The organism is Paraburkholderia tagetis, assembly GCF_022213065.1.
Taxonomy (GTDB): Bacteria; Pseudomonadota; Gammaproteobacteria; order Burkholderiales; family Burkholderiaceae; genus Paraburkholderia; species Paraburkholderia tagetis.
Genome location: NZ_JAKLJA010000027.1, coordinates 1 through 107,065 on the forward strand (window position 1 = coordinate 1; position 107,065 = coordinate 107,065).

Consider the following 107,065-nt stretch of genomic DNA (forward strand, 5'->3'; position numbering starts at 1 on the left):
TCGCAAGACACTCGGCTGGCGCACACCAGGCGAAGTGTTTATCGAGAACTGCGCGAAGCAAGGAATTGTGATTGACCCCGCTGTTGCACTTGGAGTTTGAAACCGCCCCTACTTTTCTTTGCGGCTGCAAAGAAAAGTAGGGGCCGCCCCGCACAGGGGCAACGCTGGCAGACCGACACGAAAACAAGGAAACGCGAAAAACCAAAAAACCCCATCAATATCTCGACAACTGGCTGCCATTCACCTGAACGCGCTCACCAGGACGCAGATCCCCCGGCGTCGGCACATTAAAAGAACGCATCGAGCCGTCGCTCAACTGCACATCGATACGATAGCCGACAGGCTGGCCCATCTGCTGGCCGATCTGGTTGCCTGCATAAGCGCCGCCGAGCGCGCCGATGACCGTTGCGGCATCGCGGCCATGACCGCCCCCGAACTGATTGCCCACTACGCCGCCAACCAGTGCGCCCACCACGGTGCCCGCGATGCCCGAGGCGCCCGTGGCGTTGCTGAGCGCGCGAATATTCGTGATCGTGCCGTACTGCGTGCCATATTGGTTGCCATATTGCGAGTCGTACTGCCCGCCGTACTGACCGTTGTTTTGCGTGTCATACGGCTGCTGCGGGACGGGCGCTGCATAGGCGGGTTGCTGCACGGTGCCCTGCTGCACATAGGTGGGCTGGCTATATTGGCTATAGGCCGGCGCCTGGCCCTGGTAGCCTTGTTGCGCGCCGTAAGGCGTATAGCCCTGCGGATAGCCGGGCGCGACGCACGCCGAGAGCGAAAGGCTGGCAGCGGCGGCAAGAGCGACGATCAGGGTGGACTTGGTAGTGAGCATGGGCATCGAGGTGTTGTGTGCTTCGGCGTCGCACAGGGCGTGGCGAGCACGATCAGGAAGCGGATGCGCGGGAGTATAAGGAAAGCCCGCCGGCCCGTCCGCTGCCTGCGAGTAACAACATGTAAAGTCTGTTGCCGGGCGACTGAGGAGGGGGGCGCCGTGAGCCTGCTGCCTTGCGGTGCAGGGCGCGCTGGATGTGCTCGGCGGGCAATCTGGGGTGGTGGCCCCGATTGCCGGAGCCGCAATAGCGGCGAAACGATGGCGTGCGCCGGGTGTGCGCCGGGTGTGTGCCTGGTGTGTGCCTGGTGTGTGCCGGGCGTGCGCCCCGCTGGGCGCAACGCCATCTTGCCGATTGTCTGGACGTGTTTCTACGTGCGATGCGATTTCCGGATCAGGCGCGCTTGCGCACGCCTGATGCACGCCCGGATTCGAATCGAATGTGTTCGACGGTTCCGCGCGTAAGGCGGAGCGCTTCTTCGTCGCTCGCCACGCAGGGTCCGGAGCCCCGCAGCGGTTTGCGGGCCGTTTCTTGCATGGCGAGCACGGACACGATGCCAATGAGCGCGGCACCCATCAGGTAGTACGCCGGCATCATGAGATCGCCGGTGCGCTCGACCAGCCATGCCGCGACGAGAGGCGTCGTGCCGCCGAACAGCGATACCGAAACATTGAAGCCGATGGCCAGTGCGCCGTAGCGGATCCGCGTCGGAAAGAGCGCGGGCAGCGAGGACGGCATCACGCCCGTGAAGGTGGAGAGCAGCGTGCCGAGAATCAGCATGCCGGCGAATACCGGCAGCGGCGCGCCCGTGCGAACCAGCATCAGCGCCGGCACGGAAAGAAACAGCAGACCCGCGCAACCGAACATCATCACCGGCTTGCGGCCGATCTTGTCGGAGAGATGTCCGGCGTAGAGCGTCACCGGCATCATCAGCACCATGACGATCAGCACGAGAAAGAGGCCGTACGATTCGTTGAAATGCAGCGTCGTGGACAAATAGCTCGGCAGATACGAAAGCGCCATGTAATCGGTCACGTTGAAGATCAGCACGAGACCCACGCATTGCAATAGCGCTTTCCACTCGTGCTCGAAGCGCTTCAGGAAGGTTTGCGTGGGGTGCGCGTTGTCGCTGGCTTCGCGTGCCTCGGCTTCTTTTTTGAACGCGGGGGTTTCTTCGAGGCGCAGCCGGATGTACAGACCCACCAGCCCGAGCGGGCCGGCAATGAAGAACGGGACGCGCCAGCCCCACGAGAGCATGGCATGCTGCGACAGCAGTTCGGTGAGCACCGCCACCGTGCCCGCGCCGAGGATATACCCCGCGAGCGTGCCGAATTCGAGGAAGCTGCCCGCAAAGCCGCGGCGGCGGTCCGTCGAAAATTCGGCAATGAAGGTTGCCGCGCCGCCGTATTCGCCGCCCGTCGAAAAGCCCTGAACGAGGCGCGCGACGAGCAGCAAAATGGGCGCGAGAATGCCGATGGATTCGTAGCTCGGAATGAGGCCAATCGAGAATGTGCCGATGGCCATCATGATCATCGTGGCGGCGAGCACACGCTGGCGGCCGATCCGGTCGCCAAGCGGGCCAAAAACCATGCCGCCGATCGGCCGCACGACGAAAGCCGCCGCGAACGTGCCGAACGTCGCGAGCAGTTGTGCGGAAGGGCTGCTCGAAGGGAAGAAGACTTTGCCCAGTGTGACGGCGATGTAGCTGTAGACGCCGAAGTCGAACCACTCCATCGCGTTGCCGAAAGCCATGGCGCCGATGGCACGCTTGAGCAGCGCATTATCAATGACGGTGATGTCGGCGAGGGTAAGGCGCGAGCGCGAAGTTCGACCACCCGAGGTGTTGCTCTGCGAACGATTCAATTGATGTCTCCTGATATTGCACTGCGAGTCCGCTCTAAACGGGGAAGCGTGCGGCCAGGTGTGCCTGGGCGTTGCAGCCGAGCGCGATAGCGGCAGTGGGCGGCAGTGGGCTTTTGGGGCGCCGTAGCGTCATTCGCAAGCGGTGGCAACGGGAGAAACCAGCAGCGGCGCGACACCAGGCGACTTTATTTGTATGCAGTGTATTGACTGGCTCTAGGCCGTTCCATAACTCACACGTCCAAAAGCCGTCCGGAAGCGACACTGCGATTCATCTGACATGATGGCTCGCAGCACGCGCACCCGGCGGATCGTCTCTGACGGCGAAAGCTAAATGTATGTAAAAACCAGTAATATGCGCAGTCACGGAAGGATTCCGTCAATTCTTTGATCGTGCGGCGCCGGCTATCGGCGCTTGGCCCGTCTTCCTGCCCTCATTCCAACGCGATTACGACGCGATTACGACGAGAGCGCCGGCCACCGTTGCCTGCGCCAGCTATTTGCAGCGGCCTGCCCGAGCGCTGGCGCATTGAATCAAACATGAAAGTCCGTAATGCCCGTCACTGGGCACCCCGAGGCCCGCGCCGCTGGTGCCTGGCCGCCGCCGCGCTCGCCTTCGCGAGTGTCATACGCATTGCCCTGCATCCCGTGCTCGGCCCCATGATGCCGGGAACGGCGTTCTGCATCGCCGCTTCGCTGGTCGAATACTATTTGGGCCTCGCGCCCGCCATGACCGTCATGGTGCTCGGGCTCGGCATTGCCGACTATCTGTTCGTGCCGCCCTACGGAAACTTCACGTTCCTCGACGGTCGGGACGTGATCCTGCTGGTGTCCTATCCGTTCGTCACGCTGATTGTGATCACCCTGATCGAGCGCTTGCGGCGCGAACAGTTTCGCGCGCAACTGATCGCGCAAGTGGCCCAGTCGCGCTACGAGATGCTGCTGCGGCACGACAACGAGCGCGTGCTGGCCCGGCGCGCCGTTGACGAGACACATCGCCTGCTGCGCCATCTCGCGCAATACCACGAGGGTTTTATTCTCATCAAGGCGCTCGAGCGCGATGCCGCGCAGCGCGCCAGCGTGGGGCAGAGCACGGCCGCATTGCCTGCGGCCACCGAAGTGGCGCCGGGGCCGCTATTCGATGCGGTGCATCCCGAGGACGTCCAGCGCGTGAGCAAGGCGCTGTGGCCGGGGCAGCATCGGGTCCGTCTGCGGCGCGCGCCGGGCGAGCGCGAATTCCGGCTGACGACGTGCAACTGCGAACGTTTCACCACGCACGCGGGCGATTTTCTCGTGCTGCGCACGGAGAGCTGAAATGGCGACAGTCGAGAGGGAGTCGGCCGCGCGCGAGGCGCCGGCCGCACAGCCCGAGGGTATTTTCAGCGAAGGCGATGGCCACGCGGTCCTGCTGCTGCACGGGCTGTCGAGTTCGCCGATCGAGTTGCGCTACCTCGCGCGCTATCTGCAAAACGAAGGATTCACGGTTCGCGCGCCGCTCATCGAAGGGTATAGCGCCGGCTCGCGCGAGCAGTCCATGGAGCGCTGGGTCGAAGACGCGGTGCGCGAATTCGATGCGCTCGCCGCGCGCTACGAGCGCGTGTCGGTCTGCGGCCTTTCGATAGGCGGCGCGCTCGCGTTGCGGCTCGTGCGCGAGCGGCCCGCCGCGCAGTCGCTGGTGCTGCTTTCGCTCACGCTCGCCTACGATGGCTGGGCGATTCCGTGGTATCGCTTTTTGCTCGACTGGGCTTACTACACGCCGCTGCGCCACCGCTACCGGTACCGCGAAGACGAACCATTCGGCATCCGAAACGAAGCATTGCGCAAGAAAATCGCACGCGCCATGCAGCGCAATGCGTTCAGCGAGGTGGGGCCTTCGACGATCTCGCTGCCCGCGTTGCATCAGGCGCTGCGTCTGTCGCGCGCCGCGCGCAAGGACGTGGCGGAGATCGAGACCGACACGCTCGTGATTCACGCGATCGACGACGAGACGTCGAGCCCGCGCAATCCGCGCTACGTGATCGACCATATCGGCGCGAATTTCCTGCGCACGCTGTGGCTCGACGATTCGTATCACATGATCACCTCGGACAACGAGCGCGAGATCGTTGCGCGCGAAACCACGCAGTTCCTGCGCGAGAGCGAGGTGGCGCGCGGCTCGAACGACGCGTCCAATCAGCCCGTGGTATCGAAGGCGCTCGCGCGGCGTTTGCGCCAACTGGCCGCGGTGGGAAGGAAGAAAGCGTGAAGCCGTTCATATCGACGAAAACACTGGCATGCGCCGCCGCGATGGCGTTCGCGCTGGCGCGGCCCGCATGGGCCGACGATGCGGCGGCACCCGCGCGGAGCGTTGCTGCAAGCGGCGCCGCCGCGCAAACCGAATCGCCCTGGAAGATCATGATCGGGCCCGGCGCGTACTTCGCGCCGCAATATCCGGGTGCGCGGCACATGAAGGTTTATCCGTTTCCAGCGCTGGACATCTCGTACCGCGACCGCATTTTTTCGCAGGGGCCGGACGTGCTGGGCATCAACGTGCTGGCGGCGGAGAACTATCATTTGGGCGCGTCGCTGAGCTTCGACTTCCAGTCGCGCACGGCTTCGGACGATCCGCATCTGCATGGCCTCGGCAATGTCGACGACGGCCCGAAGCTGCGCCTGTTCGCCGATTACACCGTCTGGGCCTTTACCGGCGCGCTGGCCATGTATCAGGACATCAGCCGCAACGGGCAGGGCACGACGGCCAGCGCGGACCTCTACGCATCGTTGCCGCTGCCGGGCTGGCTCTTTTCGGTTGGCCCCGGGCTCACGTGGGCCAACGCCGTTTATACGCGCACGTTGTTCGGCATTTCACGGGCGCAGAGCGCGGCATCCGGGTTGCCGCAGTACGCAACGGGCTCGGGCGTGCGCGATCTGCACGTGACGTTCTATGCGTCGCATGACTTTTCGAAGCACTGGGTGGGCTCCGTGAACGCGACGCTCGGGCGTCTGGAGCACTATGCCGCCGGCAGCCCGATCACCGAGCGCCGCCGCGAACTGACGACGTTTGCGGCGCTCGATTACCGGTTTTAAGGCAAGAGGAAAGCAACGGCCGTCCCGGGTCCGCATTATTGACTCTCCGAAGCCGGTTCAGAACGGATACCGAATCGGTTTGTCCGTCACGCTAACCCATTGCGTTTGCGTGAATTCGTGAGCGTTCGCGGGTCCGCCAAAGCGTCCGCCGTTACCCGATGCGCCCATGCCGCCAAACGGCACATGGAACTCGTTGTTGACCGTCTGATCGTTGATGTGCACCATTCCTGCGCGAATTCGCGAGGACAATGCCAGGCCACGCGATATCGATTGCGTGTGTATCGCGGCGGCCAAACCATAATCCGACGAATTGACAAGTGCGACAGCTTCATCATCGCTATCAAAGACGGTGACAGGCGCCACCGGGCCGAAGATTTCTTCCTGGAACGCCGCCATATCGGGCGAGACACCGGCAAGAACCGTCGGCTCGTAAAAGAGCCCCGTGAAGCGGCCGCCTGCCAGAACGGCCGCGCCGGCCTTGACGCTCGTTTGCACAATGTCGTGAATGCGGTCGCGCTGCTTTTCGTTAATCAGCGGCCCGAGATGCACGTGCTCGTTGAAAGGGTTGCCCACCGCCAGGCTACGTGCGCGTTCGGCGAGCCTTGCCGCGTAGCGCTCGGCGATGGAGCGGTGCACGAGGTGGCGTCCCGTCTGCATGCAGATTTGCCCTTGATGCAGGAACGCGCCCCAGGCGCCACTGGAAGTCGCGGCCTCCACGTCCGCATCGTCCAGCACGACGATAGCGTTGTTCCCGCCAAGTTCCAGCGCGACTTTTTTCAACATGCGTCCGCAGATTTCACCAATCGAGCGCCCGACGCCGGTCGAGCCCGTGAAAGAAATCATGCCCACTTTCGGATGGCGGACGAGCGCGTCGCCTGTCGCGGGACCGCCCGGGATGACGTGCAAAACACCCGCCGGCAGGCCCGCATCTTCGAATACCTTCGCGAGCAGCAGGCCCCCCGCTACCGCGCTCTGAGGGTCGGGTTTCAGGATGACGGCGTTGCCGAGCGCCAGAGCCGGCGCGACCGAGCGCATGCCGAGCAGAAGCGGGAAGTTCCAGGGGGCAATGACGCCAACGACACCGACCGGGACGTGACGGCAGAGGTTCATGCGACCGGGAATCGCCGAGGGATAGAGCGCGCCGTCCGGCTGCATCGGCATTGCGGCAGCCATCTGCAACTGCTCGTATGCGGCATGCAATTCCCACTCGGCCTTGGCACGCGTCGAGCCGCACTCGCGAATGTTCCATTCGTTGATTTCCTCCGCGCGGTCCTTCAAAAGCCGGGCCGCCGCTCGCATGATGGCCGCACGCTGGTCGAACGGCATGTCGGCCCACGCCTGCTGAGCTTGGGTTGCGGACAACGCCGCCTGGTCGATGTCCTCGGGCGAACCAATGCCGATCGTGCCGATTCTTTCGCCCGTCGCCGGTTCGGTGACGTATGCGGTCCCGCCTGCGGCAGCCTGCCAGCCGTTTGAATAGATGCACGCATTCCAGACGTGCGAGTTGCGCATGTTGCTCATATCTGTATCTCCGAATTGCATGACGATGCTCGACTTTCGAATCTCACTCGGCTTGGGGAGCGAGCGCTTGCATGTGGCTCTCGGCCCGCACATGGCGATTTGAAATCAGCAGCACTGCGATTGCCGCGACGATTCCCGGTACGGCGAAGACCAGAAAGCTCAAGCTAACGGCGAACTTCTGGCTGAGCAGATATCCGCCGAGGGCCGGACCCGCCATCGCGCCAAATCGCCCGGCGGCTGCGGCCCAGCCCACGCCGGTTGAACGGATACTTGCCGGATAGAGATGCGCGGCGAACGCATGGGCAATACACAGCGTGCCGATAGTCGTTGCGCCAGCAACCATCAGAAGGATGTTCAAGACAACCGGAGACTGCTTGTAGCCCAACAGCCCGATAGAGACAGCGGCCATCGCGAAGAACAGAATCAACGTAGGCTTGCCGCCGTAACGGTCCGCCAACCAGCCGCTGAACAGCCCGCCAATGACTGCGCCGATATTCAAGGTAATCAGAAATGAAAGGCTCGACCCCAGCGAATAGCCGTTTGCGGCCATCAGCTTCGGCAGCCATGTGTTGAGCCCGTACACCATCAGCATGCACATGCCGAACGCAATCCAGAGCAACAGGGTATCGAACGCCCGGCCATGTGCGAACAGCTCGACGGTGCGAATACGCGGTTGCGAATGCTCGTCACTTGCAGTTGCCAGGCTTGCCGCGCTGCCCTGGAAGTCCGGGGCATATCGGCGCAAGAGCGGTTCCGCTTGCGAGAACCGCTTCTGGGCGATCAGGTAGCTGAGCGACTCCGGCAGCCACTTGTAGAACGCGGGAAAGAACAGTAGCGGAATGCCAGCCACGAGGAAATTGGCGCGCCAACCCCATGCCGGTGTAATCGCCTTGCCAGTCAGCGCGGCGATCACGCCTCCGACCGAGAAGAAGCTCAGCATGATGGTTACCATGACGTTGCGCTTGCTGCCCGGCGACATCTCGGTCACGAGAGCAACGATATTGGGGACCATGGCGCCAAGTCCGACGCCAGTCATGAATCGACAAATCGTGAATTCGGTCGTATTGGTGCAGAAGGCGTTGCCGAAAGCTGCAATGCCGAACAGCACCAGACAGAGGAGAATGATGCGACGGCGGCCGAACCTGTCGGAAGCGCTGCCAAGTGTCAACGCGCCGATCATCATGCCGAAAAGCGCGCTGCTGCCGATGAAGCCTGCCGTGACCGGAGACAGGTTCCAGTCATGCATCAGACGAGGCAGGATTGACCCGTAGATCACGAGGTCGTAACCATCGAAAAGCATCAGCATCGAGCACCAGAACATCACCATCAAATGGCGAGCGTTGAGGTTCGCGCCATACAGCGCATCGCCTGTGGCGGCGTTAGGGGCCATCTTTGTCTCCAGAATGAATGAGATAGATCTCTTTTTATTTTTTAGTAACGCTAAGTGATGGACAGGTACCTTCGAAGAAGTACCGGTATGCCGCCTGTTTAAACCAGGAATCGGCTCACTTGATCTTCGCGCCAACGGATTCCTGCGCCGGGCTCTTCGCCGAAATGGGCTTCTCCGTCTTTGAATTGCAGAACCGGCTCAAGAACAGGGCCGGCCAGATCCATCCGTTCGAGCCAGTGCGCGCTCGGCGTGACGGCGAGCAGATGCGCGCTGAACTCCTGGAAGATATGACTCGACATTGGAAGGCTGTGCTGCTCCGCGAGCGCGCTCGCTTTCATCCAGCCGGTCACGCCGCCAATCTTCATGAGGTCCGGCATGCAGAGGTCACACGCGTGGCTCTCGATGGCCTTTTGCATGTCTTCCGGGCCGAACCAGTTCTCGCCCATCTGCACGGGAGTCTTCAAGGCTTCGCGAATCGCGGCGTGGCCGACGTAGTCGTGCTGCAGCGTCGGCTCTTCAATCCAGGCCACGCCTTCAGCGTCCAGGGCGCGGCCGCGGCGCCTGGCTTCGGGAACCGACAAACCCTGGTTGTAATCGACCATGAGCTGAACCGATTCGCCCGTCACTTGCTTGATCGCTCGCACGACTTTCAGGTCGTGCTCGAGGGTCGCGTAGCCGATTTTTGTCTTGACGGCTTTGAAGCCGGCATCGACAGCGTTTTGCGCCCGCTTCGTGCCCAGTTCGACATCGTCCATGCTGTGGCTGTCATAGGCAGGAAGAGGGCGCGCTTTACCCCCCAGAAGCTCGACGAGCGGCACCTGATGTGCTTTGGCCTTCGCATCCCACACTGCCATGTCGATACCGGCGGTTGCCATGCGAACCAACCCCGTGTTTCCAATTAACCGAAAGCGCGCGCTCATGGCCCGGTCGATATCATGCGGCGACAGTGGCATCCCTTTCGCCACGGCTTCGAGTGCTTCCACCATGTGTTGGGTCGGTTTGAGCGCCAACGGCGTATAGGTGAAGACGTAGGCGTGGCCCGTTACGTTCGCGTTGGTGAAAAGGTCGATCAGCACGAGCGGCGATGTTGCGACAACGCCGACCGCCGTTTTCACGGGGTATTCGAGAGGCACATTGACCGCTCGCGCTCGCAGTCCGGTAATTCTGATTGCTTCCATGACGGTCACCTTGTTATGCAGACTCTGAGACGGGGTTCAAGTCATCAACATGGCGATGACCACGATTCCAGATGAAATCCCGATTGAGCTGGCTCGCGGACGGGCAGCCGATTTGGGCGAGCGTCGTGTCGATTTCACTTTTGAGTAGCGCGAGCACGGCATCGACGCCTGCTTCTCCGCGCGCTGCGAGACCGTAGAGCGTTGCTCGACCCAGAAGCACGGCACGCGCGCCTAATGCAACGGCCTTGACAACGTCAGAACCGCGGCGAATTCCGCTATCGATGAATACGGGGGCGCTTACGCTCGCGGCGGTGGCTTCCAGTACTTCGAGCGGCGCGACCGCGCTATCGAGCTGGCGGCCGCCATGATTGGAGAGAATTACGCCATCCGCGCCGAGTGCGAGGCAGCGCCGGGCATCGTCTGCGCGACTGATTCCCTTTATCAGCAGCGTGTGAGGCCACAGGTCGCGGAGCCATTTCAGGTCGTCCCATGAGAAGCTCGCGTCCATTTGCCGGCTCATCAATGCGGCCTGCAATTCGGTATCCTGCACGTCTTGACTCGCGAAGTTCGCCAGTTGCGGCATGCCTTCCCGGACGAGGTCGAGAGACCAGCGGGGATGCAGCATGCCATCGACCATCGTCTTGACGGAATAACGCATCGGCAAGCCGAAACCGTTTCTCAGGTCCCGCTCACGTTTGCCGTTCACACTGACATCCGTGGTCAGGATCAGGGTGGTATAACCGGCGCTCAACGCGCGCTTGACCAGCAACTCCGCCAGCTTTCTGTGCACCACATAAAGCTGAAACCAAAGCTCGCCGGTTGCGATCTTCGCAACTTCCTCAATCGAGGAAGTCGACGCGGTAGACAAGGCAAACGGGATGCCGAAGTTTCCCGCTGCGCGGGCGAGCGCATGATCGCCTTTAGGCCAAAGAATTCCGTTCAGTCCCGTCGGGCCAATCACCAGCGGTGCGGTCAGCTTTTTTCCAAAGACACTGACTTGTGTACTGCGATTGCTGACGTCCACCAGCCGACGCGGCTGAAACCGGACTTCCCTGAAGACGTCCCGATTATGACGAAGACCGATTTCGTCCTCGGCGCCGCCTTCGAGGTAATCGAAGACCATTCTGGGAAGCCGCGCCTTTGCGCAAGCGCGGTAGTCGGCAACGTTCACGAGCTTTTTCATTGATTCTCCCCGTGGCTCAAGCCCGAGTCTCGACCTCGATAAGCACCGGCTTATTTCCCGCGAGCGCCTGGCGCAGCGCCGAGGCCAACGTTTCGCCGGAGTTTGCGTGCAACGCCTCGACGCCGTAACCGCGTGCCAGTGCGCAAAAATCCAGTCCGGGAACATCGAGGCCGGGGACATTCTCCGCTTGCAGCACGCCTGCGAACCAGCGCAGCGCACCGTATGTGCCGTTCTTCATGATGATGAAGACGGCCGGAATATTGTAGTGAGCGGCAGTCCACAACGCCTGGATGCCGTAATTCGCAGAGCCGTCGCCAATCACGCCAATGACGCGACGCTCGGGCTTTGCGAGCTGGATGCCCACGGCAGCGGGAAGCGCAAAGCCGAGACCGCCGGCGGCGGCAAAGTAATAGCTCCCCGGTTCGGTCATACGCAGCCGTTGCCACATGAGATGTGTCGTGGAGGTCGACTCGTTCACATAGATTGCGTTGCGCGGCGCCATTTCGTCGATGATGTCGAACACGCGCTCCGGAGCAAGCGGCCCCGCTTCGTTTGGCGCCGGTTCCGGCCGACGCATGGCATCAGGCATCGGACGGGCCGTCTTTGAAACTGCGTTACCCAGCGCTTCGAGCGTGGAGGCAATGTCGGCAACAATGGCGTCGCCCATTGGCGCGCGCGTTGCCTCGTTGATGTCACAGGTGATGGCGATGAGGCGGGTGCCCCGTGGCAGGAATTCGCCGGGCTCGTACTGGTGATACCGGAACACAGGCGCACCCACGACCAGCACCAGGTCGTGCCCCTCGAGTAGCCGGCTGATGCTGGCGATCCCTGCGGGCAGCAGCCCTCGGAAGCAAGGGTGCGTGGTCGGGAACGCGCAACGCGGTGCCGATGGAGCCATCCACACGGGCATCGCCAGCTTTTCCGCGAGTGCTGCGGCGAGGCCATTGGCCTCGCTCGCATCGACGTCGGGGCCGACCACCATGACGGGGTTGGCTGCCCCATCGAGTTCGCGGGCGAGCGACTCGAGCGCGGCGGCGGACGGCAGTCCCGCGACACTGACGCGTCGTCCAGCAAGGTGGTCGACACCCGAGGCCGCCTCTTGTTGCCAATCATCGTAGGGAACCGAGAGATAAACCGGGCCCTTGGCCCCCGAGCCCGCCGTATGAATCGCGCGGCTCAGCGCCAACGGCACCTCCTGGGCGCAAGTCGGTTCCGCGCTGCATTTGACGAGCGGACGAGGCAACGTTGCGGCGTCGACGTTGGCGAGCAGCGCTTCGACGCCGACCATCGCACGCACCTGCTGACCTGCCGTCACAACGAGCGGCGTGTGGGAATTCCATGCATTGGCCAGCGCGCCCATGGCATTCCCGGTGCCCGCCGCCGAATGCAGATTGACGAGCGTCGGGTGCCCGGTCGCTTGCGCGAAGCCGTCGGCCATTCCCACCACGGCGCCCTCGTGCAGGCCGAGGATGTATCGAAAGTCGCCGGGGAAGTCCTTCAGGAACGGCAGTTCGTTCGAGCCCGGATTGCCGAAAAATGTTGTCAATCCCTGATTGCGAAGGATTTCATAACAGGCGTGGTGGATTGTCTTCATGGCGTCGATTCCTTTCTGTACGCACATGCTATGAGTCAGCGAAAAATAAGGCCAATCATCGTTTTTTTGCTCTTAAAATAGATGCGATCTATATAAGGGTTAACGATGAGCACCGACCTGAATCTGATCCGAACGTTCGTAGCAATCTATGAAACGCGAAGCGTCAGCGGGGCGGCAAAGCGGCTTAACATCACGCAGCCATCGGTCAGCTATTCGTTGACGCGATTGAGGGACCTTCTGCACGATCCGCTCTTCACCCGCACCCGCGATGGAATGGTGCCTACCTTCAATGCAACGCAGCTATTCAATTCATTCAAGGGCGCATTGGAGAACATAGAGGCGGCGATAGCGGCAACCCGGCAGTTCGACCCGACACGCTCGGAGCGCTCGTTCAGGCTCGCGCTCTCCGACCTCGGCGAGCTGCATTTCCTGCCGGTCCTCGTGCGCGAGTTGCAGTCTGTCGCGCCTTCGGTCGGCCTTGAAATTGTCCAGATCGACAGCGGGCTTATTGCCGAGTGGCTGCAAACGGGTCACGTAGACGCAGCCGTGGGCAATTTGCAATTCGTGGGCGGGCAAACCAGGAAGGCGATGCTTTTTAGCGAGAGCTATTCGTGCTTGCTTAGCGCGTCACATCCGGGTATTGGCGACACCTTGAGTCTGGAGGATTATGTGGCCGCCAATCACGTTGTTGTTGCACCGTTCACCGGCCACCATCTCGTCGAGGACGCAATGAGCGAGATGGGATTGAGCCGCAAGATCGTGCTGCGCGTGCCGCACTTCACGAGTCTCTTTTCGGCAATCGCTTCAACCGATCTCGTCCTCACGCTTCCAACACGTATTGCGCGTGCCTTCGCGAGCGATGGGCGCATGCGGGTGCTGCCGCTGCCGTTTCCGCTGCCACCGTTCGAGGTGAACCTGTACTGGTATCCCCATGCCGAGGATTCGGCCGCGCAGCAATGGTTCTGCGAAACGATAAAGCGGACTTTGAGTCAGATTTGAGCAACGGCTGTGCCGGCAAAGCAGCGCCGCCGTCATGCAATCAGGCCCTGGCTGGTTCGATTTGAATCCGTCCCGAAACAGCTTTTACAGACGATTACATATCTGACGCATCCGGGCGATAACGGCGCTCATACAATCCAGCCATCGAACAGAATTTTGTGGAGAAGAAGATGGCAAAAATTCGAGCAATCGTTGCGGTATCCGCCTTTCTGGTGGCTTGCGCAAGCGCGCCGGCATTCGCGCACGGCGGTGGTGGCGGTAATGGCGGCGGCGGCAATGGCGGCGTGGGCGGCGGAATGGGCGGCGGCCACGCCGGCGGGTTGGCGGGCGGCATGTCGGGTGGCCATATGAGCAGCGAGGGCATGACCAACACCAATGGCCACCTCTCCGCGGATCGCGACACGGGCCATCAGCGCGCCGCCGATCGCGCGAGCATGCATTCGGTATCGCATGCCAGCAAAGCGGGCAAGCGAGGCAAGCGCGGGGAGCATGGCGAACACGTCGCCATCGGCCAACCGATCTGATGTGGGTCTGATGCGGGTCTGACGTGAATGCACGGCCGAAGCCGCGCGCCATCGAAGGCGCACGGCTTCGCACACGCTCCCGTGCAGGTTTTCCGCTCAAGGAAGTGGCGCGGCCCCTTCCTTTCATCGCGCGAGTAGACGCTGAAAGCGCTGGCTTCAGCAACCACGCGTCATCGTGCTATTCGTTCCGAACCACACCATATCGATGCAACGGCGCATGCGCCCGGCATCGCAATCAATCTGCATTCCTGATGGAATGCGCGCCGCCCGGCATTACTGCACGACCCGAACGTCCTGGACCTTGACCTTCGGCATGCCGAAGAGCTCCTTGTCGTATTTGCCGGTCAGCTCGACCGTGCTCGTCTCGCTCACCGGTTGCCCCGACGGCCAGCGCTTCTGGTCGATCTTGACCAGAATTTCGCCGGAGCCGTCGCTGAACGTGTATTTTTCGTCACCCATCGCTTTCAGCACATGACCGCGCAGCACGACGCGCTGGTCGTCCTTGCCCCCATTGGTCAACTGCTGGACCGTCGTGGCCGCGGGTTGCGCGCCCGGGCCCGTGTACTGGGCATGCGCGGCTGCAGCGAACGTGGCGACCAGGCCGGCGATAATGAGCTTTTTCATCGGTTCTCCTTGTGGAAACGAGCGGCTCGAAGGCCGCGACAGGAGCAAGTCTACGGACCCGATGCTGAAGCCCGAGTGAAGCGGGGGCAGAGACGCCGGGCGTCGCGTTAATGCTCCGTTAACCTGCGGGAAGGTAAGCTCGTGGGCCTTGTCGGGAACCGCCCGCAACAGGAGATGACGACAGGATGCGAATACTGCTGGTTGAGGACGATCCGCTGATCGGCAATGGGCTGCGCATCGGCCTGCGCCGCGAGGGCTTTGCCGTGGACTGGGTGCAGGACGGCGATGCCGGCGCGCTGGCGCTGCGCACCACGGCCTATGGGCTCGTGCTGCTCGATCTGGGCTTGCCGAACCAGGACGGCATGACGCTGCTCGCCGCATTGCGGCGGCGCGACGATCCTACGCCCGTGATCGTCATTACCGCGCGCGACAGCGTGCCGGACCGGGTCGCGGGACTCGACGGCGGCGCCGACGACTATCTCGTCAAGCCGTTCGCGCTGGAGGAACTGCTCGCGCGCATTCGCGTCGTGAGCCGCCGCCAGGCCGGGCGTGCCCAGGCCATGCTGACGGTGGGCGCTTTGCGGCTGGACCCGGCCCGGCATCGCTGCTGGCTGCACGATCAGGAGATCTCGATCACGGCGCGCGAATTCGCGCTGCTCGAAGAGCTGATGCGCGACCCGGGCGCCATCGTCACGCGCGAGCAGCTCGAAGAGCGTCTCTACGGCTGGAACGAGGAAATCGAGAGCAACGCCATCCAGGTGCACGTCTACAACCTGCGCCGCAAGCTGGGCGCCGATGCCATCCGCAATGTGCGCGGCGTGGGCTACGGAATCGGGAAGATCGAATGAGCACATTGCCCTCGCGGTCCGCGCGGTGGTTCATGTCGTCGCTGCGCCGGCGTCTGTTGCTGTGGCTATTGCCGGCCACGCTGCTCGCCGGCGTGCTGGCGAGCGCGGCGACCTGGTGGGGCTCGCTCGCCGAGATCGACGAAATCCTCAACGACCAGATGAAGACGATTGCGCGGCACGTCGTGGTCGATGCCGATGGCCGGCTTTCGCTCACCGGCACCGACCGCAAGGGCCGGCTCTCGGGCCGCCAGTCGCACGGCGTGCTGCTCCAGGTATGGGAGGACCGCAAGCTCGTGTTCAGCAGCGACCCGGACGCCACGTTGCCGCCGCCGCAAGGCCCGGGCTATGCCGATGTGAGCATCAACGGCCAGGTCTGGCACACCTATGTGAGCACGAGCGGCGACATGCTGGTGCGCGTGGCCCAGGCGCGCCTCGCGCGCTGGGAGGCGCTGGCCGAAGTCTCCATGCATCTGTTCTGGCCGGTGCTCTCGCTGGTGCCGGTGGTCGCGCTCTTGCTGTGGTTCGGGATCGGCTATGGATTGAGGCCGCTGCGCCAGGTGGCCTCGGGGCTCAAGCGCCGCGACGCGAACAACATGCAGACAATTGAAACGTCGCGGATGCCTAACGAAGTCAAGCCGCTCGTGGACGCCCTCAACGACCTTCTCGTGCGGCTCGATCACGCATTTACGCTGCAGAAGCATTTTATCGCGGACGCCGCGCACGAATTGCGCACGCCGATCATGGGGCTTGGTTTGCAGGCCGAACTATTGCCGAAGGCGGAGAGCGCGCAGGAGCACGACGAGATCGTCGCGCAGATCCGCTCGGGCTCGGAGCGGCTCACGCACCTCGTCGCGCAGTTGCTCACGCTCGCGCGGCTTGACCCGGATACCGGCCGTGACGCGCGGCAGGACGTGGATCTGACCGCGCTTGCGCGCTCCGTGGTCGCCGACCGCGTCCGCCTGGCCGAGGCGAATCAGATCGATCTCGGGCTGGCGAGCGAGCAGGCGGTGAGCGTCGATGGTTACGGCGAGAACCTGCGTGTCCTGCTCAACAACCTGGTCGACAACGCGATCCGCTACGCTGGCGCGCACGCGCGCGTCGACGTCGTCGTGCGGCAGGAGGGGCCGTGCCCGGTGCTCGAAGTCAGCGACAACGGCCCGGGGATTCCCGAGGCGGATCGCGCGCGCGTCTGGGAGCGCTTCTATCGGGGCAGCGGACATGCCGCCCAGGCGGTGTCGGGCAGCGGGCTCGGGCTGTCGATTGTGCGGCGCATCGCCGAGCAGCATCAGGCGAGCGTCACGCTCGATAGCGGTCCCGATGGCCGCGGCCTCATCGTCCGCGTACGCTTTCCGTCACGGCAGCCGCTCGCGCTTCCCGGCACCGAAACGCGTGCTTGCCCATCAACCTGAACTTGAATTTGACTGACCCGACTCTGCAATGGAAACACTCGAAGCATTGAATCATTCGCTCTTTCTCGCGATCAACGGCACGCCGGCAACGCCGCGCTGGCTCATCGACACGGCGCTTTTCATCGCGAACGACTTGATCCTGCTGGTGCCGCTGGCGCTGGTGCTGATGTGGCTTTCCGGGGATGAGCGGCAGCGCGCCGTCGCCATGCGCGCGTGCGTGGTCACGCTGGTGGCGCTGGGTGTCGGCCAGGTGATTGGCCACTTCTGGCCGCATCCGCGCCCATTCGTGATCGGGCTCGGGCACACCTTCTTCGCGCATGCACCCGACCCGTCGTTTCCGAGCGATCACGGGACCGTGTGCTCGGCGTTCGTGCTCACGCTGTTGCTGGGCGGCATGGTGCGGACCGGCCTGATTGCGCTGGTCCTGGGCGTCGCGATCGCGTGGTCCCGAGTCTTTCTCGGCGTGCACTTTCCGTTCGACATGATCGGCGCATTCGTCGTTTCGTGTCTGGTGTACGCCGTGGTCGCGCCGGTCTGGAACGCGTGTGGCGCAGCCCTCACGCAATACGCCGTCACGCTATACCGCGCATTGCTCGCGGGCCTCATCCGCAACGGCTGGCTGCGCCCCTGAGCGGACGCGCCTGCGCAAGCCACCGTGCGCGGGCGCGGTGGCCACTCTATGGGTAATCAGCGGCTAGTCAGTGGCTAGTCAGTGGCTAGTCAGTGGCTAATCAGGAATTTCGTGCGGTCCGGCTCGTCCTTGATCCAGTTCGGCGGCTTGCCGCGCCCCGACCATTCGCTGCCGGTTACCGGATCGCGGTACTTCGGCGGCACCTTGTTCGCCTTCGCCGCCGGCGCGGGACCGCGGATTTCGTCGAGCGTAATCCTGTGGAGCTTCATCTTGCGGACGATCTCCTCGAGCACGTTCACGCGTTCTTCCTTGAACGCCTCCTGAAGTTGCGCTTCGAGCTCTTCGCGCTGGGCGACCAATTCTTTGTAGCTGGACATCGGTGAAGGGCGGTTGAGGGTAATGCGCGTATTTTAACGCGGGTGGGCGCGCGATCGTGCAGCCTGCCGCTTCCCGGCATTACGCCGTGACGGGTTAATCGCCGCGCGTGTGAGACTGCCGCGCCGGCGAGCAATACGACTGATCAATACCGGCACGGTATCGACATCGGGCGGCAATGCGCGCGCGGCTCCTGTTCTTTATTTCTATAATATTTCAAATAAATTTCAAAAACATTTCTGTGGGGCTGAGGCGATCCTCCGCCTGTTCCGCGTTTCATGGAAATCCCCCATATTTCGGCGCCTCGCGCGAAAGCATCGAGAAGGGTTCCGCTAGCTAGAATTCCGCCATTCATCGAGGCAAGCGGTATCGTGCCGCCGGCCCAAAATAATGGAGACATTCGATGCAACACACTTCTCGCGCCTTGCGCCGTCGTGCGCCTGCCATGGCGATTGCCTGCGGTCTGCTGTTCGGCGCGGCGCTGCAAAGCGCGCACGCCGCCGACGCGCCGGGCAAGATCACCATCATGGTGGGCGGGATCACGAAGCTGATCTATCTGCCCGCGAAGCTCACCGAGCAACTCGGCTACTTCAAGGACGAAGGGCTCGACGTGGAACTGCTCTCGCAGCCGGCCGGCGTCGACGCCGAGAACGAGCTGCTGGCGGGCGCCGTGCAAGGCGTGGTGGGTTTCTACGATCACACCATCGATTTGCAGACGAAGGGCAAGGACGTCAAGGCGATTGCCGTGTTCGGCCAGGTGCCGGGCGAAGTGGAGATGGTGTCGACGAAGTCCGCGGACACGCTCAAGTCCATGGGCGACGTCAAGGGCAAGACGCTCGGCGTGACCGGCCTCGGCTCGTCCACGAGCTTTCTCACGCAATATCTCGCAGGCCAGCACGGCGTGACGTCGACCGAATACACGATGCTGCCCGTCGGTGCCGATGCGAGCTTCATCGCGGCGGTCAAGCAGAGCCGCATCGATGCGGGCATGACGACGGAGCCGACCGTCTCGCGCCTCCTGCAAACCGGCGACGCCAAGGTGCTGGTGGACATGCGCACCGTGGACGGCACGCGCGCGGCGCTCGGCGGCACCTATCCGGCGGCGAGCCTCTACGTGCAGGACGCGTGGGCGGACTCGCACAAGGCCGAGGCCGCGAAACTCGCGCATGCCTTCGCGCGCACGATGCAGTACATCCACACGCATAGCGCCGAGGACATCGCAGCGAAGATGCCCGCCGATTACCAGAAGGACAAGGCGCTCTACGTTACCGCGCTCAAGGCGTCGCTGCCCATGTACACGGCGGACGCCAAGATGCCCGCCGATGGTCCCGCCACCGTGCTGAAGGTGCTCGCGGCGTTCAATCCGTCGGTGAAGGGCAAGCACGTCGATCTGGCCAAAACGTATACGAACGAGTTCGTTACCGCGAAATAACTGCGTTGCCGTGTTGCGATGCCGTTGCGGCCAAGGCGGTCCCTCCAGATCGCCTCGCCGCCGCTTTCTTGTGTTTTATGGCTTCGGCGCCGGCTTTTTTCAGGCGCCGAAACAATCGTGAGATGTCCTTGATGAAGCAAGCTCCAGTTCAAGCAGGCGCGCGAACTCCCGCGCAAGCCGCCATGCCGGCCATCGAATTCCGCTCGGTGTCGTGCCGCTTTATCGCGCCGGACGGCAAGGCCACTGTGGCGCTGCGCGATTTCAACATGGCCGTCGCGCAGGGCGAATTCGTCGCCATCGTCGGCCCCACGGGCTGCGGCAAGTCCACCACGCTCAGCATGATCACGGGCCTGCTCAAGCCCACCACGGGCGAAGTGCGCGTGATGGGCGCGCCTGTGAACGGCATCGATCCGCGCATCGGCTTCGTGTTCCAGGCCGATGCGGTGTTTCCGTGGCGCTCGGTGCTCGACAACGTGGCGGCTGGCCCGCTGTTTCGTGGCCGCTCGAAATCGGCCGCCTATGACGAGGCGAACGAATGGCTGCGCCGCGTGGGCCTCGACAAGTTCGGCAAGCACTATCCGCATCAGCTTTCGGGCGGCATGCGCAAGCGCGTGGCGCTCGCGCAGACCTTCATCAACAAGCCTGAAATCCTGCTGATGGACGAGCCGTTCTCGGCGCTCGACATGCAAACGCGCACGCTGATGCAGGACGAGCTGCTGCAATTGTGGGGCGGCACAGGGTCGGTGGTGTTCGTCACGCACGACCTCGAAGAAGCGATTGCGCTCGCCGACCGCGTATTCGTGCTCACGGCACGGCCCGCGACGCTCAAGAAGGTTTATGAAATCGACCTGCCGCGCCCGCGCATCACGTCGGAAATCCGCTACGAACCGCGCTTTATCGAAATCTCCCGTGACATCTGGCACGACCTGCGCGAAGAGGTGCAAATTGCCTGAAACGCTCGAACTCCGGAAACCGCCCATGACTGCTCCCGCCACCACCACTCAAGCTGCAACCGCAACCGCAGCAGCCGCACTAGAGCCCAGCTCGCTCGCACAAGTCGAACGGATGGCGCAGCGCCGCATCCGCCAGCGCCACGCACTCGTGATCGGCCTGCGCGTGCTCGTGCTGGTCGTCGTGCTGGGCGGCTGGGAACTCGCGGGGCGCAACAAGTGGATCGACCCGTTCTTCTTCTCCATGCCCTCGCTGATCTTCCTGCAGATCGTCGACTGGTTCGTGAACGGCACGGCGCAAGGGCCGCTGCTCACGCAGGTTTGGGTCACGCTCGAAGAAACGGCGCTTGGCTTTCTGATCGGCGCCGTGGGTGGTGTGGTGTGCGGCGTGCTGCTGGGCCGCAACAAGCTGCTCTCGGACGTATTTAGCCTCTACATCAAGATCGCCAACTCGATTCCGCGCGTGGTGCTGGGCTCGGTATTCGTGATCGCGCTGGGGCTCGGCATGGCATCGAAGGTCGCGCTGGCCGTGGTGATGGTGTTCTTCGTGGTGTTCGGCAATGCCTTCCAGGGCGTGCGCGAAGCCGACCGCTACATGATCGCCAATGCGCAGATCCTTGGCGCGTCGCGCCGCCAGGTGACCACTTCCGTCGTGATCCCTTCCGCGCTCTCATGGATTCTCGCGAGCTTGCACGTGAGCTTCGGCTTTGCGCTGGTGGGCGCCGTGGTGGGCGAATTCCTCGGCTCGAAGCAGGGCATTGGCCTGCTGATCTCGACGGCGCAGGGCGCGTTCAACGCGAGCGGTGTGTTCGCGGCCATGATCGTGCTCGCAGTGGTTGCGCTAACAACGGACTATCTGCTGAGCGCGCTGGAAAAGCGCCTGCTCAAATGGCGGCCCGCCGCGTTTTGAGCATTGAAGTCGTAAGCCGGTGACCTTTCCGGCAGGCAAGGTCCGAAGCGTTCGAACGCCGTCCCGCAGCGCGGGGCGGCTTCTTGGTACTTGTGGGGAGCCTGACATGGTGCATAGCCTGCGTGCGCGTCTGCTGTTGTGGCTGCTGCTGCCGCTGGCGGCGTTCGTGGCCGTCACGGGCAAGATGTCTTACGATGCCGCGCGCCAGACGGCGGACCTGTTGCAGGACAACGCGCTGCTGGCCTCGGCGCGCACGATCATCGAGGACGTCGATTGGTACAACGGCGCGCTCGTCGCGAACATCCCGCCGGCGGCGCTGGAGATGTTCGAATCGCCGTATCAGGACCAGGTGTTCTACAAGGTGCTCGCGGGCGATGGCCGGCTGCTGGGCGGCACGCCCGAACTCGCGCTGCCGCCCGCGCGCGCGCAGTTATCGGCGCAGTTATCGGCGCAGTCACGCGCGCAATTGCCCGCGCAGTTACCCGCTCAGTTGCCCCCGCAGTTACCCGCTCAGTTGCCCCCGCAGTTACCCGCGCAGTTACCCCCACAGTTGCCCACGTTCTACGACAGCAACTACGACGGCGTGCCCATTCGTGCGGTCGCCTACGAGCGCATGCTCTACGACTCGGGACGCGCCGAGCGGGTCACGGTGATCGTCGGCAAGACCATGGCCTCGCGGCAGGCGATGATCGACGGTCTCTGGCGGCCGCAGTTGATACGCCAGTGGCTGATGCTCGCGCTCGCCGTGTTGCTGGTGCCGCTCGGGCTCACGCTGGAACTGCGTCCGCTCATGAAGCTCAAGAACGATGTGGCCGACCGCGAGCCGACGCAGCTCGAACCGATCCGGCCAGATCATTTGCCCTCCGAGCTCAGGCCGATCGTCGATGCGATCAATCAGTGCATCGCGCGCCTGAAGGTGCATGCGTCCACCCAGCGCCAGTTCATTGCCGATGCCGCTCATCAATTGCGCACGCCGCTCACGCTGCTCGCCACGCAGATCCAGTTCGCGAGCCAGTGCGATGCGCGCGATCCGGCGCTGTTCGTCGCGTTGCACGGCGTGCGCCGCACGAGCCAGAAGATGGGGGAACTGACGAGCCAGCTCCTGCTGCTGGCGCAGGCCGAATCGATGGCGCCTGCGCGCATGGGCACCCGCGTGGATCTCGGGGCGGTGGTGTCATCGGTGCTCGAAGAGTTGATCCAGGCGGCGCAGCAACGCGAGATCGATCTGGGCGCGGAACTGGCCGATGGCGTGCAGGTGGCGGGCAATGCGGGCTTGCTGGCCTCGCTCGCGGCCAATCTGGTCGACAACGCGATTCGTTATACCCAGGCGGGCGGCAACGTGACGGCCATTTGCCGACGCGAGGGCGACGAGGTCGTCTTGCAGGTCGTGGACAACGGCCCCGGCATTCCCGCCGAGGCGCGCAAGCATGTGTTCGAGCGCTTCTATCGCGTTGCAACGGACACCGAAGGAACCGGGTTGGGGCTTGCCATCGTGCACCAGGTGGCGCGCTCGCATGGCGGCTCCGTGAGCATGGTGCCCGGCGCCGGGCGTGTCGGACTCGTGGTGACTGTGCGTTTGCCGGCCTGGCGCGAGGCAGCGGCACGAAGCGGCGGCCTGAAGGAGCGGTATGAGGTTCTCGCATGAAGCGAAGACATGAAGCCGGGTGCCGAAAATCGATGGCAGATATCGTCGATCGCAGAAGCCGGTGATGTGAACAAGGAAAGACAATGAAGCTGATGCTCGTGGAAGACAACGCCGAGCTGGCGCACTGGATCGTCAATCTGTTGCGCGCCGAGAATTTCACGGTGGATTGCGTCGCCGACGGCGAGGCCGCGGATTCGGTGCTGATGACCCAGCGTTACGACGTCGTGCTGCTCGACATGCGCTTGCCGCGCATGAGCGGCAAGGACGTGCTCAACCGCTTGCGGCGCCGGCGCGACAACGTGCCGGTGCTCATGCTCACCGCGCACGGCTCGATCGACGATAAAGTCGCGTGCTTCAGCGCCGGCGCCGACGACTACGTGGTGAAGCCCTTCGACAGCCGCGAACTGGTCGCGCGCATCAAGGCGCTGATACGCCGGCAGGTTGGCGACAAGTCGGGCTGGCTCACGTGCGGCGACCTGCATTACCTCTCCGATACGCGCGAATTCCGTCACAACGAGGACCCGCTCGCGCTGCGCCGCCGCGAGCACGCGATTCTCGAAGCGCTGATGCTGCAACAGGGCAAGACCGTATCGAAGCATACGCTCATGGAACGTGTGTACAGTCTCGACGACGAACCAAGCGCCGATGCCATCGACATCTATATTCACCGGCTGCGCAAGCACCTCGCGGAGTCGAGCGCACAGATCATGACCCTGCGCGGCCTCGGCTACATCCTGCGCGCGAAGGATGCAGCGCCGCGCGAGCAAAGCGCCATTTCGGCCGTATAAATATTGGTGAATCCACTTAGCGATACGAACCTTTCGCGAAAGGAGCGCGAAGGATTGAGCCCACTACGATTCGTCTCATCCGTTGAGGTCATGCGCAAACCGGAAGCAATAGCCGGGGCGAGTTGGCAAGTGACTGGCAAGTGACTGGCAACGGACCAATCAGAACTTCAATGCAGCTATCTGAGGAGACAATCTTGAAGAAAAGGCATCTCGCATTCACCGTGGCCGCCGGCGCGCTGGCAGCGAGTGGCGCACACGCCCAGTCGAGCGTCCAGCTCTATGGGCTTATCGACCTGAGCGTTCCCACGTATCAATCGCATGCGGATGCGAAGGGCGATCATGTGATCGGGATGGGCAATGGCGGCGAGCCGTGGTTCAGCGGCAGCCGCTGGGGCTTGAAGGGCGCGGAAGATCTTGGCGGCGGCACGAAGGTGATCTTCCGCCTCGAGTCCGAGTACACGGTGTCGAACGGCGCGATGGAAGATCCGGGCCAGATCTTCGACCGCGACGCATGGGTGGGCGTGGAAGACGAGCGCTTCGGCAAGCTCACCGCCGGCTTCCAGAACACGATCGCGCGCGATGCGTCAGCCATCTACGGCGACCCCTACGGTCACGCGAAGCTGAACACGGAAGAGGGCGGCTGGACCAACTCGAACAACTTCAAGCAGATGATCTTCTACGCCGCGGGCCCGACCGGCACGCGCTACAGCAACGGCCTGGCGTGGAAGAAGCTGTTCAGCAACGGTATCTTCGCGAGCGCGGGCTACGCGTTCGGCAACCAGACGAGCTTCGGCAACAACTCGACCTACCAGGTTGCGCTCGGCTACAACGGCTCCTCGTATGCGGCCTCGACCTTCTATAGCCACGTGAACCGCAACGGCTTCACGAACCAGTCGTTCTCGGTGGGCGGCAACTATACGATGGGCATCGTGCGCGCCAACCTGGGCTACTTCCGCTACTGGGGCGATCAGGGCGCGCTGGGCCAGCGCCAGGACAACGCGTGGACGGTGTCGCTCAAGCTCGCACCGAAGGGCGCGTTCGACTACGAACTCGGCTATCAGCAGATGCGCACGCATAACGCCGCGTACAACGCCGATGGGGATATTCCGAATGCGAACCTGGGTGCCTTCGATCCGGCGAGCGGCTTGCACAACGGCTTCAAGGAAACGCTCTACGGCTCGATTTTCTATCACCTCTCGAAGCGCACCGAGGTGTATCTGGCAGGCGACTACATGAAGCTGCACGGCGGCTATACGGTTGGCACGACGTATGGGGCCACCAACCAGGTCGAAGTGACTACGGGCGTGCGTACGCGCTTCTGAGCGGCCTGATTCCCGGTGCTCCATAACCGTTGCCGGTTATTCGAGCGCCATATCACTGCCATGACAGCGGGCGCATCGGGCCGACGAAACAGGACCGATGCGCCCGCCGCATTTCTTCACATTATTGCGGGCGCCGCTCGCCCCGCCATATGCAGTTTCAACCCGCATTCACGCACGCCACGCTCGGCGCAGTGTACTCCGTGGGGTACGGCGCAGTGGGGCCGCTGACCAGCCGCAGATGCTGCGTCGCCAGCACGTCGGCTTGCACCTGCTCGCGACGCGTCAGCACCGCCTGTTCTCCGGCGGGCGTTTCGTTCACGCCGCAAAGCAGATGCTTCCCGCTCGATAGCTGAACCGGGGTTTGATACGCCGAATCCGGCGAGGCGGCAATACTGCAGGTACTCCATAACGCTGCGGCAACGCCGATTGCGTATCCGAGTTGAACGAGTTTCATGGCAGGCTCCTCAATTGCGATAATCCATCTTCGGCCAACGCGAAGCGGCGCGCCAGCGCGAAATCGGAAAATCACTCTTGCGGGCGGCTCAAGGATCGCCCCGGGATCGCCCGCGGGATCGCCCGCGAAGCCCGGCCCAGGCGCCCGCGCTATCTGCGCAATGGTGGTGGCGTCGAACGCGAATCCTGGCGCGAATGCGGCGATGCCGAATTTCCTTGCCGCGCTACGCACGCTGCTCATCCTGCGCGGCATGCTGAACCGGGGCTTCACCACGGTGCGCGACGCGGGGGGCGCGGACTTCGGAATGTGCGAAGCCGTCAATTCCGGCGAGCCCTGGGGCCCGCACATCCTGTCGTCGGGCAAGGCACTTTCGCAAACCGGCGGCCACGGCGACTTTCGCCAGCGTAGCGACAAGCTGGACGACGCTTGCGGTTGTCCTGGGCGTCACGGCGCTCTCAGCGGGCGGCCTATTGCCTCGGGTCGTCGCCGCTGCTGATCCGCATCAGCCCGGCTCCTTGCGGCACAGGCAATAGATGAACTTCTGCGTTACGCCCGCTGGCGTGTGGTGTTCTTCCCGCTCTTGCCGAAGCAACGTGAACGGCGCGCCGAATTCATCGTGCAGCGAATCGGCGTTGTAGCGCATGACCGGCAGGCCGCTGCAATGGTCGGGGCCGTCCTCCGCGAAGGTCGCGACGATGACGAGCCCGCCCGGCTTGAGCGCGCGGAGCACGGCCCGCACATAGGCTTCGCGATCCGCCTCGCCCGTCAGGAAGTGAAACACGGCGCGGTCGTGCCAGACGTCGTATGCATGAACGGGAAGCTCGACCTGCGTGATGTCGCCCGCGATCCACGCGACCTCGCTCGCGCGGTTGGCGAGCCGCTCGCGTGCCACCGCGAGCGCGGCGTCCGAGAGATCCAGCACGGTGAGATTGCGATAGCCGTCGCTCAGCAGGTCGTCGACCAGCGTGGATGCGCCGCCGCCCACGTCGATGATGGCGGCGTCCTTCGCCACGCCCGCCTGCCTGATCAACCCGACCGACTGGTTTGCATGCTCCTGGAACCAGCTGACGTTGGTCGACGCCTTCGTCGTATAGACGCGGTTCCAGTGTTCCTTCGATTGCATAAATCCTCCTGCCTGCGGTGTTCAGGACGCATGCGTTAGCGTGATTTTCCATCACGATGCGCTGTTCATGGCCCCGGTTTTCGTCGTGCCGCATAAATGCCAGACGAGTGTGGGAAGCAGGCTATTGACCGACGATGCCGCGAATTTCGCGGCGTTTGTCGCGGCATTTGGCATTGCGTGACATTATACTTTTAGATTGAATGTTAAACTTGCCCATACATCTGAAGAACAAGGACAAGTCAATGCTAAAGAAGATTGCAGTAACGACGGCAATTGTCGCTGCAATGGCCGTGGCGTCTCTGCCCGCCGAGGCGGGGGATATGAATAATGCCGTGGGCGGCGCGCTTGGCGGCGTGGCCGGCGCGGCAGTTGGCAACGCGATTGGCGGCAGCACGGGCGCCGTGATTGGCGGCGCAGTGGGCGGTGGCGCGGGCGGCGCAGTGACGTCGAACAAGCACGAGCGCACCGGCGCCGTGGTTGGCGGCGCACTGGGCGGTGGCGCCGGCGCTGCCGCGGGCAACGCGATGGGCGGCACGACGGGCGCGCTCGTAGGCGCAGCAGTGGGCGGCGGGGGCGGGGCAGCGCTGGGCGGCAACATTTCGCGCAACAACTCGTACTCCGACGACCAGTATCACGGCAAGAAGCACAAGAACAAGAAGCACAAGAAGTACTACGACTGAGCGTCTGAATGGTGCCGGATTTCCGCATGTCGATTACGGCGCCAGTAGTCGATCCCCCCACCCGGTGTTTGTTTCGTATGGGACATGGGGGGCGTTGCGCCAGTAGAAGGCAGGTTTAAAGGCTATGTTTGGCCATAAGCTTTACTTCGCCGCCGAGTTCGTGTGCCGCGTGGCCGTTGTGCTAGCGGGGCACTAATGCGTATGGTTCGCGCAGAAACGGTTGGTGATATCGATCGTGCCCGCACTGATCGCGCTGCGGGTGGTGGCGTTCTGGTCCCCGCTCTCGTTCTGCGCCATCGGAATCCCGCCACCCGAGCCGCTCACCGAACCCGGACCCGTCGCCTTGCCCGTATTCCCGCCGCCCGCTCCGGCACTGATCCCCGCGCTATTCGCAGAGTAGTGCGAGTGGTTCTCGATATCGGAGAAGGAGAGGGTGCCGGTCGACAGCGTATTCTTCCCGGCATCCGCCGTGCTGGAAATCACCGCACCAGTCAGCCCCGTATTCCCCTTTACGTTGATATCGAAGCCACCATCGCCCGCATTGATCCCGGCCTGCTCGTTGACCTGCGCATAGACGCCGTCCGCGTGACCCTTCTGGGCGGTGACGCTCGCGCTGCCACCGGTTGTGCTGATTGCATGCACCACCCATCCCGGGCGGCGCGTCACCGTCCAGCAGTCGTGGCGGTACCGGCGCATCAATGCGCGAACCCGCACCGAGCCGCCGCTCTATCCGTGGATCAAGCTATCGGGACGGTGGCTTGAGCTTGCAGGCTTCGAGGCAGGCCAGCGCGTGAGGATCGAGGTGCACGACGGCAGGCTCGTCATCACGCACGATTGAGAAGCACTGCAAACAACAAACCCAGCTCAAGGCTGGGTTTGTTTTGTTACTGCTTCTTCTGGCGCAAGATCTCACACAGATTGGCGATCAGCTCTTCAGCATCTCTCTTGTAACGTTCGTTCCACGCTGCCGCCCAGTCGCTCGGGTTTCCTGCAGACTCCCACTCCGACAACGCCAGGGCATTAACTATTTCAAGCTCAAACCAGCAGGCGCTATAAGCAGATTTCTGCTGCTCATCTTGATCACCATTGTCATGCAATACTTCAGACTCCTGCACGAAGCGCGCATATGCAAGGTGGTCTCTTGCTGCTGTTTTAGCGCGCTCAAGTATATCGACAGCTCGCATGTCATTTCCCGTACTTAACTGTAATCACTTTGCCTTCGCTATTCGTAACCACCGAAACATTATTGACCGAATCATAAAACACTGTCGTACCTCCACGGCTTGGCGTTGGCACGCCATTTTCGATCGTGTTCTGTATGACCGATGGCGTTAGCCCTCGATCCTGCATACGATCGAATGCGTGGCCCGCGTAGTCTGTGCGGTCTACGGCTCCCGGCGTGTTTCGCGTAGGCTGATACGACGGATTCTTCGGTTGATTGAACTGGTTAGACTTGCTACCCATAGGAAGCGACGCCTCGGAGTCGCCGCTGTTTGATGCCTGAGCATCATCTCTGCCACTACTCAGCGTCGCATTACCTGGAGCGTATCCTGGCGTTCCCGGCGTCGTCGCCGGCACAACCGTGCACACCGGCGGCACACACACCGCAACCGGCACCGCTGAACCACCCGTCGCCGGCGGCTTCGAGTTCCCGCCAGGGCCGTTCAGGTCATCCGGGCTCACATACGGCCCCTGCGGGCCATTGGCATTCACCAGCACCGCGAACTGGTTCGCCAGATTTTGCGCGCCACGTCCTGCACTGGCAAGCTGATCGCCAATCCAGCCAAGCGCGGAATTGGCCGTGCTGCCCTGGCCGTCGCCATTACCTGTACTTCGATTGTAGAGGTCCGCATTGCTCGCCGCGAACGCGCCAGCGCCGCCGCCAACCAGCGCGCCCATGCCGCCTGCGAGGATGTTGGCCGCCACGTTGCCCGCCAACTGGGCCGCATCGCCGCCGCCCAGCGCATCGCGCGTGCCGTTGGCCAGACGGTTCAGATCACCCGCAGCCCAGGCGGCCACTCCCGCACCCGCCGCACCGCCAATCGCACCGAACGCATTGCCTCCGCCAAGACCGCCGATCAACGCGCCACCCGCAACGTGAAGCGCGGCTCGTGAGTTGCCACCCTCGTCCCACGACTTCACATCGGCCATCGCAGCGTTATAGGCGTCCACGTCACCGGACGCCTTCGCCGCATCCGCTGCCTTCTGCGCTGTATCCCGCTTGTCATTCGCATACGCGGCAATCCCCTGCGCCACCACCTGGCCTGCCGCCTGCGCGGCCTGGATCGTATCGGCCTGCTGGTTCAGGATGGTGTTCACATCCGGCGTCTTGTCCACCCTGCCGTTCGTGCTCTCCATGTCGCGGCTCAGGCTGGCAATGTCCTGCGTCTGCGCGGCCTGGCTGGTGATATCGATCGTGCCAGCACTGATCGCGCTGCGGGTGGTGGCGCTCTGGTCCCCGCTCTCGTTCTGCGCCATCGGAATCCCGCCGCCCGAGCCGCTCACCGAACCCGGACCCGTCGCCTTGCCCGTATTCCCGACGCCCGCTCCGGCACTGATCCCCGCGCTATTCGCCGAGTAGTGCGAGTGGTTCTCGATATCGGAGAAGGTGAGGGTGCCAGTCGACAGGCTATTTTTTTTCGCATCCGCTGTGCTGGAAATCACCGCACCGGTCAGCCCCGTATTCCCCTTCACGTTGATGTCGAAGCCGCCATCGCCCGCATTGATCCCGGCCTGCTCGTTGACCTGCGCATAGTCGCCGTCCGCGTGACCCTTCTGGGCGGTGACGCTCGCGCTGCCACCGGTTGTGCTGATGCTGAATCCGCCGCCCACGCTGCTCTGGTGCGCCGCGCTCGTCGTCGTGTCCTGGACAGAACTGATATTGAGGTTGCCGCCTACATCAGCAATGACTTGTTTTCCGTTGACCTGCGAACCCGTGATGTTCGTGTCGCCGCCGCTGATGATCGTCGTACTGTTGGCCGCGTTCACATGCGAAGCGTTCTGGATCGCCGCATCGCTGTTGGCATCGCCGTGCGCATTGCTCATCGCCGCCGACACACCAAACCCCTGTGTGCCAAACGACACCCCGGCACTCGCGCTATTCGAACTGTTCGAACTGCGCGTCGAATCGGTGTCCGTGGTGTTCACCACGTTCACCTGGTTCCTCGCCGCGAGCAGCACATCGTTCGCACTGACGTTCGACCCGGCGATGCTCACATTGCCACTACCAGGCGTGCCATCGCCTGTCGCCACGAACGCAGCGGTGCCGCCCGCGCTCACATTCGAGCCGCGATTCGTCGTCTGGCTCTCGCTGGAATCGCTGCGGCTGCTGCTCGAGCCGACGCTCACCTGTACGCCGATGCTCGGCGCTTTCGGACCTGATGCGCCGTCCATCAGGCCTTTCGCACCCATCCCGGCGAACAGCGCATCGCCGCCCGCCGCAATCGCGTGCAGCACCGCTGCCCGGTCGTTGCCGCTGCTGGCGGAATGGCCGATGGCCTTGCCCTGCGCGTAAGCATTGTTGATCGCATCGCCCACCGACCCGGAAAGCCCGATCGACAGTCCGCTCGAATGCGAGGTTTGCGTCTGCGAGCGCTGCGCGGTATCGGTCGCCGCATCGATGATGACGTTCGACGCCATGCCCGTAACGTTCCCGCCTGCCACCAGATCACTGCCGGTCACATGCAGCGTGTTGCCCGCCTGGATCGACAGATTGCCGTTGAGCGACCCGACCGCGCTCGCGTTGTTCGTCACGCTCGATGCCTGGTCGGTCGTCGCCATCTTGCTGCTGCCGATCGTCACCGTGAGTCCGCTCGTGCCCAGGCCCGATTCCTTCTCCTGATGACTGCCCGACGACTGCATGGCGTTCTGCGTCGTGGTGATATTCACGTCATGCACGGCGGCAAGCGATACATCGTTCGTGCCGACGACCGTGCTGCCCTTCACGTTGATATCGTTGCCGCTAGAAATCGACACGCCATCCGCCGAGATCGTGCTGCCTTGCGAGAAGGTAGTGGTGGTATCGCGCGAATTCGACACCTCCTTGCCGCTCACCACATTGCTGTGCCTGTGCTGTTCCTGCGAGTTGTCGACGTGTGTCTCCGTCGCTGCGCCGATGTTGACGTCGCCCGTTGCAGCGAGTGTCGCAGTGCCCCTGTCTAGGTTGATCGCGCTGCCAGTAACGTTGATGTCATGGCCGGATACCACCGCGAGCGAATCGCCCGCATTAAGCGTCGTCGCAGTCAGCGCATCGTCGGCCCGGTGCATCGACTCCGAGTAGCTGCCGTGGCTGTCGCTGCCCGAACTGTTGCTGTCGATGGTGGAGGTGGCTTTCGCTGCATCGAGCGTCACGTTGCCCTTCGCTGCAATCGTGCCGCCGCCGCCCAGATTCAGGCTCGCGCCACTCGCCATCAGGTCACCGCCCACGCCAATCATCGACACGCCGCCCACGTTTACCGAACTGCCGGTCACACTGTTGACGTCCGTATCCGACGCGCCGTTCGCGCGCTCGACCACCTTGTGCTCGCCGGTCTGCACCGTGCCGATGACGTAATTACCGCCCACGGCCATGCCGAGATTGCCGCCCACGTTCAGGCTGGCGGCGTGTTGCTCGAAGTTGCCGCCGGTCACGATGGTCGCATCGCCGGCCACGTTCAGGCTCGCCATGGGCCCGAGCGTCGTCGTGACGCGCGTCGCGCCCGTGGGGCTGATCTGGTTGAGCGTCCTGGTCGCCGTATCGAGAATCAGGTTGCCGCCGGCGTTCAGCGCCAGGCTCCCGGCGCTCACTTTCGCGGAGGTCAGATCGACATTGCCCGCCGTCGTCAGCGACATGAGACCGCCGCTTTGCAGCGTTCCGAACACGTTATCGATGGACCTGCCGTCGATCGTCAGCGAGTTGGCCGCCTGCACCGTGCCGCTGTTCGTGAAGGTCTGTGCGTTCCGGAGATCGATATCGGTCGCGGTGATGAGCGGCCCGTTCATGTTCTGCTGGCTCGTCTTCGCGAGATAGACGACCGGCACCAGCACGGACTGACCGTCCACGATCTGCGTCTGCATGATGATGACGTTGCCCGTGAGCCGGGCCACCTGGTCCGACGACAGGCTCATGCCGAGCGGCAGATCGAGCGACTGCGAGAGCGCCGCGCCTGCGGCGAGCAGCGACGGGTACACCGACTGGAGGTCGGTATAGGGGCCGAGGACGGCCTTGCCGGTCAGCGACGTGATCTGGTTGCGCACGAGCTGCTGCTCGTAGAAGCCGTCACCGAGGCGCTTTGCGGTGGTCTGCGGATTCAGGCCGAGCTGCTGGAGGTAGTAGTCGCTCGAAATGAATGCTTTCTGGTTCGTGAAGGCCGGGTTCGTCTCGATCAGGTAAGGGGCGCCCGGCGCGGTCGCAGGCGTGAAGAGGCCGCCCTGGGGGATCGTCAGGTTGGCGAGGACGTTGACCGCTGTTGCGCTGGCGATGACGGGATTGACCGGGCTCGCGTTGCCCTGGACAGAGGTCGCGCCGCTTTTTGTGCCGTCCGCATTGCCGCTGAGCGCACCGACATCCACGCCGGAGAGCGACTGTCCAGCCGCGAGCCCGAGCGATGGAATGCCCGCATTGCCCGCCGTGTTGTCGATGCTGATGCCCGTGCCGGAGAGCGTGCCGCCCGCGACGAAGCTCGATTCGTAGGCGGGCAGTGCGTAATGGCGGATATCGGCCGGCGCGGCCTGCGTGTAGCCGCCCGGGCGTGAGCCGATGAACGGCGCGGTGCCGAACGGCAACGTCCAGTCGTGCTCGGTGTTGTCGTAGTTGTTGTAGTGGTAGTAGCCGGAGTAGGTGACCTGCACGCCGGGCGCGGCCTGGCCCTGCCAGCTGTTCTGGTCGAGCATCGTGGGCGCGGCAATGTCGCCAGCCGCCGCGACCGCGCTCCAGTGGTTCTGGAACAGGCCCACGTTCGAGGCGTCGAGGTTGCCGCCCGCCACGATCTGCGCCTGCGGACTGATGCCCGCGATCAGGTTCGCCACCGCCACGCCCGTATAGGTCGTGAACTGGTAGCCGCTGTTCCACTGGCCGCCATGCGGCGGCTCGATGTACACACCGCCAATCGCGTCCGGGTCGCCCGGGATGTTCCAGGGCGCCTGCTGGCCGGAGCACGCGGGCAGATAGACCGAGGTGCAGCCGGAGAGGCTGATACCGGGCTGCTCCAGCAGGGCCGGGTCCACGGTCTGGTTGAAGCCGGTCGTCGTCATCACGCGCCGGGTGTTCGTGACCTGATCCGCGTGCAGCGCCATGTCGCCCGCCGATTCGATCAGCGCCGACTGGTTGCGGATCAGGCTCGCGTTCGTATAGCTGCCGTTCGCATCCTTGCCGCCGGCCAGCACGACTTTGCCGAGGCCGTAAATCGCCGTGGTCGCCTGCGTGCCGGTCGCCGTGGTGTCGTCGCGGTTCTCGATATCGTTCGCAAGCAGCTCGAGCGTGCCGTCGCTGTCCGTCGCGCCGATGAGCGCGGTCGGCCCCAGGTTGGACAGGGTTTGCGTGGCATTGAGCGACACGCTGCCGCCCACGATGACGCCCGTGTTTTGCAGCGTATTCGAGTGCGTGCCGAGCGTGCCGCCCGCCATCATCGTGCCGCTGTTGACGATATCGCCCGCGTTGATGCCCAGGTTGTTCGCCGCCTCCAGCCGCGCGGCGTTGGTGAAGGTTCCCGGCAGCGTGAAGGTGAGGTCGTGCCCCGCGTTGAACTGCACATCGGGCGTGGGGGCGAAGTCGCCCTGCATGCTGATCGCCACGTCATGGGCCGCGCTGTAGGTGCCGCCGCCCGTGAGCGTCGCCGCGCTCACCGCGAGGTCGTGCGTCGCCCCCATCTGGCCGCCGGTGTTGTCGATCGCGCCCGTGGCCGTCACCGTCACATCGCCGTTCGAGCCTGCAACGTTGCCGATTGCGCCGCTCGCGTTGTCGAGCGTATCGTCCCGGACCGCGACGTTCGCGCCACTGATCTGGCCGCCCTGGGTGTTCACGAGGGCGGACGCGCTCACGCCGACCTTGCCATTGCCCGTGATCTGACCACCGCTGTTCACGAGCGCGCTGCCGCCTTGCACGGTGGCATCGCCCGTGCCGAGGTTGCCGATGACGCCCGCCGTGTTGTCGATGGACGCGGCCTGCACCGTGAGCGTGCTGGTGTCTTCCTCCGCCCCCGTGCCGGACTGGATCTGGCCGCTCGTGTTCGTCAGCGCGTCGCCGCTCGCGAGCGAGACGGACGAGAGCGAGCGCACCACGCCCTGGGTGTTGTTCACGTCGCCCGCGATGATGGCGTTGATGCTTCCGAGTGCGGCCAGCACACCCGAGGTGTTGTCGAGGCTCCCGGCCTGTGCCATGAGTTGGCCCGCCGTGACGATCCGGCCGCCCACGTTCGAGAAGGCGCCGGCACCATTGCCCGGTGCAACGGTGAACAAGCCCGTTCCGGCGTGCAGGATCGCGCCGCCGTCGTTGTTCAGCATCCACGGCGCAAGCGTGAAATCCGTGCTGTTGGTTTGCAGCGTGCCGCCCGCCGAGTTGTCGAAGGTGCCGCCGATGTTCATCCCCATCGGCGCCGCGCCGTACTGCGTGATCGTGCCGCCGTGGTTCACGAGGTTGCCTGCATTCAGCGTGAGCTGGTTCGCCTCGATGTCGCCGCTGGTGTTGTCGAGCGTGCTGGCGGTCGAAATCGCGAGGTTCGGGGCGACGATCGCACCACCGCTGTTCGTCATCGAACCGGCATGGATCGTTGCGTTCGAACCTGCGCCAAGCTGGCCGCCATCGTTCGTGAGCGCGCCGCCCGTCACGCTCAGGTTGGTGTTCGACAGCAGTTTGCCGCTGGTGTTGTCCAGCGCGCCGCTTGCCGTAGCCGTGAGCGCGTCGCCTGCTGTTACCGAGCCGGCGTTGTTCAGGTTCGCTGCACTGAGCGCCGCGCTGTGGAGTGCGCTGAACTGACCCAGGTTCGTAAAGGTGTACGCGGTGGCCTGCACGTTGCCGTTACCGCCGATCACACCGCCAATGCCGTTGAGCAGCGTGCCCGTGATGCCCAGGCTCAGGCTGTCGCCGTTCAGTGACGTGATACGGCCCGCCGTGTTGTCCAGCGAGGCGGCGTAGAGCGCGAAGCCGGCCGCGCTCTGCATCGTCCCCTGATGGTTCGCCACAGCGCCGCCGCGTACCTGCATCGCGCCCTGCGAAACGAACGTGCCGCCCTGATTGGACAGGTCGCCGGCTGCCGTGGCAGTGAGCGGCCCTTGTGCCGACACGTTGCCGCCCTGGTTCGAGAGGCGCCCCGCGTCGAGCGCGACGCTGCCGCCCGTAACCGTGCCGTGGTCGTTGACGAGCGCGCCTGCGGCCTGTGCGTTCACCGCCCCTTGGGCGCTCGTGCGCGCACCGGAGAGCTTCAGGTCGCCCGCATTCGCGTTGAGCGCGAGGTTGCCGTTCGCCGCTGTCTCGCTGCCTGCAAGATTGACCGCTGCGCCGGTCAGCGCGGCATCGCCCCCGGCAATGTTCTGGCCCGTGGCCGAGAGCGCGCCCGACGAAACGACATTGAGGTTCGCGTCCCGCGTCACGACGCCGTCGCTGTTCACGCCCGAAGCGAGCGTGCCGCTCGACGCGACGCTGCCCGCATTGACGTTCGTGTTCTGCTGCGCGGCAAGCGTGCCGCTGTTCGCGAGCGCGCCGTCCGTGCTCGCGCTGAGACTTTGCTGCGCGTAGGTCGTGCCGCTGTTGTCGATGCCATCGCGTGCCGAAGCACCGATGTTGCCGCTGGCCCGGGTTTGTCCCGCGAGCACGAGCTTGCCCTCTGTGGTCAGTACGAGATCGCCTGCATTCGCAGCCACGACGCCCTTGAGCGACACCCCGACGCCCAATTCCGTGCCGGCCAGGAAAATACGGTTCGCGTACATGCCGCCGAGATTGCTGACGTCGATGGAGACGACCGGCGCGGGACCCTCGCCGGCAATCGCGGTTGCTGCGAGCGTGTCGTGATCGACGCGGTTCGCGCCCGCCACGATGTTCAGGTTCTTCGCGTAGATGGCGGCATTGGCTTGCACGGCGCGCGCCAGCAGATCCACCTGATCGACATTCGACGCATTCAGGCCCGCGCCATTGACCGTGATGTTGCCGCCGCTCACGTTGAAACCGGAGAGCGAACCGTCCGCCGCATAGTTCGGCGTGCCCGTGGTGAGAATGGCGCGCGACGTATTGATGAATCCGCCGCCGTTCACCGAGATTCCCGAGGGATTCGCGATGACCACTTCGGCGCGCTGCCCCGCGACTTCGAGATGCCCATTCAATTGCGACGCGGCCGGACTGTTGACCTGGTTGACGATGACTCTGGCCGCCTGACCCGGACCGAAATTCGGGTTGCCGTTGATCGTGCCCGCCTGCTGCGTCTGCACGATGGTGGGCGAGTTGTTCAGAATCGCGCCGCGCGACTGAACATCGAAACGGCTATACGTGTTGACTGAAACACCGGCCCCGGAAGGCCGGTTGATGTTGATTTGATCGAGCCCGTTCTGCGTCTGGATGACGTTGGGTGCATGCGTACCACCCATGACGATCTGTGCAACGCAGAGCACCGGCAGTGCACCGAGCAGGGCGAGCGCAGCAAACGCAATCTGCCTTAACGTGAACAGTGCGCGGGAGTGAGCAATAGGGCGCACGCGCGTGCGCGTCGGGCCGGCGGCCATTCCCGCGAACGTCGCCGTTTCCTCGACGGCAATGAGCATGCCCCGCGTCTTGCTGAATACGAGGCGATGAAGATTCCTGTTCATCCACGGCCTTAGTTATGCTTATTTTTAACGGCCTATAACCTAGCGCTACGCAGCGGCCCTGTGATGCAAAGAGGCGCCAGAAACAACGGATTAACTCAAATCGGATTTGTCTGATCGAGTATGCCCAGAAAATCGCGTAACTCACGCGGGCAATTTTTCGCCCGGGAAAAAAGCCCGCTTCGCCGGCACATATTCACTCCTCCCGCCGCGTCCTCGCGCGCTGCAACGTAACGTTCTGCGGGCTCCCCGCCCATACCGCCAGCGCCGAATAATTATCGGCATTCGGCGCGCTGCCCGAATGGCGCATCGCCTCGTGCTCGATCAGCAGCGCCCAGTCGTCGACGGTATGCACGATGCGCAGCCGGTCTTCCAGCGCCTCTTGTGCAACGGTCTGCCAGAGCCCGTCGGTGCATAGCAGAAACACGTCGCCGTCTTCGAGCGCGTGCGGCGGGCTGATCGCGGGCGCGATCGGTCCGCGCATGCCTAGCGCCATATGCAGCCAGCCGGGATTGACGCCTTCGCTGGGCAGTCCCGCATCCAGCAACTGCTGCCGCACGCTATGGTCGCGCGTGCGTTCGATCAGCGCGCCGCGTGCGAAGCGGTAGAGCCGGCTGTCGCCAAGATGGGCCCATTGCGCGATGTTGTGCCGCCGGTCGATGAAGAGCGCGATCACCGTCGCGCTCATGCGGCCGCGTTCGCGCTCGCGCTGCTGGCTCGCGAGTATCGCGCCGTGCGCTTCCTCGATGCAGGCCAGCAAGGTTTCGCCGAGCGCGGGCTCGCGGATTGGGGCGCGGAATGGCTCGCGGATTGGGGCGAGGGTTGGGCCACTGCGTTGCGCCCGCTCCAGGATCCGCTCGACGGCGCAGCGCGCGGCGACCTCGCTGCCGGGCTCGCCCGAGACGCCATCGCTCACGACGAAGCACGCGTAGTCGTCCGAGATCGTGTAGCCGAGTGCGTCCTGATTGCTGTCCCGCGTGCCCGTGCACGAGAACTGGGCGCACGAGAGGTTCATGCGTCGCCTGCGCGCGCCGGGCGGCGTCGCTCGTGATAGCTCCTCACTTCCTCATCGTAGGCGCGCAGGAAGGACCGGCCGAACACCGCGCTGAAGTCGTCCTCGACCGCGAGCATCGTCTCGTGGTGCATGCGTTCGTAGCGGTTCCACAGGCGTAGCTTGCGCAGCACCGGCAGGAGCGCTTCGTAGCGGCCCGGGGCATCGCGTTCGGCCAGGCGCTCGGGTGAGAAGCGCAGCAGCACGTCGTTCAGCGCGGCGCGCATGCCCGCGACCATGGCGATCTGATGCGCCTGCAAGTCGTGGAACGCGTCCTCGACGGCGCCAGGCGGCGTCATGAAGCCGGGAAACGGCAGGCCGAACATCTGGCGCAGCGCCGCGCTGCCATCGGGCAGCAGCTTCAGCGGATTGTTCTCGCGATCGAGCAGCACGGTCATGTCGGCCTTCACTTCGCGCTTGAGGATGCTGCGCGAGGAGAGCAGTTCGACCGTGCCGTTCGCGAAGAGCGCCAGCAATTGGCCCGCGGTGTGCAACTGTTCCGTCCGCCAGTCGCAGGTGGCCTTGTCGAGGCCCGCGCCGCGCAGGAATGCGCAAAGCAGTGCATCGGCGGAATCGGGCGCGCAAGGGGGCGTTTGCGCATCGGTGCGCGTTGGTGTGGCGGTGGCGCTTGCTGCTTCCATTGGTGTTGGTGTCGGCGTTGGCGTTGGCGGGTTCGCTGTGCTCGCGTCGTGCTTGCCGGCCGCGAATGTCTGTTCGTATGCACTTGGCTGAGGTGGACGCGCAGGAAACTCGCGCTCCGTTTCGTTTCTTGCGCGATTTGCGAATGTGGTTGCGTGCGCATCTACATTGGGTGTTTGCGCCGATGCCTGGGTTGAGGCTGGGCTCGCGAATTCCGCCGCGTCGCCGCGCGGGCGCGCGAAGAGCGCGAGCGGATCGGTAGGGATGGGCGGCACGCTTTCCCTGGGCGGGGCGCGGCCCGCGCTTTCGCTCGCGTGCGAGGGCGCGGAAGCCTTCTGCGCGACATGCGCCGAGTGTGCTGCTTGTGCCGGGTGTGCCGCTTGTGCCGCTTGTGCCGCTTGTGCCGCTTGTGCTGCTTGTGCTGCTTGTGCCATCTCCGCCACGCCAACGTCGCCGTCTTGCGCGCGCAGCACATATGGCCCGATGCGAATCGCGTCGCCCGACGCCAGCGCATGTTCCTCGGTGTATTCGAGCGGCGTGTCGTTGATCTCCACCACCGACACGCTGCTCAAGTTTTTCAGCACGCAATGCTCGCCGTCGATTTGCAGCAGGGCTTGCAGGCGCGAGACCTGACGCGTTTCGTCGGGCAGCACCATCTGGTTGTCGGCATTGCGTCCGATCGTGCCGCCCGGCGCATGGAACACCACGCTGGTTTCGGTGCGGACCGGTTCTCCTGCGTACTCGATGACGGTCAATTGCATGATGCGGACTGACTCACTGAATAACGGATAAAAGGCACTCGCGACGCATACGGCCCGTCAGGACGGCGCGACCTTGCGGCGGGCCGCGTCGAACGCGGGGCCCCAGACGGGGTGACCCTTCTCCGCGGCGGAAAGTTCGAAATGCGGGTCGAGCCGCAGGATCGCCTCGAACTCGGCGCGGCATTGGGCGACGCGGTTCGTCACGCAGTAGCTGAACGCCATTAGCTTGTGCGCTTCGATCTGGGTGGCGCGGTCGCCGTCTTCCACGGCGTTGCTGTTGCGTAGCAACTGGATGGTGCGCGAGTAGTCGCCCGCCACATACGCGTCGTGTGCGGCCGCAACGGTATTCGCGGCGGCGCGCTGCGTGGGCGAGAGGCTGCTGCAACCGCCCGCTGTAATGAGCGCTCCAACGAGCACCAGTAAAAATGCGCCGCCCAAGGCGGCTGACGCGCAATTCACACGTAACAAATTCCAGCGTATCGGCCAATTCATTGTCGGCTATCCAGTATTTATTTCTTCATTCAAGCCTGTAATGTAATTACTACGGCTTGAGGAATTTATTTATAGAGTGCGTATTCGGAGAGCGTTGCGGTAAGGAATCGTACGAACTATAGTCTAGTCACCTGATTTTTCCTCATATTAATTGTTACCCGTGAGACACCCCCTGCTTGCAGCACGAAGAGGGGCGGGGCGTGTTCGTGCCTGTGCATGAGCAACGTGTTTTCGCGCTGAATCAGAGGGTTAGCACGGTATGTACGAAGCGCCAATTAAGCGCGTGCTTCAACTGCGCGCCGGGATTTATTTTGCATTTTTATTATTATGCGGATGCGCATCGACGGAGAAAGATTTACCGGTGCCATATTCGGTCACATTTCAGGTGGCGGCCGACGCCAATCGCGATTCTCAAAACCGTTCCGTGCCCATAGCGTTGCAAACGTTTCAGCTAAAATCCGGCAATAATTTCAGCCGCGCCGATTATTTCTCGTTGCAAAGCAAGCCCGAAGATGCGCTGGGCGCGGAGCTGGCGGGCACCGAGCGCATCGTTCTGCGTCCGGGCGAGTCGCGCACGATTCACTATTCGGGCGGCGAGTCGGTGCGCGCGCTCGGTGTCGTGGCGGGCTATCGCAAGCTCGAAAAGCGCCGCTGGAAAATCGTCGTGGCGCTGCCGCCGCCCGCGAGCACCAACCTCTTCAAGTTCTGGCAGGGCAAGCCCTCCGAGGTGCGTTACGTGATCGCGGTGCAGGGCGACGGACTCGTCGCCACGCCAAACGCCGGTGACGCTCAATGAACGACCGCATGAATTCTCCTGTTGCGCCCGTCACGGGCGGCACCGGCCAGCGCGATCGCGTGGTGTGGTCCGAAGGCATGTTCTTGCGGCCACAACATTTTCAGCAGCTCGAACGGTATTTCGAGCGCTACGTGCATCTGCGCTGCGCGCCGCTGCAACGTTATTGGTGGGGCTTCGCGTCGCTGCAGGTCGACGAGGAGGCGCTCGCGCACGGCAAGGTGATGCTGCGTGCCGCGAGCGGCATGCTGCCCGACGGCACGCCGTTCGACTTCTCGCATCTCGACGAAGCGCCCGAGGCGCTGGAGGTAGGCGCCGAGGTGCGCGACACCACGGTCGTGCTGGCGCTGCCGGCCACGCGCAGCAGCAGCGCGCAGGTGACGTTCGGCGGCGGCGCGGCGGCGCTCGCGCGCTACGAGGCCTATGAAGCCGAAATCGCGGATGTCAACGAGGTGCGGCTCGAACCCGCGCTCGTACAGTTAGGACGGCTGAAGCTGCGGCTGGCGCTCGCCACCAGCGTGGACGACGACTGGCACGCGATGGGCGTGCTGCGCGTGGTGGAGCGGCGCACCGACCGGCAACTGGTGATCGACGCGACGTATATTCCGCCGCTGCTCGACGCGCATGCGCATCCGCAGCTAGCCGGTTACATGCGGGAGCTGGACCGGCTGCTCGCGCAGCGCAGCGAGCTGCTGGCCGGGCGTCTTGCGCAGGCGGGGCGCGGCGGCGTTTCCGAGGTCGCCGATTTTCTGCTGTTGCAGCTCGTCAACCGTTACCTCGCGGTGACGTCGCACACGTCGCAAACGCCCGGGGTCCACCCGGAGCTGCTGTTTCGCGACTGGCTCAAGCTCGCCTGCGACTTCGCCACCTTCACGGCCGCCTCGCGCCGGCCCGAGGTGCTGCCGCTCTATCGGCACGACGACTTGCGCGCGACCTTCGGCGAGTTGTTCGCGGAGTTGCGGCGCTCGCTTGCCACCGTACTCGACCAGAATGCCGTGCAGATCGCGCTCACCGACGCGGGCAGTGGCGTGCAGGTGGCCGTGATCGCCGATACGTCGCTCTTGCGCGATGCGGGCTTCGTGCTGGCGGTGCGCGCCGACGTGCCCGCCGAGAGCGTGCGCACGCGCTTTCCCGCGCAGGTCAAGCTCGGGCCGGTCGAGCGCATCCGCGACCTGGTGCAGTTGCAGTTGCCGGGCATTCCCGTGCGTGCGCTGCCGGTCGCGCCGCATCAGATTCCGTATCACGCCGGCCATAGCTACTTCGAGATCGACAAAGGCGGCGACCTGTGGCGCCAGCTCGAGCGCTCGGGCGGCCTCGCGCTTCATCTGGCCGGCGAATTCCCGGGCCTCACGATGGAGTTCTGGGCGATCCGCGGCGTGCGCACAGGCGACATGCGCGTGGGCGACATGCGCACAGGCGACATGCGCGTAGGCGACATGCGCGTAGGCGATGCACGCGGCGTGCGCGAACGAGACACGCGATGAATCCGCTCAACGGTCCTTTCCCCGCGCAACGCGAAGCCGAACGCGAGGCTGCACGCGCGACAGCCCACACCAGCGCACGCGCTCCCGGTCACGCGGCCTTGATGGCCGCGCATCCGGACCTCGCTTGCGCAACGGGCAACGAGACGCAGCACGCCGATGCATCGCCCGGAGGGGACGCGCGCTGGTTTCCGGGCGCGGCGGCGGCGTCGGCCGCCTCGGCGGAGGGCGGCAATCCGCTCGTGGCCGCGGCCAACGCATTGCTGAACCTGATTCCGCAGATTCGCTACACCGTGCACCATCCGAATCCGGGCTGGCTGCGCGAGCATCTCGCCAACGAGATCCGTCAGTTCGAGGAGCGCGCGCGCAGCGCGGGGGCGTCGCCGGAGCAGATCGGCGCGGCGCGCTATTGCCTGTGCACGGCGCTCGACGAGGCGGCGGCGCTCACGCCGTGGGGCGGAACCGGCGACTGGTCGGCGAATAGTCTGCTTGTGGCGTTTCACAACGAGACGTGGGGCGGAGAAAAATTCTTCGAACTCCTCAATCGTTTGATGCAGCAGCCGCGCGAGCAATTGAATCTGCTGGAGCTGCTCTATTACTGCCTCGTGCTCGGCTTCGAGGGGCGCTACCGCGTGCTCGACAATGGCCGTGCCCAGCTCGACGATCTGCGCCACACGCTCGCGCGCACGATCCGCGACGTGCGCGGCGACTACGACGCCGCGCTCTCCGCGCACTGGCGCGACGAGATCGCGCGCGAGGACCCGCATCGCTTCGCCATGCCGCTCTGGGCCTGCGCCGCGCTCGCCGTGCTGGTGGGCTTCGGCGTGTATGTCGGGTTCGATCTCGCGCTGGCGGGGCGCTCGGACAAGGCGTTCTCGACGATCGGCAGATTGCAGATTCCGGGCGTGCGCCTCCAGGCCGCCGAGCCGCAGGCGGTTCATCCGATGCCGCCGCCACGGCTTGCGGGCTTCCTCGCGCCGGAGATCGCCGAGGGGCTCGTGGCAGTGCGCGATGCCGCCGATCGCAGCGTGATCGTGCTGCGTGGCGACGGCCTGTTCGAATCGGGTTCTGCCACGGTGATCGACCGATACCAGCCGACGCTCGCGCGCGTGGCGGCCGCGCTCGCGAGCGTGCCGGGCGCCGTCGTCGTGGCCGGGTATACGGACAACGTGCCGGTGCACAGCGCGCGCTTTCCGTCGAACTGGGACCTCTCGGTCGAGCGCGCCCGCGCCGTGGCGGGCATTCTTGCCGCGCGTCTGGGCGACGCCGCGCGCGTGCGCGCCGAAGGGCGCGGCGCGACCGATCCCGTGGCGCCCAACGACAGCGCTGCCAACCGCGCGCGCAACCGGCGCGTGGAAATCACCTTGCTCGCCGCGCCGCCGAAGCTCGCGGCATCGGGCGAGGGTATGGGCGGGGCCACGGGTAAGGCCACTGAGGGAGGTGCGCAATGAGCCGCGTGGGGCGTTCGGCATGGCACGCGCTGCGCGCGCTCGTGAGCCCGCGCGTGTGGGCCGTCGTCGGCCTCATTGCGCTTGCGGCGCTGATCTGGCTCGTGGGGCCGCTGATCGCCATTGGCACGTCCCGGCCGCTCGACAGCGTGCTCGCGCGCGTGGTCCTCATCGTGTTGATCTTCGCGGCGTGGGCGGCGCGCGTGGGGTATCGGCGCTGGCGCGCTGCGCAACTGAACGCGCAGTTGCTGAGCCAGTTGCGCGAGCCCGTGAATAGCCGCGCCGCGCCCGAGGAGGAAGCGCCACACGCACAGGAGCTGCGCAGCCGCTTCGACGAGGCCGCGCGCCTTCTGCGCAGCGCGCGTCTCGGGAGCGTGCAGCACGGCGCGCAGTATGCCGATCAGGGCGGCGCGCAGGGCGGCCAGGGTTTGCGCGGGCGCGTCGGCCGCTGGTTCGACGGCCTCACGCGCCAGTATCTCTATCAGTTGCCGTGGTACGTCTTTATCGGCGCGCCCGGCTCGGGCAAGACCACGGCGCTGGTCAACTCGGGCCTCACGTTCCCGCTCGCCGAGCAGTTCGGCAAGGCCGCGATTCGCGGCGTGGGCGGCACGCGCCACTGCGACTGGTGGTTCACCAACGAAGCCGTCCTGATCGACACGGCGGGCCGCTATGCCACGCACGAAAGCAATCGCGCGCTCGATCAGGACGAGTGGTCCGGCTTTCTCGCGCTGCTCAAGAAGTACCGCGTGCGCCAGCCGCTGAACGGCGCACTGCTGACGATCAGCGTCTCCGATCTGCTGGGCGCTTCCGAAGTCGAGCGCACCGGCCATGCGATGGCGCTGCGCAAGCGCTTGCAGGAGTTGCGCACGGAGCTGGGCATCCAGTTCCCTGTCTATGTGCTCGTGACCAAGGCGGACCTGCTCTCGGGCTTCACCGACTACTTCGCGCGCCTGAACCGCACCGAGCGCGCGCAGGTGTGGGGCTTCACGATCCCCCTCGCGCAGACCGAGGCGCGCGACTTCAATCTGCGCACCGTGTTCGACCGCGAATACCGGCTGCTGCACCGGCGTTTGAACGACGCGCTGCCCGAGCTCTTCACCGCCGAGCCCGACGCGCGCCGGCGCGAGCTTATCTATTCGCTGCCGCAGCAATTCATCGGCTTGCAGGAGGTGCTCGGGCAATTCGTCGAGCAGGTGTTCTCGACCTCGCGCTTCGACGCCATGCCGCTCTTGCGCGGCGTCTACTTCACGAGCGGCACGCAAGAGGGCACCGTGTTCGATCGCGTGATGGGCGGCATCAAACGCTTTCTCAAGATCGATGGCGTGCCGCCCGCGCCTCACGCGGTGTCGTCGGCGGCGAGCGGGCGCAGCTTCTTCCTCAAGGATCTGTTGCAGGAATTGATCTTCAAGGAGGCGCGCCTCGCCGGCACCGACCTGCGCTGGTATCAGCGCCAGCGCATGCTCGCGCTCGCCTGCTACGCGGTGCTCGCACTGGTGCTGGTGGGCGCGCTGGCGGCGTGGGTGGGCAGCTACGCGCGCAATCGTGCGTATCTGGCCTCGGTGGAGGCGCGCGTGCCGCAGATCGACCGCGCGCTGCAAGGCGTGACGATCACCGATGCCGACAACATCGCGCGCGTGCTGCCGATGCTCGACGCGATGCGCAACATCGCGCACGTGGAGGGCGTCGATCCGTCCAACGCGCCGCTCGCGTATCGGTGGGGGCTGTTCCAGGGCGACAAGATCCAGTCGGCGGCCGATAACGTCTATCACCGCGCGCTGGACGAACTGCTGCTGCCGCTCGCCGCGCGGCGGCTCGAAACGGCGGTGCGCGATGCGCCGCCCGACGATCCCGCCTATGTCTACGCCGCGCTCAAGGCGTATCTGATGCTGTACGACAGCGCCCATTACGATCCGGATTTCGTGCAGGCGGTGCTGGATCTGGAGATTGCCTCGACGTCCAGCACGCATCTGACGCCCGCGCAGCGCAACGACCTGCGCGCGCACATGGCGGCGCTTTTCGCGGGCCGCGTGGTGGTCTCGCCGTTCGCGCAGAACGAGCAGATGGTGGCCGCCGCGCGCGACAAGCTCACGCAGCTCACCTTCGCGCAGCGGCTCTACGCGCAGCTTGCGCGCACGCTGCGCCCCGCTGCGGCGGCTTACGACGTGAACGCGACGCAGATGGCGGGCCCCTCGGGCGCGCTCGTGTTCCGGCGCGCGAGCGGCGCGAGCCTGAACGAGGGCGTGCCGGGGCTTTATACCTACGACGGCTACTGGAAGGTGTTCGACAAGCGCCTGGCGCCAGCGGTGGAAACCTTTGGCCGCGACGAAGTCTGGGTGCTGGGGCTGCGCGCGCCGGAGGCCACGACGCCGGCCGCCACGAACGCGCAAGCGAGAGACGTGCGCGCGCTCTACTTCGACGACTACATCCGGCGCTGGGACGGCTATCTCGGCGATCTGCGCCTGCAGGGCACGGCGTCGATCGCGCAGACCACGCAGATTGCCCGCGTGCTGTCCTCGCAGGACTCGCCGCTCACGCGTCTCGCCGATGCCGCCGCGCGGCAGACCACGCTCACGCAGTACGCCGGTGGCGCGAGCGGGCTCGCTGCGGGCGCGCAGGACAAGGTGAACCAGGCGCGCGAATCGCTCGCACAGATCTTCGGCCAGCCGCAGGACGGTGGCGATTCCGGTGGCGATGCGGCGGGCGGCGACGCGCGGCCCGAAGCGGTGGTGGATGCGCACTTCGCGGGACTGCGCGAGTTCGGCGGCCAGGAGGGTGGCGGCGGTGGCGGCACGAATGGTGGCGCGAATGGTGGCGCGAGCGGCGGCACGAACGGCGGCACGAACGGCGGCGGCACGAATGCGGCCATGAGCGCGGTGCTCAAGTCGATCGACAACCTCTATACGTGGCTCACCGCCGCCGATGCCGCGCTGCGCGGCGGCGGGACGCCGCCGCAGTCGGACAGCGCCGATCAGATCCGCGCCGAAGCTGGCCGCATGCCTGCGCCGTTCCGGCAGATGCTCGGCGACCTCGCGAACGCCGCGCAGGGCAACGTCATGCACAACATCGACCAGAACCTCGCGCAAAGCGCGTCCGTCAACATCGGCGACTTCTGCCGGCAGGCCATCGCGGGGCGCTACCCGTTCGCCCGGGGCTCATCGCGCGACGTCGCGCCCGGCGACTTCGCGCGCCTGTTCGCGCCAGGCGGCCTCATGGACGAGTTCTTCCAGAAGAACCTCCAAAGCCGCGTGGATGCGAGCGTGCAGCCGTGGCGCTTCATCGGCGGCGCTGGGGGTGGGGCATCGGGTGTTGCTGGTGTTGCTGGCGCATCAGGCGCTCCAGGCGGTGCGTCGGGAGGTGGCGGACTGCTCGCCTCGTTCGAAAAGGCCGCTGTGATCCGCGACGCGTTCTTCGCTGGCGGCGCGCGCACGCCCACCATCAAGCTGGAGATCAAGCCGCTCGACATGGACCCGGACATCGCCGAATGGACGCTCGACGTGGACGGCCAGCAGGTGCGCTACGCACACGGCCCGCAGGCGCCCGTGACGGTGCAGTGGCCGGGGCCGCGCGGCATGAACCAGGTGCGCTTGCAGATCGTCGAGCAATCGGGCGCGACCGATGGCTTCGTGACCGAGGGGCCGTGGGCGCTCATGCGCCTTTTCGATCGCGCCGCGTCAGGCCGGGCCGCGCCCGACCAGATGGTGGCCGGTTTCAACGTCGATCACCACGCCCTCGCCATGCAGGTGACGGCGGACAGCGTGCGCAATCCCTTGCGTCTCGCTCAACTGGAGTCGTTTTCGTGTCCGGGGAAATGATCATGAACGGCGCCTGCCTTGGCGCAGAACTCGCGTTGCCCGCCTGGTACGGCAAACTGCCGGGCGCGGGCGACTTCGTCGGCCGCCGCATGCAGGGGGCGCTGGCGCGCACGTGGGAGCAATGGCTCTCGCAAGGCATGGCGACAGGCCGCGCGAATCTCGACGCGCATGCGCCGCTCTGGAGCTTCGCCATTCCCGCTGGCAGCGGCGACGGCTGGGTGCAACTCGGCTGCGTGGCGCCGAGCCACGACCGGGTCGGGCGGCGTTATCCGCTCGTGGTCGTGCAGCCGTTCGCGCCGACCGGGTATGCGCGTGAGAGCGGACATGGGGTGCAGGGCGCGCGCGCGGGATCGGCGCTCGCCGGCGCCGACGCGCGTATCCGCTTGATGGTCGCCATCGTGCGCGACGCGATACGCGGCGCGCTTGGGCCCGAGGACTTCGACAGGGCGCTTGCGCGGGGCCTGCGGGACGACGCGGATTCGGGCGCGGATGCGTTGCGCGTCGATGCATTGAGCGCGTCGGGTGCCGAGGCTTCGGACGCCGAGGCTTCGGGCGGTGATCAGTCGAGCGTCGATGCGTCGGACGTCGAGGCTTCGGCCACTGCCGGAGGCTGGCCGAATCTCTGGGAGTACTTCGATCCGAACGGCATGACGAGCTTCTGGTGGACCGATGCCGACGATGGCGCGCCGCGCACCGATGTCCACACCGGCGGGCTCGATGCCGCGCTGTTCCAGCGGCTCTTCGGCGAGCCGGGGGGAGGACGGCCATGACCGACTCGCACTACGCCGAAGCCGCGCCTCACACGGCGCGCGCAGGTTTGCAAGGAAGCTCGCAAAGTGGTTCACAAGGTCACGCGCAAGCGGGCGGCGATGGCGTGCGGCCGTTGCCGAACGGCCACCGGCTGGCGGGCTTCGAGCTCGACTCGGTGCTGGGCACGGGCGGCTTCGGCATCGTCTATCGGGCGTTCGATCGCACCTTGCAGCGCGCGGTCGCGCTCAAGGAATACATGCCCGCGATGCTGGCGTCGCGCGCCGGCGACTTCACGGTCGCGCTGCGCGCCGCGCGCTTCTCGCAAGCCTTCGATGCGGGGCGTGCCGCATTCCTGAACGAAGCGCGCCTGCTCGCGCAATTCGATCATCCGGGTCTCGTGAAGGTGCTGCACTTCTGGGAGAGCCACGGCACCGCCTACATGGTGATGCCGTTCTACGAAGGCCAGACGCTCGAGCAACTGCACAAGGGCGGCAAGCGGATGAGCGAGCCGGCGCTGCTGCGCATGCTGGCGTCGGTGCTTGGGGCGCTCGACGTGCTGCATCGCGCGCAGTGCTTTCATCGCGACATCTCGCTCGACAACATCCTGATCCTGCCGAACGGCAATCCGGTGCTGCTCGACTTCGGCGCGGCGCGCAAGCTGATTGGCGACCTGGTCGACGAGACCGCGATGATGCTCAAGCCCGGCTACGCGCCGATCGAGCAATACACCGACGATCCCGCGTTCAGGCAGGGTCCGTGGACCGATATCTATGCGCTGGGTGCGCTCGCGCATGCGCTGATGACGGGCGAGCTGCCGCCGGCGGCAGTGGTGCGCAGCATTCAGGATCAGTACCGGCCACTGGCGGGGCGCGAGGAGGCTGGCGGCGAGCACGAACATGAGCATGAACATGGGCACGAGCATGAGCATGCGCATGAGCACTACAGCGAGCGCGTGAGGGCCGCCATCGACCATGCGCTTGCGCTGCGGATCGAGGATCGGCCAGAGTCGGTGGTGGCGTTCGCCCAGGCGCTCGGTCTGCACGAGCCTGCGCCGGGGGTGTTCGTGCCCGCCGGGTATGATGCGCCGGCACGGGTGGCGCATCATGGCGGCGAGCGCGGCGGGGCGGTTGCGGGTGCTGTGGCGGGTGAGGTTGTGGCGCGGGACTCGATTGCTGGAGAACCGAGAGAGTCGCGGGACGCGGTGAAGGATGGGGGCGATGCGAGGGTGTCTGACACACCGACGCCTCACGCCGAAAAGCCTTCGGATATCGTGGCGAATGCGCAGGCGGCGTCGAAGTCGGCGGTAGCCACATCGGAAGCAAGCATGCGCGAGGGCGAATCGGCACAGGCGCAACCGCAGGCGCAACCCGTAACACAGCAATCGACCAGCAATCCTTCTGCGCCCGATATCGCGCAACAAAGCCGTTCGACATCCGAATCATCTGCGTCGCGCTTCACATGGCGGGCGATGCGCTTCCCCGTCCTGATCTTGCTGCTTGTTCTCGCGGTAGGCATACCGGCGCTGCGCTACGCGATCCGCACGCCGGCCGGCTCCACGCAGACCGCTGCAAACCGCAGCGCGCCCGCCGCACCTGCCGCACCCGCTGCACCCGCTGCACCGGCGAGCCACGCAGCGACCTTGGCGCTCGCGGCTCCCTCCGCCAACACGCCCGCGCAACCGGCCACGAGCGGTGCTGCTAATCCGGCTGCGCAGGCGCAGCAGCAACCAGGTACGACCACCTCTGGCGCGGCGACGCCCGGCTCCAGCCCTGCGCCCGCCACGCCCGCTCAGGTCGAGCACCCGCCCCGGACATCGATTCCGCCCAACGTGCGCCTACCCGCGCCGATGCGTCCCGTGCGCGTGCGCTTCCAGGTGCTGCCGTGGGGCGAGGTCTACGTCGACGGCGTGAGGCGCGGCGTGAGTCCGCCGTTTCATACGGCGAGCCTTTCGCCGGGCACCCATCGCATCGAGATCCGCAATGGCTCGCTCAAGCCTTACGTGCGGACGGTGACGCTCGATGCGGGCAGCCCACCGCTCGATATCAGCTACAAGTTCGAGTAATTGCGCCAAGGAGCCGAACGATGATCGAAATCCTGCTCGCACCGATCAGCGCCGCAGCGCCGTGCGGACCGGACCTCGAATACGACGCCGATTTTCTGGCGTTGCAGCGCTGCGCCACGGCGAGACCCGAGGAGCAGTACGGCGATGTGCTCATCGCCGCGCAGTCGCCCGCATGGCGCGAGGTCGAGCGCCTCGCGCTCGCCTTGCTCGCGCGCACGAAGGACCTGCGCGTGGTCGTGCCGCTCACCTGGGCGTGGATCGACAGCCGTGGGCTGCAAGGCTACGCGGACGGCTTGCGGCTCGCATCGGCGTTGCTCGACGCGTACTGGGAGCCGCTGCATCCGGCGCTGATCGTCGAAGGCGAAGCCGATCCGCTGCCGCGCTTCAATGCGCTGGCGGAACTGGCCGGTCCTCAGGGCTGCGTGCGCGCGGCGCGCGACCAGTCGCTGCTGGGAACGCTGAGCGTGAGCGCCGCCGTGGAGTTGATGCAGCAAGGCGAGAGCGGTGAAAGCGGCAATGCCAGCAGTTCAGGTAGTAGCGCTAACCATTACGCTGGCGGGCGCGAACGCCTCGTGCGCGAATTGCGCGAGGCGTTCGCGGCGGGCAACCCCGTGGTGCTGGCGGCGCTCGCGGTGCGGGAGCAACTGGCGGCGTTGCGGCACAGGGTGCGCGAGCGGCTTGGCGACGCGTGGACGCTCGATGCGAGCGCCTTCGAACGGCAGCTAGAGGCGCTGGCCGCCGAACTGCCGCGGAACATCGCACAACCGCAAGCGCCCGATGCAGCACCAGCGATGCCCGACATAGCGGAGCAAAGTGCGATGCAGAGCCCGTTGCAAGCTGCGTCACCGCAGCAGCGCGCGGCGGGACCACCCGCCACAAACTTCACCATCAGTCCAGCCACAAACGGCGCGGCATGGCGCGACGCCGAGATTTCGAGCCGCGCCGATATCGATTTCGGGCTCGAAAAGATGTGCCGTTACCTCGAATTGCACGAGCCGAGCCACCCGGCGCCCATTTTTCTGCGCCGTGCGCAACGCCTGCTCTCGCTGAACTTCTACGAGATCTTTCGTGACATCGCGCCGGAGAGCGTGCGGGAGCTCGATCACCTGAGCGGAAATCGCAATGAATCGGCGTAGTGAATGCAGTGAATCGCCACGGTGAATCGGTGCAATGAGCAGCCCAGATCGATCAGCGGTGCTGAACCGCCGTGCTGGATCGAAGCGCCGAACCGCAGGACTCAACCGGAGCATTCAACCGGAGCATTCAACCGCAGTACCAACCACAGGACCAACCGCAGTACCAACTACAGCGCGCGGCATCGGGAACCGCGCGGGAAATCAACATACGGATCGGCGCCGGCTTCGGCACTGGCGGCGATCTGCTTGAGCGCACGGATTGCGCGGGAGTTGACTCACATGTCTCGTCACAAGTCATCGGAAGGCGGCCAGAAGTTCATCGCGCGCAATCGCGCCCCGCGCGTGCAGATCGAGTACGACGTCGAGCTTTACGGCGCCGAGCAGAAGGTGCAGTTGCCGTTCGTGATGGGCGTGCTGGCCGATCTCGCGGGCAATCGCGGCGAGGCGCTGCCGGATCTGGCCGAGCGCCGCTTCATGGAGATCGACGTCGACAACTTCGACGATCGCATGAAGTCGATCGCGCCGGCGCTCGCGTTTCAGGTGCCCAACACGCTCACGGGCGACGGCACGATGAGTGTCGAACTCGCGTTTCGCAGCATCGACGACTTCGCGCCCGCTGCGCTCGCGCGCAAAGTCGAGCCGCTGCGGCGCTTGCTGGAGGCGCGCACGCAGCTCGCGAACCTGCTCTCGTACATGGACGGCAAGCGCGGCGCCGAGGAGCTGATCGCGCGGGCGCTGGGCAACCCGGCGCTGCTCGCCGAACTGGCGGAGGAAAACTCCCAGGAAAGCCCGCAGGAAAGCTCGCCACCGAATTCGCGGCCCAACGCGCTCGCCGCGCCACAAGCGCCGGGCCACGCAAGCGGGCCTCGCAACGCCGGACAGGAGGACGAAGATGAGCCGAAGTGAGATGCAAAGCACACTGCAACGCCCCGTCGCCACGTTGCCCGCAACCACGCTGAGCGGCGACGAATTCTCGGTGCTGCTGGAGCGCGAGATCAGCCCCAAGACCGAGCTTGCGCGCGTGGCCGTGCAGACCGCGGTGCAAACGCTCGCGCGCGAGGCGCTCGAGCAGAGCCGCACCGCGACCTTGTCGTCGGACGCTTACGAAGGGGTGCGGCAGATGATTGCCGCGCTCGACGAGAAACTTTCCACGCAGATCAACGCGATGCTGCATCACCCGGATTTTCAGCGCCTGGAGGCCGCGTGGCGCGGACTGCACTATCTCGTGAACAACACCGAAAGCGACGAGATGCTCAAGGTCCGCGTGCTGCCCGCGAGCAAGAAGGAAGTCGCGCGCATGCTCAAGCGCCACAAGGGCATTGCCTGGGACCAGAGTCCGCTCTTCAAGAAGGTCTACGAAGAGGAGTACGGACAATTGGGCGGCGAGCCGTTCGGCTGTCTCGTGGGCGACTATTACTTCGATCACAGCCCGCCCGACGTGGAGATGCTGCAATCGATCTCGAAGATCGCGGCGGCGGCGCATGCGCCGTTCATCGGCGGGGTGTCGTCGGCGCTGATGCAGATGGACTCGTGGCAGGAGCTATCGAATCCGCGCGATCTCACGAAGATCTTCCAGAACACCGAGTACGCCGCGTGGCGCAGCCTGCGCGATTCGGAGGACTCGCGCTACGTCGGGCTCGCCATGCCGCGCTTTCTCGCGCGCCTGCCCTATGGCGCGCGCACCGATCCCGTCGACGAATTCGAGTTCGAGGAAGAAACCGACGGCGCGCGCCACGACCGCTACACCTGGGCGAACGCGGCCTATGCGATGGCGGTCAACATCAACCGCTCGTTCAAGCTCTATGGCTGGTGCTCGGCGATTCGCGGCGTGGAGTCGGGCGGCGCCGTCGAGAACCTGCCGTGCCACACGTTTCCCACCGACGACGGCGGCGTCGATCTCAAGTGCCCGACCGAGATCGCGATCAGCGACCGCCGCGAGGCGGAGCTTGCGAAGAACGGCCTGATTCCACTCGTTCACCGCAAGAACTCCGACGTGGCGGCGTTCATCGGCGTGCAGTCGCTCTATCAGCCCGGCGAGTATCACGACCCGGATGCCACGGCGAATGCGCGGCTTTCGGGCCGGCTGCCGTATCTGTTCGCGTGCAGCCGCTTCGCGCATTACCTCAAGTGCATCGTGCGCGACAAGGTGGGGTCGTTCCGCGAGCGCCCGGACATGGAGCGCTGGCTCAACGACTGGATCATGAACTATGTGGATGGCGACCCTGCGAACTCGTCGCAGGACACCAAGGCGCGCAAGCCGCTGGCCGAGGCGCGCGTGGTGGTGGAAGCCGTGGACGACAACCCGGGCTACTACTCGGCGCGATTCTTTCTGCGACCGCACTACCAGTTGGAAGGCTTGACGGTGTCGTTGCGGCTGGTGTCGCGATTGCCGGCGTTGCAGGCCACCGGGAGTTGATAAGGATATCGAAGTGGCGCGATAAAAAACTGGATGTAAAACCGGGAGAAGCACAATGGGCGTGGCGATGTTTATGAAGGTGGACGGCGCAACGGGCGAATCCGCCGACAAGCAGCATGGTGGCTGGAGCGATATCCAGTCGTTTTCCTGGGGCGCGACACAGCCGGCCGCCATGGCCTCGGGCGGTGGCGGCAACGCGGGCAAGGCGAACTTCGACGACCTCGTGGTGATGGCCTTCATGGACAAGGCCACGCCCGCGATCATCAAACACTGCGCGAGCGGCAAGCATCTATCGAAGGTCGAGATATCGTCGTGCAAGACCGGCGGCGAGCAGATCGAGTTTTCGCGCGTCACGCTGGAAGAGGTGATCGTGACCACGGCGCGCGTGGTGGGCGCCGAAACGAGCGATGCGACCGACCGGCTGGTGATGCAGTACGGCTTCCAGGCCGCGCGCGTGAAAAAGCAGTACTGGGAGCAGAACGAGAACGGCGGCAAGGGGCCCGAGGTGACGATGGGCTGGGACATCAAGAAGAACACCGAGATGTGAGGCCTGCATGGCGCGTGATTCCGCTCGTCCGGACCCGGTGCGCGAGACGTACCCGCCTCACGAGGCGCACCCGCCTTACGAGGCGCACCAGACGCACCAGACGCACGATGGCGCCGCGCCCAGGCGCATGGCGCGACCGATGCTGTTCGACCGTTTGCGCGACGACGTCCAGCAGCGGCCCGCCGCTGCGGACTCGCCGTATCGCGGCGGCAGCCATGCTGGCGGGCTGCTCGAAGCGGTGCTGCGCGATCTCTCGTGGCTGCTGAACACGGCCTGCGCGCTCGACGAACGCGATGCGCGCCGTTACGCCGAAGCGGGCCGCTCGGTGCTCAACTTCGGCGTGCCGGCGTTCGCTGGCACACCGTTGTCCGGCATCGATACGCCGTACCTGGAAAATGCGCTGCGCGAGGCGATCGTGTGCTTCGAGCCGCGCCTGCAAGGCGAGAGCGTCGAGGTTCGCTGCGTGAACGACGCGCGGCGCGCGAGCCGGCACAACGTGCTGACCTTCGAGATCGCGGGGCGCCTCGCGTGCGTGGAGCCGCCGCTCTCGATGCTGCTGCAAACGGAACTGGATCTGGACTCGGGCATCGCGCTGCTGCGCCCGCTGAACGGATCCGGCGAACCGGAACCTGCCGGCGCCCGCATGCGGCGCAAAACCTGAATCATGGACACACGCTTTCTCGACTACTACAACCGCGAGCTCGCGTATTTGCGCGAACTGGGCGCGGAATTCGCGCGCCAGTATCCGAAAGTCGCGGGCGGTCTCGGCATGCACGGCATCGACGTGGCCGACCCGTTTGTCGAGCGGCTGCTCGAAGGCTTCTGCTTTCTCACCGCGCGCGTGCAGTTGAAGATGGACGCGGAGTTTCCGCGCTTTTCCGAGCGGCTGCTCGATGTCGTGTACCCCGATCATCTCGCGCCCACGCCGGCGATGGCGATCGTGCAGTTCGAGGCCGACCCTGCCCAGAGCACGCCAGGCCAGGGGTTTACCGTGCCGGCCGGGACCAGCCTCATGGCGGCCGCGCCGCGCGGCATGGGGACCGCCTGCGAGTTCCGCACCGCGCAGCCGGTCACGCTGTGGCCGCTCGTGCTGCGCGCCGTCGATCTGGTGCCGGTGCCGGCGGGGCTTGCGCCAATTGCCGCGCAGGTTGGTGCGAATACAGGTGCGAACACGGGCGCAGGCACTGGCACGGGCACGAGGCGAGCCTTGCGCATCGTCCTTGGCGCGCGCGGCGGGGCGAGTCTGAATCGCTTGCCCATCGACCAGCTCACGTTCTTTCTCAGCGGCCCCGAGCGGCAGGCGATGCGGCTGCTCGAACTCGTGTGCGCGCGCACGTTCGGCGTCGTGTTGCGCGATACCGATGTTGGTAGCGATGTTGCCAACGACGTTACGCCTATCAGCGGCAATGCCAGCAAACGCACGGAAGGCAGGCGGCTCGCAACGCTCGGGCCGGAGTCCGTGGTCCACGAAGGGTTCGACGCGGACCAGGCGCTCTTCCCGCCCAGTTCGCGCGGCTTCGAGGGCTATCGCATCCTGCGCGAGCACTTTGCGTTCGCGGCGCGCAACCTCTTCTTCAGCGTGCGTGGCTTGCGCCAGGCGTTCGAGGCATCGCGCGGCGAGTGCATCGAACTGCTGCTGCTCATCGACGGCGACGATGCCGATCTCGAACGCAGCATCGACGCAACCCATCTCGCGCTCGACTGCACGCCCGCGATCAATCTGTTTCCGAAGCGCACGGAGCGCATTCCGGTGACGCCCGGCACGAGCGAATATCGCTTGATGGTCGACCGCACGCGCGCGCTCGACTACGAGATCTTCGCGGTGAAGCGCGTGATCGGCCATCGCGCGGGTGCTGCGGGACATACGGGTGCGCAAGGTGCACACGGCGCGCAAGGCATGCAAGGCGACTGTGCCTTTCATCCGCTCTATATGGCGCGCGCCGACGATGCGGAGGAATCCGGCGCGTACTTTTCGGTGCGGCGCGAAACGCGGCTCGTCGGCACGCAGGCGCGGCGCTCCGGCTTGCGTTCGAACTATGCGGGCACGGACGTCTACGTGTCGCTTGTCGACCGCCGTCGTGCGCCGTTCGACGAGCACATCGAGCTGCTTTCCGCCGATACGCTATGCACGAACCGCGACTTGCCGCTGCACCTGGCGGCCGCGGGCGTTGCCGATCTCACGCTGAAGATCTCGGCGCCCGTGAGCCGCGTGCGCATCGTGCGCGGCCCTTCGGCACCGCGCCCGCCGCTCGCGCAGGACGAAGCCAACTGGCGGCTGATCGCGCATCTGGGGCTCAACTACCAGCCGCTCGCCGATATCGACGACGAAGCCGGCGCGCAGCGGCTGCGCGAGCAACTGGAGATCTACGCCGACCCTTCGGACGCGCCGCTCGCGCGCCGCATCCGGGGCATCCGGCGGCTCGCGTGCGAGCCGGTGTTCAGGCGCCTGCCGGTGGCGGGGCCGCTCGTCTACGGGCGCGGCGTGCGCGTGGAATTGACCGTCGACGATCACGCTTTCGCGGGCGACAGCCCTTATGTGCTCGGCGCGGCGCTCGAGCAGTTCTTCGCGCGGCATGCGTCGATCAACGCGTTCGTCGAATTCGCACTGTATTCGGCGCAGCGCGGCGAGGTTGCGGAATGGCCCGCACGCGTGGGCCGCAGGCCGGCGATATGAGCGATAACCCAAACCCCAATCCCGATCGCGCCCGCTACCTGGCGTTCTGGCGCGGGTTGCGCGCGGCGCCAGCAGAGCACGACCTGTTCCACTTGCTGCGCTGGATCGACGCGCTCGCGAGCGCGCCGGCTCGGCTCGGCGCGGCGCAGCACCCCGGCGCGGAGCCGGTGCGGCTCGGGCAGATTCCTTCGTTATCCTTTGCGCCTTCGATGGTGGCCGGCATCGCCGACGCGCAGGCGGACCGCGTGCCGCCTCGCGTGCTCGTTCAGGGCTTCGGCCTGTTCGGTCCCAATGGCCCGCTGCCGCAGCATGTCACGGAGTACGCGTTCGAGCGCGCGCACAGCGTGGGCGACGCCTCGATGAGTGCTTTCGCCGATGTGTTTCATCATCGGCTGCTCGTGCTGCTGTATCGCGCGTGGGCCGACGCGCAGCCGGTCGTGGGCCTCGACCGCTCCGGCGCATCGCGCTTCGACGGCTGGGTCGCGAGCCTGATCGGCGCGCGGGCCGCGGACGCAGCGTTGTCCACGCGAGACGTGCCTGGTCGTCACGCGAAGTATTTCCATGCGGGCCACTGGGTGCGCCAGACGCGCAACCCCGAAGGGCTCGCGCAGATGCTGCGCCACGACTTCGGCGTGCCGGTGCGCATCGTCGAGCATGTCGTGCGCTGGGTCGCGCTCGACGCGCGGCAGCGCGGCGCGATTGGTGCGATCGGTGCGATGGGCGCGCGAGGTGGCGCCTCAGGCACGGCACACGGCGGGCGGCGCAGGCGCGGCGCGCGCGCGGCGCTCGGCCGCGGCGCGGTGCTCGGGCGCGCCGTGCGCGATGCGCAAGGCAATTTTCGCATTGTGCTCGGGCCATTGCCGTTCGCGCGCTACCCGTCCTTCCTGCCCGGCGGCGCGGACGCCGCGCGGCTCGTGCATTGGGTGCGCGAGTACGTAGGCGTCGAGTTCGGCTGGGATCTGCAACTCGAACTGGCCGCGCCCGAGGTGCCGCGCGCGGCGCCCGGCGGCGCGGGGCGGCTCGGCTTCTCCACCTGGCTCGGACGGCGGCTGAACGACGAACCGGCGCGCGACCTCGTGATCGATCTGGTCGCGCGGGCGCAAGGAGGGTGACGCGTGGCGCGCATCTTTACGCTCGACAGCCCGCTCGGCGACGCGCTCAAGTTCTATCGCCTGAACGGTCAGGAGGCACTCGGGCGTCCGTTCGAATGGCGCATCGAGGCGCTAGCCGCGAGCCACAGCGTCTCGCTGCGCGACCTGCTCGGCAAACCGGTGACGGTGCGCGTCGAGTTGGCGGGCGGCGGGCAACGCTATCTGAACGGCATCGTGGCGCGCGCCGCACTGATCGGGCGGCATGCGGAGCGCTACTACGCGTATGAGCTGATCGTGCGCCCCTGGCTGTGGCTCGCGACCCGCAGCGCCGACTGCCGCATCTTCCAGGAGAAGAGCGTGCCGCAGATCGTGCAGCAGGTGCTCGCGCCGTATGGCTATCCGGTCGAAAGCCGGCTTACCGAGACCTACGCGCCGCGCGAGTACTGCGTCCAGTACAACGAGACCGACTTCGCCTTCGTTTCGCGGCTGATGGAAACGGAGGGCATCTACTATTTCTTCCGGCACGAGGCCGGGACGCACACGCTGGTGCTCTGCGACGCCATGGCTTCGCATGGCGATCTGCCCGGCTCCGCGACGATTCCGTTCATCGCCAGCGACCGCGCCGCGATTGCCGATGAAGAGCACATCGAAACCTGGCAGCCCGTGCAGGAGGTGAGCGCCGGGCGGCGCGAGGCGAGCGACTACGACTACACGAAGCCGCTTGCGGATCTGGGCGTGCAGCGCGCAGAGCCGCGCGGCCACGATCACGACGACTATGCGGTGTTCGAGTGGCCTGGCGGCTATCGCGACGACGCGCACGGCGAGTATCGCAATCGCGTGCGCCTGGAGGAACTGCAAGGGGTGTACGACCGCGCACAAGCGCATACCGATGTGCGCGCCAGCGCGCCGGGCTACCTGTTCGAGCTTGCGCGCTGCCCGCGCGCGGACCAGAACCGCAAATACTTGATCGTTCGATGTGCGTATCGTTTTCAGGAGAACCCCTACGCGAGCCACAGCGGCAACGAACCCGTGTTGCACGAAGCCGATTTGCTCGCGCAACCCGACAGCCTGCCGTACCGCTCGCCGTGCACGACACCGCGGCCTCATACCAACGGGCCGCAGACGGCAGTCGTGGTCGGGCCGCCCGGCGAGGAAATCTGGACCGATCAGTACGGCCGCGTGAAGCTGCAATTCCACTGGGACCGCTACGGGCAGCACAACCAGGACTCCTCGTGCTGGGTGCGCGTATCGAGCCCGTGGGCCGGCGGCGGCTTTGGCGGCGTGCAGATTCCGCGCGTGAGCGACGAAGTGATCGTCGATTTCCTGAACGGCGACCCCGACTACCCGATCGTGACCGGACGCGTCTACAACGCCTCGCGCATGCCGCCATGGGGCCTGCCGATGAGCGCGACGCAAAGCGGGCTGCTCTCGCGCTCGACGCCGGGCGGCACGTCCGATCATGCGAACGCGCTGCGCTTCGAAGACCGCAAGGGCTCAGAGCAACTATGGATGCACGCGGAGCGCAATCTCGACATGGAAGCCGAACTCGACCATTCCGTTTCAGTCGGCCGCGACCGCACCCGCAGCGTGGGGCGCGACGAGACGGTGCAGGTGAGCAACAACCGCAACAAGCAGATCGGCAACAACGAAACGGTGAGCGTCACGCAGCACCGCACGGCGCAGATCGGCGGTAACGAGAGCACCAGCGTGGGCGGCAACCATAACGTCGCTGTGACGGGCAACAGCACCCATGCAATCACCGAAGGCAATCACAGCTTCACCGTGGCGAACGGCACGCATACCGTGAGCGTCAAGCAGACCAGCGCGCATACGGTAACCGATGGCTCGCGCATCGTGAAGGTGGACAACGGCGAGTACAGCGTCACCGCGGCGAAGGCGGTATCGCTGTATGCGAAAACCGGGGGCATGCACATTACCGGCGACACCGGCGGCGTCGCCATCAAGGGCAGCGATACGGGCGTGGATGTGAACGGAGTCGACAACGGCGTCGGCATCATCGGCGACGGCGCGCAGCGGGGCGTGCATATCAAGGGGACGGGCAAGGGCGTCGTCATCTCGGGAACGCCTTTTACAGCGGTCTACGGGACCACCAACGTGGATGTCTCGGCGCCCACCATCAACGTGGGCGACAAGGACGTCAAGCAGGTCAACATCAACGCGAAGACCATCGTCATCTCAACGAATGGCGCGAGCATCACGCTCGATTCGTCGGGCATCACGATCCAGGGGACGATCGCGCATATCAACTAGGCGCGGGGCGAAGTGCATTTCGTGAAGGCCGGCAGAACAACGGAGAGGATCTCATGGGTGTTCAGGAAAACTACGCAGATCACGCGGATCACGCCGACGCAACGCGGCCGACGGAAGCCGCGCCAATCGATCCCGACAGCATCGACGACGCCACGCGCTCGAAGCTGCGCGCGTTGTTCGATGCGGGCGTGGCTCCCCAGCCGGCAGCGCCCGCGCGAGCGCCAGCCACGCAAGGCTTGCTTGTCGGCGAGGTGACCGATACCCACCATCCCGACAGCCCCGGCCGCGTGCGGGTGCGCTGGCTCTCCCCGCACGGCGGGACGCTGGAGCGCTGGCTGCACTGTCTGCGCGGGCAACGGCCGCGCATGCGCGATCGCGTGCTCGTCGAGCAGCCGGCGAACTGGCCCGAGCCGCTCGTCACGGGCATCCTCGCGGACGCCATCGGCGGTGGTGAAGCGGTCGGCCCCGGCTCCGAACCTGACCCGCACGCAGGCCATGCCATGAAGCTCGCGCCCGACGAATGCGTCCGGATCGACGATGCGCACGGCCAGCCGCTCGTGCAGATTCTCGCTTCGAGCGCGGGGCCGGTGGTGCGTCTCATGAGCCCGAACGTCAACCTGGAGGCGGCGGGCAAGCTCAGTTTGCGCGCGCAGACGCTGGAGCTGGAGGCCGGGCGCGGCGGCATCGATATCCGCACCGAGGCCGACACGGTGCTGCGCAGCCGCTATATCCGGCTGAACTGACGCGCGGGAGATCGGGCGATGCACCGCGAATTTGCCGCCACGGACGCCGCGCTGGGCGACTTCATCGAGCAGCCCGACTACCCTACGCTCGTGCTCGGCGCGACCGATCTCGACATCGCGCTCGTGTTCAAGATGCTGCAGGAGCGCGACCGGCGCGACGCGCAGCGCATCTATCTGCTGTTTCCATTCGAATGCGACACGCCGGGCCGCTATTTGCAGCAGTGCATGCAGTCGCTCGCCGCGCAGATCGCCGCCGAGAACCAGGCGCGCCGGGAAGAGGGCATTGCGCCATGGGCCGAACTCCCGCTGTTTTGCACGGACCCGGGGCAATTGCCTGCGCGACGGCTCAAGGCAGCGGTCGAACATGTGCGCTCGCTCGTGGCGGAAGGCATCGATATCGTCTGGGCGCTCATGCCATCGATGGTTGCTGACGCAACTGATTATGCAGAAACGATGTGGCCGCTGCTCGCGCTCGACGGCTTCGAGGCGTGGATGGAGGGTCACCGCTTTTGCCTTCGCGACGATTGCGCGCGGCGCTTCCTGTTGTCGCCCGGTCAGCGCGAAAAGGCCCGCCACGTGCTCGCGCTCGACCTCGACTTTTCGCCGGAAAAAGCCGCGGATACGCTGGCGCGCGCGCTCAACGACGCGGCTCGACCGATTTTCGAGCGCATGCAGGCGGCCATGCAACTGGCCGCGCTCGACCTCACGCATGGCCGCCTCGACCAGGCGCTGGAGAAATATCGCTTGCTGTATGGCTGGCATCGCGAGCAGCGCAATCCGCTTGGGCAGGCGCTGGCGCTGGGCGGAATCGGCGATGTCGCGACGCGCAGCGGCCAGCACGCCGATGCGAGCCGCTGGTATGCGCACGCGCTCGACGCGGCGGCCGATAGCGGCAACCTGAGCGTGACGCTGAATCTGCTCATGGCGGCCGGTGAATCGTGGCTGAGCCTGAAGCAGCCCGCGCGTGCGGTCGAATATTTCGAGCTTGCGAGCCGGGCCGCGGACAAGCTGATGTTCGCGCATGCGGCTGTCGATGCATTGGAGAAGCTCGGCGTGGCGTGGCTGGGCGAGCGCAAGACCGTCGAAGCCGCGCGTGCGTGGACCGACGCGAAAGCGCTGTGTGAGCGCTTCGGCTGCGAGCATCAGCGCCACTCGCTGCTCGAACGGCTGGTGGCGTTGTATGCGCAGGCCGGACTCAAGAACCAGGCGCGAGCCTACGAGATGGAGAAAGATCGGATTCCTGCGCATCGTGAAGCCGCGCATGCGGCACAGATGGCGCATGTGCCCGGCGAAGATGAGCGGGAGGGGCATCGCTAAATGGGCACCCCACCCGGAAATCCGGCCAGCGCGGCAACGCAGGCTAGCGCGGCAACCGAGGCCAGCGCGCCACCCGCACCGCTGATCGCGCCAACCGGCAACACGTCCGTCGATGCGCTCGCGAGCGCGGTCAACGCCGGCGCGCAGCCGTTTCAGCAGCTTGGCAACCCCAAGGCCAACACGCTGGACCGCATCACGAACGTCGTGAACGGCGTGGCGGGCAGCCTCGGCGCATTCGATCAATTGCTCAACACGGGCATGGCGCTGATTCCTTTCGCGAACATGATGCCCGGCATGCCTGCGGCGTTCATCGGCGTGCCGCATCTCGGCGTCCCGCATGCGCATGTGCACCCGCCGAGCAATGGCGTGCCGATGCCGAGCTTCGGCGAGACCATCGGCAGCGGCTGCCTGAGCGTGCTGATCGGCGGCATGCCAGCGGCGCGCGTGCTGGACGTAGGCATCGCGCCCACTTGCGGCGGCCTCGCGCCGATCTTCGAGATCTGCACGGGATCGAGCAATACTTTCATTGGCGGCGCGCGCGCGGCGCGCATGGCGATCGACCTCACGCGCCATTGCAATCCGCTCGGGGTGAGCGGCCCGGAGCGCGCTGCCGAAGAGGCGAAAAAGGCGGGCGTCCTGAAACGCGGCTTGCAGATTGCCGGGATGAGCGCGCCGCTGGGAGCGAGCGGATTGACGGCGGCGGATCAGGCGGTGGCCGGCAAGGGGGCGCAAGCCGCAATGACGGCGGCGCAGACCGCGGCGGACGCCGTCGCGATGGCGATGAGCAATCTGATGGGCAAGGATCCCGGCGTGGAGCCGGGCATGGGCACGCTGCTACTCGGCAATCCGGGCGTGCTGATTGGCGGCTTCCCGATGCCCGACGCGCTGGCGATGCTGATGACGGGATGGGGCCTGCGCAAGAAGACCCAGGCGAAAGACGACGAGCCGGTGCGAACGAAGGAGGGCCCCTGCAAGGACGGGCACCCTGTCGATGTGGTTACGGGCACGGCGGAAAACGAATTCGTCGACTACGAGACGAAGACAGCGCCCGCGTTCAGATGGGAACGCTATTACTGCAGCGGCTGGAGCGACCGGGATAGCGCGTTGGGCTTCGGCTTTCGCCATGTCTTGCAGCATGAGTTGCGCCTGCTGCGCACCCGCGCGATCTATGTGGACGGCCACGGCCTGGCGTACCCGATCCCGATTTGCCGCAGCGAGACGGGGCGTTACGAGGGCGTGTTTGCAGGCTATGCATTTGAGCAGCATGACATCAATCGCTTCATGCTGAGGCATGAAACGCAGGGCGAGTTCAGGTTCGAGCGCGCGAGCGAAACGCAGGGTTCGGCGCGGCTCGTGCGTCATCTTCGCGACGGTGTCGCAAGCATCTTTCGCTACGCCTGCGACGGCACGCTGCGGCACGTCGAGCAGACCGCCGTGCGTGACGGGCGCAGCCAGTTGATCGACTTCCTTTATGACGCGCTTGGCCATGTCGTTGAAGTGCGTCTGACCGATACGCAGGGTGCGGTGGCCTGCATCGTGCGGTATCGCTACGATGCCGAAGGATGTCTCGTGGCGTCCACCGATGCACTCGATGCCTCGATGACGTATGGTTACGACGACCGCCGCCGCATGATCCGCGAGACTGACGCCAACGGTTATTCGTTTTCCTACCGTTACGACAGCCATGGTCGCTGCGTCGAGAGTGTGGGGCAAGACGGGCTCTGGCATGTCCGGCTCGACTATCAACCGGGCCGCACGGTGGTCACGCGCGCCGACGGCGGCAAATGGACCTTCCTCTATAACGCGGCGCGCACGGTGACGCGCGTCGTCGATCCGTATGGCGGCGTGGCCGAGCGCGTATTGGGCGACGACGGGCGGATCCTTCGCGAGATCGATTCGGGCGGACGCGCGATGCACTGGCTCTACGACGAACGCGGGGGCCATACCGGGCGCGTGGATCGTTGGGGTAATGGCTGGCCGACCCAGGACGACGCGCCGGTCTTGCCCAATCCGCTCGTGCCAGCCTTGCCCGGAACGCCGCGAGATTTGCAGTGGGGGCAGGCCACGCGTGCGGCGCTGGCCGATACGATGCTGCTTCCCCCCGACATAGCGGCAATTGCCGCCTCATTATTTCCGCACCCCGCGCTCACGCCTGTTCACGAGCACGATGCCGTAGGGCGCGTGATCGCCAGAACCGACGAACAGGGTCGAGCGGAGCGTTTGCAACGCGACGCCGCAGGCAATCTGCTGCAACTGCGCGACGGCGACGGGCGCGACTATCGCTACGGCATTGCCTCGTGGAATTTGCGTGAAAGCGAGACCGATCCGCTGGGCAACACCGTCCGATACCGGTATTCGGCCAAGCAGAAAATCACGTCGATCGTCGATGCGAACGGCAACGAGAGTGCCTACGCCTACGACCACAAGAGCCGCATGACGAGCGTGATGCGGCACGGCGCAGTGCGCGAGACTTACGTCTACGACATGGGCGACCGGTTGATCGAAAAGCGCGATGGGGCGGGCAGCCTGCTGTTGCGATTCGAGGTGGGCGATAACGGGCTGCATAGCCGATGCTTTCTCGCGGACGGCCAGACGCATGCCTACGAGTACGATTTCCGTGGCAGCATGACCCGGGCATCGACGCAAAAATTCGATGTCACGCGGACCTACGACTGGTACGGCCGCCGCACTTCGGATCTGCGCGATGGGCGCGGCATCGAGCATGAGTACGACGACGAAGGGCGGAGCCGCACGACTTATTTCGGACGCTTTACGGTTTTATACGAAGAAGGTGGGGATGGCGAGGTGCTCATCCACACGCCGGTGGGCGGCACGCACAGGCTCCTGAGCGCTGCCGATGGCCACGTTTTGCTGCGCCTCGGCAACGGCACCAACGTATTGCGCCGGTTCGATGCGAGCGGCCGCTGTATCGGACGGCTCGTGTGGCCCGAGGGGCGCACGGCGGAGCGCCATTGCGTGCAGTATCAGTACAGCGCGACGGGCGAGTTGCGACGGGTGACCGATAGCGTCGCGGGCGCCACGGACTATCGCTACGACGATGCTCATCGCCTGATCGAAGAAAGCCACGATGGATGGACCGTTCGACGCTTCGAATACGATCGTGGCGGCAACCTGTTGTCGACGCCCGCGCGAGCCTGGCTACGTTATGGCGAGGGCAACCGGCTGAGCGCGGCATCGTCGGGCGCGTTCCGCTACAACGCGCGCAATCACCTTGCCGGGGAGATCGGCGCGAACGGCCAGCGCACGACGTGGCAGTACGACTGCATGGACTTGCTGGTGCAGGTGCGCTGGAGCAGCCGGGACGAAGTCTGGGCGGCCGAATACGACGGCCTGTGCCGGCGCGTTGCCAAGACGATGGGCAACGCGCGCACGGAATTCTACTGGGATGGAGACCGCCTGATGGCGGAGCAGACGCCAAACGGGCCGGTGCGCATCTACGTGTACCCGAACGCGAACGCGTACCTGCCTTTCATGTTTATCGATTATCCGTTTGAAGGCGCGCCGCCGGAATCGGGCGAGGCGTACTTCGTGTTCGGCAATCAGGTCGGGTTGCCCGAATGGATCGAGGACGCACAGCGGCGCAAGGTCTGGCAGGCAGCGGAGATCGACCCTTATGGAGCGGTGCGGGTTGCGGCGGGCAACACGATCGATTACGCGCTGCGCTGGCCCGGCCATTACTTCGATGACGAGACCGCGCTGCACGACAACCGGTTCAGATCCTATTCACCGGCGCTGGGGCGGTATTTGCAGTCCGATCCCGCTGGGCAGTCGGGCGGCATCAACCTGTATGCGTACACGGCGAACCCGCTGGTCAACGTCGACGTATTGGGATTGAAGGCGTGTCCGATTCATGGCGAGGAATGCCCGGACGAGTGCACCGAATCGGGCCACCGGCAGGAAAGCACGCCGAAGACGGATGACACGGCGTCCGCGCCGCTCGATCAGGACAGCAAGCAAACGTGGCAAGCCAAACAGGCGGACAGGGCCGCAAACGCGAGAGCCAGAATTCTCGAACTGGAAGCTGAACAGAGGGCGATAATAAAAAAATATTACGAAGATCTAGGAAGAGACCGCGGGGATTCGCCTTATATGTTGCCGCAGCATGGGAGTCCGCACGCGAGGGATTACCAGAAGGCCGATGACGAACTGGAAAGGCAAAAAACCATCCTGCAGACTGCCAATAGCACGGTTCAAAGTTCAATAGACGGCGCTTATTCCGAGGATCTTGCCAATCGCAGAATGAAAAACAGTTACGAAGCGATTGGCAAAACCGACACGCCCTATTCTCATGGGGAAAACGGGATTGATGGCGTTTACAGAAATCCGCATGGCCCGCCCGACTACATTATTACGGAGGTAAAACACGGCAACCAGTTTCCCAGCACACTGGCCGATGGTTCGAAGCAGGCATCGGACGATTGGGTCAGGGACCGGCTCGACGGCCATTTTGAGGGAACGCCTGGAAACACCGCTGCGGATATCAAGGCGAAATTGGGTACTGACAAGGTGCAGAAGTGGCTCATTCAAGTCGACGACCATGGCAGAGTGACCAAATATCAGCTCGATAAAGATGCCAATCTTATTCCGTTTACGAAGGTGAACCATTTGGGGCTTTACGAATAAACTATCGGCCGGCGCGTTCGCGCGTGCGCACAACGCTGGCGCCTTGCCGTTCCATCAGCCTGGCGCTCCCAGGACCCACGCGACGGACCGCATTACGAACTGCAAGATCGCGACCGGCTTCTGCGGTAGCATGAGCGCTCTTCCAGCCAAAGCGTGACCTGCGCATGTCCATGAAAGTGCTCATCGTCGAAGACGATTGCGCGATTGCCGCGAATCTCTACGACTATCTCGAAGGAAGCGGCTACGCGGTCGATCTGGCGTCCAATGGCAACGCGGGGCTCAAGATGGCGCTGGCCGAGTCGTGGGACGCCATCCTGCTCGATCTGTCGCTGCCGGGCCTGGACGGGCTCACGCTCTGTCGCCGGCTGCGCGAAGAGGCGGGCCGCGACACGCCGGTGCTGATGCTCACCGCGAGAGACGCCCTCGACGACAAGCTCGAGGGCTTCGTGCATGGCGCCGACGACTATCTGGTCAAGCCATTCTCGCTTAAGGAAGTGGGCGCGCGTCTTGGCGCGCTGATCAAGCGCTATCGGGGGCGAGTGGCTACGATGGATCTGCGCTTTGCCGACGTGCGGCTCGATCTCTCGACCATGAGCGTCGAACGGGCGGGGCGTGCAGTGAAGCTTCCTCCCAAATGTCTTCAGTTGCTGCGTATCCTGATGCAGTCGCCGCACCGCACGTTCAGCCGCGCCGAACTCGAGTCCGAGGTCTGGGGCGAGGCGCTGCCCGATAGCGACACGCTGCGCGCGCACGTCTATACGCTGCGCCGCGCGCTCTGCGGACCCGATGAAACAGATGTGATAGAGACGGTGCACGGCATCGGCTACCGGCTCGCGGCGAGCAGTCATGATGCGAAATAGCCTGCGTTTCAAGGTCGCGCTGTTCTTCTCGGTGCTCACCATCGCGCTGCTGCTCGCTCAGGCGCTGGGCGTGAGAGCGCTGGCGGAGGCGCAGGAAGAGAAGCTGATTGCGGCACTCATTCGCGACGACATGGCCAGCGTGCTCAAGAGCTACGAAGCCAACCCGTCCCTGCTACCACCGTTCGATGTCCGAATGAATGGCTATGTATCGGGCGCGGACCAGCGGGCCATCACACTGCCCGCGACGGTCGGGAACCTGCCGGCCGGCACGCGCGAGATCATCATCGACGGGCGCGAGATTCATGTCGCGATTGCGTCGCTCGGTGCGGCAGGCCGGTATCAGCGCTTGTACCGCGTCTACGATTTCAATATCTACGAAAAGCACTTCAAGGAAGTCGTCAACGCGTTGATGGCGGGAACGGGGCTCTTTGCGCTTCTCACCATCTGGCTGTCGTTCGGCTTGTCGGGCCTGCTGGTGCGCCAGGTGGCGGGGCTCGCGCGGCAGGTGAAGACGCTGCGGCTCGGCGAATCGGCGCCCATCCAGCCGGGCAAATACGACGAGACGGAACTCGCCGGACTCGTGGAGGCGTTCAACGATTACCACCGGCGCATGGCCGAGATGATGGCGCGCGAGAAGGCGTTCACGGGCAATGTCAGCCACGAACTGCGCACGCCGCTCACGACGATCAAGACGAGCTGTGAATTGCTGGATCAGGACGCGGCGATCGTTGGCAAGTCGCGCGCGCGGCTCCAGCAGATCGAGCGCGCGGCCGACACCATGCGCGAGCTTGCGGATGCGCTGCTGACGCTTGCGAGGGAGGATTCGGCGCGCGACGTCGAGCCGGTGGCGATGGCGAGCATGATCGAAACGGCGCTGCTGCCATTCGCTGACCGGCTCGCGCAAAAGGGACTCGATGCGGCCGTGGACGTGGATCGCGAGATTTGGGTGATGGCGAACCGCTCGGCGCTGGCGATCGTGCTGTCCAATCTTGTGGATAATGCCGTTCGGCATACCGAGCGCGGGCGGGTTCAGTTTCGCTATGCCGATGGCTGGCTGCATATCGAAGATACCGGGGTGGGTATTCCTGCGCATGCGCTTGCGCGTGTCTTTGATCGCTTCTATCAGGCGGGCGCGCCGCGAACCGCGACGCCTGGTGTTGGGATCGGTCTGTCGATTGTTAATAAGATCTGCGAGCGCTATGGGTGGGGTGTGGAGATGGATAGTGAGGCGGGTAAGGGTACTCGAGTGTCGATTCGGTTGGAGGTGGTGAACCGGCGTGGGCCGGGTTCATGAGCGCCTTTCTTTTAGCTTCGCTTTTTTACCCCCCCACTTCTTGACGAAAACTTCACAAACGATGGCGTAGTATTCAAGCTGGTATTGTGTTCTGGGTTTTTCGCGGTTCCGTCGCGTTTCCTTGTATTCGTGTCGGTCTATTAGCGTTGCCCCTGTGCGGGGCGGCACCTACTTTTCTTTGCAGCGGCAAAGAAAAGTAGGCAAAAGAAAGCCGCTCAAACCGCTAGTGTTACGCAGTACACCACTTGCCGTTAATCGGAGCGGTTCCGGAGCGTCTGTCACCACGCGCCGTACAACAGAGTGACTAAGGGCTCATTCCTCCGGCGGCGCTACGCGCGCCGTGGGGCATAACCCCAAACCAGTGGAGCGCATGCGCGTCGATGCAGTGCGTGCGTATTCGAGTACTTGGCAGTACGTGTGGTTTCCTATGCAGACCCGACCGCTGCGCGCGTAGCGAGCAGCGGGATGAATGAGTCCTTTGTCACTGAGTTTGAAGGTGCGGGGTGACGGATGCTCCGGAACCACTTCGATTACAGGCGAGAGGTGGACGGCGTAACACTAGCGGTTTGAGCCGCTTTCTTTTGCCTACTTTTCTTTGCGGCTGCAAAGAAAAGTAGGTGCCGCCCCGCACAGGGGCAACGCTGGCAGACCGACACGAAAACAAGGAAACGCGAAAAAGCACGAGCGAAAAAGCACTCCCCAATAGCCTCCAGGAACCACCAGCATGCGCCGCGCGCTATGGACTGCCAGCATCGCCATCGCCACCGTCGCGGCGGCCAGCTGCACGACTTACCATCCCCAACCCATTACCTCACCCCAGCTTACCCAGCAATTCGAGCACCGCTCGCTCACGAGCCCCGAACTCCATGCCTACGTGGATCGCGAGACACGCCACCACATCACGCCCTGGCCGCCAGCACGCTGGAATCTCGAATCCCTCACCCTGGCCGCCTTCTACTACAGCCCCGCCCTCGACCTCGCCCGAGCGCAATGGAGCACCGCCAAGGCAGGCATCGACGTCGCCGACGCGATCCCCAATCCTGTCCTGCAACTGCCGTTTCAGTACAACACACCCAATCCAGGTCCAGGCGCGCCGTTCACCTGGGGTCCTTCGCTCGACATTCCCATCGAGACCGCACACAAGCGCGGCTATCGCGTCGATCGCGCAACCCACCTCTCGGAAGCGGCCCGGCTGAATATCGTCGATGCAGCGTGGAAGGTTCGTGCTCAGGTCCGCGACGCCATGCTCGCCCTGTACGCCGCTCAGGTGCGCATCACTTTCCTGTCCGCGAAGGCCGACGCCGAGCGGCAGATCGCCGGGATGAGCCGCCGTCGTCTCGCGCTCGGCCAGTACGCACAGCCCGATGTCGACGCCGCCGTCCTCGCCGATACCCAGGCCCAGAGCGATCTGGCCGCCGCGCGCAGCGCCGGGCAGGACGCGCGCGCGCATCTGGCGGCTGCTATCGGCGTGCCGGTCGCCGCGCTCGACGGCGTGGCGCTCGACCTGAGCGCTTTCGGTGCGGTTCCGCCTGCGCCGCCAGCCGCGGACGCGCAGCGCGCGGCGATCTTCCATCGCGCCGATCTGCTCGCTTCGCTGGCCGATTACGCCGCGGCCGAGTCGGCGCTTCAACTCGAAGTCGCGAAGCAGTACCCGGACATCCACCTGGGGCCTGGCTACACCTACGACACGGGCACGAACAAGATCGCATTCGGGCTCGCCGGCATTACGTTGCCGATCTTCGACCAGAACCAGGGCGGCATAAAAGAAGCCGAGGCCAAACGCAAGGAAGCAGCGGTGCGCACGGGCGCGTTGCAGGACGCCATCCTCGGCGATCTTGCGCACGCGCTTGCGCGCTACGGCTCGAGCCTCGACGCGTTGCAGCTAGCGGACGACCATCTGGCGAGCGCCCGCCGGCAACTCGAAAGCCAGGCGGCGGCGTTCGCTCTGGGCAACGCGGACCGGCTCACTTTTACGCAGGCAAGGGCGGACTATCAAACCAGCGAGACCGCGCGGCTCGACGCCGAGGTCGCCGTCCAGCAGGCAGCCGGCGCGCTCGAAGACGCGATGCAGCAACCCCTCGGCCGCGAGGCGGCGAGCGTTACCCTCATTGAAGAGTCGCCACGATGAACTCCCGACTGATCATTTTCTGCGCGCTGTCGCTGTCGCTCGCCGCCGGCGCGGGCTGGTACATCATCAACCAGGCGTTCGACGATTCCGGCGCCTCGGCAGCCACGGCGGCGCAATCGCCCCCGCCGCCCACGGTGCAGACGGTCAACGGCGAAACGGTGGTGGTCGTGAGCCGCGACGTGCAGCGCGCGAGCCATATCGAAGTCGCGCCGCTCGCCGCCGTCAGCCGCGAGCCCGAAGTCGGCGCCGATGCCACTGTCCTCGATCTCCAGCCGCTCTTCGACCTGCATAACCGCCTCGCCAGCGCGCGCGCGGACGTGGCTACGTTCACCGCGCAGGCGGCCAGTTCGCGCGCGCAGTACGAGCGCAGCCGCTCATTGTTCGCCGACGACCGCAACATTTCGCAGAAGAGCTTGCAGGACGCCCAGTCGGCGATGCAGGCCGATGCCGCGAAACTGCAAGCGGCCCAGGCGACGCTAGGCGGGCTCGATGGCGCCATGCGGCAGCAGTTCGGCGACGCGCTCGCGAATGCCGCGGCAGCATCGGAATCGAAGCCGGGATCGCAGCTGTTTCAGCGTCTCCAGTCGGGCCAGGCCGTCGTGCTGCGTGTGACGTTGCCTGCGAGCTTCGGCACGGCGCCGCCTGCGCGCATCGCGGTCGATGCGCCCGACGGCCATGCGGTGCCGGCGCAGAAGCTTTCGGCCTCGCCACTCGCCGATCCCGCCGTGCAGGGCAGCCCCTGGCTCTATGTCGCCAGCGTTGCCAACGAGGCACTGCCGGCCAATTTGCACACGAGCGCGCGCGTGCCGACGTCGAGCCAGGCGCTAGCCGGGCTGCTGGTGCCCGAGCGCGCGGTGGTGTGGTACGGCGGCCAGACGTGGGTCTACGTGCGCACGGCACCCGAGCGCTTTACGCGGCGCTATGTGCAGATGAGTAACGAAGGCGTCGTGGGTAATGTGGGCGATGTAGGAGCCCACGGCTTCATGGTGACGTCCGGCTTTCACGCCGGCGAGCAGATCGTCACGCAGGGGGCGCAACTGCTGCTCTCCGAAGAGCTCAAGCCGCAGGGCATCGCCACCGCGTGCAAGGATCCGCCCGAGTGTGACGACTGAAATCTAACCCGCCCAGAACAACGCTATTCCAGGTCCCATGCTTGACGCGATCATCCGCTTTTCGCTGCGTTTTCGTGGCGTCATCTTCGCGCTGGCCGTCGTGGCGGCCGGCTACGGGCTTTTTTCGCTCACCCGTGCGAAGCTCGATGTGTTTCCCGAATTCGCGCCGCCGATGAGCATCGTGCAGACAGCCGCGCCGGGCATGACCAGCGAGCAGGTGGAGACGCTCGTCACGCAGCCGGTCGAAAATGCCCTCGGCGGCATGACCGGCCTGCAATCGATTCGCTCGCGGTCGATGCAGGGCCTCTCCTCGGTCACGCTCGTCTTCGACGACCATGCCAACGTGATGCAAGTCCGGCAACTCGTCACCGAGCGCATCAGCGCGCTCGCGGGCACGCTGCCGGCGGGCGTCGCGCCGCCCCAGCTTCTGCCGCTCACCACCACGACGAGCGTCGTGCGTACCATTGGCCTCACGTCGAAGACGCGCTCGCTCGCGGACCTCTACGACATCGCCCAATGGACCGTCAAGCCGCAACTGCTGAGCGCCCGCGGCGTGGCCGATGTGATCGTGTTCGGCGGCGAGACGCGCCAGCTGCAGATCCAGGTCGACCCCGCGAAGTTGATACGTCATGGCGTTTCGATTCAGGACGTGATGGCGGCGGCGCGCCAGTCCACCGGCGTGCGGGGCGCGGGGTTCATCGAGAACGCCAATCAGCGTATCGCCGTCAACGCCGATGGTCAGATTACGACACCGCAAAAACTGGCCGGCGTGGTGCTGCGCGCGAGCAACGGGACCGCGATCAGACTGGGCGATGTCGCCAACGTGACATGGGGCGATGCCCCGGCGGTTGGCGCGGCGTCGATCATGGGCAAGCCCGGCGTGATGGTGGTGATGGAAAGCCAGTACGGGACCAACACGATGGCCGTGACGCGCGACATCGAAAAGACGCTCGCCGGGCTCGAACCGGCGCTCGCGCGGCAAGGGGTGGAGGTGAACGCCAACGTGTTCCGGCCCGCGAATTTCATCGAGGTCGCGGTGGGGCACCTGCGCACGGCGCTCATTGTCGGCGCCGTGCTGGTCGTCGCGGTGCTGTTCCTGTTTCTGCTCAATGTGCGTACCGCCGTGATCTCGGCCGTCGCGATTCCGTTGTCGCTGCTGGTCGCGATCATCGTCTTGACCTCGTTCGGCGTGAGCCTGAACACCATGACGCTCGGCGGCCTCGCGATCGCGCTGGGCGAAGTGGTGGACGATGCGATCATCGACGTCGAGAACATCTACCGGCGCCTGCGCGAGAACCGCACGCTGAGCCAGCCGCGTCCCGCGTTTCGCGTCGTGCTGCGCGCCTCGCTCGAAGTGCGCAGCGCCGTGGTGTTTGCCACCTTTATCGTGATGCTGATCTTTCTGCCCGTGCTCACGCTCTCGGGTATCGGCGGGCGGCTCTTCGCGCCGCTCGGCACCGCCTACATTCTGGCCGTGCTCGCGTCGCTGGGCGTCGCCCTGACGCTCACGCCGGCGATGGCGCTCGCACTGCTGGCGAAGGGGCCTTTGCCCGAGCGCGAACCGCGCCTGATCGCGCGCCTGAAAACGCGTTACATTGGAATCCTGACTAAAGTAGAGCGGCGCGTGAAGGCGGTCATGGTGATCGTTGCGCTCATGTGCGTCGCCGCGCTCGCGGCGCTGCCGTTCATGAGCGGCAGCTTCATTCCGCAACTGCGCGAAGGCCATTACACCGTTCACATGGGGCTCGCGCCGGGCACCTCGCTTGCGGAATCGATGCGCATCGGCACGCAGGTTTCGCAGGCGCTAATGCGAGTGCCGGGCGTGCGCCTCGTGGCCCAGCGCGCGGGCCGCGCGAACGGCGTGGTCGATCCGACTGGCGTGCAGCTATCGGAGTTCGAAGTCGACTTGAAGCCGATGGGCGCAACCGACCAGAACTGGGCGCTCTACCGGATTCGTCAGACACTGGCGCGTTTTGCGGGCGTCTCCACTTCGGTCAACACGTTTCTCGAAGAGCGCATCGACGAAACCATTTCGGGCACGACGGCCCCCGTGGTCGTGAATGTATTCGGCAACAACCTCGACGTCATCGATCGCACGGCGCAGCAGATTGCCCAGTTGATCGGCACGATGCGCGGCGTCGCCAGCGTGCGGGTGGATTCGCCGCCCGGCATTCCTGAACTGGATGTGAGGCTCAACCCCGACGCCATGAGCCGTTGGGGTTTTCGTCCCGTGGAAGTACTCGATGCGCTTCAGGCCGCCTATGCCGGCGTGAGCGTGGCGCAGATCTACGACGGCAGCCGCACCTCGGACGTCGCGGTCGTGCTCGACCCGGCGCAGCGCCGCAGCGTCGGCGACATCGGCAAGCTCATGGTGCGCAATGCCGATGGCTATGCCGTGCCGCTCGCCACGCTCGCGACGATCCGCCAGGTTGCGGGCCGCTACCAGATCACGCACGACGGCGGCCAGCGCATGCAGGCGGTCGCGGTCAATCTCGGCAACCGGCCAGTCAGCGATTTCGTGAAAGAAGCACAGGCGCGCGTGACTCGCGAGATCGCCATGCCGCTGGGCACGTATGCCGTTTTCAGCGGAGAGAGCGAAGCGCGCGCGCAATCGCAGCGCGACTTGCTCGCATACGGCGGGATTGCGCTGGTGGGTATCGCGCTGCTGCTGTTCCTTGCGATGAAGAACCGGCGCGCGGTGGTGCTGGTGCTGGTCAACCTGCCGTTCGCGCTGGTGGGCGGGGTCCTGAGCGTGGTGCTGACCGGCGCGAATCTCTCACTTGGCAGCATGGTGGGCTTCGTCACGCTATTCGGTATATCGTTGCGTAATTCGATCATGCTGATCAGCCATTACGAACATCTCGTGCATGTGGACCGGCAGGCGTGGAATATGGAAACGGCGGTGCGCGGCGCATCGGAGCGACTGGTGCCGATTCTCATGACCGCGCTGGTGACGGCGCTCGCCCTGCTGCCGCTCGCGGCGACGAGCGGCGCGCCGGGCAACGAAATCGAGGGGCCGATGGCGATTGTCATTCTCGGCGGCCTGCTCACCTCGACCGCGCTGAACCTGATCGTGCTGCCCACGCTCGCGTTACGGTACGGACGTTTTACGCGCGATGAAGCGGCGGAATAGTCCGCGAAATAAGCGGGCAGAATAAGCGGGCAAAACCAGCGGGCAAAACCATCGGCGCAATTCCAGACATAGAACGATGCAACCTGACACCTCTGGCCCTCAACGCCTTGCCATTCCGCGCACGATCCGGATGCTCGGATTTGTCAGCCTCTTCATGGATCTTTCCTCGGAGCTGATTCATGCGTTGCTGCCGATCTTTCTCGTCACCACGATGGGCATGAGCGTGAGCGCGCTGGGCGTGCTCGAAGGGACCGCCGAAGCGAGCGCGATGATCGTCAGGATCTTTTCGGGCCCGATAAGCGACTGGCTTGGCAAACGCAAGGTGCTGCTGTTGCTCGGCTACGGGCTGGCGGCATTGTCCAAGCCGCTTTTCCCGCTTGCCGGGACGCCCTTGATGGTTGCGACCGCGCGGATCATCGACCGCGTGGGCAAGGGGATTCGCGGTGCGCCACGCGACGCCCTCATCGCGGATATCGCGCCACCGGAGATTCGCGGCGCCTGCTACGGGTTGCGGCAGTCGATGGACACAGTCGGCGCCTTTGCCGGACCGCTTGCCGCCATCGTGCTGATGTTCTGGTTTTCCGATCACATTCGCACGGTGCTCTGGTTTGCGGTCGTGCCGGCATTTGTCGCGGTTGGATTGATCGTGTTCGGTGTCGAGGAACCGGCGCGTGAGGGTGCGCTCCATGCGTTCCGGTCGCCGTTGCACTGGCGCGCATTGCAGGCATTTTCCGGGCGCTACTGGTTCGTCGTGGTGCTCGGCGCGGCTTTCACGCTAACGCGCTTTAGCGAAGCGTTCCTGGTGCTGCGCGCCCAGCAGACCGGGTTGAATATCGCGTGGATTCCCGGCGTGATGGTGGTCATGAGCCTGACTTATGCGCTTTCCGCGTACCCCGTGGGGATGCTATCGGATCGCGTCGACCGGCGGGTTCTGCTTGGGTGGGGAATCGTGCTTTTGATCGTGGCGGATATGGTTTTGGGTATGGGTTCGTCGATTTTTACGGTGCTTGGCGGGGTCGCGCTGTGGGGGCTGCATATGGGGTTCACGCAGGGGATTCTCGCTGCGATGGTGGCTGAAACCGCGCCGCAGACGCTGCGTGGCAGCGCGTTCGGTGTTTTTAATCTCGTGAGCGGGGTTTGTTTGTTGTTTGCTAGCGTTATTGCTGGATGGTTGTGGGATCGGTATGGCGCTGCGGCTACGTTTTTTGCTGGCGCGGGGGTAGCTGTTGTGCCGCTTGTGATGTGTTGTTTTGCGCCTCGGTTGGTTAGGCGGCGTCATTAGGTTGTTGATGGGGGGCTGTTTTGTCGCGTTTCCTTGTGTTCGCGGTGGCTATTGTCGCGTTTCCTTGTGATCGTGTCGGTCTATTAGCGTTGCCCCTGTGCGGGGCGGCACCTACTTTTCTTTGCAGCGGCAAAGAAAAGTAGGCAAAAGAAAGCCGCTCAAACCGCTAGTGTGACGCTGTCCACCACTTGCCTGTGATCGGAGCGGTTCCGGAGCGTCTGTCACCACGCGCCGTATAACGGAGTGACTAAGGACTCATTCCTCCGGCGGCGCTACGCGCGCCGTGGGGCATAACCCAAAACCATCAGGATGCCTGTGCATCGATGCTGCGCAAGCGTATTCGAGCGCCCAGGCAGCACGCTTGGTTTCCCTTGCATACCCGACCGCTGCGAGCGTAGCGAGCAGCGGGATGAATGAGTCCTTTGTCACTGAGTTTGAAGGTGCGGGGTGACGGATGCCCCGGAACCACTTCGATTACAGGCGAGAGGTGGACGGCGTCACACTAGCGGTTTGAGCCGCTTTCTTTTGCCTACTTTTCTTTGCGGCTGCAAAGAAAAGTAGGTGCCGCCCCGCACAGGGGCAACACTAATAGACCGACACGACCACAAGGAAACGCGAAGGGAAACGCGAAGGGAAACGCGAAGGGAAACGCGAAAAAACCGCGAAAAAGCCACAAAACCAACCGCATGGTATCTGCAGCAAAACCGCCCCCGGCGAAAGGTAAGCTTAATATACCCCCCCACCCTATTATGCTAACATCCGCCCTGCCACAAAAACTGGAGACCAGGCATGAGCCACACGATCCGCGAAAAGCAGAAGCTCCTTAATCGAGTGCGCCGCATCAAGGGGCAGATCGAGGCAATCGAACGCGCGCTGGAGGAAGAGCGCGAGTGCATGGACGTGCTGCAACTCATCACCAGCAGCCGTGGCGCGATGAATGGATTACTCGCCGTGGTGCTGGAGGACCATATCCGCACCCATCTCGTCGACGCCCAAACCGATGACGAGCATGGCAGCGGGAAAGAGCAGCTAATCGAAGTGGTGCACAGCTACTTCAAGTGAGAGAAACATGAGCAATTTCGAGGACGCCGCATTCGGGGCGGGGCACGACCACATTTTTCTGGGGGCGGCTCACAAGGACAACGAGCGCAGAACCTGGGCGGTAATTGCACTGTGTAGCGCGATGATGGTGGCGGAAATCGTGGGCGGCAGTCTGTTCGGCTCGCTGGCGCTCGTGGCCGATGGCCTGCATATGTCGACGCATGCCGGCGCGATGCTGATCGCGGCTTTGGCGTACACCTATGCACGCAAACACGCGACCGATGCCCGGTTCGTGTTCGGCACCGGCAAGCTGGGCGATCTCGCGGGTTTTACCAGTGCCATCGTGCTCGCCATGATCGCGCTGCTGATCGGGTATGAGGCCGTTTCGCGTTTTCTTTCGCCCGTGCCGATTCAGTTTGGTCAGGCGATTCCCATCGCGGTGCTGGGTTTGCTGGTCAATCTTGCGAGCGTCTGGTTGTTGAGCGGCGATCATCATGGGCATAGTCACGGTCATGGTCATGGTCATAGCCACGGACACGGTCATGGGCACGAACATGACGACGAACACGGTCATGAGGAAGAGGTGCATCGCATCGTCGTTGGCGCAGGCGTTTTTGCCGTGTCGATTTTCGAAGATGGTGTGCCGCCTGTCTTCCGGATCACGCCGGAAGCGGCGAGTTCGGATCTGAGCGCCGCTGCGGTTTCCGTCGTGACGGTGCGCCCCGACGGTGCGCGCCAGAGCTTTGCGTTTGCGGCCCGTGGCGGCTATCTGGAATCGATAGACGATATTCCCGAGCCGCATGCGTTCAAGGCCGTTGTCCGTCTGCCCGATGGCGAGCATCAGATCGAGTTCGAGGAACACGAGCACGCTCACGACGACGACGCCCATGCCGCGGTGAATCGCGATCACAATATTCGCTCGGCCTATGTTCACGTGATTGCAGATGCCGCGGTTTCCGTGCTGGCGATTATCGGTCTCTTGCTGGCGCGCGCTTTTGGGTGGGTATGGATGGATCCGCTTGCCGGGGTGATCGGTGCGCTCGTGATTGCGAACTGGTCGTGGGGCTTGATGCGCGATACCGGCGCCATTCTGCTCGATATGAACGCGGACCGGCGTATGGCGGATAACGTGCGTGATGTCGTGGAGAAGAACGGGGACGCCGTGCTTGATCTACATGTCTGGCGCGTCGGGCCGGGGCATATGAGTGCGGTTGTGTCGGTGGCCACCAGCAAAGCGCTGCGTAATCCAGGGTTTTATCATGCTGCCCTGAAGCGTTTTAAAGAGCTTTCGCATGTGACGGTTGAGATTAATCGGGTTCGGGCCGGGGCTTGAGTTGCTGGTTTGAAGTGGCGATTCCTTGAGTTTGATCGGGATGGTGGCGAGCGTGGCGCTCGTGGCACGCTTCAAGCCCGACGCGCTGCACGAGCTTCGCATCGGTGTCAGGAGAACAGCTTTCCCGGATTCAATATCCCGTTGGGATCGAGCGCGCGCTTGATCGAGCGCATGCACGCAAGCTCCGTCTCGCTACGCGTGTAGCCCAGAAATGGGCGCTTGTGCACGCCAATGCCGTGCTCGGCGGAAACCGAGCCCTGAAACGTCCTGACGAGATCGTAGACGACAGGCTCGAGCGCATCGGGCGGGACGCCGGGAATCGATCGGCCGTCGACGGTGACATGAAGATTCGAGTCGCCAATATGGCCGAAGAAGAACGCGCGGCTGGCGGGCCAACGGGATTGCAACTGCGCACGGCAGGTGTCGACGAAATTGCCGATGTCTCCAATCGGAATGCTGATGTCGAAATTAATGGGCGTTAGCTTGACCGGAAATTCCGCCGTCGCTTCACGGATTTCCCACAATGACCGCGCTTGCGATGTGGACTGCGCAATGACGGCGTCGAGCAGCAATCCCGATTCGAGTTGCCTCGCCAGCGCTTGCGCGAGACGGTCGTGCCGGTCGTTGGCATAGGACGTATGTTCGATCAGCGCATAGAGTGGATACGCGGTTGAGAACGGCGCTTGCTGGCTTCGGGAGAACGCTACGCCCAATTCGAAGAAGTCCGGCCACATCAGCTCGAACGCGCTGAGTTCCTTGCCGAGGCGCGCCTTTAGCGTCTGCAAGAGCGCGATGGCACTCTCGTATCCGGAAAGCGCGCACAGCGCGGTATGCCGCGCAGCCGGGCGAGGGGCGAGACGCAACACGGCTCGGGTGATGATGCCGAGCGTGCCCTCGGAACCAATGAACAGATGCCGCAAATCGTAGCCGGTATTATTCTTGATCATCTTCCCCATGGCGCTCAGCACGCTGCCGTCCGCGAGCACGACCTCAAGGCCGAGTACCTGGTCGCGTGCGGTTCCCGACTGAATGACGCGGATGCCGCCCGCGTTCGTCGCAAGGTTGCCGCCTATCTGGCACGTACCCCGTGCGCCGAGATCGAGCTGGAACTCGAAATCGGCGGCCTCGGCAGCTTCCTGTATGGCCTGCAATGTGGTGCCGGCCCGCACCGTCATGGTGGCGGCGGAACGGTCTATCTCCTCGATGCCGGCCAGTCTCTCCAGCGAAATGCAAATGTCGTTCGATGTCGGCACGGCGCCGCCCGCCAGGCCCGTCAATCCACCCTGAGGCACGACGCCTTGCCGGAGCGCGTTGCACAGCCGCAGCGCGGCGGCGACCTCCTGGGTATTGCGGGGCAACACGACCGCAAGCGGCGCGTGCGCGGATTTCGCGCTCCAGTCGCCAAGGTAGCGGCTTTCTATCTCGCTGCCGGTTCGCACCGCGTCCGCGCCAAGCGCGTCTTTGAGCGCGTTCAGTATCGCTTCCATGAAGGGCCTGTCGAGTTTCGATTGCGGGAATGAAGCGCGTCGGCCGCGAGCCGGCTCGCGATTGTCGCGATTGTCCCGATTGCGCATCAGCTTGCCGCTTGCTGAAGTTTCTTCCGGTAGCCCATCGACGCATTGATGCGGCCGAGAATGTAATCGCCGGCGGCGACGGGTTCGTGCTTCGCGTGCGCAGCGTCGACGCCCAGGCCGCGCGGGTCCACGACCGCACGATAATCAGGGTCGTAGAACGTCGCGATCGAATAGCGCTCGCGCCCCGAGCGATTGATGACGCGATGCATCGTCGACTGGAAGCGATCGTTGGACCAGCGCGCGAGCAGATCGCCGACATTGATCACGAGCGTGCCATCGATGGGCGGCGCGTCGATCCAGTTGTTCGAGCCGAGTTCGCGCACCTGCAGGCCGCCGATATTGTCTTGCCACAGCAGCGTGATGCAGCCGTAATCGGTATGCGGCGCGACGCCGAACTGATCGGCCTCCGACTGCGGATCCTGGGCCGGGTAGTAGACCATTTGCGTGCGTTGCAGGCGTTTGGTGTACTTGTCCACGAAAAAGTCCTCGCCGATGCCGAGGCTCAACGCCACCACGCGCAGCAGATCCGCGCCGCATGCGCCAAGCGCTTCGTAGTATTCGTAGAGGGCAGGGCGCAACTCCGGCATGAACGCGGGCCAGTTGTTCGGGCCACGCAACGCTTCGCCCGCGAGCACGGTGGGATCGTCCTCGGGGAGTTCCAGGCCGATGGAGAAAAATTCCTTGAAGTCGGGGCGCGTGGCCTGGTACATCGTCGCGTCGCCGAGCGCATTGAAGCCGCGATGCCGGTGATTGACCGCGGCCTGCCGTTTGACCTCCGGCGGATGCGCGAAAAATTTGCGTGCCGCCGCCTGGGCGCGCTCGATGATTTCCGCAGGCACGCCATGGTTGCGGATATAGAAGAAGCCGCTCGTCGTGCAGGCCCGGTAGATTTCGCTCGCGACCTGCTGCGTGGCCTCACGCTCGCGATTGCGTACGCCCTGCATGTCGATCAGAGGGATGTAGGCTGTCTCAGTCATCGTGGTGATCTCGTCGAGGGTTCTGTCGATAAGCCGGATGTGCGGATACGTGGGATACATGGGATACGTGGGATGTGCGGATGGAGTGGGTCACCCCGGGGTCACCCCTGCTGGAGCGCGACACCGGGCGAGAATCGGCAGCCGAGCCGGTAGCGCGAGCCTGGATGCACGAAGCGCGCGAACGTGACTGCCCGATGGTGGGTCCACGTGCGTCGCACCAGCGTCAGGCACGGCTCCCCATCGGGGATTTCGAGCAGCGCCGCTTCGTTGGGCGTCGCCAGTGCCGAATCAACAATGTGCTCGATCTCGTCGAGCGGCACGGTGTCGTACAGATACTCGGAGGGGCGCCGCACGTTGAAGTCCTGGGTGAGAAAATCCGGCGCGAGGTCCGGGTTCACATAACGCTCTTCCAGTTGCACCGGCAGACCATTCTCGCGATGCACGCAGATCACGTGAAAAACCGACGCGCCCGGCATCAGTTCGAGCGCGGTGGACACCAGCATGGGCGCAGTTTCGCGCGCCTGTAGCAGGATCGTAAAGCTGTATGCGTGACCACGCGAACGGATCTCGTCGCCGATATGCGCGATCGTCAATAGCGTCGAGAGCGGCTTGGTTTCAGCGACAAACGTCCCAATGCCCGATTGCCGCGTGAGCACGCCTTCCCCGGATAGCTCGCGCAACGCGCGATTGATCGTCATGCGCGATACGCCGAGCGTTCCGACCAGCGCGATCTCCGAGGGTATCCGGTCGCCCGTCCTCCACGCCCCGGACTCGATGCTGTTGCGCACGTAGGCCTTGACCTGCTCGTAGCGCGCGATGTCGGCGCGCGGTGCGGGTCCGGCGCGCGGCTTTCCGGCGTCTCGCGCGAGTTTGGCGTTCTTCAACGCGATTCCCCCGCAGCGGCCACGTTGCGCTCGCGCGCAAGCGCGGCGGCGAACAGGGCCCCAATGAACAACCCGGTCGGCGTCATTCGGAGTCCTTGTCTTGAGACTGCGCCCAAAATGCGTTGCGGTCGAAGTAGTTCTGCAAGAACTGGCGCAGCCGTGGCTGCGTGGCGTCGTGGAATACTTCGCGTGGCTTGCCCTGCACGGCAATGCGGCCTTCGTCGATAAAGACGACCTTGTCGGCAACCTGCGCGGCGAAGCCCATCTCGTGGGTGACGACCACCATCGTCATGCCCTCGCGCGCGAGCTGCTTCATCACCTGGAGCACTTCGCCAACAAGTTCCGGATCGAGCGCCGAAGTCGGCTCGTCGAATAGCATGATGTGCGGCTCCATCGCCAGTGCGCGCGCGATCGCCACGCGCTGCTGCTGGCCGCCGGAGAGCTTGCTGGGCCGCACGTGAGCCTTATGGGCGAGCCCGACCGTTTCGAGCATGGCGATGCCGCGCCGGTTCGCCTCTTCGCGCGGCATCTTGCGCACGCGTTGCAGCGCCTCCGTGACGTTGCCGAGCGCGCTCATATGCGGCCACAGGTTGAATTGCTGGAACACCATGCCGACGTTGCGCCGCACCCGGTTGATCTCCGACTGCGGCGCACGTACCCGGCGGCCGTTGCGCATCCGGTAGCCGAGCAGTTCGCCTTCAATCATGACGTCGCCGCAGTCGTAGCTTTCGAGCGCGGCGAGGCAGCGCAGCAGGGTGCTCTTGCCCGAACCGGACGGTCCGATGATGCACACGACTTCGGACTTTTGAACTTCCAGATCGACCCCACGCAGCACTTCGACTTCGCCGAACTTCTTGCCGAGATCGCGGACTTCGATCAGCGGCGCGTTGCCCGTGGCTGCATGCGCGTGTAACGAGGAAGTGTGAATGTCGATGGGAGCGTTCATCAGCGTCGGGACCTCGCCAGGTTCTTCAGTTTGCAAGTCGCGCTTCGACCCACGCGCCCACACGCGAGGTGAGTTCGACGAGTGCGAGATAGCAGATGCACAGCATCAGCAGCGTTTCCACGAAAGCAAAGGTCTCGGAACCAATGCCGGTGAGCACGAACGTCAGTTCCGGCACGGTGACGATCGACAGCACGGCCGTTTCCTTGCTGAGCACGATCGTCAGGTTGGTGATCGCCGGCATGATGAGCACGAGCATTTGCGGCAACTGCACGCGCCAAACGGTTTGCCATCGTGACAGGCCGAGACACTGTGCGGCTTCGAGATGCCCAGGCGGTATCGAGCGGAAGCCGGAGCGGAACGCCTCGGCAAAGTACGCTCCGCCATACAGCCCGAGCCCGATAATGCCAGCCGGAACCGGATCGAGCGTGAAACCGAATGAAGGACCGCCGTAGTACAGGACGAATAGCTGCACGAGGAACGGCGTCGCGCGAAAGCATTCGATATAGGCGCGTAGCACGCCACGAATCCAGCGGCCGCACACCAGTTGCAGCACGGCGATGACGAAGCCAATCAGCATCGCGATCGCGACACCCGCGACCCACGTGCCAAGCGTCATGCCAAAGCCGGAGACGATCGACGGCAGATTGTGCGTGATGACGGTGGGATCGAACTGAGTCATCGAGCGTCCCTCATGCGTGCGCCCCTCATGCGTGCAGTCGCACTTCAGCGAGATGCGCGAGGCTCGCGAGCACGCCGTTGATGACGAGGTAGATCAGCCCCGCGGCAACATAGGCTTCGAGCGGCCGGTAGGTGCTGGCGGCAATGTTCTGCGCGGTGCGCGTAATTTCGGCGACACCGACCACGGAAATCAGCGACGAGGCCTTGATCAGCAGCACCATTTCGTTCGCGAGCGACGGCAGCGTGAGACGAAACGCTTGTGGCACCTTGATGCGCCAGAGCGTTGCGAATGCGCGCATGCCCAGCATCCGCGCCGCTTCGATCTGCCCGTGGGGCACGCTCAAAAAGCCGCCGCGAAGAATTTCCGCGATATACGACGCTGAGCATAGCGACACCGCGCTGATGGCGGCGACGAGCGGCGGCACGTTGATGCCGACGAAGGGCAGCAGGTAATAGACCAGCAGCAATTGAACGAGCAGTGGCACGCCGCGGAAGAAGAACACATACGCGCCGCCCAGTTTGGCTAGCCAGCGGTTGGGCGAGAGCCGGGCGGAGCAGACCGCGAGGCCAATAAAGAAGCCAATCGCGAGTCCGGCGAGCGAGATGGTTACGGTGGCGACCGTTGCGTGAAGCAGCAGCGGCAACGATTGCATGAACGCGTTCAGATTGAACATGGCCAGGGGTTTCGTTGTCCGGCGTGGCCGCCGCGCACGGCGCGGCGGCATGCGAAGCGACGCGCGTCAGAAGTTCGGTGTCGGCATCGTGGTTGGCACGGTCATCGACGTGCCGAGCCATTTTTTCTGTAGCGTCGCCAGGCGGCCATCAGCCTGAATTTTCAGCAGCGCCGTGTTGAACGCGTCGAGCAGCGGCTTGCTGTCCGCATCCTTGCGCACGCAGTACGCGTAATAGACCTTCGCGCCGAACGGCGGCGTGAGCACCGCGAATGTTTCCGGACGTTGCTTTGCGACATAGGCGATGTTCGTCATCGCGTTCGCGACCGCGACGATGCGGCCGGCGGCGAGATCCGAATAGGCCTGGTTGTTGTCGACGTACTCACGGATCGTCGGCGCATGGGGCAGCGTCGCTACATAGGCTTTCAACTGGTCGAGTTGCGCGGTGCCCTTGGCCGCGCCGATTGTCTTGCCGGCGACGTCGCTGGACTGCTTGAGCGCGGTGTCGTTTGCTCGCTTGAGCAGCGCGTCGGTTGCGTCGGCCACGGGCAGCGTGTACGCATAGCGCTCCATGCGCGCTTTCGTGACGGTCAGCGGCCCGCCGACCATATCGAACTTGCCCGCTTCGAGGCCGGGAAGCACGCTTGGCCACGGCAGGTCGAGGAAGCGCACCTTCACGCCGAGTTCCTTGCCGATCTCGGCAAACAGATCCTTGTTGAAGCCGGCTTGCTGACCGTTCTCCAGAAAGTCGAACGGCGCAAACTGCATTTCGGTGCCGACGACCAGTTCGCCGGCTTTCTTGACCTTGGCGAGCTGGTCTTCCGCGAACGCGGACACGCTGACGGCGGCCAGTGTCAATGCGAGCGTAAAACGCTTCCAGCTTGCAGCGCGCTTCATGAGTTCTCCTGAGAGAGTGACCACTGTTGAAAAGAATGGCTTACGTGAATGGCGCGCTGCGAGGACGCTGCGATGAGAGGCAGTATATACCGCGATTTTTGAAGGATGCCTTGTTTTCCGGTCTCGTTAACCCGCGCTTGCGATCGTTAAATTCGCGGTATATACAACGCAACCTTTGAGAATCGGCCCAACTGGTTTCAAAATCGTCTGACGATTTAGAGACTATCATGCGCCTCACGGCGGGCTCGTTGCTGCTCTTGCGGCTAGATTAAAACGTCCACTGACTTCAATACGTTGCGCGTGTCTGGCGAGGCGGAGTGTTGTGCGTCGTGCACCGATTCGACCAGGCATTGGATGAAGCACTCCGACACAGCGCTCAACGGATGACCGCTGCGCGATATGAGACCGACTGCGGCATCTTCCAGTTGTTCGCGCACAGGCACCGCGCATAACCCTTCACGCGCGGCGCATAGCTCCGCGAGCGGCCATGGAATCACGCTCGCCATGTCGCTTTGCTGAAGCAGGGCAATTGCGATTGCAAACGAATGGGCGAGATGAATCCTGCGTGGGACGGAACAGTGGTTGCGCTCGAACATGTTTTCGGCGTGCCGACCATCGTCCGAAGGATCCAATGTCAACAACCAGTCGAGTCCGCATAGGTCCCCCAACGAACGGCAATTGGCAAGCGGATGGCCTTGCCGCACGACCACGGCGCACGACGACGAAAAAAGCGGCCGATAGTTGAACTCCACGCCCAGATCGCCGGGCATCGGTCTGCCAATAAAAAAATCGAGGCTGCCGTCGCGCAGACGAGGGTTCGCAATCTTCAACAGGCCTTCGAAAAGTTCGAGGCGAATATCCGGCATGCGCAGACTGAAACGCCGAATGGTTTCAGGCAGAAATGTCATCGCCAGCCAGGGCGTGATCGCGATAGAGAGCTTGCCGTGGGCCGCACCGCGCATCGCGTCGACAGCTTCCCGTGCGCGTGTCATCTGCCCGATCACCAGCCGCGCATGCACAAGCAGGGTTTGCCCGTATTCGGTGAGTGTCACGCCCGATGACGTGCGTGTCACGAGCGGCATCTGAACGAGTTCTTCTAGCTGCCGAAGGCTCTTCGTGATGGCGGCCGGCGAGGCATCGAGCGTGCGGGCGGCGCCGCGTATGCCTCCGGCGTCGGCAATGGCGGCGAGGGTTCTGAGTTGGTGCAGCTTCATCTCGTTACCGAATGATTTCGTATCGGACGCAGTGTTCGCCCGTGGTTGCTGCGTTCACCATTCCATGTCTCCCTGGGCATTTTCTGTCGCGATACGTTAGCACCAGATGTTCACTTTTCCAATCAGCGGAGACGAGCCAAATGACCGATTTGTCCGATATTCATGCCAGCAGTAGCGAAATGATTCAATTGCGCCAGCAGATTCACGCGCATCCTGAACTCGGCTACGAAGAGTTCATGACGAGCGATCTGGTGGCGGAGCGTCTTGCGCAGTGGGGCTATGAGGTGCATCGCGGGTTGGCGGGCACGGGTGTAGTCGGCACGCTCAAAGGCGGCACGGGTGCGCGCCGTATTGGGCTGCGCGCGGACATGGACGCATTGCCGGTGCAGGAGCAGACGGGCCTGCCATACGCGAGCCGCCATGCGGGAAAGATGCATGCCTGCGGTCACGACGGCCACACGGCCATGCTATTGGCTGCGGCCAGGCATCTCGCGCAAACGCGCAGCTTCAACGGCACGCTGAATCTGTTTTTCCAGCCGGCCGAGGAGGGCTTCGCAGGGGCGCGCCGCATGCTGGAAGACGGCGTGCTGGAACGTTTTCCCTGCGATGCCGTGTTCGCGATGCACAACATGCCAGGCCACCCGGCTGGCCAGTTCGGCTTTCGCGCCGGCGCATTCATGGCATCGGCGGACGAGGTCGCGGTGCGGGTGACAGGTCTTGGCGGACACGGTGCCATGCCGCACAAGACGGTGGACCCGGTGGTCGTGTGTGCGGCCATCGTTTTCGCATTGCAGACGATCGTGTCGCGCAATGTCGCGCCGCTCGATACGGCGGTTATCACGGTGGGCGCGATTCACGCCGGTGAGGCCTCGAACGTGATTCCCGACGAAGCGCGCATGGCGATCTCGGTGCGCGCATTGAACCCCAATGTGCGCGACGAACTCGAGCGGCGTATCAAGGAGGTCATCGCAGCCCAGGCCGCGGTCTACGGCGCGCGCGCGGAGGTGACCTATGAGGCGAGCTATCCGGTGCTCGTCAACGATGCTCGGATGACCGCCTTCGCCGAGAAAGTCGCGCGCGATTGGGTCGGCGATGCGGGGATGATTGCGGACCTCCAGCCGCTCACCGGCAGCGAAGACTTCGCGTGGTTCCTGCAACGCTGCCCGGGTTGTTATCTGATTATCGGCAACGGGGATGGCGAAGGCAGTTGCATGGTGCACAACCCCGGCTACGACTTCAACGACAACATTCTCATGACGGGTGCGAGCTACTGGACGCGCCTCGTCGAAAATTTCCTCGTCTGATCGGCTTCACATCACGCTGAGGCGGCGCGTTCTTGCTGCGTCTGTCTATCAGCCATTCACATTGGAGACTTTATGAAACGTATTGCGCTTTCGAGTTTGCTTTTGCTGAGCCTGCTGCCTTTTGGGGCGGGTGCGCAGGAATCGCAGGTCATCCGCTTCGGCGTCGACCCAAGCTATCCGCCGCTGGAATCGAAGGCGCCGGACGGCTCGCTTAAAGGCTTCGACATCGATTTGGGCAATGCGATCTGCGCGACGTTGCATCGCAAATGTGTTTGGGTCGAGCAGAGCTTCGACGGAATGATTCCCGCACTCAAGGCCCGAAAGTTCGATGCGATCCTTTCCGCGATGTACGCGACCGACGCTCGCCGCCAACAGATCGATTTCACGAACCGCATATACAACGGCCCGTCCGCGCTGGTCGCGCGTGCTGGTTCGAAGCTTCGGCCAAACGCCGAGGCCTTGAAAGGCATGCGCGTCGGTGTCGTGCAGGGCTCGACACAAGAGGCCTACGCGAGGGCGGAGTGGGCCCCGCACGGCGTGCAGGTGATGACATACCAGACCCAGGACCAGGTGTACCAGGACTTGACGGGCGGGCGGATCGACGCCGCGTTCCAGGGCGCCGTGCCGGCCGACTACGGCTTTCTCAGGACGCCGCTCGGCAAGGGCTATGCCATGGCGGGTGATATCGTGAAAGACCGGCGCATCACTGGCGATGGCGTGGCCATAGGCGTGCGCAAAGGCGACGCTGCGCTCGAGTCGAGTATCAACGGCGCGATCGGCATGATGCGCAAGAACGGTACATACCAGCAGATCGCATCGAAGTATTTCCAGTTCGATATCTACGGCGATTGAAGCATCGTTGCCCGGCGCAACGGATGCTGCAAACGGCGCTCTGGCGTTCGAGCCAGCGGCGCTGCTGCTAAAAAAACAAAATCGACAATAAAACTAGTAGGACGATAAATCAGGATATCTGAATGAAAATGACATGGCTCGGAGCGTGCATGGTGAGCACGATGGGAACATTGGCGGTGGTGCATCCGGCGGCGCATGCACAAAGCAGTGTGTCGCTGTATGGTGTCGTGGACGAGGGGCTAGACTACACGAGCAACGTACAGGGGCATTCTCAATGGAAGATGTCGAGCGGCGACGCGCAGGGCAGCCGCTGGGGAGTCAAGGGCAGCGAAGATCTTGGCGGCGGCTACAAGGCAGTCTTTCAACTTGAGAATGGCTTCGACGTGAACAACGGCCGCCTCATGCAGGGAGGCCGGATGTTTGGCCGCCAGGCGTATGTTGGCGTGTCGAACGATTCTTATGGCACGGTGAGCATGGGGCGCCAGTATGACTCGCTCGTCGAGTTTCTCGCGCCGCTTACGGCAAATGCGAACTGGGGCGGCTACCTGTTCGAGCACCCCTACGACAACGACAATACCGACAATTCGTTTCGCCTGAATAACGCGGTGCAGTATTACAGCGCGAACTTCGGCGGATTCCAGTTCGGCGCGACCTATGCATTCTCGAACACGCCCGGACAGATCTCGACGAACAATGCGCAAAGCGTGGGCGCGAGCTATACGAACGGAGGCCTCTCGCTCGCCCTCGCGTATCTGAACGTAACGAATCCTGGCGGGAATTCCGCCGGGGCTGTTGCGACGGACAACGCGGCCTTCTTCGCCGAACGGCAGCGCGTATTCGGCGCGGGCTTCAACTATGCGCTGGGCAACGCGACGGTGGGCTTCGTGTACAGCCACACGGACCTGCGTAATCCCGTTGCGTATAGCTACATCAGCGGCTCCATCGTGCCGCCGGGCCAAAGCGTGTCGTCCCTGAAATTCGACAACTTCGAAGTCTCGGGCACCTATCACGTGACGCCGGCCTTCATGCTCGGCGCCATGTATGACTTCACGCAGGCGAAGCTCGATGCCTCGGGCGGTTCGTCGAAGCCGAAATGGCATACCGTGGGGCTGATGGCGGACTACAACCTCTCGAAACGCACGGACGTCTACGTGATGGCGAGCGTGCAGAAGGCCGAGAGCGCACACACAGGCACGGCGTTCGACTTCGCGTATGGCGGCGCCGACGACTCGTCGTCGAGCGACAGGCAGACCGTGGCGCGTATCGGCTTGCGTCACAAGTTCTGAGTGCACAGGTGGCGCGTATGTGCGACGCGCTTGAGCCGATGTGAGCCGGCTTGAGCCGACTTGAACCGACCGCGCGCAGGACGCGGTCGGCGGCCCGGCCCGACAACAATCCTTACGACGCGTTCAACGTCTCGCCGTCCACGTGAACGCGCTCGCCAATGGTCAACTGAGGCTGCGTCGGATAGGTGAAGTTCCGGTAGCTGCCGTCCGCCATGCGCACCTGGACCTGGTACGTCGTGGACTTGCGCACCTCATGCTCGATACCGTTGCCCGCGAAGCCGCCGCCAATCGCGCCCGCGATGGTGGCGAGCGTGCGGCCACGCCCCTGACCGATCTGATTGCCAAGCAAGCCGCCCGCGACTGCGCCGCCCACGGCGCCGATTCCGGTCGTGGGCTCGGGTGCCTGGACCGCATTGATGGCGACGACCGAGCCCGCATTCGGATCCACGGCCACCTGTCGCGGTGCCGGGGGTTCGGCCGCGCCTCGCCAGGCGCTGGCATTTTCATGGCGGGGCGCAGCCTGGGCGGCGTGATAGTGATGGACGGGCTCGTGTCGCACCGGCTCTTGCACGCTTGCCGGCTGATGGGCAACCGGCTGCACGCCGCCGGATGTCGCCATCGCGGGGGCAGCCTGCGCCGTGATGGCCGGCGTGCTCGCGTGCGTCGTGGGCAGCCACCCCGTCATGGCGGCGATGCCGGTCGCGCTCGCGAGAATCACGGCGACGGCCGCCCCCGCGACGAGAGGATGAATGCGGGTGCGCGGCGACATCTCGGGACCGGGGTTCGTGTTCATTGTGCAAGCTCCGTTGAGCATTGAGATCGATGTAGCGGCACGCATGTGTGCCGCCTGCATCCTCAACGGCGCAGTGCACGGCGCGGATTACGCACGATGTGTGAGTTGTGCAAGCAAATGTTGCTGCCGTCGGCGCTGCTCCGCGCACGTTGCGCCGCGCGGAGCAGGCAATGACGACCAGGCGGGATAGCCGGGATGCCCCGCGGCCGCTTATCGGTCGCTTACCGGTCGCTTACCGGTCGCTTACCGGTCGCTCGCTGGCAATGTCCAGACGGTCGCCGTATTCGTGTCGTCGTCCACGGCGGCGAACTGCAAGTGCCGATTGCCATTGGAGCCCGATGAGTAACCGAATGCGATGCCAAATGCGGACCCCTGCACGGGGTCGACGGACAGTTGCCCGACGAATTGCCCGTTCACGGTGAACTCGACAATTTCGCTGGGTTGCTTCGGATCGGGATTGATTGCGTCGCCGTTCGTGGTAACCAGGTTCCCGTTGGGGGCGAGCGCAAGCGCGAGCGGGCCGTGGAGGTGAACGTTGTCCTGATAGATCATTCTGCCCACGCCGCCGTCATGATTCGCCGTGGCCGCGCCGTAGATGGCGAACACGGCATTGTCGCCCGTCGAGGCGACGTAAAGCACGTCGTGCAGCGGGTCGTAGGCAAGCCCGGTCGGCCCGATCACCAGCGCAGCTGGATCGGTGCGATGCAGGTAGCCCGATGCGACGATGGTCGAGCTTGGCAGCATGGTCGCGCCGTTCGGGCCAATCGTGAGATCGATCCGCGCGACCTTGCCGCTGAGCACATCGGAAACGAAGACTTTGACGGATTGCCCCGCGTCGATCACGGTGAGATCCCACGGGCCATCCAGCAGCAGTTTATCTTTCAGTTCCATGACTAGCTGGCCCTGCGGATTGATGATGAGCAGCGAGCCAGGCCCCACCACGTTCTTGCCATTCGTGGTCGGCACATTGCCCACCAGCACGAAGCCGCTGTTGAGCACGGCAAGCGCGGTGGTGAGGCCAAGATGGCTTCCCTGGAAGAACGTGAGCGGTGTGCCGCCAGATACGAGCTTGACGATCGTCGTGCCGGTGCCCTGCAAATTCGACTTGGCGTTGAAATTCGATACCACGATATCGCCGGGCTTGAGCGTGCTCCAGGTGGGCACACCTGCCGGCACGAACGCAATGCCATACGGATTGAGATCGCCATTGGCCGGCACGGTCGACGAAGTCGTGGACTGCGGCGGCAGAATCGACTGCGCATTGGCCAAACCCGTTCCCAACGATAAAGCGAGAAGACCGCCTCCACACACCGCGCGACGCACGAAGCGGGATGCGCGTGCCACTTGCGTCATCCCATCGAACCTGATGCATGAATCGAATGCAGACAACGAACGCGAGGCTTCCATTTGACACCTCCTTATTGCAAGGATGGCCTGAGCCGCTGGGGCGAATCGCGCCGTTAAGAGTCTGCATTGCTTCGCGCGACTCGCGTGCTGCGTAAACGAAGATGGGACTCGAATATTCCGTGCGCGCAGGCGAATGCGCGTGGCAATGGGGAATTCGCGGTGCGTTTTGAAAGGCAATCGAAAACGAACTCGAAAGATTTCGTTGCGCGCACCGGAAACTACACCGGAAACCGCACCGGAAACAAATGTAATCGTCTGTTAGCGGTCGGCATAATGTGCCGTTTTAGCGTCAGAGCCCCGTTTTTGCTTTGGTACGATCCGGCCTTTCGTTTATCGCACAATCACTGTGAAGCCTCCGTCCGGATCGTTTTTTCGTGACTTTTGCGCACGGTGGTTCAAGCGGGGCCGGTCGTTTGCCGCCTTGGCCGGCGCAAAAGCCCGAAGTATTCCCGCCGCCGTGTGGCACGGCGTTCGTCATCCGACACGCCGCGGCATCGCCCTGTTGTTCGCGGCCTTGCCTGTGCTGCTGCTGGTATACGTGCTCGCGCTCATTCCGCTCACGCCCCGTATCGGCGATATTCGCAAGGCCCGCATCGACCGTCCCGCGCTGGTCCTCTCCGCCGACGGCTATCGCCTCGCGGAATTCAAGGAGGTCAATCGCGAATGGGTGCCGCTCGCACAAATTTCGCCATATGTGGTGCAGGCGCTGGTCGCGACCGAAGACCGCCGCTTCTATCAGCATCACGGCATCGACTTTCAGCGCCTGGCGTCGGCGGCACTGCACACGTTTTCGGGCACGCGCCAGGGCGGCTCGACCATCACGCAACAACTCGCACGCAATCTGTATCCCGATGAAGTCGGCCGCGCGCCCACTTTGACGCGCAAGCTCAAGGAAGCGATCACCGCGCTGAAAATCGAATTCGTTTATAGCAAGGGCCAGATTCTCGAGACGTATCTGAACACCGTGCCCTTTCTGTACAACGCCTACGGCGTGGAGATGGCCGCCCGCACGTATTTCGGCAAGCCTGCCGCGCAGCTCAATATTCTCGAAAGCGCGACGCTGGTTGGCATGCTGAAGGCCAATAGCGCCTACAACCCGGTGCTCAATCCCGAGCGCGCGCTGGAGCGCCGCAACACGGTGCTCGAGCAGATGGTCAAGTTCGGCAAGCTCAAGCCGGCCGATTGCGCATGGCTGAAGCGTCAGCCGCTTGGCGTCGATTTCGAGGTTCAGACCGAAGCGCCGGGCTCCGCGCCGCATTTCGCGGCGCAATTGCGCAGGTGGCTGATCGGCTGGGCCGATCGCAATGGCTACGATATTTACGCCGACGGTTTGGTTGTGCGAACAACCATTGATTCACGGCTTCAGGACATGGCCATGCGGGCGCTGGCCTGGCAGACCGGCCAGTTGCAAGAGGTCGCCAACGCAGCGTGGAATACCCGCACGGGATGCTGGCCGGGCAACAGCCTGTTCCAGTCGTTCATCAGGCAGAGCCCCGAATATCGCAACGCGCGCGGCGCGGGGCTGTCCGATCAGGCCGCGCTCAGGCAACTCGCGACGGACGGCCAGTTCGTCGACGCGCTCTGTCACAGCAAGACGCAGATTCAGGCCGGGTTCGTCGCCATCGATCCGCGCAACGGCGATATCAAGGCGTGGGTCGGGAGCCGCGACTTCCACGACGAGCCGTTCGATCACGTGCAGCAGGCCCGGCGTCAGCCTGGCTCGACCTTCAAGCCATTTGTCTATGGCGCTGCGTTTGCCGATGGCGCGCAACCGAGCGATACCTTCGTCGATCGCAACGTTGCCATTGCGCTGAAGGGCAATGCGGTCTGGCGGCCGACCGACGCCGAGCCGCCCACCGGCCGGCCGATGTCGCTGCGCGATGCGCTGGCGTTTTCGCGCAACCGCGTGACGGCTCAGCTCATGCAGCGCGAGAGCCCCGCAAGGGTCGCGGCGCTCGCGCGCGCGATGGGCGTGCGCGAAAGTCCGCTCGATACGGTGCCGTCGCTCGCGCTTGGCACGAGCCCGGTCACGCTCAAGGAGATGGTTTCGGCGTATTGCACGATCGAAAACCGTGGCGCGTATATCGAGCCGCGCATGGTGACGCGCATCGAGGACCGCGAAGGCCACGTGCTTGCCGATTTCCCGGCGGCGCGACCGGAGCAGGCGTTGCCGTCCGCGGCGGCGCTGAAGCTCGTCGACGTGATGCGCGATGTCGTGGACCGGGGCACCGGCACCGATATCCGCACTCGCTTCGGGATTCGCGCCGACGTGGCAGGCAAGACCGGCACCACGCAGGGTAATACGGATAGCTGGTTCATCCTGATCCACCCGGAATTGGTCGCGGGCGCATGGGTGGGATTCGACGATGCGCGCGTGACGCTGCGTAGCGACTACTGGGGCGCAGGGGCGCATGCCGCGTTGCCGATGGTCGGCGCGTTCTACGACATGGCGATGCGCTCAAAGGTCGTCGATGCGCGCGCTCAACTTGAGCCCCCGCGCGAGCCGGTGCGCCGCACGGTGCGCGCAAGCCGTCCGCGAGCGCGTCACCATTTCCTTTTCTGGAGCTTCTGAGGCGGCTTTCGCGGTGCCGGCACACGCAAGCGCGCCATCATCAACGTGTCTTCGTCGATTCCAGCAGCCATTGCGCGAGCCGCTGCGCGCCATCCGGCATTTCGGCGTCGGCGCGCCAGCAGAGGTAGTAGTGCCGCCCGTCGTCCAACTCGTGATCGAAGAGCTTGCGCAAGCTGCCCGACGCCAGTTCGCGCGAGACGAGCGGCGCGCGCATCAGCGCCGCGCCGAGATCGGCGAGCGTGGCGCTCAAGGCAAGCTGGCCGTCTTCGAAGAGCGGTCCCTCGGTGCGTGGCAGGTGGCGCACGCCCACGCTCTGCAGCCAGTTCGCCCACGTGCTGCGGTCCTCGTCGTGAACGAGCGGCACGCCCGCGAGATCCGCGGGCTTGCGCAGCGGCCCGTAGCGCTGCAAAAAGCGCGGCGTGCAAACCGGCACCACCGCGCCCGACATGAGCGGCGTGCTCGTATAGCCAATCCAGTCGCCGGTGCCGAAGCGGATCGAGAGATCGGCGGCGTCGCTGCGGTAATTGCGGTGGTTCGCGTAGAGCACCGTCACGTCCACGTCCTCGTTGGCCGCGAGAAAGTCGTGCAGCCGGGGAATGAACCAGCCCATGCCAAAGAGCGGAATCAGACTGATCGTGATCTGGCGTCGCGACGAACGCTCGCGCACGAAACCCGTGGCGCTGCGCAGCACCGAAAACGCCGCGCTGATCGAACGATAGTAGTCGCGGCCTTCGTCGGTGAGCACGAGCGCGCGGCCACGGCGCACCGTCAACGGCGTCTGCACGAACGATTCGAGCAATTGCAGTTGATGGCTCACGGCCGAGGCCGTGATCTCCAGTTCGCGCGCGGCGGCCGCGACCGAGCCATGACGCGCGAACGCCTCGAACGCGCGCACCGCCCGCAAGGGCGGATCGTCGGCCGTGAGCTGAAATTTATTCATGTGTCGAATTATATCGAAACGTGCATGGCGTCGTGGCTGGAGAAATTGCGCATATAAAACAGCATATTAGACGCGATTTTGGCGTTTTGGCATATCGATCGAACCAAACGTAATTTAGGCCGCTGGACACCAAAAGCTAATCTTTTTCATTATTCGAGGGCACGCGCCGCAGTGCCCCGCGTTGTCCCGCATTGTCCCGCGTTGTCCAAAAACGGGGCGTGCATCCCTCTCTCCACACTGGCTCATCGGGATCGATCGACATGAAAAAGAAAGCTCTACTGTTGCCGGCCGCCACGCTTGCCGCGTCGCTCGCCGTGTCGTTTTTCGCGGGCGTCGCGCACGCTCAGGACGAACAGGTCGTGCTGATCGGGCTCGCCGCGCCGTTGACCGGCGCCTCGGCGCGCATCGGCAAGGATCTGGAGAACGGCGCGCAGCTCGCCATCGACGACGCCAATGCGAAGCATCCGGGCATCGCGGGCAAGCCCGTCGTCTACAAGCTCGTGAGCGTCGACGACCAGTCGGACCCGCGCACGGCTGTCACCGTCGCGCAGCAGCTCGTCGATCGCCACGTGGTTGGCGTGGTCGGCCACTGGAACACCGGTTGCAGCGTGCCGGCCGCGCGCGTCTATCACGACGCGGGCATCGCGCAGATCGCACCGGCATCGACGGGCCATCAATACACGAAGCAGGGCTTCGACACGGCGTTTCGCATCATGGGCCACGACGACGATGGCGGCGCTTATACCGGCGCCTACGCCGTGAAAACGCTCAAGGCGCAGCGCATTGCCGTGATCGACGATCAGACCGCGTTCGGCTCGGGGCTCGCGAACCAGTTCATCAAGGGCGTGCAGGCCAATGGCGGCAACGTGATCGATCACCAGTACGTGACCGACAAGACGCTCGATTTCAGCGGCGTGCTCACGGCCATCAAGGCCAAGCGTCCCGACCTGATCTTCTTCGGCGGCCTCGACGCGCAGGCCGCACCGCTCGTGCGCCGCATGCGCCAGTTGCACATCCAGGCGCCGCTGCTAGGCGCGGGTGGTTTCGTGAGCCAGACCTTCCTCAAGCTTTCCGGGCCCGCAGGCGACGGCGTGACGGCGCTGGAGCCGGGCCGGCCGCTCGATCGCATGCCGGGCGGCCCCGCCTTCGACGCGCAATACCGCGCGCGCTGGCACGCGCCGATCGAATTGCACGCACCGTTCGCCTACGACGCGGCCGCGACGCTGATCGCCGCCACGCAGCAGGCCAATTCGGTTGCGCCGAAGAAGATCGTCGCGACGCTGCACACGATTCGTCGCGAAGGCGTGACCGGCACGATCGCGTTCGATGCGCAAGGCAATCTCGTGGATCCCGCTTACACGATTTATCAGGTGAAGGACGACAAGTGGGCCGTGGTGGATGTGGTCGGCGGCGCTGCGCCTGCAAAGACGCTCGCGAAAACGCTCGCAAAGACCGCGGCCCGTTGAACGTTTGGAGGAGACGAAGATGACACAGGAACATCGCGATAGCGTCGCGGACCAAGGTGGCGTGAGCGGAGTGAGCGGAGAAACGCTCGGCATTCTCGCGCGCCGGCGCATCGAAGCGGAAATCATCAAGCCGATCTACGAGATCCTCAAGCGCGACTTTGGCGCCGAACGCGCCCAGGCCGTGATCGCCGAAGCCGTGCGCGGCGCGGCCGTCGATGCGGGCCGCCAGTTCGCGGCGCGCGAGCCGAACGGCACGAGCATCGCGTCGTTCGTCGCGCTCCAGGTGCTCTGGGAAAAGGACGATGCGCTCGACGTGCAAACGCTGCGCGCCGACGACGAAGCCTACGATTACGACGTGAAGCGCTGCGCCTACGCGGAGATGTATCACGCGATGGGCCTCGGCGAAATTGGCCATCTGCTGAGCTGCGCGCGCGACAGCGAATTCATCTCGGGCTACGACCCGCGCGTCGAGCTCACGCGCACGAGCACCATCATGCAAGGCGGCAAGCGCTGCGATTTCCGCTACCGCATGCGCGATGCGAAGCCGGTCGATGCGAAGCCAGTCGAACCCGCAGCGGAGAACAGCGATGAATGAGCGCTCGCAACACACGTTATCAAGTGCCGCTATCGAAGCTCGTGCCGCGAGCTTTTCCGCGCTGCGCGTGAACGGCGCGCGGCTGTGGGACTCGCTCGAACGCATGGCGCGGATCGGCGCGACGGAGCAAGGCGGCGTCTGCCGTCTCGCGCTCACCGAGCTCGACCGCGAAGGGCGCGACCTGTTCGTGCAATGGGCGCGCGAGGCGGGCTGCACGATTCGCGTCGACACAATGGGCAACGTCTTCGCGCGCCGCGCGGGACGCAACCCCGACGCCGCTCCCGTGCTGACCGGCTCGCACGCCGACACGCAACCGACCGGTGGCCGTTACGACGGCATTTACGGCGTGCTGGGCGGGCTCGAAGTCATTCGGACACTTAACGATGCCGGCGTGCAGACCGAGCATCCTGTGGAGGCGGTGATCTGGACCAACGAGGAAGGCTCGCGCTTCGCGCCGGCGATGATCGCCTCGGGCGTCTATGCGGGCGTGTATCCGCTCGAATACGGGCTTTCGCGCACCGATGCGTCGGGCACGACGATAGGCGAAGCGCTCGCGCAGATCGGCTATGCGGGCGACGAGCCGGTGGGCGGCACGCCGGTGCACGCCGCGTATGAACTGCATATCGAGCAGGGCGCGATTCTCGAGCGCAGCGGCAAGACCATCGGCGTCGTCACCGCAGGGCAGGGGCAGCGCTGGTACGAGATCGAGCTCGTTGGCGTGGACGCGCACGCGGGCACCACGCCGATGGACCTGCGCCGCGATGCGCTGGCCGGTGCGGCGCGCATGATCACATTCGTCGAGGCGCTGGGACGCAAGTACGCGCCGCATGGGCGCGCCACGGTCGGCATGATCGAGGCGAAGCCCAACTCGCGCAACACCGTGCCGGGGCGCTGCTTTTTCACGGTGGAGTTTCGTCATCCGGACTCGGGCGTGCTGGCCGAACTGGATGCGCAGTTGCGCGCCGAGTTGGCGTGCGTGGCGCAGGAAGCGCAGCTTGGGCACACGATCCGGCAGATCTTCGACTACGCGCCGGTGCCGTTCGCGGCGGCGTGCATCGACGCCGTGCGCCGCGCCGCTGTCGCGCTGGATTTGCCGCATGACGATATCGTCTCGGGCGCGGGACACGACGCCTGCTATCTCGCGCGCGTCGCACCCACGGGCATGATTTTCGTGCCGTGCGTCGATGGTCTCAGCCATAACGAGGCTGAGGCGATCACGCCTGAGTGGGCCGAAGCGGGTGCTAATGTGCTGCTGCAGGTGATGGTGGAGAGCGCGGTGGGACGGGCGACCGATGCTTCTTGAGCGGGCCGCCCGATACCGTTGAGTTGGGGGGGGGTGGCCATGCGAACCATTCATTTTTCCGCATAGCCAAAAAACTCGAAATCATTCTCAGCAGTTGACGCAGTAATGGGTGAGCGCGGCATGAAACTTGCGCATGCCGCTCACCGCACCCTCACCACAGCGCCATACGTTGCACCACGCGATCGCGAAACACGAAGCGATGCAGCAGGGCCGCCGCGACATGCAGGCAGATGAGCGCGAACAAGGCCCATGCCAGCACGCTATGAATATCGCCCATGGCATGCCCGAAAGTCGATCCGGCGGGCGAGAGCGCGGGAAGCGGAAACGCGCCGAATAGCGTCAGCGGCCAGGCGCGCGACGAGGCATTGATCCAGCCGAGCACCGGCACGGCAACCAGCAGAGCATAAAGCGCGACGTGGGTGAGCGTGGAGACAGCATGCAACGGCCGCGAGAGTTCGCTGGCGGGCGGGCGATGCGTGGCGCGCCAAAGAATGCGCAATGCCATGGCGGCGAGCAGCGAGGTGCCGACGATCAGGTGCGCGGCAATCAGGCCGACCGGCTGTGTATCGCGGTGGACGTCGGGCATCGTCCAGCCCAGCACGAACTGTGCGCCGACGAGGGCCACGACGAGCCAGTGAAGAAGACGTGCGAGCGCATCGTATCGTAACGGGGTATGCATGGTGACCTCGACGCAAGGGAGCTGATTCGAGCCCGGATTGTAGGCATGGACGGTTAACTCAGGCTTAAGAGGAGGCACGTTTAAGGGGGACGCAACCCCGGCTTTGATGCGATTAATCTTTTCGTCAGAAAATATTGCTACGCTCGCGTGGCACGGCTTTGTACGGCCCTAGCGTATTCGTATTCGGAGCGGCAAGGGCAGGACGAAAGCAGATGGAAAGCAGGCGAAACACGATTGGCATTCGAAGGGGGCGCGTAATGTATTTGCAGCGGTTATTGCAGCGGTTATTGCAACGGTTTTTGCAACAGTTTTTGCAGCCTTGGCTTTTGCAGCGCTGCCTCCCGCCAGGCGCATGGACGGCGTCATGGTAGCGGCCGCGGCACCTGTCGATATTGCGTCGGTGGCGATTGCATCGGGCCATGTGGAACTGCTGACCATCGCTCATGTATTCGCGCAATGCGTGGCGGCGCTTTGCGGCTTTTGCGCGATCCTCGGCATTGTCTATACCGTGGTGGCATGCCGGTTGATCGGCCGCTTCTTCGCGCGCGGCGTGGCCGCGCCGCAGCGCTTTCCCGCCGTCACGATCGTCAAGCCGCTGCACGGCGACGAATGGCGGCTCGAAGCGCATCTCGCCAGTTTCTTCGAGCAGGATTATCCGGGGCCGGTGCAATATCTTTTTGGCGTTCACGATTCGCAAGACGCGGCGCTTGCTGCCGTCGACAAGCTGCGTGCGCGCTATCCCGGCGCGCATATCACGGTGGTGGCCGATGCGCGTCTGTACGGGCCCAACCGGAAGATTGCGAATCTCGTGAACATGCTCGAAAAGGCCGAGCATGAGGTGCTGTGTTTCGCCGATAGCGATGTCTGCGTCGAGCGGAATTATCTGCGCCAGGTGGTCGGGACTTTGCAGCAGCCGGGCGTGGGCCTCGTGACGACCGTCTATCGCGGCCTCTGTGCGCCCGGCTTCTGGCCGCAGCTCGCCGCGGCGCTGACCAACTATCACTTTCTGCCTGGCGTGGTCACGGGGCTCGCGCTCGGGCGCGCACGACCGTGCTTCGGCCAGTCCATCGCCATGACGCGGGACATGCTCGCGCGCATCGGCGGCCTCGCCCAGTTCGCGCATCACCTCGCCGAGGATCACGCGGTGGGCGAGGCCGTGCGGCGCGCGGGCGCGACCGTCGCGATTCCGCCCATTGTGGTGCAGCACGCTTGCGTGGAAAATACGTTCTCCAAGCTCTTCGCGCACGAGTTGCGCTGGAGCCGCACCATACGCGCGGCGGACCGTTCGGGGCATCTGGGCGCGGTGCTCATGCATCCGTTGCCGCTCGCGCTGCTGGCGGTGGCGGCGTCGGGCGGCGCGCCGGCTGCGTGGGCGCTGGCGGGCGTCGCACTGTGCGCCCGCGCGCTGCTGGTCTGGAGGACCGATCGCGCCACCGGGCAAAAGTGCAGGGGGCTGCTGTGCCTGCCGCTTTGGGATGCGGTCCAGTTCGCGATCTATGTCGCGAGCTTTTGCTCGTCGGGCGTGGTGTGGCGCGGGACGCGCTTTCGCGTCGACGCGAACGGGATGCTGTCGCCCGTTCACGAAAAGTGAGCGCGAAACAAACAGACTTCGCGGCAGATGGACCGCAACGTAGAAACTTGAAGACGCATTGGAAAAAGAGCACTCGCGGATGAAACACCTGGGACGTATCGCTGCGTTGTGCGGTCTTGCGGTTGCCGTGTGGCTTGTATGGCGCGACCACCCCGCAGCCGTGCTGCAACTGCTGCGAGGCGCGGGCATGGGTCTCGTGCTGGCCGCCTTGCTGCATATCCTGCCGATGTGCGCGAACGCCTGGGACTGGCGCACCTTGATCCGCCCCACGCAGCGCCCGTCGTTCGCGGCCATGCTCCGGCTCGTGTGGATTCGCGAGTCCATCAACGGCCTCTTGCCTGTTGCGCGTATCGGCGGGGAAATCGTTTCGTTCCGTTTGCTCGGGCGCGCCGGCTTGCGTCCGGCGACGGCGGCGGCGAGCCTCGTCACCGACATGCAGCTCACGCTGATCAGCCAGCTCGTTTTTGGATTGGTGGCCGCGGGCTATCTGCTCGAGCATTCGAGCTCCGATGCCGCGCGCGTGGCGGGCCGGCTCGCCTGGGGCATTGCCGGCATCGCGCCGGTGCTGGTGCTGTTCGCACTCGTTCAGCACGCACGGCCGTTCGAGCGCGCGGCCCATGCCATCAACCGGATCACGAGCGGCAAGGTGGTCGATCTGGTGGGCAAGTCCGCGCGCGTCGATCAATCGGTCAAGCTGATCTGGCGGCAGACGGGCGTGGTCGTGCGCTATCTGCTCATCTGGCAGACGCTGCAATGCGTGGGCTACGCGCTGGAGATCTGGTGCGCGCTGCACGTGCTCGGCGCGCAGCCGACCTTCGCACAGGCGTTCGTGATCGAAGCGCTGATTCAGCTCGTCAGCAGCGCCGCATTCCTGATCCCGGGCGGCCTGGGCGTGCAGGAGGGCGGCTTCGTGCTGATAGGCGGCTTGCTCGGTTTCGACGCGCCAACCTGCCTTGCGCTCGCAGGCGCGCGGCGCGTGCGCGATTTGCTGTTCTACGTGCCGGGCTTGTTCGCCTGGCAGGCGGCGGAGTATGTGCTGCCGTCACCGCGCCAGGCAGAGGGCGTGCAATAGTCCTCCGCCGTGGCGTGACCCGCGTGCGCTCACTGCTCCAGCACGGCCTGAGGCGTATTGCGAAAGCTGATGGCCATGCGGTTGTACGTATTCATCAGGCCGATGGCGATCGTGAGATCCACGAGTTCGCGCTCTTCGAATGCGGCGCGTGCTTCTTCATAGGCCGTATCGGGAACGCCGGTCTGCGCGACGAGCGTGACCGATTCGGCCCACGCAAGCGCGGCGCGCTCGCGTGCATCGAACAGATTCCCCGCCTCGCGCCACGCCTGCACCAGCGCCAGCTTTTCCACTTTCACGCCTTTTTTCAGCAGGTCGCGCGTGTGCATGTCGAGGCAATAGGCGCAGTTATTGATCTGCGAGACGCGCAGATACACCAGATCGACGAGCACGGGCGCAAGCCCGCTTTGCATGACGTAGCCGTAGACACCGCCAAGGGCCTTGGCGCCCGCGGGGGCGATCTGGTTGTAGTCGAGACGCTTGCTCATGAGTTTTCTCCTGTTTTGCTGGACGGGTTTATTTGACCGGCGTGGTCAGAACTTTGTCGTCGGTATCGACGACGAATACCGCAAGCAGCCTGGCCGGCTGGGTCTTGCTCGCGTTGCGGCTCACGCGATGAACGGAACCCGGCTCTTCGAAGAAGCTTTCGCCGGCGTGATAGACGCGCTTCGGGCCGTCGTTGACCTGCGATTCGATGGCGCCGGACACGACATACGCATAAATGAATGCTGACTTCGCATGCTCGTGCGCCGGCGAGGCGCCGCCGGGCGCATAGTCGACCACCACGGCCGTCAACGACTTGCCGGGTATGTTGGGGATGGCGTGCGTGAAGTTGGGCGTGACGGTCGCGCCGTCGCGGGTGTCGTGCGCCATGGCCGGCGTAACTGTGGTGAGGGTGGTGAGGGTGGTAAGGGCGATGGCCGCACAAGCGGCGCCAAGGGCGGATCGAATGTTCATGTGAGGGTTTCTCCTTGCGACCGAGGTATTGTGGTCCGGCGCTGGGCCATAAGAAAGCACCAGAAATGAACATTCTTTATGTACCATGAGCGCATGTCCCAGCCGCTGAAAATCGAACTCGACCGATCCGCGAAAACGCCTTTGGCCGAGCAGATCCGCACGGCCATCAGCGCTGCAATCGAGGGCGGGGTGCTGGCGCCGGGTGCCCGTCTGCCGTCGTGGCTCGACCTCGCCGCGCAACTGGGCGTGGCGCGCGGCACGGTGCGCCTCGCCTACGACCGGCTCTCCGACGCGCAATTGATCGTCGCGTCGCGGGCAGCCGGAACGCGCGTGGCGGACCGGCCGACGGCCAAGCCCGAAGGGGAAGAGCACAGCGACCCGGGCTCGTTCATGGAGATGTATCGGGAGCTGACCTCCGGTCCGGCCATCTTCCAGATGGGCGTGCCGGCCCAGGAAACGCTGCCTGCCAGGCTGTTCAACCATGTGCGTTCGTTCGCGCTGCGCGCGGAGTCGAGCGCTTCGGTCGGCTATCCGGACCCGCGCGGCGAACTGGAGCTGCGCCGGGAAATTGCGGCGTATCTGGCGATTGCGCGCGGCATGGTCTGCTCGCCCGCGCAGATCATCGTCACGAGCGGGTTCAGTGGCGGCCTCGGGCTCGCGCTGCGCGTGCTGGGTCTCGACGGCCAGAAGGCCTGGTTCGAGGATCCCGGCTTTCCGTTCACGCGGCACGGGCTGGAGCTTGCGCGGCTGGCGCTCGTGCCGGTGCCGGTGGATGCAGATGGCATCGACGTCGATTACGCGCTGCGGCATGCGCCGGATGCGGCGCTGGCGGTCGTGACGCCCGGTCAGCAGGCGCCGCTCGGCTCCACGCTTGCGCTGGCGAGGCGCTTGCAACTGCTCGACTGGGCGGCCAGGCAGGGCGCCTGGATCATTGAGGATGACTACTTAAGCGAGCTGCAACTGGGCGCGCGCGCCGCGCCTGCGCTCGCGTCGCTCGATCGCGGCCAGCGCGTCGTGCATATCGGCTCGTTCAGCAAGACGATCAGCCCGGCGTTGCGTCTGGGGTTCGTTGTTGCGCCGCTGCCGCTGGTGTCCCGCTTCGCGGAGGTGGCGGCCTGTCTCGCGCCGGCGCCGTGGCCATCGGTGCAGCTTGCCACGGCGCAGTTCATGCGCGAGGGGCACTATATGCGCCATCTGCGCCGCCTGAAGCGTCTCTACTGCGCACAGCGCGACGCCTTGCTCGAATGCCTCGGCGAGCTTGGCTTCGAAACGAAGACCGCCGGTCTGGGCGTGCTCGTGCGCCTGCCCGATGGCGCGCCGGATATCGTTGTGTTCAGGGAATTGCTGGCGTTCGGCCTGGGCCCAGCGCCGTTGTCGCCGTGGTACATGTCGCCGGATGGTGCGCGCTCAGGGCTGTTGCTGGGCATTGCGACATCGCCGGAGAAACACCTCGCCCGAAGCTGCGAACGGCTGCGGGAAGTGATACATCGCCACGCTTGAGCGGCATCCGTGGGGGCTTTGGCCCACGTGCCGTGCTACTCTGCGCGGAGGTTTCGCAAGCCTGCCCGCTGCGCATGGCGATACTCATTCAAAGGAGTTCATGGAGCCATGTCGATGAAATCCTTCCTCAACGATTCGGTGACGCTTGGCGTGGGCGCCGGTGCGTATCACGCGATCAACGAGAATGAGAACGGCGCTTCGCCGGGGCCGGGCGCCGGTAAATTCGCGGGGCTTGTCACGATTGCCGGCTCGTATCGCTTCAGCCCGAACTGGGATGCGCGGCTCGAATGGAATCGCGTGGTGACGAGCTATAACCGCGATACCGACGTCATTCTGGCCGGTATTGGCTACAGGTGGTAACCCTTTGTTTTCATATGCGGCCATGCCTTCCCCGCCAGAGGGCTTGCTGCATGCGGGTTGGATAATGGCCCTAAATTCCACTGCCATTTCCTGCCTGTTTATCGGCAAGGAATTTGAGTCGTTTATACAACACGTTCGTTAGTGCACGTACGGTTTTCGTTCCACTCTGATAGCCTTTTTCCAGTGACAGTTCGGGCTGGTCAGCGCCCTGACGTATGCGAGTCGAATCGAAGACAGGAGGGCTCACCCATGTTGCGCTGGCTTTCAAACGTAATTGCCCATCATGCGGCAACCCCGGAAAAGCAGGCTGAACGCGCGCTAGGCGAATTGCGCATGGCGTTGTTTCAAGCCGAGCAGAGGGTTCTGGACGCGCAATTGCAGGCCGAATATTATCGTGTGCGCATTGCATTCTGCGAAGAAGTCTTGAAGACGGGGATCGAGCAGGTCTCGGATCATCGCAAGGTGCAGCATGAAGCCCCTACGCACGAATTACGGCCGAATTTAAAGCTGACAACGGCGCAGCAGGCCTGACCGAACGCTGTTGCGCAATCGAGGGGCCACCGTCGCGGTCGGGCGGTGCGGGCTTCGCTGCGTTCATGCGCGCGCGGCGTTCGTTCGTCGCGACGGCTTTCCTTATCTGCGCCCCATGCGCGGCTTGACTATGTTTGACCATCCTCCTGAAGCGGCCTTGATACGATCTCGAATTGACGAGGTTCGTTAGCCAAGAGTTCGATTCGAAGGGGATGGAACGATGAAGCGGTTCGCGATAACAATCCTGCTAATGATTGCGGTCATATTGCTTGTGACGCTTATGGTCGTGCTCAAGACTGCCCCGCCACGCACCGTTCAAACCGTTGGCAGCGCGGCCGCGCCGAATGGCGGCCACGCCGTGGAATTCACGCGGTATATGCTAGTCGCGTAGTGCTTGATTATTTGGCATGCTTATTATTGATGCTGGAGAAAAGCTGCTGCTGAACGCACCAGCGTTCAGCAGCAGCGCAGAAGCCCCGATCAATTGAGCTGATACGAGAACGTGGCATTCACACGTGGGCTGCGCGACGCGCTTTCGATGGGCGCATCGGCCAGCGCCTTGGCCACGGAGAGATCGAGGCTGTAGTGCTTGCCGTCC

General features: G+C 64.5%; 82 protein-coding genes and 3 pseudogenes. 54 read left to right on the plus strand and 31 right to left on the minus strand.

Features of this window, described 5'->3' with window-relative positions; translation table 11 throughout:
* Positions 1 to 214 precede the first annotated feature (214 nt).
* Both L5014_RS25785 and proP read right to left on the minus strand, forming a co-directional pair.
* A complete protein-coding gene (locus L5014_RS25785) occupies positions 215 to 838 on the minus strand; it encodes an outer membrane lipoprotein (protein WP_238466635.1) in 624 nt (207 codons plus the stop codon).
* A gap of 391 nt (positions 839 to 1,229) precedes the next feature.
* Entirely contained in the window at positions 1,230 to 2,699 is a 1,470-nt protein-coding gene (gene proP, locus L5014_RS25790) for a glycine betaine/L-proline transporter ProP (protein WP_238466636.1), read from the minus strand.
* Positions 2,700 to 3,236: 537 nt separating this feature from the next.
* Here proP and L5014_RS25795 point away from each other — a divergent pair.
* From L5014_RS25795 to L5014_RS25805, 3 genes are read left to right on the plus strand one after another with little or no spacing between them, the layout of a single operon-like run.
* Positions 3,237 to 4,010 (plus strand): DUF4118 domain-containing protein, encoded by a 774-nt coding sequence (locus tag L5014_RS25795; protein WP_238466637.1) that lies wholly within the window; start codon positions 3,237 to 3,239, stop codon positions 4,008 to 4,010.
* Position 4,011: 1 nt separating this feature from the next.
* Positions 4,012 to 4,941, plus strand: a complete 930-nt coding sequence (locus L5014_RS25800; RefSeq protein WP_238466638.1) for an alpha/beta hydrolase — start codon at positions 4,012 to 4,014, stop codon at positions 4,939 to 4,941.
* A complete protein-coding gene (locus tag L5014_RS25805; RefSeq protein WP_420800136.1) occupies positions 4,938 to 5,762 on the plus strand; it encodes a MipA/OmpV family protein in 825 nt (274 codons plus the stop codon). The genes L5014_RS25800 and L5014_RS25805 overlap by 4 nt, the downstream gene beginning before the upstream one ends.
* A 57-nt stretch (positions 5,763 to 5,819) precedes the next feature.
* On the opposite strand, the gene L5014_RS25810 is transcribed toward L5014_RS25805, so the two are convergent.
* The 5 genes from L5014_RS25810 to mdlC all read right to left on the minus strand — a co-directional run bounded on the left by L5014_RS25810 (position 5,820) and on the right by mdlC (position 12,628).
* A complete protein-coding gene (locus L5014_RS25810) occupies positions 5,820 to 7,283 on the minus strand; it encodes a benzaldehyde dehydrogenase (RefSeq protein WP_238466639.1) in 1,464 nt (487 codons plus the stop codon).
* A gap of 43 nt (positions 7,284 to 7,326) precedes the next feature.
* Positions 7,327 to 8,673, minus strand: a complete 1,347-nt coding sequence (locus tag L5014_RS25815; RefSeq protein WP_238466640.1) for an MFS transporter — start codon at positions 8,671 to 8,673, stop codon at positions 7,327 to 7,329.
* A 98-nt stretch (positions 8,674 to 8,771) separates the two neighbouring features.
* The gene (locus L5014_RS25820; RefSeq protein ID WP_238466641.1) at positions 8,772 to 9,851 is read right to left on the minus strand and encodes an enolase C-terminal domain-like protein; all 1,080 of its coding nucleotides are present in this window, start codon (positions 9,849 to 9,851) and stop codon (positions 8,772 to 8,774) included.
* A 13-nt stretch (positions 9,852 to 9,864) separates the two neighbouring features.
* Positions 9,865 to 11,034: an alpha-hydroxy-acid oxidizing protein gene (locus L5014_RS25825; RefSeq protein ID WP_238466642.1), complete on the minus strand. Its 1,170-nt coding sequence runs from the start codon at positions 11,032 to 11,034 to the stop codon at positions 9,865 to 9,867.
* A 16-nt stretch (positions 11,035 to 11,050) separates the two neighbouring features.
* The gene (gene mdlC, locus L5014_RS25830; protein ID WP_238466643.1) at positions 11,051 to 12,628 is read right to left on the minus strand and encodes a benzoylformate decarboxylase; all 1,578 of its coding nucleotides are present in this window, start codon (positions 12,626 to 12,628) and stop codon (positions 11,051 to 11,053) included.
* 105 nt (positions 12,629 to 12,733) lie between these two features.
* Here mdlC and L5014_RS25835 point away from each other — a divergent pair, with 105 nt between their 5' ends.
* The gene (locus L5014_RS25835; protein ID WP_238466644.1) at positions 12,734 to 13,627 is read left to right on the plus strand and encodes a LysR family transcriptional regulator; all 894 of its coding nucleotides are present in this window, start codon (positions 12,734 to 12,736) and stop codon (positions 13,625 to 13,627) included.
* 170 nt (positions 13,628 to 13,797) lie between these two features.
* Positions 13,798 to 14,151: a hypothetical protein gene (locus L5014_RS25840; protein WP_238466645.1), complete on the plus strand. Its 354-nt coding sequence runs from the start codon at positions 13,798 to 13,800 to the stop codon at positions 14,149 to 14,151.
* A 273-nt stretch (positions 14,152 to 14,424) separates the two neighbouring features.
* Here the strand turns inward: L5014_RS25840 and L5014_RS25845 are convergent, their stop codons facing one another.
* Complete coding sequence (locus tag L5014_RS25845) at positions 14,425 to 14,775, minus strand: YgiW/YdeI family stress tolerance OB fold protein (protein ID WP_238466646.1); 351 nt, start codon at positions 14,773 to 14,775, stop codon at positions 14,425 to 14,427.
* Positions 14,776 to 14,960: 185 nt separating this feature from the next.
* Here L5014_RS25845 and L5014_RS25850 point away from each other — a divergent pair, with 185 nt between their 5' ends.
* From L5014_RS25850 to L5014_RS25860, 3 genes are read left to right on the plus strand one after another with little or no spacing between them, the layout of a single operon-like run.
* Positions 14,961 to 15,623, plus strand: coding sequence for a response regulator (locus tag L5014_RS25850; RefSeq protein WP_238466647.1), 663 nt, complete (start codon positions 14,961 to 14,963; stop codon positions 15,621 to 15,623).
* Complete coding sequence (locus L5014_RS25855) at positions 15,620 to 17,032, plus strand: ATP-binding protein (protein WP_238466648.1); 1,413 nt, start codon at positions 15,620 to 15,622, stop codon at positions 17,030 to 17,032. The genes L5014_RS25850 and L5014_RS25855 overlap by 4 nt, the downstream gene beginning before the upstream one ends.
* A gap of 28 nt (positions 17,033 to 17,060) precedes the next feature.
* Positions 17,061 to 17,663 (plus strand): phosphatase PAP2 family protein, encoded by a 603-nt coding sequence (locus tag L5014_RS25860; protein ID WP_238466649.1) that lies wholly within the window; start codon positions 17,061 to 17,063, stop codon positions 17,661 to 17,663.
* Between the two features lie 89 nt (positions 17,664 to 17,752).
* Here L5014_RS25860 and L5014_RS25865 read toward each other — a convergent pair whose 3' ends face one another.
* On the minus strand, positions 17,753 to 18,040 hold the full coding sequence (locus tag L5014_RS25865; protein ID WP_238466650.1) for an H-NS histone family protein: 288 nt from the start codon (positions 18,038 to 18,040) through the stop codon (positions 17,753 to 17,755).
* Positions 18,041 to 18,441: 401 nt separating this feature from the next.
* Here L5014_RS25865 and L5014_RS25870 point away from each other — a divergent pair, with 401 nt between their 5' ends.
* The 6 genes from L5014_RS25870 (at position 18,442) to L5014_RS25895 (ending at position 25,085) form a co-directional block, all read left to right on the plus strand.
* Positions 18,442 to 19,470 carry an ABC transporter substrate-binding protein gene (locus tag L5014_RS25870; protein WP_238466651.1) on the plus strand — a complete coding sequence of 343 codons (1,029 nt, stop codon included), beginning with the start codon at positions 18,442 to 18,444 and terminating at the stop codon, positions 19,468 to 19,470.
* A gap of 131 nt (positions 19,471 to 19,601) precedes the next feature.
* The gene (locus L5014_RS25875) at positions 19,602 to 20,423 is read left to right on the plus strand and encodes an ABC transporter ATP-binding protein (protein ID WP_238466652.1); all 822 of its coding nucleotides are present in this window, start codon (positions 19,602 to 19,604) and stop codon (positions 20,421 to 20,423) included.
* A gap of 112 nt (positions 20,424 to 20,535) precedes the next feature.
* Positions 20,536 to 21,330 carry an ABC transporter permease gene (locus tag L5014_RS25880; RefSeq protein ID WP_420800138.1) on the plus strand — a complete coding sequence of 265 codons (795 nt, stop codon included), beginning with the start codon at positions 20,536 to 20,538 and terminating at the stop codon, positions 21,328 to 21,330.
* Positions 21,331 to 21,436: 106 nt separating this feature from the next.
* Positions 21,437 to 22,975, plus strand: coding sequence for a sensor histidine kinase (locus L5014_RS25885; RefSeq protein WP_238466654.1), 1,539 nt, complete (start codon positions 21,437 to 21,439; stop codon positions 22,973 to 22,975).
* Between the two features lie 83 nt (positions 22,976 to 23,058).
* The gene (locus tag L5014_RS25890) at positions 23,059 to 23,763 is read left to right on the plus strand and encodes a response regulator (protein ID WP_238466655.1); all 705 of its coding nucleotides are present in this window, start codon (positions 23,059 to 23,061) and stop codon (positions 23,761 to 23,763) included.
* Positions 23,764 to 23,933: 170 nt separating this feature from the next.
* Entirely contained in the window at positions 23,934 to 25,085 is a 1,152-nt protein-coding gene (locus L5014_RS25895) for a porin (protein WP_238466656.1), read from the plus strand.
* Positions 25,086 to 25,242: 157 nt separating this feature from the next.
* Here the strand turns inward: L5014_RS25895 and L5014_RS25900 are convergent, their stop codons facing one another.
* Positions 25,243 to 25,539 (minus strand): hypothetical protein, encoded by a 297-nt coding sequence (locus L5014_RS25900; protein ID WP_238466657.1) that lies wholly within the window; start codon positions 25,537 to 25,539, stop codon positions 25,243 to 25,245.
* 163 nt (positions 25,540 to 25,702) lie between these two features.
* Between L5014_RS25900 and L5014_RS25905 the strand changes: the two are divergent.
* A pseudogene (locus L5014_RS25905) lies at positions 25,703 to 25,999 on the plus strand (amidohydrolase family protein); the annotation flags it as partial.
* Positions 26,000 to 26,041: 42 nt separating this feature from the next.
* Here the strand turns inward: L5014_RS25905 and L5014_RS25910 are convergent.
* A complete protein-coding gene (locus L5014_RS25910) occupies positions 26,042 to 26,662 on the minus strand; it encodes a class I SAM-dependent methyltransferase (RefSeq protein WP_238466658.1) in 621 nt (206 codons plus the stop codon).
* A gap of 242 nt (positions 26,663 to 26,904) precedes the next feature.
* Here L5014_RS25910 and L5014_RS25915 point away from each other — a divergent pair, with 242 nt between their 5' ends.
* The gene (locus L5014_RS25915; RefSeq protein WP_238466659.1) at positions 26,905 to 27,342 is read left to right on the plus strand and encodes a glycine zipper domain-containing protein; all 438 of its coding nucleotides are present in this window, start codon (positions 26,905 to 26,907) and stop codon (positions 27,340 to 27,342) included.
* Positions 27,343 to 27,564: 222 nt separating this feature from the next.
* Here the strand turns inward: L5014_RS25915 and L5014_RS25920 are convergent.
* Positions 27,565 to 27,975 (minus strand): annotated as a pseudogene (locus tag L5014_RS25920) (hypothetical protein); the annotation flags it as partial.
* On the opposite strand from L5014_RS25920, the gene L5014_RS25925 reads away from it, so the two are divergent.
* Positions 27,968 to 28,180, plus strand: coding sequence for a SymE family type I addiction module toxin (locus L5014_RS25925; protein ID WP_338019331.1), 213 nt, complete (start codon positions 27,968 to 27,970; stop codon positions 28,178 to 28,180). The pseudogene L5014_RS25920 and the gene L5014_RS25925 overlap by 8 nt on opposite strands.
* Positions 28,181 to 28,226: 46 nt before the next feature.
* Here L5014_RS25925 and L5014_RS25930 read toward each other — a convergent pair whose 3' ends face one another.
* From L5014_RS25930 to L5014_RS25950, 5 genes are all read right to left on the minus strand, one after another.
* Positions 28,227 to 28,526: a hypothetical protein gene (locus L5014_RS25930; RefSeq protein WP_238466660.1), complete on the minus strand. Its 300-nt coding sequence runs from the start codon at positions 28,524 to 28,526 to the stop codon at positions 28,227 to 28,229.
* 1 nt (position 28,527) lies between these two features.
* Entirely contained in the window at positions 28,528 to 37,113 is an 8,586-nt protein-coding gene (locus tag L5014_RS25935; protein WP_238466661.1) for a two-partner secretion domain-containing protein, read from the minus strand.
* A 193-nt stretch (positions 37,114 to 37,306) separates the two neighbouring features.
* Positions 37,307 to 38,125 (minus strand): PP2C family protein-serine/threonine phosphatase, encoded by an 819-nt coding sequence (locus L5014_RS25940; RefSeq protein ID WP_238466662.1) that lies wholly within the window; start codon positions 38,123 to 38,125, stop codon positions 37,307 to 37,309.
* Complete coding sequence (gene tagH / locus L5014_RS25945) at positions 38,122 to 39,561, minus strand: type VI secretion system-associated FHA domain protein TagH (protein WP_238466663.1); 1,440 nt, start codon at positions 39,559 to 39,561, stop codon at positions 38,122 to 38,124. The genes L5014_RS25940 and tagH overlap by 4 nt, the downstream gene beginning before the upstream one ends.
* 57 nt (positions 39,562 to 39,618) lie before the next feature.
* Positions 39,619 to 40,053: a TssQ family T6SS-associated lipoprotein gene (locus L5014_RS25950; protein ID WP_238466664.1), complete on the minus strand. Its 435-nt coding sequence runs from the start codon at positions 40,051 to 40,053 to the stop codon at positions 39,619 to 39,621.
* Between the two features lie 259 nt (positions 40,054 to 40,312).
* On the opposite strand from L5014_RS25950, the gene tssJ reads away from it, so the two are divergent.
* The 25 genes and pseudogenes from tssJ (at position 40,313) to dmeF (ending at position 79,421) form a co-directional block, all read left to right on the plus strand.
* Positions 40,313 to 40,849, plus strand: coding sequence for a type VI secretion system lipoprotein TssJ (tssJ, locus tag L5014_RS25955; protein WP_238466665.1), 537 nt, complete (start codon positions 40,313 to 40,315; stop codon positions 40,847 to 40,849).
* A gap of 8 nt (positions 40,850 to 40,857) precedes the next feature.
* A pseudogene (gene tssK, locus L5014_RS25960) lies at positions 40,858 to 42,222 on the plus strand (type VI secretion system baseplate subunit TssK); the annotation flags it as partial.
* A 209-nt stretch (positions 42,223 to 42,431) separates the two neighbouring features.
* Positions 42,432 to 43,778: a DotU family type VI secretion system protein gene (locus L5014_RS25965; protein WP_420800139.1), complete on the plus strand. Its 1,347-nt coding sequence runs from the start codon at positions 42,432 to 42,434 to the stop codon at positions 43,776 to 43,778.
* Positions 43,779 to 43,783: 5 nt separating this feature from the next.
* Positions 43,784 to 47,587 carry a type VI secretion system membrane subunit TssM gene (gene tssM / locus L5014_RS25970; RefSeq protein ID WP_420800140.1) on the plus strand — a complete coding sequence of 1,268 codons (3,804 nt, stop codon included), beginning with the start codon at positions 43,784 to 43,786 and terminating at the stop codon, positions 47,585 to 47,587.
* A 2-nt stretch (positions 47,588 to 47,589) separates the two neighbouring features.
* Entirely contained in the window at positions 47,590 to 48,357 is a 768-nt protein-coding gene (gene tagF, locus L5014_RS25975; protein ID WP_238466668.1) for a type VI secretion system-associated protein TagF, read from the plus strand.
* The gene (locus L5014_RS25980) at positions 48,354 to 50,399 is read left to right on the plus strand and encodes a serine/threonine-protein kinase (RefSeq protein ID WP_238466669.1); all 2,046 of its coding nucleotides are present in this window, start codon (positions 48,354 to 48,356) and stop codon (positions 50,397 to 50,399) included. The genes tagF and L5014_RS25980 overlap by 4 nt, the downstream gene beginning before the upstream one ends.
* A 20-nt stretch (positions 50,400 to 50,419) precedes the next feature.
* The gene (gene tssA / locus L5014_RS25985) at positions 50,420 to 51,535 is read left to right on the plus strand and encodes a type VI secretion system protein TssA (protein WP_238466670.1); all 1,116 of its coding nucleotides are present in this window, start codon (positions 50,420 to 50,422) and stop codon (positions 51,533 to 51,535) included.
* A gap of 279 nt (positions 51,536 to 51,814) precedes the next feature.
* Entirely contained in the window at positions 51,815 to 52,441 is a 627-nt protein-coding gene (gene tssB / locus L5014_RS25990; RefSeq protein WP_238466671.1) for a type VI secretion system contractile sheath small subunit, read from the plus strand.
* A gap of 1 nt (position 52,442) precedes the next feature.
* Positions 52,443 to 53,951, plus strand: coding sequence for a type VI secretion system contractile sheath large subunit (tssC, locus tag L5014_RS25995; RefSeq protein WP_238466710.1), 1,509 nt, complete (start codon positions 52,443 to 52,445; stop codon positions 53,949 to 53,951).
* A gap of 55 nt (positions 53,952 to 54,006) precedes the next feature.
* Entirely contained in the window at positions 54,007 to 54,498 is a 492-nt protein-coding gene (locus L5014_RS26000; RefSeq protein ID WP_238466672.1) for an Hcp family type VI secretion system effector, read from the plus strand.
* A gap of 7 nt (positions 54,499 to 54,505) precedes the next feature.
* On the plus strand, positions 54,506 to 55,159 hold the full coding sequence (gene tssE / locus L5014_RS26005; protein WP_238466673.1) for a type VI secretion system baseplate subunit TssE: 654 nt from the start codon (positions 54,506 to 54,508) through the stop codon (positions 55,157 to 55,159).
* 3 nt (positions 55,160 to 55,162) lie between these two features.
* Complete coding sequence (gene tssF, locus L5014_RS26010) at positions 55,163 to 57,172, plus strand: type VI secretion system baseplate subunit TssF (RefSeq protein ID WP_238466674.1); 2,010 nt, start codon at positions 55,163 to 55,165, stop codon at positions 57,170 to 57,172.
* Positions 57,169 to 58,284 carry a type VI secretion system baseplate subunit TssG gene (tssG, locus tag L5014_RS26015; RefSeq protein WP_238466675.1) on the plus strand — a complete coding sequence of 372 codons (1,116 nt, stop codon included), beginning with the start codon at positions 57,169 to 57,171 and terminating at the stop codon, positions 58,282 to 58,284. The genes tssF and tssG overlap by 4 nt, the downstream gene beginning before the upstream one ends.
* 3 nt (positions 58,285 to 58,287) lie before the next feature.
* The gene (locus L5014_RS26020) at positions 58,288 to 60,534 is read left to right on the plus strand and encodes a type VI secretion system Vgr family protein (protein ID WP_238466676.1); all 2,247 of its coding nucleotides are present in this window, start codon (positions 58,288 to 58,290) and stop codon (positions 60,532 to 60,534) included.
* Between the two features lie 53 nt (positions 60,535 to 60,587).
* Positions 60,588 to 61,277 (plus strand): hypothetical protein, encoded by a 690-nt coding sequence (locus tag L5014_RS26025; protein ID WP_238466677.1) that lies wholly within the window; start codon positions 60,588 to 60,590, stop codon positions 61,275 to 61,277.
* Between the two features lie 18 nt (positions 61,278 to 61,295).
* Complete coding sequence (locus L5014_RS26030) at positions 61,296 to 62,594, plus strand: tetratricopeptide repeat protein (protein ID WP_238466678.1); 1,299 nt, start codon at positions 61,296 to 61,298, stop codon at positions 62,592 to 62,594.
* Positions 62,595 to 67,238 carry an RHS repeat-associated core domain-containing protein gene (locus tag L5014_RS26035; RefSeq protein WP_238466679.1) on the plus strand — a complete coding sequence of 1,548 codons (4,644 nt, stop codon included), beginning with the start codon at positions 62,595 to 62,597 and terminating at the stop codon, positions 67,236 to 67,238.
* Positions 67,239 to 67,408: 170 nt separating this feature from the next.
* Complete coding sequence (locus L5014_RS26040) at positions 67,409 to 68,098, plus strand: response regulator transcription factor (protein WP_238466680.1); 690 nt, start codon at positions 67,409 to 67,411, stop codon at positions 68,096 to 68,098.
* Positions 68,088 to 69,392 carry a sensor histidine kinase gene (locus tag L5014_RS26045; RefSeq protein WP_238466711.1) on the plus strand — a complete coding sequence of 435 codons (1,305 nt, stop codon included), beginning with the start codon at positions 68,088 to 68,090 and terminating at the stop codon, positions 69,390 to 69,392. Before L5014_RS26040 ends, L5014_RS26045 begins: the two co-directional genes overlap by 11 nt.
* Positions 69,393 to 70,116: 724 nt before the next feature.
* Positions 70,117 to 71,520 (plus strand): TolC family protein, encoded by a 1,404-nt coding sequence (locus tag L5014_RS26050; protein WP_238466681.1) that lies wholly within the window; start codon positions 70,117 to 70,119, stop codon positions 71,518 to 71,520.
* Positions 71,517 to 72,632, plus strand: coding sequence for an efflux RND transporter periplasmic adaptor subunit (locus L5014_RS26055; RefSeq protein ID WP_238466682.1), 1,116 nt, complete (start codon positions 71,517 to 71,519; stop codon positions 72,630 to 72,632). The genes L5014_RS26050 and L5014_RS26055 overlap by 4 nt, the downstream gene beginning before the upstream one ends.
* Positions 72,633 to 72,669: 37 nt before the next feature.
* Positions 72,670 to 75,765 (plus strand): efflux RND transporter permease subunit, encoded by a 3,096-nt coding sequence (locus L5014_RS26060; protein WP_238466683.1) that lies wholly within the window; start codon positions 72,670 to 72,672, stop codon positions 75,763 to 75,765.
* Positions 75,766 to 75,841: 76 nt separating this feature from the next.
* Positions 75,842 to 77,047 carry an MFS transporter gene (locus L5014_RS26065; protein WP_238466684.1) on the plus strand — a complete coding sequence of 402 codons (1,206 nt, stop codon included), beginning with the start codon at positions 75,842 to 75,844 and terminating at the stop codon, positions 77,045 to 77,047.
* A gap of 789 nt (positions 77,048 to 77,836) precedes the next feature.
* Positions 77,837 to 78,109 (plus strand): metal/formaldehyde-sensitive transcriptional repressor, encoded by a 273-nt coding sequence (locus L5014_RS26070; protein WP_238466685.1) that lies wholly within the window; start codon positions 77,837 to 77,839, stop codon positions 78,107 to 78,109.
* A gap of 7 nt (positions 78,110 to 78,116) precedes the next feature.
* Positions 78,117 to 79,421: a CDF family Co(II)/Ni(II) efflux transporter DmeF gene (gene dmeF, locus L5014_RS26075; protein WP_238466686.1), complete on the plus strand. Its 1,305-nt coding sequence runs from the start codon at positions 78,117 to 78,119 to the stop codon at positions 79,419 to 79,421.
* Positions 79,422 to 79,528: 107 nt separating this feature from the next.
* Here the strand turns inward: dmeF and L5014_RS26080 are convergent, their stop codons facing one another.
* From L5014_RS26080 to L5014_RS26115, 8 genes are all read right to left on the minus strand, one after another.
* Positions 79,529 to 80,908: an FAD-binding oxidoreductase gene (locus tag L5014_RS26080; protein WP_238466687.1), complete on the minus strand. Its 1,380-nt coding sequence runs from the start codon at positions 80,906 to 80,908 to the stop codon at positions 79,529 to 79,531.
* Positions 80,909 to 80,994: 86 nt separating this feature from the next.
* Entirely contained in the window at positions 80,995 to 81,972 is a 978-nt protein-coding gene (locus tag L5014_RS26085; protein ID WP_238466688.1) for an isopenicillin N synthase family dioxygenase, read from the minus strand.
* Positions 81,973 to 82,073: 101 nt separating this feature from the next.
* Positions 82,074 to 82,856: a histidine utilization repressor gene (gene hutC / locus L5014_RS26090; RefSeq protein ID WP_274389517.1), complete on the minus strand. Its 783-nt coding sequence runs from the start codon at positions 82,854 to 82,856 to the stop codon at positions 82,074 to 82,076.
* Positions 82,857 to 82,938: 82 nt separating this feature from the next.
* Positions 82,939 to 83,802 carry an amino acid ABC transporter ATP-binding protein gene (locus L5014_RS26095; RefSeq protein ID WP_274389518.1) on the minus strand — a complete coding sequence of 288 codons (864 nt, stop codon included), beginning with the start codon at positions 83,800 to 83,802 and terminating at the stop codon, positions 82,939 to 82,941.
* A 25-nt stretch (positions 83,803 to 83,827) separates the two neighbouring features.
* The gene (locus L5014_RS26100) at positions 83,828 to 84,481 is read right to left on the minus strand and encodes an amino acid ABC transporter permease (protein ID WP_238466689.1); all 654 of its coding nucleotides are present in this window, start codon (positions 84,479 to 84,481) and stop codon (positions 83,828 to 83,830) included.
* A gap of 25 nt (positions 84,482 to 84,506) precedes the next feature.
* The gene (locus L5014_RS26105; protein WP_238466690.1) at positions 84,507 to 85,154 is read right to left on the minus strand and encodes an amino acid ABC transporter permease; all 648 of its coding nucleotides are present in this window, start codon (positions 85,152 to 85,154) and stop codon (positions 84,507 to 84,509) included.
* A 66-nt stretch (positions 85,155 to 85,220) separates the two neighbouring features.
* Positions 85,221 to 86,048 carry a transporter substrate-binding domain-containing protein gene (locus L5014_RS26110; RefSeq protein WP_238466691.1) on the minus strand — a complete coding sequence of 276 codons (828 nt, stop codon included), beginning with the start codon at positions 86,046 to 86,048 and terminating at the stop codon, positions 85,221 to 85,223.
* 263 nt (positions 86,049 to 86,311) lie between these two features.
* Positions 86,312 to 87,262 carry a LysR substrate-binding domain-containing protein gene (locus tag L5014_RS26115; protein WP_238466692.1) on the minus strand — a complete coding sequence of 317 codons (951 nt, stop codon included), beginning with the start codon at positions 87,260 to 87,262 and terminating at the stop codon, positions 86,312 to 86,314.
* A 140-nt stretch (positions 87,263 to 87,402) separates the two neighbouring features.
* Between L5014_RS26115 and L5014_RS26120 the strand changes: the two genes are divergently transcribed.
* The 3 genes from L5014_RS26120 (at position 87,403) to L5014_RS26130 (ending at position 90,704) form a co-directional block, all read left to right on the plus strand.
* Positions 87,403 to 88,566, plus strand: coding sequence for a M20 aminoacylase family protein (locus L5014_RS26120; protein WP_238466693.1), 1,164 nt, complete (start codon positions 87,403 to 87,405; stop codon positions 88,564 to 88,566).
* Positions 88,567 to 88,638: 72 nt separating this feature from the next.
* Positions 88,639 to 89,418: an ABC transporter substrate-binding protein gene (locus L5014_RS26125; RefSeq protein WP_238466694.1), complete on the plus strand. Its 780-nt coding sequence runs from the start codon at positions 88,639 to 88,641 to the stop codon at positions 89,416 to 89,418.
* A gap of 122 nt (positions 89,419 to 89,540) precedes the next feature.
* A complete protein-coding gene (locus L5014_RS26130) occupies positions 89,541 to 90,704 on the plus strand; it encodes a porin (RefSeq protein WP_420800137.1) in 1,164 nt (387 codons plus the stop codon).
* Positions 90,705 to 90,816: 112 nt separating this feature from the next.
* Here the strand turns inward: L5014_RS26130 and L5014_RS26135 are convergent, their stop codons facing one another.
* Together L5014_RS26135 and L5014_RS26140 are read right to left on the minus strand one after the other, a co-directional pair.
* On the minus strand, positions 90,817 to 91,497 hold the full coding sequence (locus tag L5014_RS26135; protein ID WP_238466695.1) for a glycine zipper 2TM domain-containing protein: 681 nt from the start codon (positions 91,495 to 91,497) through the stop codon (positions 90,817 to 90,819).
* A 243-nt stretch (positions 91,498 to 91,740) separates the two neighbouring features.
* On the minus strand, positions 91,741 to 92,715 hold the full coding sequence (locus tag L5014_RS26140) for an NHL repeat-containing protein (RefSeq protein ID WP_338019333.1): 975 nt from the start codon (positions 92,713 to 92,715) through the stop codon (positions 91,741 to 91,743).
* A gap of 610 nt (positions 92,716 to 93,325) precedes the next feature.
* Between L5014_RS26140 and L5014_RS26145 the strand changes: the two genes are divergently transcribed.
* Complete coding sequence (locus L5014_RS26145; RefSeq protein WP_238466697.1) at positions 93,326 to 95,476, plus strand: penicillin-binding protein 1A; 2,151 nt, start codon at positions 93,326 to 93,328, stop codon at positions 95,474 to 95,476.
* A gap of 40 nt (positions 95,477 to 95,516) precedes the next feature.
* Here L5014_RS26145 and L5014_RS26150 read toward each other — a convergent pair whose 3' ends face one another.
* On the minus strand, positions 95,517 to 96,416 hold the full coding sequence (locus tag L5014_RS26150; RefSeq protein ID WP_238466698.1) for a LysR substrate-binding domain-containing protein: 900 nt from the start codon (positions 96,414 to 96,416) through the stop codon (positions 95,517 to 95,519).
* A gap of 260 nt (positions 96,417 to 96,676) precedes the next feature.
* Between L5014_RS26150 and L5014_RS26155 the strand changes: the two genes are divergently transcribed.
* The 3 genes from L5014_RS26155 to L5014_RS26165 are packed head-to-tail and all read left to right on the plus strand — an operon-like array spanning position 96,677 to position 99,780.
* Positions 96,677 to 97,882, plus strand: coding sequence for a branched-chain amino acid ABC transporter substrate-binding protein (locus L5014_RS26155; RefSeq protein WP_238466699.1), 1,206 nt, complete (start codon positions 96,677 to 96,679; stop codon positions 97,880 to 97,882).
* Between the two features lie 19 nt (positions 97,883 to 97,901).
* Positions 97,902 to 98,477 (plus strand): L-2-amino-thiazoline-4-carboxylic acid hydrolase, encoded by a 576-nt coding sequence (locus L5014_RS26160; protein WP_238466700.1) that lies wholly within the window; start codon positions 97,902 to 97,904, stop codon positions 98,475 to 98,477.
* The gene (locus tag L5014_RS26165) at positions 98,470 to 99,780 is read left to right on the plus strand and encodes a Zn-dependent hydrolase (protein WP_338019332.1); all 1,311 of its coding nucleotides are present in this window, start codon (positions 98,470 to 98,472) and stop codon (positions 99,778 to 99,780) included. Before L5014_RS26160 ends, L5014_RS26165 begins: the two co-directional genes overlap by 8 nt.
* A gap of 151 nt (positions 99,781 to 99,931) precedes the next feature.
* Here L5014_RS26165 and L5014_RS26170 read toward each other — a convergent pair whose 3' ends face one another.
* The gene (locus L5014_RS26170; RefSeq protein ID WP_238466701.1) at positions 99,932 to 100,459 is read right to left on the minus strand and encodes a cytochrome b; all 528 of its coding nucleotides are present in this window, start codon (positions 100,457 to 100,459) and stop codon (positions 99,932 to 99,934) included.
* Between the two features lie 430 nt (positions 100,460 to 100,889).
* Between L5014_RS26170 and hpnI the strand changes: the two genes are divergently transcribed.
* A complete protein-coding gene (gene hpnI, locus L5014_RS26175) occupies positions 100,890 to 102,050 on the plus strand; it encodes a bacteriohopanetetrol glucosamine biosynthesis glycosyltransferase HpnI (RefSeq protein WP_420800141.1) in 1,161 nt (386 codons plus the stop codon).
* A gap of 79 nt (positions 102,051 to 102,129) precedes the next feature.
* Positions 102,130 to 103,122: a lysylphosphatidylglycerol synthase domain-containing protein gene (locus tag L5014_RS26180; protein ID WP_238466702.1), complete on the plus strand. Its 993-nt coding sequence runs from the start codon at positions 102,130 to 102,132 to the stop codon at positions 103,120 to 103,122.
* 29 nt (positions 103,123 to 103,151) lie between these two features.
* Here the strand turns inward: L5014_RS26180 and L5014_RS26185 are convergent, their stop codons facing one another.
* Complete coding sequence (locus L5014_RS26185; RefSeq protein ID WP_238466703.1) at positions 103,152 to 103,607, minus strand: carboxymuconolactone decarboxylase family protein; 456 nt, start codon at positions 103,605 to 103,607, stop codon at positions 103,152 to 103,154.
* Between the two features lie 28 nt (positions 103,608 to 103,635).
* Positions 103,636 to 104,076, minus strand: coding sequence for a cupin domain-containing protein (locus tag L5014_RS26190; protein WP_238466704.1), 441 nt, complete (start codon positions 104,074 to 104,076; stop codon positions 103,636 to 103,638).
* 93 nt (positions 104,077 to 104,169) lie between these two features.
* Between L5014_RS26190 and pdxR the strand changes: the two genes are divergently transcribed.
* The 3 genes from pdxR to L5014_RS26205 all read left to right on the plus strand — a co-directional run bounded on the left by pdxR (position 104,170) and on the right by L5014_RS26205 (position 106,467).
* Positions 104,170 to 105,576, plus strand: coding sequence for a MocR-like pyridoxine biosynthesis transcription factor PdxR (gene pdxR / locus L5014_RS26195; protein WP_238466705.1), 1,407 nt, complete (start codon positions 104,170 to 104,172; stop codon positions 105,574 to 105,576).
* A gap of 108 nt (positions 105,577 to 105,684) precedes the next feature.
* The gene (locus tag L5014_RS26200) at positions 105,685 to 105,936 is read left to right on the plus strand and encodes a hypothetical protein (protein ID WP_238466706.1); all 252 of its coding nucleotides are present in this window, start codon (positions 105,685 to 105,687) and stop codon (positions 105,934 to 105,936) included.
* Positions 105,937 to 106,185: 249 nt separating this feature from the next.
* Positions 106,186 to 106,467 (plus strand): hypothetical protein, encoded by a 282-nt coding sequence (locus L5014_RS26205; protein WP_238466707.1) that lies wholly within the window; start codon positions 106,186 to 106,188, stop codon positions 106,465 to 106,467.
* Positions 106,468 to 107,065: the final 598 nt, after the last annotated feature.

What these genes read in the sequence shown, in the direction of transcription:
- L5014_RS25785 (WP_238466635.1), bottom strand. Translation starts at nt 838, where the DNA reads ATGCTCACTACCAAGTCCACCCTGATCGTCGCTCTTGCCGCCGCTGCC.
- L5014_RS25795 (WP_238466637.1), top strand. Translation starts at nt 3,237, where the DNA reads ATGAAAGTCCGTAATGCCCGTCACTGGGCACCCCGAGGCCCGCGCCGC.
- L5014_RS25800 (WP_238466638.1), top strand. Translation starts at nt 4,012, where the DNA reads ATGGCGACAGTCGAGAGGGAGTCGGCCGCGCGCGAGGCGCCGGCCGCA.
- L5014_RS25810 (WP_238466639.1), bottom strand. Translation starts at nt 7,283, where the DNA reads ATGAGCAACATGCGCAACTCGCACGTCTGGAATGCGTGCATCTATTCA.
- L5014_RS25815 (WP_238466640.1), bottom strand. Translation starts at nt 8,673, where the DNA reads ATGGCCCCTAACGCCGCCACAGGCGATGCGCTGTATGGCGCGAACCTC.
- L5014_RS25820 (WP_238466641.1), bottom strand. Translation starts at nt 9,851, where the DNA reads ATGGAAGCAATCAGAATTACCGGACTGCGAGCGCGAGCGGTCAATGTG.
- L5014_RS25825 (WP_238466642.1), bottom strand. Translation starts at nt 11,034, where the DNA reads ATGAAAAAGCTCGTGAACGTTGCCGACTACCGCGCTTGCGCAAAGGCG.
- mdlC (WP_238466643.1), bottom strand. Translation starts at nt 12,628, where the DNA reads ATGAAGACAATCCACCACGCCTGTTATGAAATCCTTCGCAATCAGGGA.
- L5014_RS25835 (WP_238466644.1), top strand. Translation starts at nt 12,734, where the DNA reads ATGAGCACCGACCTGAATCTGATCCGAACGTTCGTAGCAATCTATGAA.
- L5014_RS25840 (WP_238466645.1), top strand. Translation starts at nt 13,798, where the DNA reads ATGGCAAAAATTCGAGCAATCGTTGCGGTATCCGCCTTTCTGGTGGCT.
- L5014_RS25845 (WP_238466646.1), bottom strand. Translation starts at nt 14,775, where the DNA reads ATGAAAAAGCTCATTATCGCCGGCCTGGTCGCCACGTTCGCTGCAGCC.
- L5014_RS25850 (WP_238466647.1), top strand. Translation starts at nt 14,961, where the DNA reads ATGCGAATACTGCTGGTTGAGGACGATCCGCTGATCGGCAATGGGCTG.
- L5014_RS25855 (WP_238466648.1), top strand. Translation starts at nt 15,620, where the DNA reads ATGAGCACATTGCCCTCGCGGTCCGCGCGGTGGTTCATGTCGTCGCTG.
- L5014_RS25860 (WP_238466649.1), top strand. Translation starts at nt 17,061, where the DNA reads ATGGAAACACTCGAAGCATTGAATCATTCGCTCTTTCTCGCGATCAAC.
- L5014_RS25865 (WP_238466650.1), bottom strand. Translation starts at nt 18,040, where the DNA reads ATGTCCAGCTACAAAGAATTGGTCGCCCAGCGCGAAGAGCTCGAAGCG.
- L5014_RS25870 (WP_238466651.1), top strand. Translation starts at nt 18,442, where the DNA reads ATGCAACACACTTCTCGCGCCTTGCGCCGTCGTGCGCCTGCCATGGCG.
- L5014_RS25875 (WP_238466652.1), top strand. Translation starts at nt 19,602, where the DNA reads ATGAAGCAAGCTCCAGTTCAAGCAGGCGCGCGAACTCCCGCGCAAGCC.
- L5014_RS25880 (WP_420800138.1), top strand. Translation starts at nt 20,536, where the DNA reads ATGGCGCAGCGCCGCATCCGCCAGCGCCACGCACTCGTGATCGGCCTG.
- L5014_RS25885 (WP_238466654.1), top strand. Translation starts at nt 21,437, where the DNA reads ATGGTGCATAGCCTGCGTGCGCGTCTGCTGTTGTGGCTGCTGCTGCCG.
- L5014_RS25890 (WP_238466655.1), top strand. Translation starts at nt 23,059, where the DNA reads ATGAAGCTGATGCTCGTGGAAGACAACGCCGAGCTGGCGCACTGGATC.
- L5014_RS25895 (WP_238466656.1), top strand. Translation starts at nt 23,934, where the DNA reads ATGCAGCTATCTGAGGAGACAATCTTGAAGAAAAGGCATCTCGCATTC.
- L5014_RS25900 (WP_238466657.1), bottom strand. Translation starts at nt 25,539, where the DNA reads ATGAAACTCGTTCAACTCGGATACGCAATCGGCGTTGCCGCAGCGTTA.
- L5014_RS25910 (WP_238466658.1), bottom strand. Translation starts at nt 26,662, where the DNA reads ATGCAATCGAAGGAACACTGGAACCGCGTCTATACGACGAAGGCGTCG.
- L5014_RS25915 (WP_238466659.1), top strand. Translation starts at nt 26,905, where the DNA reads ATGCTAAAGAAGATTGCAGTAACGACGGCAATTGTCGCTGCAATGGCC.
- L5014_RS25930 (WP_238466660.1), bottom strand. Translation starts at nt 28,526, where the DNA reads ATGCGAGCTGTCGATATACTTGAGCGCGCTAAAACAGCAGCAAGAGAC.
- L5014_RS25935 (WP_238466661.1), bottom strand. Translation starts at nt 37,113, where the DNA reads ATGAACAGGAATCTTCATCGCCTCGTATTCAGCAAGACGCGGGGCATG.
- L5014_RS25940 (WP_238466662.1), bottom strand. Translation starts at nt 38,125, where the DNA reads ATGAACCTCTCGTGCGCCCAGTTCTCGTGCACGGGCACGCGGGACAGC.
- tagH (WP_238466663.1), bottom strand. Translation starts at nt 39,561, where the DNA reads ATGCAATTGACCGTCATCGAGTACGCAGGAGAACCGGTCCGCACCGAA.
- L5014_RS25950 (WP_238466664.1), bottom strand. Translation starts at nt 40,053, where the DNA reads ATGAATTGGCCGATACGCTGGAATTTGTTACGTGTGAATTGCGCGTCA.
- tssJ (WP_238466665.1), top strand. Translation starts at nt 40,313, where the DNA reads ATGTACGAAGCGCCAATTAAGCGCGTGCTTCAACTGCGCGCCGGGATT.
- L5014_RS25965 (WP_420800139.1), top strand. Translation starts at nt 42,432, where the DNA reads ATGGCCGCGCATCCGGACCTCGCTTGCGCAACGGGCAACGAGACGCAG.
- tagF (WP_238466668.1), top strand. Translation starts at nt 47,590, where the DNA reads ATGAACGGCGCCTGCCTTGGCGCAGAACTCGCGTTGCCCGCCTGGTAC.
- L5014_RS25980 (WP_238466669.1), top strand. Translation starts at nt 48,354, where the DNA reads ATGACCGACTCGCACTACGCCGAAGCCGCGCCTCACACGGCGCGCGCA.
- tssA (WP_238466670.1), top strand. Translation starts at nt 50,420, where the DNA reads ATGATCGAAATCCTGCTCGCACCGATCAGCGCCGCAGCGCCGTGCGGA.
- tssB (WP_238466671.1), top strand. Translation starts at nt 51,815, where the DNA reads ATGTCTCGTCACAAGTCATCGGAAGGCGGCCAGAAGTTCATCGCGCGC.
- tssC (WP_238466710.1), top strand. Translation starts at nt 52,443, where the DNA reads ATGCAAAGCACACTGCAACGCCCCGTCGCCACGTTGCCCGCAACCACG.
- L5014_RS26000 (WP_238466672.1), top strand. Translation starts at nt 54,007, where the DNA reads ATGGGCGTGGCGATGTTTATGAAGGTGGACGGCGCAACGGGCGAATCC.
- tssE (WP_238466673.1), top strand. Translation starts at nt 54,506, where the DNA reads ATGGCGCGTGATTCCGCTCGTCCGGACCCGGTGCGCGAGACGTACCCG.
- tssF (WP_238466674.1), top strand. Translation starts at nt 55,163, where the DNA reads ATGGACACACGCTTTCTCGACTACTACAACCGCGAGCTCGCGTATTTG.
- tssG (WP_238466675.1), top strand. Translation starts at nt 57,169, where the DNA reads ATGAGCGATAACCCAAACCCCAATCCCGATCGCGCCCGCTACCTGGCG.
- L5014_RS26025 (WP_238466677.1), top strand. Translation starts at nt 60,588, where the DNA reads ATGGGTGTTCAGGAAAACTACGCAGATCACGCGGATCACGCCGACGCA.
- L5014_RS26030 (WP_238466678.1), top strand. Translation starts at nt 61,296, where the DNA reads ATGCACCGCGAATTTGCCGCCACGGACGCCGCGCTGGGCGACTTCATC.
- L5014_RS26035 (WP_238466679.1), top strand. Translation starts at nt 62,595, where the DNA reads ATGGGCACCCCACCCGGAAATCCGGCCAGCGCGGCAACGCAGGCTAGC.
- L5014_RS26040 (WP_238466680.1), top strand. Translation starts at nt 67,409, where the DNA reads ATGAAAGTGCTCATCGTCGAAGACGATTGCGCGATTGCCGCGAATCTC.
- L5014_RS26045 (WP_238466711.1), top strand. Translation starts at nt 68,088, where the DNA reads ATGCGAAATAGCCTGCGTTTCAAGGTCGCGCTGTTCTTCTCGGTGCTC.
- L5014_RS26050 (WP_238466681.1), top strand. Translation starts at nt 70,117, where the DNA reads ATGCGCCGCGCGCTATGGACTGCCAGCATCGCCATCGCCACCGTCGCG.
- L5014_RS26055 (WP_238466682.1), top strand. Translation starts at nt 71,517, where the DNA reads ATGAACTCCCGACTGATCATTTTCTGCGCGCTGTCGCTGTCGCTCGCC.
- L5014_RS26060 (WP_238466683.1), top strand. Translation starts at nt 72,670, where the DNA reads ATGCTTGACGCGATCATCCGCTTTTCGCTGCGTTTTCGTGGCGTCATC.
- L5014_RS26065 (WP_238466684.1), top strand. Translation starts at nt 75,842, where the DNA reads ATGCAACCTGACACCTCTGGCCCTCAACGCCTTGCCATTCCGCGCACG.
- L5014_RS26070 (WP_238466685.1), top strand. Translation starts at nt 77,837, where the DNA reads ATGAGCCACACGATCCGCGAAAAGCAGAAGCTCCTTAATCGAGTGCGC.
- dmeF (WP_238466686.1), top strand. Translation starts at nt 78,117, where the DNA reads ATGAGCAATTTCGAGGACGCCGCATTCGGGGCGGGGCACGACCACATT.
- L5014_RS26080 (WP_238466687.1), bottom strand. Translation starts at nt 80,908, where the DNA reads ATGGAAGCGATACTGAACGCGCTCAAAGACGCGCTTGGCGCGGACGCG.
- L5014_RS26085 (WP_238466688.1), bottom strand. Translation starts at nt 81,972, where the DNA reads ATGACTGAGACAGCCTACATCCCTCTGATCGACATGCAGGGCGTACGC.
- L5014_RS26095 (WP_274389518.1), bottom strand. Translation starts at nt 83,802, where the DNA reads ATGAACGCTCCCATCGACATTCACACTTCCTCGTTACACGCGCATGCA.
- L5014_RS26100 (WP_238466689.1), bottom strand. Translation starts at nt 84,481, where the DNA reads ATGACTCAGTTCGATCCCACCGTCATCACGCACAATCTGCCGTCGATC.
- L5014_RS26105 (WP_238466690.1), bottom strand. Translation starts at nt 85,154, where the DNA reads ATGTTCAATCTGAACGCGTTCATGCAATCGTTGCCGCTGCTGCTTCAC.
- L5014_RS26110 (WP_238466691.1), bottom strand. Translation starts at nt 86,048, where the DNA reads ATGAAGCGCGCTGCAAGCTGGAAGCGTTTTACGCTCGCATTGACACTG.
- L5014_RS26115 (WP_238466692.1), bottom strand. Translation starts at nt 87,262, where the DNA reads ATGAAGCTGCACCAACTCAGAACCCTCGCCGCCATTGCCGACGCCGGA.
- L5014_RS26120 (WP_238466693.1), top strand. Translation starts at nt 87,403, where the DNA reads ATGACCGATTTGTCCGATATTCATGCCAGCAGTAGCGAAATGATTCAA.
- L5014_RS26125 (WP_238466694.1), top strand. Translation starts at nt 88,639, where the DNA reads ATGAAACGTATTGCGCTTTCGAGTTTGCTTTTGCTGAGCCTGCTGCCT.
- L5014_RS26130 (WP_420800137.1), top strand. Translation starts at nt 89,541, where the DNA reads ATGAAAATGACATGGCTCGGAGCGTGCATGGTGAGCACGATGGGAACA.
- L5014_RS26135 (WP_238466695.1), bottom strand. Translation starts at nt 91,497, where the DNA reads ATGAACACGAACCCCGGTCCCGAGATGTCGCCGCGCACCCGCATTCAT.
- L5014_RS26150 (WP_238466698.1), bottom strand. Translation starts at nt 96,416, where the DNA reads ATGAATAAATTTCAGCTCACGGCCGACGATCCGCCCTTGCGGGCGGTG.
- L5014_RS26155 (WP_238466699.1), top strand. Translation starts at nt 96,677, where the DNA reads ATGAAAAAGAAAGCTCTACTGTTGCCGGCCGCCACGCTTGCCGCGTCG.
- L5014_RS26160 (WP_238466700.1), top strand. Translation starts at nt 97,902, where the DNA reads ATGACACAGGAACATCGCGATAGCGTCGCGGACCAAGGTGGCGTGAGC.
- L5014_RS26165 (WP_338019332.1), top strand. Translation starts at nt 98,470, where the DNA reads ATGAATGAGCGCTCGCAACACACGTTATCAAGTGCCGCTATCGAAGCT.
- L5014_RS26170 (WP_238466701.1), bottom strand. Translation starts at nt 100,459, where the DNA reads ATGCATACCCCGTTACGATACGATGCGCTCGCACGTCTTCTTCACTGG.
- L5014_RS26180 (WP_238466702.1), top strand. Translation starts at nt 102,130, where the DNA reads ATGAAACACCTGGGACGTATCGCTGCGTTGTGCGGTCTTGCGGTTGCC.
- L5014_RS26185 (WP_238466703.1), bottom strand. Translation starts at nt 103,607, where the DNA reads ATGAGCAAGCGTCTCGACTACAACCAGATCGCCCCCGCGGGCGCCAAG.
- L5014_RS26190 (WP_238466704.1), bottom strand. Translation starts at nt 104,076, where the DNA reads ATGAACATTCGATCCGCCCTTGGCGCCGCTTGTGCGGCCATCGCCCTT.
- pdxR (WP_238466705.1), top strand. Translation starts at nt 104,170, where the DNA reads ATGTCCCAGCCGCTGAAAATCGAACTCGACCGATCCGCGAAAACGCCT.
- L5014_RS26200 (WP_238466706.1), top strand. Translation starts at nt 105,685, where the DNA reads ATGTCGATGAAATCCTTCCTCAACGATTCGGTGACGCTTGGCGTGGGC.
- L5014_RS26205 (WP_238466707.1), top strand. Translation starts at nt 106,186, where the DNA reads ATGTTGCGCTGGCTTTCAAACGTAATTGCCCATCATGCGGCAACCCCG.